Here is a 115,343-nt window from a genome sequence, read left to right as displayed (position 1 = left end):
TCTGGGCGCGGAACCGGTGCATGGTGCCGTCTTCCAGGCACCACGCCATCACGCCGCGGCAGGCACCCTCGTCGTCCATGATAAGGTCGATGGCGAAATATTCGACGAAGAATTCGACGTTATGCTTCAGGCACTGCTGGTACAGCGTATGCAGGATGGCATGGCCGGTGCGGTCGGCGGCGGCGCAGGCACGGGGCACCGGGGCCTCGCCGAAATTGCGCATGTGGCCGCCGAAGGGGCGCTGGTAGATCTTGCCGTCCTCGGTGCGGGAAAAGGGAACGCCGAGATGTTCCAGTTCCTGCACGGCGGGGACCGCCTCGCGGCACATGTACTCGATGGCATCCTGGTCGCCCAGCCAGTCCGACCCCTTGACGGTGTCGTACATGTGCCAGCGCCAATTGTCCTCGGCCATGTTGCCCAGCGATGCGCCGATGCCGCCCTGCGCGGCGACGGTGTGGCTGCGCGTTGGAAAAACCTTGGTGACGCATGCGGTTTTCAGGCCGGCGGCGCCCATGCCCAGCGTGGCGCGCAGGCCTGACCCGCCGGCGCCGACGACGACCACGTCATAGGCGTGGTCGACGATCTTGTAGGCATTCGAAGAAGGGAGGGTGATCGCGTTCATGTCTTGGACGTGTCCCGATGCTCGTCCGGTCCGATGGGCGGCCTGTATTGCCGCCGGGCCGGAACTGTCTCTGTCACTCGCCTGGCGGCCGGGTGGCCCGGATCAGGCCCCGGCCTTGCGTGAAGGGGCAAGCGCCAGCTTCAGGACGGCGATCACGGCAAACAGCCCGATCAGGAACGTCACGCCCTTCATCAGCAGGCTGGCCGGCAGATGCGGCTTGCCATGCACATAGTCGTCGATGATGACCTGCAGGCCCAGCTGCATGTGGTAGAAGGTCAGCACCATCAGGGCCAGCAGCATCGAGGAATTGGCAGGCTTCCCGCCCCATTCCACGACGTCGTCGTGGTTGCTTCCGGCCAGGCGCATGACCTGCAGCACGAACCAGCCGGACAGCGGCACCAGGGCGACGGCGGACATCCGCTCCATCCACCAATGGTTCACCCCGGTCTTGGCCGAGCCCAGCCCCCGCGCGCGGGACAGTTGCGAGCGCATGACATCGATGCGCGGCGTAAGGGTCGCGTTCATGTCAGGATGCCTTCTTTCTGGAACGGCACACGGCCAGGCCGAGGACCGTCGCGACCAGCACGACCGTGGTGCCCACCGCCACGCCCACGGCGACGGGGCCGTCTTCGTTGATGTCCTTCTTCTCGAACCGGTAGCCCGCATCCCACGCCAGATGGCGCAGGCCGGCGACGAAATGATAGACCAGCGCCAGCGCCCAGCCCGCCAGGGCCAGAATGCCCAGCGGATGCCGGGTTACTTTCTGAACCTTCCTGAAGGAATCTGGACCTTTCGCCGCCGCGTTCAGCCAGCAGACAGCGAGCGCCGAGCCCGCCGCCGCGGCGACGCCGGCCGCCCGGTTCGCGATCGAAAGAAACATGGAGAGTCGGAAGCGATAGACCTGGAGATGCGGGGACATGGGTCGCCGGGTCAGTGTTCCGTCGCTTCGGTGCCCTATATAGAGCGCATCACGGACATCCTGCATGGTCGTCTCGTCGATTTCCCTGATTATGGCTCCGGTTTGTTCCGTCGCCTTGTGTCTGTTCGGTCCTACGCCCGGGAAAGGGCGCGGTCAACGCAGGGGGGAACACGAGGTCGCGAGACATGCAAAAGCGGCGCGGGTGGCCGCAACCGGAACGGTTTTGCACCGTTCCGGTTTCCTGGTCCGGGGATCAGGCCGCCTTGCGCCCGATCAGGTCGAGCGCGATCATCGCCTCGGCGATCTGCACCGCGTTCAGGGCCGCGCCCTTGCGCAGGTTGTCGGCCACGCACCAGAACGCCAGGCCGTTCGGAACGGTGGGGTCAACCCGCAGGCGCGACACGTAAGTGGCGTCCTCACCAACACAATCTATCTGCGTGACGTATCCGCCGTCCTCGCGCTGGTCGTGCAGGACGACGCCTGGCGCCTCGCGCAGCACGTCGCGCGCGCGCTCCAGGTCCACCGGCTCCTCGAACTCCACGGTCACCGCCTCGGCATGGCCGATGAAGACGGGAACGCGCACGCAGGTAGCGAAAACCGAGATGTCAGGGTCGAGGATTTTGCGGGTCTCGACCGCCATCTTCCATTCCTCCTTGGTCGCGCCGTCATCCATGAAACGGTCGATATGGGGAATGCAGTTGAAGGCGATCTGCTTGGTGAACTGCTCCGCCTTCAGCGGGTCGCCGACGAAGCTGGCGCGCGACTGGGCGAACAGTTCGTCCATGCCTTCCTTGCCCGCGCCGGCGACGGCCTGGTATGTGGACACGACGACGCGGCGGATGGAAAACAGGTCGTGCAGCGGCTTCAGCGCCACCACCATCTGGATGGTGGAGCAGTTGGGGTTGGCGATGATGCCGCGCCGGGCCTTCTTCAGCGCGTCCGGATTGACCTCGGGCACCACCAGCGGCACGTCGGGCTCCATGCGGAAATGCGACGTGTTGTCGATGACGATGCACCCCGCCTTGGCCGCGCGCGGCGCATGCACCGCCGACACCGATGCCCCGGGCGAAAACAGGGCGATGTCCCAGCCGGTGAAGTCGAAATGTTCCAGGTTCTGCACCTTCAGAACCTTTTTGTCGCCGAACGAGACTTCCTGCCCCACCGACCGGGCGGAGGCCAGGGCCGCGATCTCGTCCACCGGAAACGCGCGTTCGGCCAGCGTCTTCAGCATTTCGCGCCCGACGGCCCCCGTGGCGCCTACGACCGCAACGCGGTACCCCATCGATCCATTCCCCGATCTGCGCGCCCGGCCAGCCCGGACGCCTCATATCCCATGAAAGAGAGACGCAGAGAGGTAGTGCCTGCCCGGGTCCTATGCAAGCTGGACCGGCGGGACGGCGCGGTTTTTGCCGCTCTGCCGCCCCGCCCGCGATGCCGGGAATATGCCTTGCCGCGCCGGGGCGGCGGGTGTCACATGCCCGGACGTGATCTGGCGCAATGTCCCCGCCCGCCCGATGTCGCAGGGTCGGCCAGGGTGTTCAGGAGAATCTCCGCCATGTCCTTTTCTCGCGACATATCCTCGCCGGCGCGCAGCCGGCATGCCATCCCGCCTTCGGGCAGCCATCCGGCCCCGGCCTGCACGCTGGTGATCTTCGGGGCGCACGGCGACCTGACCAAGCGGCTGCTGATCCCGGCCCTGTACAACCTGGCGGGCAGCGGCCTGCTGGACGCGCAGTTCCGCATCCTGGGCGTCGATCGCACGCCGGGCGACACGACCGGCTGGCGTGACGGGCTGGCCGCGACGATGCAGGAATTCACGCGCGACCGGAACGCCGAATTCTATACGCCGCAGATCGACCCCGGGGCCTGGTCATGGCTTGCCGAGCGGCTGGAGTATGTCCAGGCCGATTTCAGCGACCTGGAGCAGGTCCGCGCCCTGGGCGCGCGCCTGCCGGGCAGCGCGGTCTTCTACCTGGCGGTGCCCTCGCGCTTCTTCGGCCCGGTGGTTTCCATGCTGGGCCAGGCCGGCCTGACGGCCGAACAGGGCGAGACATTTCGCCGCGTGGTGATCGAGAAGCCCTTCGGTTCCGACCTGGAGACCGCGCGGGCGCTGAACCGGCAGGTCCTGTCGGTGCTGGACGAACGCCAGATCTACCGGATCGACCATTTCCTGGGCAAGGAAACGGTCCAGAACATCCTGGCCATGCGCTTCGGCAATCTGATCTTCGAACCGCTGTGGCGCAACGAGTACGTCGATCACGTCCAGATCACCGCCGCCGAGACCATCGGGGTGGAGCAGCGCGGCGCGTTCTACGAACCCACCGGCGCGTTGCGCGACATGGTGCCGAACCATCTGTTCCAGCTGTTCGCCATGGTGGCGATGGAACCGCCGGCCTCGTTTTCCGCCGACACCGTCCGTACCGCCAAGGAACAATTGTTCGAATCCGTCCGGCCCGTCGATCCGGGCGACGCCGTGCGCGGCCAGTATGGCGCCGGCACCGTCGAAGACCGGCCGGTCACGGCCTATCGCGACAGTCCCGGCGTGGCGAAGGACAGCGTGACGGAAACCTATGTCGCGCTGAAACTGCATGTCGACAACTGGCGCTGGTCGGGCGTGCCCTTCTATCTGCGCACCGGCAAGTCGCTGGGCGGCCGCCGGACCGAGGTCGTGGTGCAGTTCAGGAAACCGCCGGTCGCGATCTTCCGGGGCACCGAAACCGCCGCCCTGCCGCCGAACCGGATGATCGTGAACATCCAGCCCGCCCAGGGCCTGACGATCGAGATGGCGGCCAAGCGCCCGGGCCCGGCGATGGACCTGGCGGACGTGCAGGTCCGCTTCCGGTACGAGGACGCGTTCGATCTGCAACCCAACGTCGGGTACGAAACGCTGCTGTACGACTGCCTGACGGGGGATGCGACGCTGTTCCAGCGCGCGGACAATATCGACGCCGCCTGGGCGGCGGTGGATCCGGTCCTGCAGGCCTGGGCCCGGTCGACGCAGGATCTGGAATTCTATCCCGCCGGTGCGACCGGGCCCGCCGGGGCCGACGCGCTGCTGGCGCGGGACGGGCGGGCCTGGTACCCGCTGGACGGGATCTGAGCGGGGGCGGCCGACCGGGGGAGGGACCGGTGCTCCGGTCCCTCCCTTGTCATTATTTCGCGGGGGCCGTGGTGGCCGTGCCGGCCGCGGCGTGCTGGTCCGACTGGCGGAACAGCGTGTCGGCCTGCTTCTTCTGTACGTCGGTGAAGCTGTTGTACAGCGTGCGGAACGCCATGTTCAGCGCCTGCAGGTCCTGCGCGCGCTGGGTCACCAGGTCGGCATAGGATTGCATGTTGTCCGCGGCGCTCATGCTCGGCAGCCTGTCGCGGCGCTGGGCGATGGCGTCGTGGAAACGTTCGGCATTGTCGCGCATCAGCTGCGCGAAGGCCCCCCAGGGCTGCTCCTGCGCCGGCGTGACGGCCAGCTGCTGATGCAGGCTGGCGATATGCGCCTCCACCTGGTCGGGCGTCTGGTCGCGGGGCGTATGCGCCGGCACCGATGACGCGGGCGCCGCGGCGGGCGTGGTTGCGGCCGGCGCGGTGCCGGCGGGCGTCGGGGCGGGGGCATCGGCCGCCATCGCCAGCGCGGGCGACGACAGCAGGGCAAGGGCGGCGAGGGTCGAGAACCGGCGAACGGTCATGAACAGGGTGACTCCCGTGATTCGGGTCAGAAGAGAGGCGTGGACGGCCGGGCCGGATTCAGTACGGCGGCGGACCGTAGGACGCCTGCGGGTAATAAGCCGGCGGCGGCGGCGGGGGTTCCTGCTGCGGCGGATAATAGGCGCCGGGCGGCGGCGCGGCCTGCGAGGACAGCGCCCCGCCCAGCAGCGCGCCCACCGCCAGGCCGGCGACGCCGGCGCCGACCGCCATGCCGACGCCCGATCCGTGACGGCGATAGCCGCCGCCACCGCCCCATCCGGGGCCACGCCGGTCGTAATGTCCGCCACCGCCATGGCCCCAGTTGCCGTGTCCGCCGCGGTCATAATGGCCGTCGGGTCGGGCCATGGCGGCACCGGGCACGTTCGTCGTCGCGATCGTGCCTGTCAGGCACAGCGTGGCCAGAAAGAAAGACAGGGGTCGAACCCGCATGGAGGGGCTCCTTTTCCAGAAACGTCTTGAACCTGCCCTATCGGCCGCGATCATGTCCGAATCACGGCCGCTTCGGGGCAGCGGTCAGGCAGGAAGATCAGGCCGCGTGCGACAGCCGCTTGGCCAGCGCCGACAGGCGATGGCGCCGCATCTCGCTGCGCGCCTTGGCGTCGTTTTCCATGTAGTTCAACTGGATGGTATAGCGCCGGCCGACATATTGCCGGTGGCCGTGCCAGGTCGTCGGGCCATTGGGAAACACCAGCAGGGTGCCGTCGACGGGCGGGATTTCCGCGGCATAATCCTCGACATCGTCCGGCCCGCGCAGCAGGCGCAGGCAGCCCTCCTGCCGCGCCCAGGATTCGCTGGCCGGGTTCAGGTACAGGAGTACCGTCACCCGCTTGGCCACGGAATCGCAATGGATGCGGCCGTCCTTCTCGCGCGTGCGGCCGCGCAGGGTCAGCATGGTCGGCGCGCCGTCCAGGTCCAGGCCGAATTTGCGCGCGATGGCGTCGCGCAGGCGCGGCCCCTCCATTTCCGCCACCAGGCCGCGCACCAGCGGCGCCAGCGTCAGGGATCCGGGCGGGAAGGACCCGCCGGAAGACAGGTCCGGCATCGACGCGACCAGCGCCGCCAGATCGTCCCGCCCGATGAAATGCGGGACCACGACATGCGCGAACGGGTCCGTGCTGACGGCGGCGGACTCCAGCGCGGCATAGTCGGGACGGATCGGGGTCGGGACGGTCATGGAACCTGCACGGGCAGTTGGGCCAGGCCGACAATGCTAGTCCCCGTTCGGCCGCGCGCCAAGGGGCGTCGCCCAGGCGCGCTCGGCAGCCCGGTCAGGTGAGCTTCGACACCGCGTCCAGCACACGGGTGGAATAGACCACGGCGGCCCCGGCATTCAGCGCCACGGCGACGCCCAGGGCCTCGGCGATCTGCTCCTTCGTCGCGCCGGCGTCGATTGCGGCCTTGGAATGGACGGCGATGCATCCGTCGCACCGCGTGGTCACGGCCACCGCCAGCGCGATCAGTTCGCGGGTCCGGGCGTCCAGATGCCCGGTGGCGGGGCCCGCATTGTCCAGTGTCGTCAGGCCCTCGACCGTGCCGGGGCTGAGGCTGGCCAGGACCGGCACGCTCTGGCCGAGATACTGGCGGTAGGCGGACCAGTCGATCATTGCGAAAAGCTCCCATTTCCGGTCGTTCGGACAGGGCCCGAGTTCACCAGATGGAGAGCAGCCCTGTCACGACACGGTTTGGCGAGTGCATGCCCTTGCTGCCATCCGTTGCCGGCGCTATCGGCGTTGTTATGGAAACCATCCTTTCGTCCTTCGCCTCCGACCTGCACCTGCCGCCCGGAACGGGGCCGCTCGGCGCATATCGGGCACGGGTGGATGCGGGCCTGCTGGCCCCGGATCCCGAACAGGCCAAGGCCGCCGCGCGGCTGGACCGGCTGTGGCGGGAACTTCCGGGCTATCATCCCGTGGTGCGGCAGGCCGCGGCGCAGGGGAAGCTGGGCGGATTGCTGGGCGGGCTGAAAGCACGGCTGGGGCTGCAGGCCCGGGCCGCCGCGGCGCCCCGGCCGCGCGGCGTCTACATGGTCGGGCAGGTCGGGCGCGGCAAGACGATGCTGATGGACCTGTTCTTCGAACTGGCGCCCGTCGAACACAAGAAACGCGTGCATTTCCATCGCTTCATGCAGGACGTGCACCAGCGCCTGCACGCCATGAAGCGCGCGCATCCCGAACTGACCGACCCGATCCCGCCGCTGGCCCACGCCATCGCGGACGAGGCCTGGCTGCTGTGCTTCGACGAATTCCAGGTGAACGACATCGCCGATGCGATGATCCTGGGCCGATTGTTCGAATATCTGTTCGCCGAGGGCGTGGTCGTGGTCGCCACCTCGAACACCCAGCCGCAGGACCTGTTCCAGAACCGGCCGGGCGCCGACGCCTTCCGTCCCTTCATCGCCGTGATCCAGCGCGAGGTGGACACGGTGGTGCTCGATTCCCCGCGCGACTACCGGCGCGGCGGCATGCGCGGCATGACGACATGGATCGTCCCCCCCGGTCCCGACGCGGCGCAGGAACTGGATTCGATCTTCATGCGCCTGGCGGACGGCGCGCCGGTGCGCCCGGTGACGCTGGACATCATGGGCCGGAAACTGGCGGTCCCCGTCGCCGCCGGCCCCATCGCGCGTTTTTCGTTCTCCGCGCTGTGCGGCCGGCCGCTGGGGGCCGGCGACTACCTGGCGCTGGCCACGCGGTTCCCGGCGCTGATCCTGGACGACATTCCCCGCCTGGGTCCCGACAATTTCGACGTCGCCCGCCGCTTCATCGTCCTGGTGGACACCTTGTACGAGCAGAAGGTGAAGCTGTTCGCCTCGGCCGAGGACCAGCCCGACGCGATCTACCAGCACGGCGAGGGCGCGCAGGCCTTCGAACGCACGGCCTCCCGCCTCGAGGAAATGCAGAGCGCCGCCTATCTCGACCTCCCCCACCTCTCCTGAGAGCCTGTTTGCAAATGCGCGCTGGCGGCGATCCGACGCGCGTTTCCTGCGCGCTGCGGCGGACGGCCGACAGGGCCGTTCCGCTTCGGTGTTCGGCGATATGTGATGGGCGCGGCATGCCGGCTGCCTGACCCCGGCGGAACATCCCGTGGCAAAAAACATGCAGAATATGCCGTCATATTCATCATCTGCCTTCGATCAGCACCGCGCGGGCGCGATCGCCGGCGGGGGTGGTGTTCGGGGCGCGGCCGCGCGTTCCCGCCGGTCACGGCATCGTGACGCTTATGAAGTGGCTGTGACTGGCCGGGCGGTAGGCAAGTGGTGCGCTCTTTGCTTGGGTATGACCGGTCCCGTTTTGCGGTCCGCCGGGCGCACCGTGGGCATGCCATGGTGAAAACGTAAAGGTGAGCATGCGCGTGGAGCAATCCTGACCGTGGCGAAAGACGGCGGCGGACCGCAAAAGGTGACGCTAGGGTTGAGAGCACAATCGGTTTCGTTCCCCAATTCCGTCACGATCGGCGGCTACGGGGCGCAACCGGACAATGACGCGGCCGGCAAGGCCGTCAATGAGGAGATGTCTTCAAGATGGCGGGCGTAGATATCCTGTCGACCGCGTTCAGCGGCGCCAACACGGCCTATCTGGCCGAACTGTACGCCCGCTGGGTGTCCGATCCCGGCAGCGTCGATCCTTCCTTCGCTTCCCTGTTCTCGGCAATGGACGAGGAAGGCGCCGCGGTCCTGCATGACGCGGAGGGGGCCTCGTGGTCGCCGCGCCTGTCGATGATCGACGGCGCCGAGGCCGCCCCGGCTGCCCCGAAGGGGGCCCCGGCTTCGGTCGAAAGCCTGCATGCGGCGGCGGATGACAGCCTGCGCGCGACGCAGTTGATCCGCGCCTATCGCGTGCGCGGCCATCTGGAGGCCCGGCTGGATCCGCTGGGTCTGCAGATCCCCAAGCCCCATGCCGACCTGGACCCGGCGACCTACGGATTCGGGCCGGAGGATCTCGACCGGCCGATCTATCTGGGGCATATCGTCGCCAACCTGATCGGGACGCAGACCGCGACCATCGCGCAGGTGCTCGACGCGCTGCGCCGCGTCTATTGCGGTCCGATCGGTGCCGAATTCATGCATGTCCAGGACCCGGTGCAGCGCAACTGGCTGCAGGTGCGGCTGGAAGGCGACAACTGGCGTGCCGGCGCCTCGGCCGAGCAGAAGAAGGTCATCCTCGGCCATCTGACCGAGGCCGAGGGCTTCGAGGCCTTCTGCCAGAAGCGCTATGTCGGCACCAAGCGATTCGGCCTGGAAGGCGAGGACGTCACCATCCCCGCGCTGCATGCGGTGATCGACCAGGTGGCCAAGGACGGCGTGAAGTCGGTGGCGATCGGCATGCCGCATCGCGGCCGCCTGAACACGCTGGTGAACGTGGTCCGCAAGCCCTATACCGCGATCTTCAGCGAATTCGCCGGCGCGTCCTTCAAGCCCGATGACGTCCAGGGCTCGGGCGACGTGAAATACCATCTGGGCACTTCGACCGACGTCGATATCGACGGCAATCCGGTCCATATCTCGCTCCAGCCCAACCCGTCGCATCTGGAAGCGGTCGATCCGGTGGTGGTCGGCAAGGTGCGCGCGGCCCAGGACGGCGACGACCCGCACGCCCGCGGCCGCCACATGGCGCTGCTGCTGCATGGTGACGCGGCGTTCGCGGGCCAGGGCCTGGTGTACGAGACGATGGCGATGTCGCAGCTGATCGGCTATCGCACCGGCGGCACCATCCATATCGTGGTGAACAACCAGATCGGCTTCACCACCGTCTCCGCCCACGCCTTTTCCGGCCTGTACTGCACGGACATCGCCAAGGCGGTGCAGGCGCCGATCCTGCACGTCAATGGCGACGAGCCCGAGGCCGTCGTGTACTGCGCGCGGCTGATCGCCGATTTCCGGCAGAAATTCGCGACCGACATCGTGCTGGACATCGTCGGCTATCGCCGGCACGGCCATAATGAATCGGACGAGCCCGCCTTCACCCAGCCGACGATGTACAAGGCCATCGCCGCCCGCCCGACGGTCCGCACCCTGTATGCCGACCGCCTGGTCCGCGAAGGCGTGGTGACCGAGGCGCAGGCGTCCGAAACATGGGACGTCTTCCAGAACAAGCTGGAGGAATCCTACCAGGCCGCCCAGACCTACAAGCCGAACAAGGCCGACTGGCTGGAAGGGTCGTGGGAAGGGCTGAAGCCGCCGCCGGTGGGCCAGACCGACGCCGAGCCCGCCACGGGCGTCGCGGTCGAGACCCTGCGCAAGATCGGCGACGCGCTGAGCACCGCGCCGTCGGATTTCAACATCAATCCGAAAATCGCCCGACAGCTCAAGGCGAAGGCCGCGATGTTCAAGTCGGGCGAAGGCATCGACTGGGCGACCGGCGAGGCGCTGGGCTTCGGTTCGCTGCTGCTGGAAAAATACCGGGTGCGCCTGTCCGGCGAGGATTGCCAGCGTGGCACGTTCAGCCAGCGCCATGCCGTCCTGATCGACCAGATCAACCAGAACACCTACGCGCCGCTGAACAACATCGACGCCGGCCAGGGCATCTTCGAGGTCTATAACTCGCTGCTTTCGGAATTCGGCGTGCTGGGCTTCGAATATGGCTACTCGCTGGCCGATCCGAACGCCCTGGTCCTGTGGGAAGGGCAGTTCGGCGATTTCGCCAACGGCGCGCAGGTCATCATCGACCAGTTCATCGCGTCGGGCGAAACGAAGTGGCTGCGCATGTCCGGTCTGGTGCTGCTGCTGCCGCACGGCTACGAAGGGCAGGGTCCGGAACATTCCTCGGCCCGCCTGGAACGTTTCCTGCAGCTCTGTGCCGAGAACAACATGCGGGTGTGCAATATCACCACGCCGGCCAACTATTTCCATGCGCTGCGCCGCCAGCAGAAGCTGGATTACCGCAAGCCGCTGGTCATCATGACGCCGAAATCGCTGCTGCGTCACAAGCTGGCGGTCTCGAACCTCGAGGATTTCGCCTCGGGAACGACCTTCCGCCCGGTCATCGGCGAAATCGATCCCATCGCCAACGGCGACGCGGTCGAACGGGTCGTGATCTGCTCGGGCAAGGTCTATTACGACCTGCTGGCCGAACGGCGGGAGCGCAAGCTGGACAAGGTTGCCATCCTGCGGTTGGAACAATTCTATCCGTTCCCCGAAAAGCTGTTGGCCGAGCAACTGGCGCTCTATCCCAAGGCCCAGGTCATCTGGTGCCAGGAAGAGCCCGAGAACATGGGCGGCTGGTGCTTCGTCGATCGCCGGATCGAGGGCGTGATGGCCAAGGCAGGCGGCAAGGGCGGCCGGCCGGTCTATGTCGGGCGCATCGCCGCGGCCAGCCCGGCCACCGGCCTGGCCCGCATCCATGCCGCTGAACAGGCGGCGCTGGTCAATCAGGCGCTGGGCGTCGGGTGAACGGGCGCCCCGGCCGGAGGTCCGGGGCACGACAAGTCCGCCGGGACGGTGATCGCGCCGTTCCGGCATCAATCTGGTATGAGAGTGCACAAGCCGGCAGACGATGGGCAAGGGATACGCGGTTCATGCCCCGGTCCAGCACGCGGATCTGTCCGGCAGGGGGATTGGAAAGAAAAGATGTCTGCCGAGATCAAGGTACCGACTCTGGGCGAGAGCGTGACGACCGCCACCATTGCAAAATGGCTGAAGAAGCCGGGTGAGCCGGTGACGGCCGACGAACCCGTCGTGGAACTGGAAACCGACAAGGTCAGCGTCGAGGTCGCCGCGCCCGAAGCCGGCGTGCTGGGCCCGCAGATGGTCGCCGAAGGCGACGAGGTCGAGGTCGGGACCGTGCTGGCCTCGGTCGAGGCCGGCAGCGGCACCGCCAAGCCTGCCGCCGCGGCCCCCGCGCCCAAGAAGACGGCCGAGGCCCCGAAGGCCCCCGCCGGCGTCCAGGCCCAGCCGACGACCAGCGGCCCGGTCGCCCGTCCGGCTACGCCGCCGTCCGACGTCGTGGCGCAGGGCGCGGCCCATGCGCCGATGCCGTCGGCGCAGAAGATGCTGACCGAAAAGGGCCTGTCCCCGGCCCAGGTCGGCACCGGCACCGGCAAGGACGGCCGCGTCACCAAGGGCGATGTCCTGTCCTTCCTGGCGCAGCCGCCCGTCGCCGCCCCGGCCGCGGCCCCGGTCGCCCCGCGTACCGACGACCCGCGCGAGGAACGGGTGAAGATGACGCGCCTGCGGCGCACCATCGCCCGCCGCCTGAAGGAGGCGCAGAACACCGCCGCCCTGCTGACCACCTTCAACGAGGTGGACATGAGCGCGGCCAAGGCCCTGCGTGCCGAATATCGCGAGGCGTTCGAGAAGAAGCATAACGGCGTGAAGCTCGGTTTCATGTCGATCTTCGCCAAGGCGGCCATTGCGGCGCTGAAGGAATTTCCGGCGATCAACGCGGAAATCAACGGCGACGACATCATCTATCGCGAATTCGTCAATCTCGGCATCGCGGTCGGCGGCCCGAACGGCCTGGTCGTTCCCGTCATCCGCGACGCCGACAAGCTCAGCTTCGCGGGCATCGAGGGCGCGATCGCCGGTTTCGGCAAGCGCGCGCGCGACGGGTCGCTGAAGCTGGACGAACTGTCGGGCGGCACGTTCTCGATCACCAATGGCGGCATCTACGGTTCCCTGATGTCGACGCCGATCGTCAACGCCCCGCAATCGGGCATCCTGGGCATGCATGCCATCCAGGATCGTCCGGTCGCCGTGGGCGGCCAGGTCGTGATCCGGCCGATGATGTACATTGCCCTGACCTATGATCACCGCATCGTCGACGGCAAGGAGGCGGTCAGCTTCCTGGTGCGCGTCAAGCAGAACGTGGAAGATCCGCGTCGTCTGCTGCTCGAGGTCTGATGCGCCGCGCCGGGCCGGGTGACCTCATCCGGCCCGTCGATCCATCCGATGCATCGAACGCAGGACATGAATATGACTATTGAAATCAAGGTGCCGACGCTCGGCGAGAGCGTCACCACCGCGACGATCGGCAAGTGGCTGAAGCAGCCGGGCGACAGCGTTGCTGCCGATGAACCGGTCGTTGAACTGGAAACCGACAAGGTCAGTGTCGAGGTCGCGGCCCCCGCATCCGGCACGCTCGGCGCCCATGCCGTGGCCGAGGGGGACGAGGTCGAGGTCGGCGCCGTGCTGACCACGGTCGCCGAGGGTGCCGCCGGCGCCCCCCCGGCCAAGCCCGCGGCGAAGGCGGCAGCGCCTGCCGCAGCCCCGGCCGCCCCCGCAACCCCGGCCCCGGCGGCCGCGCCGGCCGTGGCCCCGCCCGCTGAAACCGACTACGACGTCATCGTCATCGGCGCCGGTCCCGGTGGCTATGTCTGCGCCATCCGCGCGGCGCAGCTTGGCTTCAAGGTGGCCTGCGTGGAAAAGCGTGCGACCTTGGGCGGCACCTGCCTGAATGTCGGCTGCATCCCGTCCAAGGCGCTGCTGCAATCGTCCGAGAACTATCATGCCGCGACGCATGATTATGCCGGGCACGGCATCCTGATCGACGGGGTCAAGCTGGACCTGGCCCGCATGATGGCCCGCAAGGGCGAGGTGGTCGAGGCCAACGTCAAGGGCGTCGAATTCCTGTTCAAGAAGAACAAGGTCACCTGGCTGAAGGGCACCGGCAAGGTCGAGGGCACCGGGCGGATCACCGTCGATGGCAAGCCGGTGACGGCCAAGCATATCGTGATCGCCAGCGGCAGCGACAGCGCCGGCCTGCCGGGCGTCGAGGTCGACGAGAAGACGATCGTGACCTCGACCGGTGCACTGGAACTGTCGTCCGTGCCGAAGAAGCTGGTGGTGATCGGCGGCGGCGTGATCGGGCTGGAACTGGGCAGCGTCTGGCATCGCCTGGGCGCCGAGGTCACGGTGATCGAATATTTCGATCGCCTGGTGCCCGGAACGGATAACGAGATCGCCAAGCAGTTCCAGCGCATCCTGACCCGGCAGGGCCTGCAGATGAAGCTGGGCCACAAGGTCACCAAGGCCGAGAAGACCGACAAGGGCGTCATCCTGACGGTCGAACCCGCCGCCGGCGGCAAGGCCGAGACGCTGGAGGCCGATATCGTCCTGCTGGCCATCGGCCGCACGGCGGCCAGTGGCGGCATGGGCCTGGCCGAGGCCGGCGTCGCGCTGGACAAGCGCGGCCGGATCGTCACCGACGCCCATTACGCGACCAGCGTGCCCGGCATCTACGCCATCGGCGACGTGATCGCCGGCCCCATGCTGGCCCACAAGGCCGAGGACGAAGGCGTCGCGGTGGCGGAAATCCTGGCCGGCCAGGCCGGGCATGTGAATTATGACGCCATCCCCGGCGTGATCTACACATGGCCCGAGGTCGCGACCGTCGGCCAGACCGAGGAAGGGCTGAAGGACGCCGGCGTGACCTACAAGGTCGGCAAGTTCCCCTTCACCGCCAACGGCCGCGCCCGCGCCATGGGCATGACCGACGGGTTTGTGAAGGTCCTGGCCGATGCCACGACCGATCGCGTCCTGGGCGTGCATATCATCGGCCCGGGCGCCGGCGAACTGATCGCCGAGGCCACCCTGGCGATGGAATTCGGCGCCTCGTCCGAAGACATCGCCCGGACCTGCCACGCCCATCCGACGTTGAGCGAAGCCGTGAAGGAAGCGGCCCTGGACGTGGAAAAGCGCGCGATCCACATCTGATACGCGCGTCACGGGGCGCCGCCGCATACAAGGTCGGGCTCCGCCCGAACCAGGCAAGGGCCTCGGCCCTTGCATCCCCGTCGTTCACGACATCCCGGGTGTCCGAAGGGCCATGCCCTTTGGCAGGTTCGCGGCCTGCCGGGAACGCGGCGGCCTGTCCTGCGTCATGATATCGGCAGGTCGATCTTGGCGAGGGCGCATGCGGATTGTTTATCCGGTGGCGGGGGCACTCATGGCCGTCGGTCTGGTGGGCTGCGCGCCCCCCACCCATGCCGGGTCGCCGGTGACGGGGGGCGGCGTCGGTCCGGTCGCCATCGCCTCGCCCGCCGAGGAAAATCCCGCCATCGACATCCCGCCGCTGCCGTCGCTGGATGACGACGCGGCCCGGGCGGAGGCCACCCGCCTCGCGGCGGCGATGCAGCGCGACATTCCTCATTTCATGACCCTGCCCCCCGACCGTGCGGCGGACTGGATCCGCCTGGCGCGGGACCAGCTGGCGCGCGGCGACGCGATCGTCGACCGGGCGCAGGTGCTGATGGTGGTGGACCGCAATCCCCGGGTGCAGACGGTCTGCTTCATCCTGGCCCTGCCGGGGGACGGGGCGTGGCAGGTGCTGGGCGGCACCCGCGTCTCGACGGGGCAGGCGGGACGTAAATTCTACTACCTCACCCCGACCGGCGTGTTCGTGAACTCGCCCGACCGCCTCGGCTATCGCGCGCTGGGCACCCGCAACGAACACGGCATTCGCGGCATCGGCGCCAAGGGCATGCGGGTGTGGGACCTGGGCTGGCAATGGACCGAAAAAGGCTGGCTGCCCAGCCGGGAAAGGGCCCAGATCCGGCTGGAAATCCATGCCACCGACCCGGATTTCCTCGAATCCCGCCTCGGCCGCCCGGCGTCGGAGGGCTGCGTGCGGATCCCGGCGGCGCTGAACGTCTTCATGGACCGCCACGGCCTGCTGGACGCGCTGTACGAACAGGCGGCCAGCTATGACGGTCGCTTCCGCGCGCTGCTGCCCCGAGGCCGCACGCCCACCCCGATCGCCGGCGACACGCTGGTGGTCATCGATTCCGCCAGCTAGATGGGTCCTGTCTCCCACGCGGCCCGGGGAGATCCGGTTGCCGGGAGCGGCCAGTGCCCTGATCCATGATCGGGGCCAGGGCCTTGGGCCAGGCAGGTTCGGGCAATGCCCAACCTTTCCCCAGCCTTCGCTTCCCAAGAACGCCCGCATCGCTCATGATAATGTGATGCGAAAGTTCGGACCGATCCTCTGCCTGGCCCTTCTGGCTGTTCCTGCCGCGCCCGGGCGGGCGGCAGGCCCGGCTTCCGGCGATCCGACGCCTGCCGGGGTGGCGGCGGCGATCAGGGCCGACGGTGCGGCGCAGGCCGTGGGCAACCTGAATGATTCCAACGATTTCGATACGGTCACCGCCGGGATCGCCGCGGCCGATCCGGCCTGGATGGCGCTGGTGCCCCAGATGGCGCCGGGGCTGGATTCCGACAGCGGCCCCCAGGTGACGACGGCGTTGGCGCTGGCATTGCCGCAGGACGCGCGGCTGGTACTGCGAACGCTGGATGCCCGTTACCCGGCGCTGGATCCGCAATCCGTCTGTGCCCGTCCGTTCGGACATGACGAGGTCCCGGACATCAAGGGATACGCCCGCCGTGCCCGCGCCGCCCTGCGCCGTGTGCGCGACGCCGGCCTGCGCAGCGTGCGCGACCGCTGCCTGTCGGTCTTGGGCCGGTGAAGCGAAGGCAAGGGCGTTGCCCTTGACCCATCAGAGGGCATAGCCCTTTGGAAACCCGGGACTGACAAAACGAATGGGATGCAAGGGCCGGGGCCCTTGCCGGGTTCGGGCGGAGCCCGATCCTGCCGGACGCCGGGCTTAGTTCGCCCCGGTCGTCTTCTTCCAGTCCCGCAACGCCGCCAGGGTGCCGGTGATGTGTCCCGCCGGCGCCATGGCGCTGTAGGCGAACAGGATGCGCCCGTCGGGCGCGATCACGTAGGACGTCCGGCTGGCATAGCGGACCAGCGGCATCTTGGAATCGTAGGCTGTCGCGATCTTGCCCGTGGCGTCCGAGGCGACCGCGAAGCGGCTGCGGCATTCGCTGACCGAGAATTTGTCCAGCGTCTCGATCTTGTCCATCGATACGCCGATGACGGTGGCGCCCAGCGCCCTGAATTCGTCCATGGCATCGGCGAAATCATGGGCTTCGATGGTGCAGCCCCGGGTGAAGGCGGCGGGATAGAAATACAGCACGACCGGCCCGTGACGCAGGGCGTCGGCCAGCGTGAAATGGAATTCCTTGCCGCCCAGGCTGGCTTGGGTATCGAACAACGGGGCGGTGCTGCCGGTCGGCAGGGCGGCCCGCGCGGGCGTGAACGACGTCGCGGCCATGAAGGCCATCGCCAGCGTGGCCGGCAGGACGATGCCCAGCCGGGTCCAGCGTCGCAGGACCGGGCATATCGGGAACGGGGTACGAGGCATCAGGCGCCCTCCGGGCGGGAAAACTCAGGCGATCAGGACCGTGAATCGGGGGAAATGACAACGCAATTGTCCGCGCCCTGCGCCAGCCGGCGGCAGGCCTCGACCGCGGCGTCATGCGACAGGCCGGTCAGACGCGCGCGATACAGATGCCCGCGCGTCACCTGCACGCTGGCGACCTGCGGGCGCGCCGTGCCCAGCAGCGACACCGCGAGGGTGCGCGCATGCCCCGCCGCCTGCGATGCCATGGCCGGCGTGCCGAAGGCCCCGACCTGGATCGCCCAGTCGCGGGGCGCCGGGGCCATGCTGCCGTGGCGCAGCAGCGGCGCGGGCTCGGCCATGGCCGGGTTCACCAGATGGAAACCCGGGGCGGCCGGCGATGGCGTGGGGGTCTCGGGCGGCGGGGCGGCGGCGATTTCGGTCGTGGCCGCCGGGACCTCGGATTCGCCGTCCTTCTTCGCCCGGGCGGCCCAGGCGGCGCGCACGCTGTCGGCCGGCCCCCCGTCCCCGGCGGGCGTCACGCTCTTCCAGCCGGTATAGGCGGGGGCGGGCATGCGGTCGGTTTCGGGCGGGGCCTCGGCCACCTGCACGGGCTGGGTGTCGTCGCCGGCCCCATGGTCGTTGCGCCGTGCCCAGGCCATGCGGACGGACCGGGTCTGGGCGCTGGTCTGCGCCGCCAGGTAGACATGGCCCCGCGCCACGTCATGGGCCTCGACCATCAGATCGGCCTGCGATCGGACGTTGGGCGTGATGCCCGCGATCTGCGGCCCGATCGCCGCGACGTAATTGCGGGTCTCGCGCGGCAGGGTGCGGTTGTGGACCAGAAAATCGTCCAGCCGCCCCGGCCCGGTATTGTAGGCCGCCAGGAAACCGGGCGACCCGTAGATGTCGTACATCTGCCGGATGTAGGCGGTGCCGGCCAGGATGTTGTCGTGCGGGTTGAACGGATCGTCGCCCAGGCCGTACTCGCCCTTCAGCTCGTCATAGGTCGGGGGCATCAGCTGCATCAGGCCCATCGCACCGGGGGCCGAGGTCACGAACTGTCCGTTGCGGAACAGCTGGCCGCCGGATTCACGCTGCATGACCGACCGGATCCAGGTATCCGGCACGTCGAAGCGCTTGGATGCTTCTTCGATATACGGGCCCCACGGGTCGTCCGGCGGCCCCGGGGGGGCGTAGTAGGATTTCGCATGGGCGCGATAATTCGCGGCTTCCTGCGTGACCGGCAGGCTGGGTCCCGGCGTCGCGCACGCCGCCAGCAGGCCGGCCAGCCCGATGGCCCCGCACGCCCGGGCCGCGATCGTGCCCTTGTTCGCCCGGTCCCGCTTCGCCCCGTTCCGCGTCGCTTCGTCCCGTTCCGCTGTTTCCCGGGGTGTCGTACCCTCGGCCGCCGCCCTGTGGCGCCGGGGGGAACGGGGGGCGGAACCGGGTGTGGATCGGGTCATCAGGATGCTCATCTGGGACGGGCGCGGGAACCACGCCGTGAAGAGGGCAGACGTTCGGGACCGATTATGGCGAAAGTCGGGATCTGGCGCGGGGACCCAGCTCTGCATCGCGGTTGCGCCTCGATTCCGTCCGGAAGTTCAGGCCGATGGAAAGGAACAGACCCTAAGTCTTTACAGAAGGACGAAGTTTGGCGCAACAACGTCACGTTCCTGCATCGGGCGGCACGCGGTGCATTTGCCGCCCGCCGATCCGGCCTCGCCTGCGGCGGTTGCGGGCGGACGGCCGATCGGCTAACGCCAACGGGCATGAACATCCTGCCAGAAGTCCCCGCGCCGGATGGCATGTCCCATCCGCCCGCCGCCCAGCCGCCCCGGCCGGTCCGGCGGGTCGTGTCCGCCCTGCGGGATATCGGCGCGGGCCTGGCGATGTGGCGGCTGGCGCTGTCGCTGGGCTGGCTGGACATCCGCCTGCGCTATCGCGGCTCGGCGCTGGGCCCGCTCTGGCTGACCCTGTCCTCGGCGATCATGATCGGGTCGATGGGGCTGATCTACGGCCGGCTGTTCCACATCGACCTGCGCGGCTACCTGCCCTACCTGGCGCTGTCGATGATCCTGTGGCAGGTCGGCATCAGCGGCGTCCTGGGCGAGGCCTGCACCTGCTTCACCGATGCCGAACGGATGATCCGCTCGGTGCGCCTGCCGTTTTTTCTGCAGGCGATGCGCATGATGGTCCGCAACGCCATCGTCTTCGGCCATAATATCGTCGTGCCGCTGGGCGTTTTCGTAATGTTCGGCATCTGGCACGGCGCGGACATGCTGATGGCGGTGCCGGGGATCGCGCTGTGGCTGGTGGACGGGCTGGCGGCGGCCCTGCTGCTGGGCAGCATCTGCGCGCGCTTCCGCGATATCCCGCCCATCGTCGCCAGCGTGGTGCAGGTCGCGTTCTACGTGACCCCGGTGATGTGGTCGGCGTCCCAGATGAAGGGGCGCGACTGGTGGTTCGAGCTCAACCCCTTCTACCCGTTGCTGGAGGTCGTGCGCGGCCCGCTGCTGGGCCAGGTGCCGGTGATGCGGATCTGGGCCGAGGCCGGGCTGGGCAGCGGGCTGCTGTGCCTGGCCGCCCTGTACGTCTTTTCCCGCAGCCGGTCCCAACTGGCGTTCTGGGTGTAGCACCATGTCCCATCATCCGGCGCAGTCCCGTCCCGGTGCCTCGATCACGGCCCAGAACCTGTCGCTGTCGTTTCCTGTCTTCCATGGCGGGGCGCGCTCGCTGAAGAAGACGCTGTTCGCCCGGGCCCGTCGGCCGCTGGCCGCCCTGCGGTCGGCCGGCCTGCGTACGGGCGGCGAGATCGAGGCCGATACCCCGTCGCGCATCCTGGTCCACGCGCTGCGGGACGTCAGCTTCGCCATCCGGCCCGGCGAGCGCATCGGCCTGGTCGGGCACAACGGTGCCGGCAAATCCACCCTGCTGCGCGCCCTGGCCGGGATCTACGAGGCCGGCGGCGGCTGGGTGTCGGTCACCGGTTCGGTCAGCGCGCTGCTGGAGCCCTCGGCCGGCATGAATCCGGAACTGACGGGGCGCGAGAACATCGCGCTCCGCGCCCGTCAGATGGGGCTGGACAACGCCGCCCTGCGCCGGCTGGAGGAGGATGTGGAGGCGTTCGCCGAACTCGGCCCGTTCCTCGACCTGCCGATCCGCCTCTATTCCTCGGGCATGTCGGTGCGCCTCAGCTTCGGCCTGGCCACGGCCATCGCGCCGCAGGTGCTGCTGATGGACGAATGGTTCCTGGCCGGCGACGCGCTGTTCCGCGACAAGGCGCGGGCGCGGCTGACGGGCGTGATCCGCGGGGCGGACATCCTGGTTCTGACCTCCCACGCCCTGCCCATCCTGCGGGAATGGTGCACGCGCGTGCTGTGGATGGAACACGGACGCATCCGCATGGATGGGCCGTCGGGCACCGTCCTCGACGCCTACACCTCGGAAACCCGCTCGTAGACCCGGCCTGTCGGCGATCCGACGCGCCTGCCCTGTGCGTCGGTGCTCACGGCCCGAAGGCCGCTCCGCTCCGATGCTCGGGCAGACATGCCGGGCATGCCGCGGTCGTGAAAGGGGGCTCGGGCAAGGCCCGAACCCCGAACGGCATGGGTCAGGTCGAGATCTGGACCCGGATCGTCTCGGTGCGCTCCACGACGTTGATCGCGACTTCCTCGCCTACGCGCACCAGGCGCACGGTCACCTGGTCACCCCCGACCTCCAGGTTGTACAGCGTCATCTCGTCGAGGAAGTCCGGCAGGCGCGGGCGTTCGAAATGCACCGTGACCGTGGCGGGGTCGAAGGACAGGCCCAAGGTGGACTGGACCAGCGCCGGCAGGGTCGCCGCCGCCCAGGCCTGCGGCGAGCAGGCGACCGGATAGCGGACGGGGCCTTCCGCCCGGTTGCGGGTGAAACCGCAGAACAGTTCCGGCAGGCGGCGCAGGTCGGTATAGAAGGCGGCATCGAACATGCCCCGGAACAGTTGCGCGGCCTCGTCGCGATAGCCGTGACGGGCCAGGCCCAGCCCGATCAGCGCATTGTCGTGCGGCCAGACCGACCCGTTGTGATAGGCCATCGGGTTGTAGCGCGCCTCGCCTTCGGGGATCGTGCGGATGCCCCAGCCCGTGAAGGACGACCGCTTCATCAGTCCTTCCACCAGCCGGGGCACGCGGTCCGGCGTCGCGATATCGGTCAGCAGGATATGCCCCGCATTGGACGACCGGACGCGGCAGGGCTGCTTGTGGCCGTCCAGCGCCAGGGCGAAGGTGCCCAGGTCCTCGATCCAGAAGCGCGCGTTGAAGGCGACGCGCAGGCTCTCGGCCAGATGGTCCTGGCGTTCGGCATAGGCGGTCTTGCCCAGGCGGCGGCCGATGGTGGCGGCGGCGCGGCGCGCTGCATAGACATAGGCCTGCACCTCGCACAGCGCGATCGGCCCCTCGGCCAGGGTGCCGTCGGCGTGGAAGACGCTGTCGTAGCTGTCCTTCCAGCCCTGGTTGATCAGCCCGTCCTTGTTGCGGCGGCCATATTCGACGAAGCCGTCATCGTCGCGGTCGCCGTACTGTTCGATCCAGTCGATCGCGCGCTCGATATTCGGCCAGATCGTGGTCAGCAGCGCGACGTCGCCGGTGCGGTCCAGGTACTGGCCCGCCAGCATGACGAACAGCGGCGTGGAATCGATCGACCCGTAATAATGGCGGAACGGCACCTCGCCCAGCTCCGCCATCTCGCCATGACGGACCTCGTGCAGGATCTTGCCCGGTTCGGCGTCGGCGGCGGGGTCTTCGATCCGGGCCTGGTGGCGTGCCAGGTAATTCAGGACTCCCCGTGCGATCTCCGGGTCCAGCCACAGGGTCAGCATGGCGGTGATCAGCGCATCGCGGCCGAAGGCGGTGCTGAACCACGGCACCCCGGCATAGGGGTACGGCCCGGTCTTCTTGTCCGTCAGCAGCATGTAGATGTCGCAGATGCAGCGGCGGATGGCCTCGTTGAAGATCTCGTTCGAGGTCGCGATGGCCGCCGCGCGCGACGAGGACAGGCGCAGCGCCCGCCGCGCCTCGACCGCGCCGGTCAGGAAGCGCCGGTTGGGTTGCAGCGCCGGCGTGCCGTCGGGGTCGCACGCGACCTCGTAATGGATCAGGACCCGCGTGCCCGGCGCCAGGTCGAAGCGGTAGGCGGCATGGCGCGCATCCAGCGCCGCCGGCGGCGGCCAGAACCGCAGCACGGTCGTCCGACGCCGGTTGTCCAGCCCGTCATAGGACAGCGTGACCTGGTTGTCCGCGACCTCGGGCGGGCGCTGGGTGCCGCGCCGCGGCCGGGTGGAGCCCCGGGCCTCGAACAGGTCGGCGAAATCGGCCAGGAAGCGGATATCCAGCTGCGCCGTCCGGGGTTCCACGTCGAAATTGCGGATTTCCACCCGTTCGTAGCAGACATGGTTCCACAGGAAGCGCGACCGCCGGACATGCAGCAGGTCATGGTTCATGCGCCCCTCGGGGCTTCCATCGGGGCCCTCGATGTCGGTGTTGGTCAGGTCCACCGACAGCAGGACGTTGTTCTCGCGCACCGTGGACGACAGCAGGATCGGCCGCACGCCCTGCAACGTCATCGACAGGCAGGACAGATAGCGCGTGTCGTGGAAATACAGCCCGTCCGCGATGCCGTCGCCGAACAGGATGTCGCCGGTCTGGTCGAACACGCCGAACATGTCCCCCTGCTTCAGGGTATGCAGGCGCCGTTCGGACAACAGCGACTTCGCCGCGACGGGAAAACCGTCCAGTTCCTCGGGCGGGACATGCGGGGCTTCGGTGTGGCTGTCCATGATGATCTTCCCTTCACGGTTGCCGAGGCATCGTGCCCCGGAATCCGGCCTGTCGTTCGGGTGGTCTGGGTCTGGGGTTCGGGGGGCCGCCGGCCGGGCCCGGCCCGGCAATCGGCGCCCGGCGATCAGAGCAGCTTGGCGAATTTCAGCAGCAGCCAGGTGATGACCATGAACAGGAAGCAGACGCCGCCGGCCTCGACGGTACCCATCGCCCCGCTGGCCAGGAACATCCCCCCGGTATTCATGCCGAAGAAACCGGTCACGAATGTGGCCGGCAGCATCAGCGTGGTCACGACCGACACGGTATACAGGCGCCGGTTGGTTTCCTCCGCCTGGCCCGAGGCCAGTTCGTCCTGCAGGGATCGCGCACGGTCCTGCAACGCCAGCAGATCGTCCAGGGCCGCATGGATCTGGCGCTGCGACCGGTCGCGGATATCGTCCTCGGCCCATTCCGGCAATTCGAGATCCTCGCTATGGAAAATCCGGTCGACCGGGGAAATGACGCGGCGCAGTTCCGTCGAACGGCGCCGCACCTTGCCGATCAGGCCGCTGATGCGGCCGAAATCGGTATGCTGGTCCAGTGTGAGCAGAAGATCCTCCGCCCGGTCAAGCTGGTCGTCCAGCGTCGCGATGTTCCGCCGCACGCTGTCGGCGAATTCCAGCAGCGTCCGGTCCACGATCTCGGCCGGCGTGCGCGGGGTCTCGTCGCGCTGCAACCAGCGATAGGCCGCGCCCAGCGCGGGGACGGGATGCCGGCGCGTGGTGATCAGCAGGTCCGGCAGGACGGCGAAGCGCCAGGCCGACACGTTCGTGTCATCGTCCAGCATGCTGTCGTCGAAGGCCGGCAGCGCGCCATAGACCAGGTCGCCCTCGGCCTCCAGCCGGGCGCCGCGATCGGTTCCGGCCAGGGTGGCGCGGGCTTCCTCGGTCAGGCGGGCGATGGCCTCGACGCGGGCGCGGCTGGCGGTATGCACCACGTCGTAGTGCAGCCAGGTCCACGTCCCGTCGGGTTCGGCTCCCCGGACCGCCTCGCCGTCCAGCCGCTGGGCCGCCTGCCGGGCGGACAGCTGGACCGGCCGATGCCCGGGCGTGCACGATACCGCCCAGACCAGGCCGTCGGCGGCGTCGGTCAGGCTGCCATCGGCATGGGGGACATCGGTCGGGGCAATCGTGTCGGGCATGGGGACATCCGGGACCGCGCGGGACGCAAAGGCACACTTGGCATGACCGCCTGCCCGTTGCAATCCCGGGGCGGCCCGGGGTGACCCCGGGCAAGGCGGGGCGGACTCAGCCTTCCGGCGGCCCGTCGCACCAGAAGCCGGCATGCACGCGCGCGGCCTCGTCCTCGATCAGCGGGCCCAGCACCTCGGTCGCGTGCTGCCCACGGGCGAAGACCTCGCGGCAGGGCAGGGAAAAGGTCGGGTTTTCCGGATGCGTGCCCGTCAGCGCCAGCAGCCCGCGTTCCGACAGCGCATAGACCACACGGCGGATATTGCCCCAATAGACCGCGCCCGCGCACATGCAGCACGGTTCGGCGCTGCTATACAGCGTGCAGCCCGCCAGTTCGTCCGGCGCCAGGATCCGCGCCGCCTGCGCCACCGCGCGCAGTTCCGCATGCTGCGTCGGGTCGCCCTCGGGCGGCAGGGAATTGTTCAGGGCGGTGGCCACCACGCGCCCCTGCGCATCGGCGACCAGGGCGGCGAACGGATGCCGCCCCTGGGCGCGGGACGCCTCGGACAGGGCGATGGCCTGCCGCAGCAGGTCCAGGTCGGCGGCGGACGGGGCAGGGGGCATCGCGGGCCTCGGGTCAGCGGGGGGACAAGGCGGTGGCGCCCTCGTCGTCGGCGGCCTCCGCGTCCGCGGCCGCGCCGGGCGACAGCAGCAGGTTCAGGGTGACGGCGCAGAAGGCCGCCAGGAACACGCCGCTGCCGGTCATGATCCGCAGCGGGCCGGGCAGGTGCGCGAACAGGGTGGGGCAGGCCATCGGCAGCATGCCCGCGCCGATCGCCACCGCCGGCACCAGCGCGCCCGACGTGCTGCCCAGGCGCACGCGCGCCAGATCCTGGATCCCCGCCATCGCGGTCATGCCGAACATCAGGATGGCCGACCCGCCCAGCACCGGCCGGGGCAGGCAGGCGACCGCCGCCCCCAGGCGGGGGAACAGCCCCATCGTGACCATCAGCCCGCCGGCCGCCGCGACGACGAAGCGGCTGCGGATGCCCGTCAGGGCGATCAGGCCGGTATTCTGGGCGAACGCGTTATAGGGCGTCCCGCCGAACAGCCCGCCCAGCAGGGTCGACAGCCCGTCGGCGGCATAGGTGCGCGTCAGGACGTCGCGGGTGGCGGCCCGGCCGGCCAGGCGCGACACGGCCAGGCAGTTTCCGGTCGTTTCCACCAGGATCACCATCATCGCCATGGTCATGATCAGGATCGGCGCGACATGAAAGGCCGGCCGCCCGAACGGCAGGACCGGCGGCAGCGCGACCCAGGCGACCTGGCGGACCGTACCGAAATCGGCCTGCCCGGTCAGCACCCCGATGGCGGTGCCCCCCGCCAGGCCCAGCAGGATCGCCAGCGTGCGGCCGGTGCCGGTGGCCCGCGCGGTGATCAGCAGAGTCAGCGCCAGGGTCGCGAAGCCCAGCAGCAGGTGCGCCGGCGCGCCGAACCCCGGATCGCCCGGCCGCCCGCCGCCCAGCCAGTTCGCCGCCGCCGGCATCAGCGACAGCCCCACCACGGTGATGACGCTGCCGATGACGACGGGCGGGAAGAAGCGGGTCAGGCGGCTGGCGAAGGGGGCCAGCGCGCAGGTCGCCAGCCCCGCCCCGATCACCGCGCCATAGGCGGTCGGCATGTCGTAGTCGCGGGCGATCATGATCATCGGCGGCAGCGCGATGAACGACGAGGCCTGGATCAGCGGCAGCCGCGCCCCGAACGGCCCCACCCCCAGCGTCTGGATCAGCGTGGCGACGCCCGAGGTCAGGATGCTGGCATTGACCAGCAGGATCAGCTGGACCGGATCCAGGCCCAGGGCCGCCCCGAAGATCAGCGGCACGCTGACGACCCCGGCATAGATGACCAGGACATGCTGCAGGCCGCAGACCAGCAACTGCCAGGGCGGCAGGCGCTCTTCCACCGGGTCGCGCCGTGCCGGCTGCGGGCTCATGTCCGGGGGCTCATTTCAGGTCGTCGGGGACCTTGCCGCCGTTTTCGGCCAGCTTCTGCATGACCTGCCTGTGCAGCCATACATTCATCGCGGCGGAATCGCTGGTGTCGCCGGTATAATGCAGCTCGCCGGCCAGTTCCTTGCGGGCGGCCAGCGAACTGTCCAGGCCCAGCAGCTTCATCAGGTCGACGATCGATTGCCGCCAGTTCAGGGACTGGCCGGACTTGGCGGCCATCTCGCTCAGGATGGCGGCGACGTCCACGGCCTGCGCGGGGGCGGCGACCGGCGCCGGCGCCGTGGGGTCAGGACTGGGTGTGGCGGCGGCGGGGGTGGCCGCAGGGGCTTCGGCATGGCCGAAGATGCGGGACATGATGGCGCCGAAAATGCTCATGGTCGGGTCTCCCTTATGGGGCGTCCGGCGGCGCCAGGCCGCCGGACGGGGGTACCGTCAGTACCGGTACAGGTCGTTCTTGAACGGCCCGTTGACCGGAACGCCGATATACTCCGCCTGTTTCTGCGACATCTTCGTCAGCTCGGCGCCGACCTTGGCCAGGTGCAGGGCGGCAACCTTCTCGTCCAGGTGCTTCGGCAGGGTGTAGACTTGGCGTTCGTACTTGCCGGGGGCGGCGGTCCACAGTTCGATCTGCGCCAGGGTCTGGTTGGTGAAGGACGCCGACATCACGAAGGACGGATGGCCGGTCGCGTTGCCAAGGTTCACCAGGCGGCCTTCGGACAGCAGGATCAGGCGCTTGCCGTCCGGGAAGACGATTTCATCGACCTGCGGCTTGATGTTGTCCCACGGGAAGTTGCGCAGGGCCTCGACCTGGATCTCGGAATCGAAATGGCCGATATTGCAGACGATGGCGCGGTGCTTCATCTCGCGCATGTGGTCGATGGTGATGATGTCCACGTTGCCCGTGCAGGTGACGAAGATGTCGCCGCGCGGCGCGGCGTTTTCCATCGTCACGACCTCGTAGCCTTCCATCGCGGCCTGCAGGGCGCAGATCGGGTCGGCCTCGGTCACCAGCACGCGGCAGCCCGCATTGCGCAGCGACGCCGCCGAACCCTTGCCCACGTCGCCATAGCCCGCGACGACGGCGATCTTGCCAGCCATCATCACGTCGGTGCCGCGACGGATCGCGTCCACCAGGCTCTCGCGGCAGCCATACAGATTGTCGAATTTCGACTTGGTGACGCTGTCGTTGACGTTGATCGCCGGGACGGCCAGCGTGCCCTTCTTCGCCATTTCCCACAGGCGATGCACGCCGGTCGTCGTTTCCTCGGACAGGCCGCGCACGTCGGCCAGCATCTCGGGATATTTGTCGTGCATCAGCACGGTCAGGTCGCCGCCGTCATCCAGGATCATGTTCGGCGTCCAGCCGTCCGGCCCCTTGATGGTCGCCTCGATGCACCACCAGAACTCCTCCTCGGACAGGCCCTTCCAGGCGAAGACCGGCACGCCCGTCGCGGCGATGGCGGCGGCGGCGTGATCCTGGGTCGAGAAGATGTTGCACGACGACCAGCGGACGGTGGCGCCCAGCGCCGTCAGCGTCTCGATCAGCACCGCGGTCTGGATGGTCATGTGCAGGCATCCGGCGATGCGCGCGCCCGCCAGCGGCTGGCTGGCCCCGAATTCCTCGCGCAGCGCCATCAGGCCCGGCATCTCGCCCTCGGCGATCGAGATTTCCTTGCGGCCCCATTCCGCGAGGGAGATGTCCTTGACCTTGTAGTCGGTGCTGCTGGCGCTCATGTTCAGTCCTGTCTGCAGATGAATCTGGCCCGGGGATATAGCCGCTTGGCGGCCCGGGGGCTAGGGCGGACGGGTATCAGGGCCGGTTCGTGGCGGGTGGTCCACAAGGGCGCCGCGCTTCGGTGCCCGAAAACACACGCCGGGCGGGGTCAAAGGGCCGTTCTCGCATGCCGGCCCCCATCCTTGAACAGGCCGCTCAGGCGTCGGCGACGGCTTCGGCCCCGCGCAGGACACGCAGGAAGTTGCCGCCCCAGATCGCCGCGATCTGCGCGCGGTCATATCCGCGCCGCACCAGTTCCGCCGTCAGCGCGGGCGATTGCGCGGCGTTGCGCCAGCCCTCGATGGTGCCGCCGCCGTCGAAATCCGACGAAATGCCGACATGCCGCACGCCGATGCGCTGCGCCACGTAATCGATATGGTCCACATAATCGGCAACCGTGACGGGGCGCTGCTGCCGGACCTCGCGCGGGCGCAGGAAGGCGTCGACGGCGGTGATGTGGATCACCCCGTCGCACGCACGCAGCGCGTCCAGCTGTTCGTCATCCAGGTTGCGCGGATGGTCGCACAGCGCGCGGACGCAGGAATGGGTGGCCAGGACCGGGCTGCGCGACAGGCGCAGCGCCTGCATCATCGTGCTGCGCGCGGTATGCGACACGTCGACCATCAGGCCCAGCCGGTTCATCTCCGCGATCGCCTCGCGCCCCAGGCCGGACAGGCCGCCATGCCGCGCGGCGCTGTCGCCCAGGGTCGACAGCGGCCGGGCGGAATCGCCCAGCGCATTGTGCCCGTTATGGGTCAGCGTCATGTAGCGCGCGCCCTTCGCCCGGAACTGCGACAGCAGCGACAGGTCCTCGCCCATCGCATAGCCGTTTTCCACCGCCGGGACGATGGCCGTCACGCCATCGCGGTGTGCGGCCTCGATCTGGTCGGCCAGGGGACAGATCCGCGCCATGCCGGTGTCGGCCGTCCGCCCGATCGCGTCCAGCATTTCCAGCGCCTGCCGACCCACCGCGGCGTGGCGGGCCTCGTCCGTGGGGCCCTGCCCGACATAGGCGACCAGGCAGGCTGCCGAGATGCCGCCGCGCCGCAGCTTCGGCAGGTCGACATGCCGCGTGTCCGTGTCCTGCCCGATGTCGCCCCGGTCGGGCCAGGGAATGTCGATATGCGTATCGACCGTCAGGAGGGAATGATGAAGGGCGTCGGAATCCGTCATGCCGCCAGTCTAACCCCAATTCCCGCGCCCGGCCATGCCGCCGGTGGCATGCGGGCCCGGTGAGCGCGGGCCGGCCGAATGCAGGCCGGGCAACCCTGGCCGGTGCGAAGCGCCCCGGCGGGGACGCGTCGCACCGGGCCTGTCGCCGGATCAGGCGGGCATCGATCAGTGCTGGGTTTCGGCATTGATCGGAATGCGGCGTCCCTGGGCAGCCTCCGCGCTGCGCGGCAGCGTCACCGTCAGCACGCCGTTGTTGAACCGGGCGGTGGCCTCGTCCTCCTTCACGTCGTGGGGCAGGGTGAAACGCCGCTCGAACCGGCCATAGCGTCGTTCGCTGTAGCCGCTGGCCGCATCCTCGCTTTCCTGCCGGCGTTCGCCGCACAGGCACATCACGCCGTTATCGACGCTCAGCGTGATGTCCTTCTCGGTCAGGCCAGGCAGTTCGGCGGTCACGCGGATTTCGGTGTCGGTTTCGGCCACTTCCACGCTCGGCCAGGCGCCGCCGCGCGGGCCGCGCGGATCCCAGCTCTGCATGAAATCGTCGAACAGCCGGTCTATTTCCCGATGGAGGCTGAGGAACGGGCCGCCCTGCCGGTCCTGGACCGGCGCCGGCGGCCTGGATTCGTCCCGTCCCCAGGGCATGAGATTGCGCATAGCCATTGGATCGTTCCCTTCGGTTGCGGCCGGGACCCGCGCCGCACGGCCGCCAGGGCGGTCGCCGGTGTAGGCCCGTCGGGCAGGGAGCGATCAGAGAGCACGCCCCCTGTCCGCCGGGCCGCGACGGCGGCCCGGTTCCAGGAAGCTGGGGTGGGAACGAAGCGAGTCAAGAGGCGCGGGCCTTCCCCTCCCCGCGTGGGGAAAAGGGGACGGCCCGCGCCGCCGCGCGGTCAGAATTCCGCGCGCAGCGTGCCGTAGTACTGGCGCGGCGCGCCGACCAGGAACGACTGGTAGTCGCCCATCATCGGGTTGCCGTTCTCGCCGGTGGTGGCGATGTATTTGGTGTTGGTCAGGTTGTAGACGTTGAACTCGAACGTCAGGTTCTTCATGAAGCCGAACGTGCGGTTATATTTGCCCATGTCGCCGAAATGGTAGCGTGCGCCCAGGCTTTCGAGCCAGTAGCCCGGCGTCCTCATATCGCCGGTATAGCTGAAATTGCGGGTGCCCATATAGTTGGTGTCCACATGGACATCGGCGTGGCGCCAGCGGTAGGACAGGCTGGCCTTGTACATGAAGCGCGGATAATTGACGACCTGCTGGCCCTTCAGCGCGTAGGTGGTGGCCTGCCCCCCCGAGATCTGGGTCAGGTTGTCGCCATAGGTCGCATGGTCGTAGCTGATGCTGTTGTACAGCGCCAACCCGGTGATGGGCGTGATGGTCAGGCCGGCGTCGACGCCGTTCATGGTCACGCTGCCGACGTTCGCCACGGTCGAGACCGGGTTGGTGATCGAACCGGACGTGATCTGCTGCATGCGGTTGCTGAAATCCGTATGGTAGGCATACAGGGACGCCTGGACGTAACGGTCGTTGTAGCGGTACCCGACGGCATAGTTCCAGTCCGTCTGGGGCTTCAGGCCGCCGTTGGCCTGCATCTGGTTATAGGCCGACTGCGTCACCGCGAAGGGCGACGGCCCCTGCTTGTAACCGGCGATCGGGAACGACTGCACGTTTTCCGAGACGTCGAAGAACAGTTCGTTATGACGCAGGAAATGCCAGTCGCCGCTGATATGCGGCAGGAACGCCTTGGCCGTGGTCACGCTGCCCGCGGCGATCGCGTCGGTGCCGGTATAGGAGGGCAGGTTCCCCGTCTGGCCGGCCGTGACGGTCTGCAACTGCGACTTGAACCCGAAATGCAGCGCCACGTTCGGCAGGACGTTGTAGGTGTCCTGCACGAAGGCGGTGAAGCTGTTGGAATTGAAGGTCTGCGCCCACAGCGTCGCGAACGGCAGGGGCAGCGAGCCGAGCGAGTTGATCGGCTCGCCCTGGCCCAGCACGGGTTCGTTATAGGCGTAACGGCCGACATCGACATGGTAGTTCTCGTACCAGATGCCGCCGCGGATATGGTTGTGCGCGATGTCGTAATGCAGCGACGACGAGAAGCCGAACCGCTGGGTCTTCGGCACGGTGATCTGGTCGATCAGCGGCGCGCCGCTGGGCGAGGACATGTAGGGGCTGGCCCACGTGCCGCGGCCATATTCGCCCTGGCCGTAGACGACGCTGACCCAGCGCAGGCGGTCGGTCAGCAGCAGGTCCAGGTTGGCGCCGCCCAGGTAATCGCGTTCGACCGTGGCGCCGTCATAGTACGAGGCATCCCACGGGTCGGACATCTTGCTGTAGCCCGGCGGCAGGCTGCCGCCCAGGCCGTTCGCATTCAGCGCCGAGTTATAGGCCTTGGCATAGGCGTTGGGCGTGCCGACGAAATTGTCGATCCGGTAGCCGCCGTTCTTCAGCATGTCGAACGACATGTCCTGGTAGGCGTACTGGTCCAGGTCGGACCAGTCGAAATACATGCTGAACTTGCTGCTCTCGCCGATCGGTTGCAGGAACTTGGCGTTCACCTGCTGCATGAACATGTTGCCGCCGCCCTTCCACTTGTTGGTGTCGTTGCGCATGTACGACACGTAGAAGCGGGTACCCGACTGGTTCAGCGCGCCGCTGTCCCCCCGGATATAGGTGTGGAACATATCGTTGCTGCCGAAGGTCTGCGCGATGGTCGCGCCGCCCTTCATCTTGGGGTCGGAGGAATAATATTCCACCGATCCGCCCAGATTGCTGGTGCTGGCAATGGACTCGGCGCCGGCGCTCATGGACACGTCCATGCGGCCGACATTTTCCGACGAAATGGCGGCGATCGAATTCAGGCCGTTGTAGGAATGATATTGCTGGTCGCCCAGCGGAATGCCGTCCAGCGTCATGCCGATCTGGTTCTGCATGAACCCGTGCATGTAGAACTGGTTCGACCAGGTATTCAGGCCCTGCGGGTCATCCGACACGAAGCTGACGCCCGGCTGTGTCGCCAGGACCTGCAGCGGGTTGGTGCCGGGGACCGCGCGCGCCAGCATGTCGGCCGAAATGACGTTCTGCGTTCCGTGGGCGATGTGGTGCCCCACGGCGTCGATCGCCTCGGCATCGACCGCCAGCACGACCTGTCGCCGGGCGGGGGCGTGCGGTGCGGCGGCATGCGTCGCGGCGGCACGCGGGGCAGCCTTGGCAGGGGGGGTGGCAGTCGGCGCCGGGGTGGTCGCGGCATATGCGCCATGGGCGCAGGACAGCAGAAGCGTGGTCGCGAATGTGAGATCCGACAGGCGTCTTTTTTTCGACATACACTGGTTCTCCGTAACCGGGGGCAGGCCGCCATCCCATCCGCCGGCATGGGCAGGCGGTCCGGTCGCCCACCCCGATTGTTCACACCGTATCCTGCCGGATGACGGCGGGGTGTTTTCGCCGTCGACGCTATAACGGCAATGGAACAGTTCTCATGACGTATGCGACACGTTACGGTATAAAGACGACATACCCGCGTACCCTGTCGATTTTAGGCGAATCGTGACCTTAATGTCGCGGTTTCGCATAATCCCGCCGTGCCCGGCATGTCCGGTTCGTGCGCGACGCGGTCGGCATGATTCCGTTTATTCTGGACTCGGAATATGACATCGTGCGGCGACGGACGCCCTGCCGAACCGGGGTCGGCCGGACGCCGAACCAGCGATGGATCATCCATGACAGACACACGCGACACACCCTTCGCCGACGGCGCGGCCTATATCGACGGCGCGTTCATGCCGGTGCGCGACGCCCGCATCCCGATCACCGACTGGGGCTACCGGCGGTCGGACGTCACCTATGACGTGGTCGGCGTCTGGAACGGCAGCTTCTTCAGGCTGGACGATCACGTCGCGCGGTTCCGCCGGTCCATGCAGGCCCTGCGCATGGACCCCGCCGAGGACGATGCGCGGATCAGGGCCATCCTGCATGAATGTGTCCGCCTCAGCGGCCTGCGGAACGCCTATGTCGCCATGGATTGCCTCCGGGGGCGGCCGCTGCCGGGCCAGCGGTTCCACCCGGCCACCTGCCGCAACTATATCGCGGCCTTCGCCATTCCGTGGGTCTGGGTCATCCCGCCCGAAATCCAGGAACGCGGCGCGCATCTCATCATCGCCTCCGCCCTGCGGATCCCGGACCGGTCGGTGGACCCGACCGTCAAGAATTTCCATTGGGGGGACCTGACGCAGGGATTGTTCGAGGCCGGGGATCGCGGCGCCGATACCTGCGTGCTGCTGGATGCCGACGGCCACGTCACCGAGGGCGCGGGATTCAACGTCTTCGCCGTGATCGCCGGGGCGGTCGTGACGCCCGACCGGGGCGCGCTGGAAGGCATCACGCGCGCGTCGGTCGCCGAACTGTGCCGCGACCTGGGCCTGGAATATTGCGAACGGCCGATAACGGCGCAGGAACTGCGCGGCGCGGAGGAAATCTTCCTCTCCACCACCGCCGGCGGGATCATGCCGGTCTCGCGCATCGACGACATCGTCCCGGGCGACGACCGGCCGGGACCGGTCTCGATGCGGCTGCGCGACCTGTTCTGGGCGAAGCGGGCGGCGGGCTGGCACGCCACCCCGGTTGCCTACGGCGACGCGTCGTCCTGACGTTGCCGGGGCGGCGGCGGCTCGTCCCAGGCGGTCTGGCGGAAATCGCGCAACTGGCCCTGTCCGCCGGGCCGCAATCCCCTAGCATTCCCGGGACTGCTGCATCTTCCCGCGTCTTCCGGAGCCGATCCCGTGTCCGACTCTCTGCCCCGCCGCCTGTCCCCGGTCACCCTGACCGGGCGTCATGTCCAGCTCGTCCCGCTGTCCCCAGCCCATCATGACGGGCTGGTCGAGGCGGTGCGCGACGGGTCGCTGTGGACATTGTGGTACACCAGCATCCCCGATCCCGACGGCATGGCGGCGGAAATCGCCCGGCGGCTGCGCCTGGCGGACGAGGGCAGGATGCTGCCCTTCACCGTCATCAGCCTGCCCGACCGGCGCATCGCCGGCATGACGACCTTCATGAATATCGACGTCGCGGGGCCGCGGGTGGAAATCGGGTCCACCTGGTATGCCCGCGCGGTGCAGCGTACGGCCCTGAATACCGAGGCCAAGCTCCTGCTGCTGGGTCATGCGTTCGACGACCTGGACTGCCTTGCCGTCGAACTGCGCACCCATGTCCTGAACCAGCGCAGCCGCCGCGCCATCGAACGCATCGGCGCCCGGCTGGACGGCATCCTGCGCCGTCATACGCGGACCCAGGACGGTACCGTGCGCGATACCTGCGTCTACAGCATCACCGCGCCCGAATGGCCGGCGGTACGTTCGCACCTGCGGTCTCTGCTGGGCTGACCGCCCCGATATGAACGCCGGCATGAATCCGGGCATGAATGCGGGCGGGGGAGGCTGGCGTGGGGCCGGCGAACGGGATATGTCGCATGCCGTGCGAAACTGTTTCGTCGGCGCGCCCCGACCCTTTCCTGGACGGCGCCCCGGCGCCCGGCCGGCTTGAGGGGGCGGGCGCGGCGCTGCCTTGAGCTGGGGCCTTTGATGTCGCGGATTCCGACCTTGGTCGTTCTGATGCATGATGTATTCGGAACGGCCGTGGCTGTGCTGTTGTGCCTGCTCAGCTGCCATGTCGCCCTGATGATGCTGGATCGGGCGCGGCGTGGGACCGGCGGCGGACGCGCGATCTGGATCGGGGCGACCGGGGCGACCGGCGGGTTCGGGGTCTGGGCCACGCATTTCACCGCGATGCTGGCCTATCGTCCGGGCGTGCCCCTGTCCTTCGTGCTGGGACCGACCCTGCTGTCGCTGCTGATCGCCGTGCTGGCCACCAGCCTGGCGGTCAGCCTGTCGGCGCGGACGGCACGGCCCGGCCGCCAGCTGGTGGATGACCTCGCGGCGGGCATGATATTCGGCGCGGGCGTCGCGGCGATGCATTTCGTGGGCATGTCCGCCGTGACCGGTCCCGACCGGATGTCGTGGAACGTCCCGCTGGTGGTCGTGTCGCTGCTGGTCGGCGGGGGATTGTCCAGCGCGGCCTTCATGTCGCAGCGCCGCCGGCGGACCTCGCCCCTGGAACGATTGATCCCGGCCGCCCTGCTGGCCCTGTCGATCGCAGGGCTGCATTTCATCGCCATGTCCGCCGTCACCATGCATGCCATGTCCGACATGGCGCGCGCGGCGCACGGGCCGGTGGCATCGCCGCACGGCATGATCCTGATGATCGGCGTGGTGGCGCTGGCCGTCCTGTCGATCGGCGTGGCGGCGGCGTTCTTCGCCCTGCGGGCCGAACGGACGGTCTGGCAGCACGAGATGGGTTTCCGGCTTCTGGTCGAGGGGGTGCACGACCATGCGATCTTCATGCTGGACCCGAAGGGGCGGGTCAGCACCTGGAATGTCGGTGCCCAGCGGCTGAAGGGCTATGCGGCGGACGAGATTCTGGGCCGTAATTTCGAAGAATTCTATTCGGCCGAGGAACGGCAGGCCGGCGTGCCGCAACGCATGCTCGCCGAGGCGCGCGACGGCACGGTGATGCGGGAAGGATGGCGCTATCGCAAGGACGGGACGTCGTTCTGGGCAGGGGTGACGCTGGGCCCCGCGCGTGATGCGGATGGCGCACTGGTCGGCTTCGTCAAGATCACCCGCGACCAGACCGGGCGGAAGGAAGCGGCCGACCGGATCACGCAGGTCAGCCGCAACCTGGATATCGCACTGGAAAACATGTCCCAGGGCCTGAGCCTGTTCGGGGCGGACGGGCGGCTGGTGCTGGCCAACGGACGGTGCGCCGCGCTGTTCGGCCTGGCGGCGCACGAGGTGTATCCGGGCCTGACCCACCGCGCGTTGCTGGAGGCGGTCCACGCCCGGCTGGACCTGCCCGAGCCGGCGCGGCAGCGGCAGGTCGACGCCGCCTGCGCGCAGCATGCGGCCCTGCTGCCGCCGGGGCAGGGCGGGCAGCTGCAGCTGCAGCTGGGCGACGGGTTGGCGGTACAGGTGACCGTGCGGCCGATGGAGGACGGCGGCTGGGTCGCGACCTACGAGGACGTGACCGAGCGCCTGCGCGCCGACGCGCGCATCGCCTATCTGGCCCATCATGACGGGCTGACGGGGCTGGCGAACCGCGCGCGCTTCAACGAGGTGCTGCGGCGCGAGCTGATGCTGGCCGACCGCGCCGGCGCACGGCTGGCGGTGATCGGCATCGACCTGGACAAGTTCAAGGAAATCAACGATCAGCACGGCCACGCCATCGGGGACCAGGTGCTGGTGGTCCTGGCCGAACGGATCCGCAGCGTGCAGGCTGATGACGAGCTGGTGGCGCGGCTGGGCGGGGACGAGTTCGCGGCGGCCAAGCGGTTCGACGACATCGCCGAACTGCACGCCTTCGTCGCCCGGCTGGAGGACTGCCTGTCCCGCCCGATCACGCTGGACCGGCTGGAACTGCGGCCGGATGCCAGCATCGGCGTGTCGCTGTTCCCGCAGGATGCCCTGACGGCCGAGACCCTGATGGGCAATGCCGACCTGGCGATGTACCGGGCCAAAATGGCGCTGCGCGAGCGGATCTGCTTCTACGAGGCCGAGATGGACGAGGCCGCGCGCAGCCGGCGCGTGATGACCGCCGCCCTGTGGGAGGCCCTGGAACGGGACGAGTTCCATCTCCATTTTCAGGTGCAGCGGAAGGTATCCAGCAACGAGGTCACGGGCCTGGAGGTGCTGCTGCGCTGGCGGCATCCGGAATGGGGACTGGTCCCGCCGGTGAAATTCATCCCGCTGGCCGAAGAATGCGGCGCGATCGTGCCCATCGGGGAATGGGTGCTGCGCGCGGCGTGCCGCGAGGCCGCGACCTGGACCATGCCCTACAAGGTGGCGGTCAATCTTTCGGCCGTGCAGCTGGGCGACGAACATCTGGCCGCCCACGTCAGCGCCATCCTGGCCGAAACCGGGCTGGACCCGCGCCGGCTGGAACTGGAAATGACGGAAACCGCCATCGTGGTGGACAAGGTGCGGTCGCTGCACACCCTGCAGCAGATCAAGGCGCTGGGCGTGTCGATCGCCATCGACGATTTCGGGGTGGGCTATTCGTCGCTCGAAACCCTGAGAACCTTCCCCTTCGACCGCATCAAGCTCGATCGCAGCTTCATGACCGAAGTGGAACATACGCCGGAATCCAAGGCGATCCTGCGTGCCATCCTGGCGCTGGGGCGCAGCCTGAACATTCCCGTCCTGGCCGAGGGGGTGGAAACCCGCGTGCAGCTGGACATCCTGGGCGTCGAGGGCTGCACCGAGGCCCAGGGCTATTTCCTGGGCCGCCCCGGACCGATCCCGACGGACGGCATCATCCGTCCCGCCCCGCCCCCCGTCTTCTAGGAATCCGCCCGGATATTCGGTCGGGCGGCGATCCCGCGCGCCTGTCCTTCATCCGCCGCCCTGCCGGCCCTGCCGCATGCGGGCCTGCCAGACGGCGCGGATGCGGGCGGGGTCGATCTTCGTGGCCGGGCCCGGCGTGGCGTTGCCCGGCGCGGCAGGTGCGGGCGCGGGGGCAGGTGCGGCCCGCCGGCCCGCCGGCCGGCGCTCGCCACGCGGATGGCTCAGCGTCCCGGGCGCGATGCCGGCGGCGGGGTTCTCGTTCGCCGAGCGGACGGCGCGGGCGCAGATTGACGTGTCGCCGACCCCGAACTGGATCGTCGGCAGCAGGGCCAGCGGCGGCATGACGACGCCCAGCCCGGCGGCCGCGGCCGCGCGGCCGACGATCTCGGCCCCCGGCAGGACCGACGGGCTCTTCAGCGGGCCGGTGATGTGGAACGCCCCCGGCAGCGCCGCGACCGAGAAATGGATCGAGCGCGTCGTCAGCGCATAATCGATGATGTTGCGGCGCAGGTCGATGGTGCCGCGACCCAGCGTGCGGCCCTCCCCGGTTTCCAGCAGCAGCGTCCTGGTCGACACCACGCCGTCGCGCAGCGGCATGTCGGCGATGAAGCACTGCACGTCCGTCCGCTTCGGAAAGCCCAGCGCGGAAAGAACCGCATTGCCGATCTGCAGGCCCAGCACGTCGGGCACCAGGGCGGAGATGTCGCCCCCCTGGTCCAGCACCAGCGTCAGGCCGCCATTGCCGCGGGCCAGCAGGCTGGCCACCGAATTGCCCGTGGCCTCCAGCGTCGCATGGCCGCCGATGATGCCCTTCGCACCCGAACCGGTGGTGGCCTGCATGATGCGCGACAGGTCGATATGCGCGAAATCCATGCGCATCCGGGTCGCGAATCCCGTGTCGGCCGGGGTCAGGGTGATCACGCTGGCCAGGGTGCCGCTACCGACGGCGAAATTCAGCCGGCGGACGTCGATCGCGCCGTCCTGGATGGCGATGTCGGCGTCGATATTGTCCAGCGGCGTGCGGCGGTTCTCGATATGGTCGCCGCGATAGAGCAGATGCGCGTTGATCGCGCGCAGCTTGGGGATGTTGATCGGCGTGTCCGGCAGCGCGTTCGGATCGGCATCGGCGGCCTTTTTCTCCGCCGCCGTGGGCGTCTTGTCGGGATTGGCCCCGATGAACCCGCCCAGGTCGACCAGGTCCACGCGATGCGAATGCAGGGTCGCCTGCACGAAGGGCACGGCGGGATGGGGATCGACGGTGATGGTGCCGTCCAGGTCGCTCGATCCCATCTTTCCCTTCATGTCGCCGAAGCGGATGGCCTTGCTGTCGTAATCGAGGGTGCCGGTGACCGAATATTCCGGCGTCCGGGGGATCGGGATGCCGGTCAGCGGGTAGAGCAGGGACATGTCGGGGCCGGAAAAATGAAGGAACAGTCGCGCCCCTTCGAATTTCATCGGATTGACGATGCTGCCCTTCAGCGTGGCCAGGGTGGGGCCGTTATGGACGGTCAGGTCGACGGGGTAGGGATGGGCGGTATCCAGCAGCGTCAGCAGCGCGCCGCCGACGAAATGCCCCTCGATCGGCTGCGCGGCATAGCGGCCGCGCGCGTCGGCGACGATCTGGCCCCGTTCGCCGTCATGCGGCGGGGTGGTGTGCACCGCCAGCATCATGTCCGCCCGCAGCCGGGCATCGGCGATCCGGGCCTGGCCGTCGGTGATGCGCAACTCCCCGATATCGGGAAGGGCGGGTGTCCCGCCCGCGCCCTTCGACGAACCGAACGAGGCGTTGGTGCTGCCGTCGGCGCGACGCACGACGTCCAGCTTCGGCGCGTCGAACGCGACCAGGGGCAGCGTGACCGCGCGATGCCAGATATAGCGCCACACGTCGAACGAGACGCTGGCCTGGCGCGCGGTGGCGAAGGGCTGCTTTTCGTCCTCGAATCCCTTGGGCTGGGCGATGGTCAGGTCGTCGACCGTGGCCGTGACGACGCGCCCCAGCCGGACATGCAGATGTGCAACCGTGGTCGGGCGCCCCAGTGCGGCGCTGGCGCGGGAATTGACCATCGGTACGAACCAGTCCCACGACCACAGCAGGACGACCAGGACGCCGGCCAGGACCAGCGCGCCGAGGCCGATCCCCAGGATCCTGCCTGTGCGAAATCGGGAATGGTGCGGGGCATCGGCCATGGCAGGACCGCCTTCCATCTGCGTCGGGGGCCGTCATCCGTCGCGCGCCGCCTGCACCGCGGCACGAGAGGATGGCGGCCCGGGCCGTAGGGCGGCCGGGTTGCATCTGTGTTCCCTGCCTAACGCACTGGGATCGCGGGCGGTTGCCTCGGGACGCTGCCCTGAAACCCGCCAAAGGGCGTCGTCCTTTGGAAACCCGGTCGTTTTTTCATGCACGGGGTCCAGGGCCTGGAAGACCGGCCTTGAATTCGCCCTGGCGGGCGATCCGGGCGTCAGCGACCGGGGCGGGACCCCAGGTTGCCGCGCAGCGTGTCCGCCTCGTAGCGCGTGCGGAACAGGCCGCGCCGCTGCAATTCCGGCACGACGGCCCGGGCGAAGGTTTCGTGGCTGGTGGGGAACGTCACGGGCGTCAGCACGAAGCCGTCACAGCATCCGGCGGTGAACAGTTCCTCCAGCTTGTCGGCCACCGTGGTCGGGGACCCGACGATCTGGCTGGGCACCCGCTTGCGCGCCGCCGCGGCCACCGAGGCCGCGCCCTGCCTGCGCAATTCTTCCAGTTCCTCGATCGCGGCATGCATGCCCTGGGCGCCCGCGGCCTTCGAGGCGGCGCCTTCCGCCCCGCCGAGGCGCGTGATATCCACGCCGGCCGAGGCGGACGCGGCGGCGGCATTCAGTTCCTCGGCCGCCAGGGCATTGGCGAAATCGGCTTTTTCCTGCGCGATCGAATCGGTTTCGCCGACGACGCAGGTCACCTGCATGGCCACCGCGCAATCGCCCGGCCGGCGCCCATTGGCCACCATCTGCGATTTCAGCCGGTCATAGGCCGCGATCGCCTTTTCCGGGGCCGAACCGAAGGTGAAGACGATTTCGGCCCAGCGCGCGGCGAATTCCACCCCGCGCGGCGACGAACCCGCCTGCATAAGGACCGGATGGCCCTGCGCGCTCTGCGGAATCGTCAAAGGCCCGCGCGTCCGCACGTATTTCCCGGCATAGTCGGTGTAATGCACTTTCGACGGGTCGGCGAAATACCCGGCCTCCTTGTCCAGGACCCAGGAATCCCTGTCCCAGCTTCGCCACAGCTTCATGCACGCCTCGACCACCTCGTCGGCCTGGTCATAGCGCGCGTCCTTGTCCGGCAGGGCCTCCAGCCCGTAATTCCGCGCTTCGAGATCCGTGGCCGAGGTCACGATGTTCCAGGCCACCCGCCCCAGGCTGAACACGTCGAGCGACAGCAGCGTCCGCGCCAGATGATAGGCCGGCATCAGTGTCGTCGACAGGGTCGCGCCCAGGCCGATATGCCGCGTCGCCGCCGCCATGACCGGCAGGACCGTCATCGGGTCCAGATAGCTGATCTGCCCGCCATGGCGCACATACGCGTCGTATCCGCCGGCATGGATGTCGTACAGCCCCTGGAGATCGGCGAAGAAGCATCCGTCGAAACAGGCATCCTCCAGCGTGCGGGCGATGTTTTCGTACCGCGAGGGGGAAAGGATATCGCCCAGCGTCGCCTCCGGATGCCGCCAGCCGCTGGCATGCAGCGCCGTCGGCCCCGTCTTCAGATACGCGAACAGGTGCATCTTCCGTGTCATGTCCTTACTCCCTTCCGATTGCGGGCGTTCGAAATACGGGTCCTTATCCCCGAGATATCCGGGATCCGGATGTCCGGGACCCGGCCTCCGTGATTTCGATCGGCGTGCGTGCCGCCGCGCGCAGCAGCACATGGACGCCGATCGTGACGACGGGCGCCACCAGCCAGCCGATATCCATGCCCCCCAGCCGCCGGGCGATCGGGCCGGTATAGAACGACCCCGACAGGAACGGGATCTGCACGATGATCCCGGCGACATAGGCGCCGGACGCCGGCAGGTTGATCAGGCCGTAGATGCCGCCATCCGCCCGGAAGAAGGACGCGATGTCGTATTTTCCCCGCTTCAGGACGTAGAAATCGAAAATATTGATCGCCGCCCACGGGGACAGCACCATCAGCAGGCTGATCACGACCCGGATGAAGCGCGGCACGAAGCTGTCGGCCGACAGCATGGCGACCGCCAGGCATCCGCCCAGAACCAGCACCGACAGGACGACCCGGGCCGTCCGTCCCGGGCGCCACCGCGCCAGGACGGTCTGGATCATGGTGATGATGGACAGCACCGCGCCATAGATATTCAGCGCGTTGTGGCTGATGATGTTCAGGATGAACAGGACCATCAGCACGGTGCCGACGACGCCGGTTTCGGTCCCGGCGGCCTCCATCGGGTCCATGCCGGCGGGAACGTCCGCCACGACCAGCACGCCGAAGATGAACGAGGCCGCCGCCCCCGCCGCCGCCCCCAGGAAACTGGCCAGCAGCGGACCGCGAATTCCGACATCCGGCGGCAGGTAGCGCGAATAATCGGACGTGTAGCAGCAGAAGGAAATATGCCACACCGCCGCCAGCGAGAACATCGACAGCCAGCCGACCAGCGTCACGTCGTTCCGCCACCACACCACGGCCGGCATGCGGTGGATGATCATCAGGGCGGCGACGATCAGGGCCGCGCCCATGAACCAGATCCCGATCCGGTTGAGGACATGGATCACCCGGTAGCCCAGGATGCCGATCCCCGCCGCCGCCAGCGCCGCCCCCGCCGCGCCGGGCGACAGCCCGACCGCCGGGGCCATGGTGTGGATGGACCGGCTGGCCAGCACGATGTTGGAGGTAAAGAACCCCAGATAGAGCAGCATGGCGAACGTCACGACCAGCAGGGCGCCATAACGCCCGAACTGTCCCCGCCCCTGGATCATCTGCGCCAGGCCCATCTGCGGCCCCTGGGCCGAGCACGCCCCCAGCACCAGCGCCCCGACAAGATGTCCCGGGATGATCGCCGACACCGCCCACGGCACCGACAGGCCATAGACCTGGACCGCCATGGCGCCGGTCATGACGCCCAGCGGCGCGATGTTGGTGGTGAACCACAGGGTGAACAGGTCGCGCACCTGTCCATGGCGCCTGTCCAGGGGAACGAAACCGATGCTGTTCTCCTCGATCATCCGCTGCCCTGCTCCTGCGCCGCCTATCGGATGACCCGGACCGTCATCGCGCCCCGGCCAGGCTCGGGCGGGTTTCCCCCACGGGATGATACCCGCGCCGGAAATAGATCAGCCCCCTCCCGTCCGGCCGGATCGCGACATCCTGCACCGCGCAGAGCAGGACGGTATGGGTGCCGACTTCCGACGTGCTGGTGATGCGGCAGTCGAAGATGGCGATGGCGTCCTCCAGCGCGGGGACCCCGCTCTCCAGCAATCGCCAGCGCGCACCGTCGAAGCGGCTGTCGGTGTCGATGCGGCTGGCAAAACGCCCCGACAGCTCCTGATGCGCGGCGTCGAGCACATTGACGCACAGCACGCCGTTTTCCAGGAACGCCGCGTGGGACCGGCTGCCGCGGTTGATGCAGACCAGAAGGGTCGCCGGGCTGTCGGTGACGGAACAGACGGCGGAAACGGTCACGCCCGCGCGGCCGGCCTTGCCGTCGGTCGTGACGATGCTGACGGCGGCGCCGAGATGGGCCATGGCCTCGCGGAACCGGGAACTGTCAGCCATACGCGTTCTCCTCGGGTGATGAATGCCAGGCGCGCGGTTCCCGTTTCGGCGGCCCGCAACCCTATTCGTGTATACCCTACGATACGGGCCTCAGGCGTCGCCCGCCGGTCGCGCCACCAGGCCCGCCGCTCCCATGCGGGTCGAACCGTTCCGATCCAGATAACATAACGATTTCATGTCTGTAGTAATCCAGTACGTCACGAGTCTGCCATTCCCGTCAGGGACCGTCGTCGGGACGCAGGCGAATTTCGGCCCTCATGCGACGTTACCACCTCGTTTCATTTAATGATGTATACGCCATTTATTCCCCTCGCAAGGTTTTTCTGTGACGATAGCGTCACGGGTTTGGGGGCGCCGTGTCAGTCCTGGCCCGGCAGGAAACCCGCGGCTTTCACGGCCGCGACCCGTGCCCTGGAGACAGGTGCCTCCAGGCCGTTCGACAGGCGCAGGCGAACGTTGCGCCCATCCCTGACGATGCCGGTCACGGCGTCCCGCGCAACCCACCAGGATCGATGGGTCTGCAGGCCGGCCGTCGGCGGGAATTCAACGATCGCCTGGCGCAGCGGGATGAAAATGAGCGTCGAGCCCTTCGCGGTGTGCGCCCTGACGTAATGATCTTCCATCTGCAGCGCGACGAGCGTGCGACCCAGCGCGGGCGGCAGGCGGCGCAGGAAGCCGGCATCCGGCGCGGCCGATACCTCGGGCGCGGCGGGGGCCGCGCCGTCTGGCGCCCCGGCCGGCCGCGGCCCGCGCCGCATGCCCCGGCCGAACAGGGTGCACAGCGCCATTGGCGTGGAGATCAGCAGCGTCTGGGGCATACCAGGCAAGGGGGCCGATCCGGGAGATCGGTCCGCATTGCCGCGATCATCCCGGCTTCTTCGTCTGCCAGCTTGTCCAGGCGCACACCCGGGGCGGGCCAAGGCAGGTCGAGCCAGGGCGGGGCGGGCCAGGGCTCACCGACATGGCTGCGGCCTTTCCGCGCAACCGTCATCTCCGCGCGATCGTGGTCGCGGCGCCCGCACTCGGCTTTGCCTTCGACCGTGCACGCCTGCGGCAGGTCACCCTTCCTGTGCAGCTCTGGCAGGCCGACGACGACAGCATCCTGCCGCCGGCCTATTATGCGCAACGGGTGCGTGCCGCCCTGCCGCACGCACCCGATTTCCACCCTGTGCCCCACGCTGGCCATTTCGATTTCCTGGCACCCTGTTCGCCCCTGCTGGCCCACGCGGTTCCCGCCATCTGCACCAGCGCACCGGGCTTTGACCGGGCCGCGTTTCATCAGCGGATGAATGCTGATCTGGTCAGGTTTTTCCAGGCGACGCTGGGATGATCTTCCAGGCGGGCCATGGTCGGGCGTTGCCCCCTCAGGGCTTGAGGCCCCGGCCCGATCGATGGATAAAACGACCGGGTTTCCAAAGGGCAATGCGAACTTTTGGCGGGTTGCAGGGCAACGTCCCGCGCCGTCCTGACCGGCAAGGATCAGGCGGCGCTGCGCTCCGTCTCCGCATCGCCCGCCGGCAGGCGGATCAGGAAGTCGAAGGCGGACAAGGCGGCCTTCGCCCCGTCGCCGGCCGCGATGACGATCTGCTTGTAGGGCGAAATCGTTGCGTCTCCCGCCGCGAAGATGCCGGCGACCGGTGTGGCGCCCCGGTGGTCGGTCTCGATCTCGCCGCGCGGGGTCAGCGGTACCGCCGCGTCCAGCCATTCCGTGTTGGGCACCAGGCCGATCTGCACGAAAATACCCGCCAGTTCGATCTGGTGCGTGCCGTCGTCGCGCCGGTCGCGATAGGTCAGGCCGGTCACGTGGCGTCCGTTGCCGTGGACCGCGACGGTCTGGGCCATCGTAATGATCGTCACGTTCGCCAGGCTGCGCAGCTTGCGTTGCAGCACGGCGTCGGCCCGCAGGGCCTCGCCATATTCCAGCAGGGTGACGTGCGTCACCAGGCCCGCCAGGTCGATCGCCGCCTCGACGCCGCTGTTGCCGCCGCCGACGACCGCCACGCGCTTGCCCTTGAACAGCGGCCCGTCGCAATGCGGGCAGTAGGCGACGCCCTTGTTGCGGTATTCGGCCTCGCCTGGCACGTCCATCTGCCGCCAGCGCGCGCCGGGCGCCAGCACGACCGATTTCGCCTGGACGGTGACGCCGCTTTCCAGCGTGACCGCGTGCAGGCCCCCGGGGACGGCGGGGGCCAGGTGCGCGACCCGCTGCTGCGTCATGATCTCGACGTCATAGGCGCGCACATGCTGTTCCAGCGCCGCCGCCAGCTTCGGCCCCTCGGTTTCCGCGACGGAAATGAAATTCTCGATCGCCATCGTGTCGCGCACCTGCCCGCCGAACCGTTCGGCGATCAGGCCGGTCCGCACCCCCTTGCGCGCGGTATAGACCGCCGCCGCCGCGCCGGCGGGGCCGCCGCCGACCACCAGGACGTCGAACGGGTCCTGCCCGGCGATGCGCGCCGCCGACCGGGCGGCCGCGCCCTTGTCGATCCGCGACAGGATCTCGCCCACGTCCATGCGGCCCTGGGCGAACGCCGCCCCGTTCAGGAACATCGACGGTACCGACAGGATCTGGCGCTGCTCAACCTCGTCCTGGAACAGCGCGCCGTCGATCGCCACGTGGCGGATGCGCGGGTTGATGACGCTGATGGCATTCAGCACCTGCACGACCTCCGGGCAATTCTGGCAGGACAGCGAAAAATAGGTCTCGAAGCGATAATCGCCGTCCAGTGCGCGGATCTGCGCGACGACGTCGGGCGCGATCTTCGGCGGATGCCCGCCCACCTGCATCACCGCCAGGATCAGCGAGGTGAATTCATGCCCCATGGGCACGCCGGCAAAGCACAGTTCGATGTCCGTGCCCGGCCGGCGGACCAGGAAGGACGGCCGGCGCGGATCCTCCCCGCCCGGCCGGACCGTGATCCGGTCCGACAGGCCTGCCAGATCCTGCAGCAGCTCGGACAGCGCTGCCGATTGCGCGTCGTCCCCCAGGGACGGGACCAGTTCGACCGGATGGGACAGGCTGGAAAAATGGGTCCGCAACTGGGCCCGGATCGAATCGTCCAGCATGGAAAAAAGGCCTTTCCTGTCAGGAAGGGATCGCAAGGCCGGGCGCCGCCCGAACCCGGAAGGGGCCTCGGCCCTTGCATCCCGTTCGATGAGTGAAGTCTGGGATTTTCGAAGGGCGAAGCCCTTGCCTTGCGTTCAGAGCGTTCAGATCTTGCCGATCAGGTCCAGCGACGGCGACAGGGTGGTCTCGCCCTCTTTCCACTTGGCCGGGCAGACCTCGCCCGGATGGCTGGCGACATATTGCGCGGCCTTGATCTTGCGCAGCAGTTCCTGCGCGTCGCGGCCGACGCCGCCGGCGGTGATCTCGACGATCTGGATGCGTCCCTGGGGATCGACGACGAAGGTGCCGCGGTCGGCCAGGCCTTCCTCTTCCACCATGACGTCGAAATTGCGGGTGATGGTGCCCGTGGGATCGCCCAGCATCGTATAGCGGATCTTGCCGATCGCCGGCGACGTGTCATGCCACGCCTTGTGCGCGAAATGGGTGTCGGTCGATACGCTGTAGATCTCGACACCCAGCTTCTGGAACATGTCGTAATGATCGGCCAGATCCTCCAGCTCCGTCGGGCAGACGAAGGTAAAATCGGCCGGATAGAAGAAGAAGACCGCCCATTTGCCCGCCACGTCGGCGTCCGTCACGCGGATGAATTTTCCGTCGCGATAGGCATGGGTGTCGAACGGCTTGATGGTCGCGTTGATGCGGGACATATCGCTCTCCTGTTGGATGGTGCCGGATTGAATGGCGCCGGACCGATGTCCCACATCCCCCATGACAGGTGAAATCGTTTGTAACTGTGTCTGTGATCGGTATTACCGTTCACGTTCCGGGCCGCACAGATAGGTTCCACCTATATTGCATGGGCAATCCAGCGGTCCTATCTATCACTCCATGACCTATCTTCCGCTGGCCGGCCTGTCCCTTCGCGATATCGAATATGCGGTCGCGGTCGCCGATTTGCGGAATTTCGGCCGCGCGGCGGAACGGTGCGGCGTCAGCCAGGCCGGCCTGTCGGAACAGGTCCGCAAGCTGGAGGACCTGCTGGGCGTCGCCCTGTTCGAACGGACGCGCCGGCAGGTGTCCGTGACACCGGAAGGGGAACGGCTGCTGGCCCAGGGGCGCGACATCCTGGCCGCCGCCCGGACGATGCTGGAAATGGCGCGGCAGCATACCGGCCCGCTGTCCGGGATCCTGCGGCTGGGCATCATCGCGACGCTCGGCCCCTATTATATCCCGGCCCTGCTGCAGCAGATCCGCACCGCCTATCCGGACCTGAAGCTGCGGCTGGAGGAAAGCCTGACGGCGACGATGCTGCGCATGCTGCGGGCGAACGAACTGGACGTGGCGATCGTCGCCCTGCCGCTGGACGAGGCCGGCCTGACCGCCGAACCGGTGTTCCGCGAACCCTTCATGGCGGTCTTCCCGACCGGCCACGCCCACGGGTGCCGGCCGGGGATCACGGAACCGGACCTGGCCGGCCCCGACCTGCTGCTGCTGGAAGAGGGGCACTGCCTGCGCGACCAGGCGCTCTCGCTGTGCAGCAGCACGGCCGCGACGGCGCATGACGGACGGCTGGCGACCAGCCTGGAGATGCTGTGGCACATGATCGGCGCGGGCGAGGGCTATTCCCTGATCCCCCTCCTGGCGTTGCAGAACCGCGCCGACCTGAACGGCCTGATCGAGATCGTGCCCATGCTGGACGACCAGGCCGCGCGGACGATCGGCCTGGTCTGGCGCGCGTCCGATCCGCGCGCCGACGCCTATCGCGAATTCGCCGGCCTGCTGCGGAAATTCACCCCCCAGGGCTGCACGCCCGTGCCCGGGCCATGACACGGGTCGGCATTCCGCTGGCGCTGCTCTCGGCGGTGCTGTTCGGTGCCAGCACGCCGTTGGCCAAGATGCTGCTGGGGTCCATCGACCCGTTGATGATGGCGGGGCTGCTCTATCTGGGATCGGGGGTCGGGCTGGCGGCGGTCGCGCTCGGCCGGTCCGCCCTCGGCACCCCGGCGGCGGAGGCCCCGCTCCGGCGGGCGGACCTGCCGCGGCTTGGGCTGGTCATCCTTGCGGGCGGCGTCGGCGGTCCGGTCCTGCTGATGCTCGGCCTGGCGCGCACGGACGCCGCCAGCGCGTCGCTGCTGCTGAACCTCGAAGGGCTGGCGACGATGGGCATCGCCTGGCTGGCATGTCATGAAAATGTCGATCGGCGGCTGCTGGCCGGGGCGTGCGCCATCCTGGCCGGCGCCCTGCTGCTGTCCTGGCAGGGGCATGCGGCATTCGGCGCGGGCGCGCTGTTCGTCGCCGGCGCCTGCCTGTGCTGGGGAATCGACAATAACCTGACCGGCCGGCTCTCGGCGGCCGATCCCGTGCAGATCGCGATGATCAAGGGCCTGTGCGCCGGGGACATCACCTTGGGGCTCGCCGGTCTCCGTGGGGTGCCGGCGCCGTCCGCCGGCGGCATTCTCTCGGCCGCCGGTGTCGGTTTCGTGGGGTATGGCATCAGCCTGACCCTGTTCGTGCTGGGTCTGCGGCACCTGGGTGCGGCGCGGACCGGCGCCTATTTCGCGCTGGCCCCCTTCGTGGGGGCGGTCCTGTCGGTCGTGCTGCTGCATGATCCGCTGACGCTCCGGCTGCTGGCCGCGGGCGGGCTGATGGGGATCGGCCTGTGGCTGCACCTGTCGGAACGGCATGACCATGTGCATGTGCATGAACCGATGGAACACGAGCATCGGCACAGCCACGACGCGCACCACCAGCATGCCCACAGCGCCGACGATCCGCCGGGCGAGCCCCATACCCACCGGCACCGGCACGACCGCCTGGTCCACCGGCATCCGCATTACCCGGACCTGCATCACCGGCATCCCCACGGATAGGCCCGGCGTTCGTCGGGCCGGGTGCAGGCTGCCCTGGCCTGGCATTCCTTCCCCGCAGGCGGCGTGAATGCCGTCCTCGTCCTGTCCTCGCCCCGTGTCCCCGGCGGAACGACGGCCGGCCCAAAGGTCCTGCCGCCCTCACCGGGAACGGCAGGGTGGGAAACTCCCCCCGCCCCGTCCCGTTTCTCCAAGCGATTCAGCTTACCCCTGCACTGACGATCATACCGGCCCACCGCGTGGTCAGCTCACCGACACCGTTCCCGGTGCCGTTCCCCGCCCGGCGTCCCCGATGACGCCGGGCGAGGGGCGGCGCCCGTGATCGCGTGGCGGGAATGGAGGCGTTATCCATGGTGACAGTTGCGACGGCTGCACATCCATGAACGCGATCGTTCGCCTCGCGCTGGCCCGTCCCTATACGTTCATCGTGATGGCGATCCTGATCGCCATGGCCGGGGTGCTCTCGGCGCTCCGGACGCCGACGGATATCTTCCCGAACATTCGCATTCCCGTGATCGCCGTGGCCTGGACCTATACCAGCCTGTCGCCGGAAGAGATGTCCGGACGGATCGCGCTTCCGTTCCAGCGCGCGCTCACGACCACCGTGAACGATATCGAACATATCGAAAGCCAGTCGCTCACGGGCATCGGCGTGATCAAGGTCTTCTTCCAGCCGGGCACCGATGTCCGGATGGCCAACGCGCAGGTCACGGCCATCGCGCAGACCATCCTGCGCCAGCTTCCCATCGGAACGACCCCGCCGCTGATCCTGAACTACAGCGCCTCGACGGTGCCGATCGTCCAGCTGGCCCTGTCGGGAAAGGGGCTGACCGAACAGCAGCTCTATGACTACGGCTTCAATTTCGTCCGCAACCGGCTGGTGACGGTTCCCGGGGCCGCGATCCCCTTCCCCTACGGCGGCCGGGTGCGGCAGATCCAGATGGACCTCGACCCCAGGCAGCTCCAGTCGCGCGGGGTATCGGCCCAGGACGTGGGCAGCGCCCTGTCCAGCCAGACCCAGATCACCCCGGCCGGCTTCGTGAAGATCGGCATGTACCAGTATAATTTCCGGTTGAACAACGCGCCGGTTTCGGTCGACCAGCTCAACATGCTGCCTGTCCGGACGGTGAACGGCGCCGTGGTCCGCATTCGCGACGTGGCCCATGTGCGCGACGGCGCGATGCCGCAGCAGAACGTCGTCCATGTCGATGGCCAGCGCTCGGCCCTGCTGACGGTCCTGAAATCCGGTGAGACGTCCACCATCGCGATCGTCGCGGGGATCAAGGCGATGGTGCCCGACGCGACGCGGGGCCTGCCCAGGCAGCTTCAGCTCACGCCCGTCAACGACCAGTCGCTCTTCGTGAAGGCGGCCGTGAACGGGGTGCTGCGGGAAGGGGCGATCGCGGCCGGCCTGACCAGCCTCATGATCCTGCTGTTTCTGGGGTCCTGGCGTTCCACGCTGATCGTGTCGACATCCATTCCGCTCTCGGTCATGGGCGCGATCGCCGCCCTGTCGGTGCTGGGCCAGACGCTGAACGTCATGACGTTGGGCGGGCTTGCGCTGGCCGTCGGGATCCTGGTGGACGAGGCGACGGTCACGATCGAGAATATCGAGCGCCATCTGGAAATGGGCCAGGACGTCCATGCCGCGATCGTCGACGGATCGGGCGAGATCATCGTGCCCGCCTTTCTCTCGCTCCTGTGCATCTGCATCGTGTTCATCCCGATGTTCTACCTGCCGGGCGTGTCGGGCTTCCTGTTCGTGCCGATGGCGCTGGCCGTGATGTTCGCGATGGTGATGTCCTTCATCCTGTCGCGCACGCTGGTCCCGACGATGGCGATGTACCTGCTGCGGCCGCACGAGCAGGATGGCGCGCGGCCGGGGGGCGTCGTCACGGGGCTCCTGCAAGGCTTCGAACGGCGTTTCGAGGCGCTGCGGACGCGTTACGGCGCCCTGCTGGAGGTCATACTGGACCGTCGCGCCCGCTTCGCGTTCGGTTTCCTGGGCTTCGCCTGCCTCAGCCTGGGCCTGCTGCCCTTCCTCGGGCGGAATTTCTTCCCGCAGGTGGATGCCGGGGCGATGACACTGCATGTGCGCGGGCCGGTGGGCATGCGGATCGAGGAGACGTCGGCCTTGTTCCAGCGGATCGAAAAGCAGATCCGCCAGCGGATTCCGGCCGGCGAGCTCGCCTCGATCGCCGACAACATCGGCCTGCCGACCAGCGCCATCAACACGGCCTATAATGCCTCCGGCACCATCGGGCCGCAGGATGGCGACATCCTGGTCGCGCTGAAGGAAAACCACCACCCCACCGCGCGCTACATCCATGCGCTCCGCACCGCGCTGCCCAGGCTGTTCCCCGAGGCGACCTTTGCCTTTCTCCCGTCGGACATCACCAGCCAGATCCTCAATTTCGGCGCGCCGGCCCCGATCGACATCCAGGTCACCGGCCCGCGCCCGGACGAGACCCGGCAGTTCGCCGAACGGATCGCGCGCGCGATCCGCGGGATCGACGGCCTGGTCGACGCCCGCATCCAGCAGCCGGGTCATTACCCCGAACTCCGCTTCGACGCGGACCGGACCCGCATCAACCAGTTTGGCCTGACGGAAGGCGACGTCACCAACAGCATCGCGACCGCCATCGCAGGCACGTCGCAGACCGCCCCCCTCTACTGGCTGAACGCGCAGAGCATGGTCACCTACCCGATTTCGGTGCAGATGCCGGAATACCGGATCGGCGCGCTGTCCGACGTCATCGGCCTGCCGGTGACCGGCGCGTCGACGCGGCAGCTTCAGGTGCTGGGCGCGCTCGGCACGATCACGCGCGGGACGACCTCGCCGGTCGAGGCGCAGTACAACATCCGCCCGCTGATCGACGTCTTTGCCGGGGCCGACGGGCGCGATCTCGGGGCGGTCGCGGGCGACGTGGAACATGCCCTGCGGGGGCTGGAGCACGAACGGCCGGAAACGGTCACCGTCACGCTGCGCGGCCAGTACCAGGCCATGACGACCGCCTTCACCGGCATGGGGTTCGGCCTGCTGGGCGCGATCGTGCTGATCTATCTCCTGATCGTCGTCAATTTCCAGAGCTGGACCGACCCCTGCATCATCATCCTCGCCCTGCCGGCGGCGCTGGCCGGGATCTGCTGGATGCTGTTCGCGACCGGGACCCCGCTCTCGGTTCCCGCCCTGACGGGGGCGATCATGTGCATGGGCGTCGCCACGGCGAACTCGATCCTCGTCATCAGCTTCTGCCGCGAACAGCTCGCCGAGCACGGCGACGCGGTCCAGGCGGCGCTGGCCGCGGGCAGCACCCGGTTGCGACCGGTGCTCATGACGGCGCTGGCTATGGTCATCGGCATGCTGCCCATGGCGCTGGGTTTCGGGGAAGGCGGCGAACAGAACGCGCCGCTGGGGCGCGCCGTCATCGGCGGGCTGATATTCGCGACCTGCGCCTCGCTGTTCTTCGTGCCGACCCTGTTTGCGATCATCTACGACCGGCGCGCGCGCCGCGCCGCGCGCGGAGCCCCCGCCCATGCCTGATCCCGATCCATCGCCGCCCGCCGGGCGCAAGCCAAGGCTGGGGCGGATCATCATTGTTGCGACGATCCTGTTCGCGATCGTTCTCGTGGCGGGAACGATCGCGCGCGTTCATTCCCGCCGCCGGCTTCATGCCCAGAACGTCGCGGCCGCGATTCCGACGGTGACCGTCGTGCATCCGGGCGGCAACGCGGTCGATACCCTGGTCCTGCCGGGCGTGCTCCAGGCATGGTACAGCGCGCCCGTCTACGCGCGCACCAGCGGGTACCTGCGGCGCTGGTACGTCGATATCGGGCAGAAGGTACAGGATGGCCAGATACTCGCGGAAATCGACACGCCCGATGTCGACCTGCAGCTGGCCGCGGCGCGGGCGGCGCTGGGCACGCGGACGGCGCAACGCGACCTGGCGGGGATCACCTCCCGCCGCTGGAACCGACTCAATGCGCAGAATGCCGTGTCGCAGCAGGAAACGGACGAACGCCGGGGCAATCTCGCGGCCAGCGAGGCGACGCGCCACGAGGCGGCGGCGGAGGTCGAACGGCTGGAGACCCTCTCGGGCTTCAAGCGTATCGTCGCCCCTTTTTCGGGCGTCGTGACCAGCCGCGCGACGGATATCGGCGCGCTGATCGTCGCCGGCACGTCGACGACCCAGCCGCTGTTCACCGTGTCCGATGTGACGCGGCTGCGCCTCTACGTCCGGGTGCCGCAGGCCTATGCCGCGCGGATGCGTGACGGCCTGCGCGTGCATTTCACGGTCCCCGACTACCAGGGGCGGACGTTCGAGGCCCGTCTGTTCCGCTCGGCGGATGCCGTCGATTCCCCGTCGGGATCCATGCTGGTGCAACTGGTCTATGACAATGCGGAGGGCCTGCTGAAACCCGGCGCCTACGCGCAGATCGCCTTTACGTTCGACGGGCATGGCGCGGCGGCGGGGCCGACCGTGCGCATTCCCGCCAGCAGCCTGCTGTTCCGCAAGGACGGCACGACCGTGGCGCTGGTGGAGGGCGACAGGCATGTCCGGATCCAGCCCGTTTCGATCGTGACCGATTTCGGCACGGAACTGGAGGTCACGGGCCTGACGCCGCAAAGCGTGGTCATCGACACGCCGATGGACGACATCCGCGACGGCGACGAGGTCCAGCCGCAGGAAAGCAGGCATGCCTCCTAGGGGCTGTCCGCCAACGCGCGCGGGCGGCGATCCGGCGCGCGTGTCCCGCCCCTCGCGCCGTTCTCATGCAGGGGCCCGCGTTCGCAAACGGCCCCAGGGGCTTGTGGCGCTTCTGCTCTGCCTGCTGTCCGGCTGCGACCTGGCGCCCGCCTACAGGAAACCGGCGACGCCCGACATCCCGGCCAGCTTCAAGGAAACCGGGCCCTGGACGCCGGCCCGGCCCATGGACGCGGGACAGCGCGCGTGGTGGTCGGTCATGGGCGATGCCGGCCTGAACGGGCTGGAGGACCGGGTCGCGCAGGGCAGCCCGCAGCTGGCGGCCGCCGTCGCGCGATACGACCAGGCCCGCGCCCTGGTCAGGCGCGCGCGGGCGGAATTCTTCCCCGAAATCGATGCGACGGCCAGCGTGCAGCGGGAACGGACCCTGTTCACCCGGGGCGGCACCTATTTCAATTATCGGGAATATGCAGCCGGCGGCGTCGTTTCGTGGGAGCCCGATATCTGGGGCCGCATCCGCAACCTCGTCGCGGCGGCCCGGGCCGACGCGCAGGCCAGCGCGGCCGATCTCGCCGCGGTACGGCTCAGCCTGGAGGCGGAGCTGGGCGACGATTATTTCCAGTTGCGGGGCCTGGACGCCCGGATCAGCCTGCTGCGCCAGACCGTCACGGCCTATGCGGCGGCCCTGGACCTGACGACGAAGCGCTTCACCGGGGGGGCGGCAAGCGAACTGGACGTGGGACGCGCGCAGACCCAGCTGGCCGCGACCCAGTCCCTGCTGGACCAGCAGGTCGGGGACCGGGCGGTGACCGAGCACGCGATCGCCGTCCTGATCGGCGCGCAGCCCTCCGGCTTCTCGATCGCACCGGTGGACGACCTTGCCGCGCCGCCGGTCATTCCGGTCACGACGCCCTCCCGCCTTCTGGAGCGCAGGCCGGATGTCGCGGCGGCCGAACGGCACATGGCGGCGGCAAACGCGCGGATCGGCGTCGCGCGGGCGGCCTTTTTCCCGAATATCACGCTGGGTGCGACCGGTGGCTCGGACACCATGACCAGCGCCCTGTTCTCGGCCGGCACGGGCGTATGGGCCCTGGGGCCGGCCATGGCCACGCTGGCCGTCTTCGACGGCGGACGACGGTTCGCCGACCTGGCGCAGGTGCATGCCGAATATGCCGAGGCCGCCGCGCAGTACCGGCAGGTCGCGCTCGACGCGTTTCGCGAGGTCGAGGATCGGCTGGCCCTGCTGAATCATCTGGCGGACGCGTCCGCCCGGCAGGGGGAAGCCGTGTCGGCGGCCGCGCGCACCAACCGGCTGGCCACCATCCAGTATCGCGAGGGCGCGGTCGACTATCTCCAGGTGGTCATCGCCCAGACTGCCGAACTGCAGGCCCGCGAGGACATGATCACGATAAACACCCGCCGCCTCGTGACCGGGATCGACCTGGTGCGCGCCATGGGCGGAGGGTGGAAGGACCATGCCTGAAACGGCCGGACGGCGGGTTTTCGCTTTCGCCCGGGATGAACGACGCGGTCATGCGGACGTGTGGAAGGTCGCCCGCGTGCTCAGGGCACCGGGAAGGGACAGCAGGCAGTAGACGATCGAACAGGGCAGGAGCAGCAACCAGCTTGCCGCCGAAACAAGGGCCGGAATGGGTCCGTAATTGCCGAACAGGCCCGCGCCGCCAAAAAAGCCGAAATAGAGAAATCCGATCATTCCGGCGGAAAAGACGGCCTGCGTCGCCCGATTTCCAAACAGGGAGGTCCAGAGCGGGGGCAGGAACCCGAAGAAGAAGCTATAGCTGATCAGAAGAGAGGGAAGGGTCACGATCGGAAGCAGCACCCAGACGGAAAGGTGCAGTCCTTGCGCCAGATAGGCCATGTCGCCGTGCGTCGTGAGTGTCCTGATCGGCGCGTAGCTCCATACATTTGCCGCCCCCATGAGGCCCAGCCAGAACAGGAAGCGTGTTCGGCATCGTGCGATCCCGGCCAGCAGGACGCACAGGCCGTAAAGACAGGCATTCCCCAGGAAGAGGCCGGCGAGCACGATCAGCGCCGCCGACGCGTCATGATGACCCGCGAAAATCGGGGTGTAATTTACGTCCTCGTCGATTTCGCTCTGAAACAGGACATTCGCGACAGTCAAGCGGCCATAATGAAGCGCCAACGGGTTCGGCTTCCAGCCGAGAGCCCACGCTGTAAATGAGTGCGCATATTCATGCAGAAAGAACGCAATGGCATGCGCCAGCAGGACAAGGCCTATTGTCCCGACGAAAAATACCATGTTGTCGCGATTGAAGGGGTGCAGATCTATTTTCAATAGTTTCGACTCCGGCCGTGATCGCGATGGGCGCCGTGTCTAGCCCCTCTTTCGGAAAATGTAACGGCACTGCAATGACCGTTCCCGGTTGGGGCCCTGATCGGTGCAGCCGATCACAGGAATCGGGAGAATCGATTGGGAAGCGCCGGTACCGCATGACAGAACCGTGAACGAATGACTGTCTGAGCGGAGCGGGCCGAGCGTGTTGAAAAGAATGATTTTGTCAGCCTGTGTCGCGGGGATCGTGGCGTACGGCGGGGTCGTCGCCTATCTGGCCCATTTCGATCACGCGACGGCGCCGGTGCTGGTGGCCGGTGCCGCGACCCAGGGCGATCCGACCGCCCTGGCGGCGTTCAACGTGATCCGCGAGGCCCGCTGCGATTACTGCCACGCGGCCAAGACCGACCTGCCGTTCTATTTCCGCCTGCCCGTCGCCCGGCAGCTGATGACCCGCGACCTGGACGAAGGGCTGCGCCATTTCCGGATCGAACCGGTCATCGCGTCGTTCCGGCAGGGCACCGTCCCGGACGAGGAACAGCTGGCCCGGATCGAGGAAGTCATCCGCCAGAACCGGATGCCGCCGACCCTGTACCTGCTGATGCACTGGCACGCGCACCTGTCCGGACGGCAGCGCGACGCGATGCTGGCCTGGATCGCCCAGGTGCGGCGCGACCATTACGCGACGCCAGGCGTCGCCCCCCGCTTCGCGGCCGAACCGGTGCAGCCGATTCCCGAAACCCTGCCGGTCGATTCCCGCAAGGTCGCGCTGGGCCAACGCCTCTTCTTCGACAAGGCCCTGTCCGCGAACGGGCAGGTCAGCTGCGCCAGCTGCCACGCGCTGACCCATGGCGGCGTGGACGGGCTGGTGACGGCGACCGGCGTGTTCGGCCAGAAGGGGCCGATCAACGTCCCCACCGTGTTCGACGCGGCCTTCAGCAAAAGCCAGTTCTGGAACGGCCGGGCCGCGACCCTGGCCGACCAGGCGGCGGGCCCGGTCATGAACCCGAAGGAGATGGGATCGCACGACTGGGCGCAGGTCGCGGCGAAATTGCGAACCGACCCGTCCTATGCCGTCGATTTCCAGGCGGCGTTCGGCCGCGATGCGATCGACCGGCCCACCATCACGGCGGCGATCGCGGAATATGAAAAGACCCTGATCACGCCCGACAGCCGCTTCGACCAGTATCTGAAAGGTGACGACACGGCGCTGAACGATCGGGAAAGGAACGGGTACGCCCTGTTCAAGGATGTCGGATGCTCGGGCTGTCATACGGGTGTCGCGCTGGGTGGCCAGGCCTACGAGGCGATGGGTCTGGAAGGCGATTATTTCGCCGGGCGCGGCGGCGCGCTGACCGACGCCGACAGGGGGCGCTTCATGGTGACGCATTCGCCCGACGACATGGAACGGTTCAAGGTGCCGAACTTGCGCAACATCGCGCTGACCGCCCCATATTTCCATGACGGCAGCGTGAAGACCCTGGACGACGCGGTACGGCAGATGGCCCGCTACCAGACGCCCGCCCACACCCTGTCCGACGAAGACGTGGCCGACATCGTGGCGTTCCTGCGGACATTGACGGGCAGGTATGACGGCAGGACACTGGCCGACACCACGCCGTGACGCCATCCGGCACGCGCCGTGCGACATGTCACGCCGGGCGCATCCTGCCCTGGCGGCCAGCAGGGAACGGGCGACCGGACGGAATGGAAAGAGCGTCATGACAGGCAGAAGCGTCATCGTCCTGGGGGCCGGCATGTGCGGCGTGGGGGCCGCGTATCATCTGCTGGCGCGCGGCTTCGACGTCACGCTGGTCGATCGCGGGCCCCCCGGCCGGGAAACGTCCTATGGCAATGCCGGGCTGATCCAGCGCGAATGCGTCGAACCCCACGCCTTTCCCCGCGATGTCCGCACCCTGCTGAACATCGCCCTCGGCCGGGGGAACGAGGCCCGCTATCACCTCGCGGCCTTGCCCGGCCTGGTTTCGCCCCTGGCGCGCTACTGGTGGAACAGCCGGCCCGCCGCCTATCGCCGGATCGTCGCGGGGTACGAGGCGCTGATCCGCCAATGCCTTGCGGAGCATGCACCGATGATCGCGGCGGCCGGGGCCGATGACCTGATCATGCGCACCGGCTGGAAACTGATGGCCCATTCGGCCGAGAGCTTCGATGCCGAGGCCGAAACCGCCCATCGCCTGTCGCGGGCGTTCGGCGTCAACTCCACCATCCTGGACGCGGCGGCCTTTGCGGCCGCCGAACCGGCCATCCGCCAGCCGGTCGCGGGCGCGATCCACTGGACCGACCCCTGGTTCGTCCGCGATCCGGGGGCGCTGGTCGCGCGCTATGCCGCCCTGGTCCAGCGGCTGGGCGGCCGCATCGCCACGGGCGACGCCGCCAGCCTGCGCCGCGCCGGTGCCGCGTGGTCGGTCGATACCGACGGCGGCCGCATCGACGCGGCGTCGGCCGTGGTCGCGCTGGGCCCGTGGTCCGGCCGGCTGCTGCGGCGCTTCGGCTACCGCTATCCGCTCTTCATCAAGCGCGGCTACCACCGCCACCACCAGGGCGATTCCGGCCTGCGGACGCCGGTGCTCGACCTTCAGGCCGGTACCGTGCTGGCCCCGATGGCGCGCGGCCTGCGCCTGACCACCGGGGCGGAATTCGCCCGGCTGGGCGCCCGCCCCACCCCGGTGCAGCTGGCGCGGGTCGAGGCCCGCGCGCGCCGGCTGGTCGATCTCGGCGCCCCGGTGGAACCCACTCCCTGGCTGGGCAACCGCCCCTGCACGCCGGACATGCTGCCGGTGATCGGGGCGGCGCCGCGTCATGCCGGCCTGTGGTTTCATTTCGGCCACGCGCACCAGGGCTTCACCCTGGGCCCGGCGACGGGCCGGCTGCTGGCCGAACTGATGCAGGGGGAGGTCCCCTTCACCGATCCCGCGCCCTACGCGCCGGCGCGGTTCGGCTGACCCCACGCAACCCCGCGATCACGAAAAGCGGAGGCAAGGCGACGCGCGCGACTGTCTGACGTTGCGGATTCGAACCCTCCGGAAGGCGCGACCGCCGTGCGCACAGGCCCGAATCCCCTGCTCATGGTGCTCCTGTCGTTGCCGCCGGTCGCGCCGGCGGCGGCGGGCGACATGGATCGGGGCATCGCGGTGCTGGCCTATCATCGCTTCGACCCGCTGCATGGCGGGTCGACGACGGTCACCACGCAGGCCTTCGAACGGCAGCTCGACTGGCTCGACGCCCATGGCTATCGCGTGGTCGCGCTGGGGACGGTGGTGGAAAGCCTGCGGGGTACCACGGGCTCGGTCCTCGGCGACGTCGTCGCCTGGGGGCGTACCGTGGCCATCACCGTGGATGACGGCCATGTGTCGGTCTACACGCAGCTCTACCCGATCGTGCGGCGCCGGCATGTCCCGGTGACGCTGTTCATCTATCCGTCGGCGATCTCCCACGCCGCCTACGCCCTGACCTGGGGCCAGCTGGCCGACATGACGCTGTCCGGGCTGGTGACGGTACAGTCCCATACCTACTGGCATCCGAATTTCCATGTCGAACGCACGCGCCGGACGGCGGCGGATTATCGTGCCTTCCTCGATGACCAGCTGGTCCGGTCGAAGGCGGTGCTGGAACGCCGGCTCGGCGCGCCGGTGGACATGCTGGCCTGGCCGTTCGGCATCGTCGACGCCGATCTGCGGGCGGCGGCCGTCCGCGCCGGCTATCGCGCGGCGTTCGCCTATGGCGGCGGGCCGGCCCACCGGGGTGTCGATCCGTTCGCCATCCCCCGTTTGCCGATGTCCGACGCGGACCAGGGGACGGTGCTCGCCGCGCGGCTGGGGGACGCAGGATTGGATAACAGACTGGCGCCGGCCGCCCCGGGACGCGCCGTACCGTGACGTCCCGGGGGGCGCGCGGTCCCGCTATCCCGGTCCCGATCCGCGCAGCCCTGGTCCTGGCGGCCCTGTGGCTGGTCCTCGCCGCCGGCCCGGCCCGGGCGGTGACGGTCCGGGTGGTGGACGCGGCGACCGGCAGGGGCATCGCGGATGCGACGGTGGTGCTGGGGGGCAGCGTGCTGTCGGCCGACGAGGCCGGCCGCGTCCGGCTGGACGACCGGCCCGGCCGCCTGTTCGTCCGCGCGCCGGGTTATCGCGCCGGCGCCTTCGCCGCCGACCCGTTGTCGCCGGACCAGGCGCTGCCGCTGGTGCCGTTCGCGCCCCGGGCGCTGTACCTGTCCAGCTACGGCGTCGGGTCCGCGACCCTGCGCGGGGCGGTGCTGGCGCTGATCCGCGATGCCGGGCTGAACGCGGTGGTCGTCGACGTCAAGGGCGATCGCGGGCTGGTCCCCTATCCCAGCGCCATTCCCCTGGCCGGTGCGATCGGCGCGCGCGCGATGACGACCATTCCCGACCTCGCGGCGCTGGTCGCGATGCTGCATGGTCGCGGGCTCTACGCCATCGCGCGGATCGTGGTGTTCCGCGACCTGCCGCTGGCATCCGGCCGGCCGGACCTGGCGGTGCGCCGGGCCGACGGCGCGCCCCTGCGCGACCGCGAGGGCATGGCCTGGACCGACCCGTTCCAGCCGGCGGTGCGCGCCTACAACATCGACATCGCGGTCGAGGCCGCCCGTGCCGGTTTCGACGAAATCCAGCTCGACTACGTGCGCTTCCCCGACGGACCGGCACAACTGCGCTTCCTGGTCCCGGCGACGCAGGCCTCGCGCCTGGCGGCCATCGCCGGCTTCCTGGCCGAGGCCCGGGGCCGGCTGCTGCCCTACAACGTCTATCTGGCGGCCGATATCTTCGGGTACGTATGCTGGAACCTCGACGATACCGGCATCGGCCAGCGGCTGGCGGAACTGGCGCCCCATGTCGATTACCTGTCGCCGATGCTCTACCCCTCGGGCTTCCTGTTCGGCATTCCCGGCTATCGCGACCCGGTCGGCCACCCGTATGACATCGTCTATCGCTCGCTGGAAATGGCGCGCCGCCGGCTGGGGATTTCGCCCCTGCGGTTCCGCCCGTGGCTCCAGGCCTTCAGGGACTATGCGTTCGACCGACGGGTCTTCGGTCCCGCCGAAATCGCCGCCCAGATCCGGGGGGCGACCGATTTCGGGTCCGACGGGTGGATGCTGTGGAATCCGCGCAACGTCTATGACGCGGCGGCGCTGGGCCACGCGCCGCCGTCATGACGGCCCGGCGGCTGGTCACCGGGCTGGTGCTGCTCGCCCTTGCCGGCGCGGCGGTATGGTGGGCGCTGTCGCGCCGCCCCGCCCCGGTGGTGTGGCAGGGCTATGTGGACGCCGATTTCGTCAGGATCGGCCCGACCCGGCAGGGCGTGCTGACGCGGGTCCGGGTCGCGCGCGGCGACGCTGTCGCTGCCGGCGCGCCCCTGTTCGACCAGGACGACGTCGCCGAACGCGCGGCGCGGGACCAGGCGGCGCGCCAGGCCGAGGAAAGCGCGCGCCTGCTCGCCAATTTGCAGGGACCGGGCCGCGACACCGAAATCCGCCAGGCCCAGGCCAACCTGGCCGACGCCGTGGCGACGCGCGACCGTGCCCGCGCGGATGCCCGCCGGCTGGAAGACGCGGCCCCCGCCGGCGCGGCGACGTTCCAGGCACGGGACCAGGCGCGGGCCGAATACCGGTCGGCCCAGGCCCGGGTCGACAGCCTGGGCGCCGCATTGGACCAGGCCCGCGCGCCCACCGGCCGGGCCGAGCAGATCCGCGCCCAGATGGCGGCGGCCGGGGCGTCGCGCGCCGCCCTGGCGCTCGCGGACTGGCAACTGGCCCAGCGCCACGCCACGGCCCCCGCGGCCGGCATCGTCGCCGATGTCCTGGCCCGCCCCGGCGAGGTCGTCGATGCCGGCGTGCCGGTCGTCTCGCTGCTGCCGCCGGGCAATATCTTCATCCGCCTGTTCGTGCCGCAGGCGATGCTGTCGCGGGTCCATCCCGGCGACCGGGTGGCGCTGGCCTGCGACGGCTGCGCGCCGGGGCTGGAGGGCACGATCGATTTCATCTCGCCCCAGGCCGAATACACGCCCCCGCTGATCTACAGCGACGAAAGCCGGGCCAAGCTGGTCTACCTGGTCCAGGCACGCCCCCGCCCCGACCAGGCCGCGCGGTTCAATCCCGGCGAGCCCGTCACCGTGCGCCCCCTGGCGGCAGGCGCGCCATGATCCCGCCCCCCGACGCCCCTCCCGGCCCGGCGCGCGACGACGTCCCGCCCCACGATGGCACCTCGTCCGGCGACGTCATCGACGTGCGGGACCTGCGCAAGGATTTCGGCACGCGCCGGGTGGTCGACGGCCTGACGCTGCGGGTCCCCCGGGGCGAGGTCTGCGGTTTCCTGGGCGCGAACGGCAGCGGCAAGACGACGACCATCCGCATGCTGTGCGGATTGCTGGCGCCCGACGGCGGAAGCGGCACCTGCCTGGGGCTGGACATCGTGCGCGACGCGCCGCTGATCCGCCGGCAGGTCGGCTACATGACGCAGCGATTCAGCCTGTACGAGGACCTGACGGTGTCCGAAAACCTGGATCTCGTCGCCGGGCTCTACGAACTTCCGGATGCGTGCGCCGCCGTCGCCGACATCATGGACCGCATGGGGCTGCGCGACCGCGCGGGCCAGCTGGCCGGCCAGCTGTCCGGCGGGTGGAAGCAGCGGCTGGCCCTGACCGCCTGCGTGCTGCACCGGCCGCAACTGCTGCTGCTGGACGAACCCACGGCCGGGGTCGACGTGAAGGCGCGCCGCGCGTTCTGGGACCTGATCCACGATCTGGCCGGGGAAGGGCTGACGGTCCTGGTCTCCACCCACTACATGGACGAGGCCGAGCGCTGCGCCCGAATCGTCTACCTCGCCGGCGGGCGCATCGTCATCCAGGGCAGCGCGGCCGAGGTGGTCGGGCGCGTCGGCCTGGTCACGTTCGAGGGCACCGGCGCCCCGGTCGAGGACGCGGCACGGCGGATCCGCGCGGCGCCGGGGGTCGAGGCCGCGACGGTGCTGGGCCGCGTGCTGCACATCGCCGGCATGGACCGCGCCCTGCTGGACGCCGCGATCGCCACATGCGGGGCCGGCCTGGTCTGGCGCGAGGTCGATCCGCGCCTGGAGGACGTGTTCATCCATCTGCTGGGCGAGCAGGGGCCGCCGCGATGACGGCCTTCTCCGTCCGGCGCTTGCGGGCGCTGCTGCGCAAGGAATGGCTGCAGGTGAAGCGCGACCCGATGACCCTGCGCCTGATCGTCGCGCTGCCGGTGATGCAATTGCTGATCTTCGGCTACGCGATCAATTCCAACCCGCACGACCTGCCCACGGGCGTGCTGATGGCGCAGCCCTCGACCTACGAGCGCACGATCGTCGCCGCGCTGCGCAATTCGGGCTATTACCGGATCCGCCTCCTGTCCTCGGAACGCGAGGCCGAGGAGGACATCGCCCAGGGCAACCTGCTGTTCGTCGTCAACGTCCCGCCGGGGTTCGACCGCAGCGTGGACCGGGGTGAAGCGCCGGCGATCCTGATCGACACCGACGGCACCGATCCCACGGCCATCGGCTACGCCACCGCGGCGCTCGGCGGCCTGACGGGCGTGCTGGCGCGGGACCTGCCGCCGGTCCGTCGGGCGGCGGCGACGGCCGCCCCGGCGGGGCCGCCGTTCCGCTTCGTGGTGCATACCCGCTACAATCCCGAACAGCTGACGGTGCTCAACGTCGTCCCGGGCCTGATCTGCGTCGTGCTGATGATGTCGACGCTGATGCTCACGACCCTGGCCATCACCCGCGAGCGCGAACGCGGAACGATGGAGAACCTGCTGGCGATGCCGGTCCGCCCGATCGAGGTCATGCTGGCCAAGATCGCCCCCTATGTCGGGATCGGCTATCTGCAGGTGCTCATCATCCTGCTGGTCGCGGTCGGGCTGCTGCACCTGCCGATCCACGGGTCGATCGTGCTGCTGTTCGCGGTGCTGGGGCTGTTCATCGCCAGCAACCTGGCGCTGGGCATCACCTATTCCACCCTGGCCGCCAACCAGATGCAGGCCCAGCAGATGGCGCAGTTCACCATGCTGCCGTTCATGCTGCTCTCGGGCTTCGCCTTTCCGTTCCAGGGCATGCCGCGCTGGGCCCGCATCGTCGGCGAAATCATGCCCACGACCCATGCCATGCGGATCGTGCGCGGCCTGCTGCTGAAGGGCAACGGCATGGCGGACATCCTGCCCGACCTCTGGCCGATCGCGCTGTTTACCGGCTGCACGGTCGCGATCGCGGTGCGGTTCTACCGGGAAACCCTGGATTGACGCGCCATGCCCCCGCGCCGCCGCGATCGGGAACGGCCGCGGGGCTGGCCGCCGGGCTGCTCGCCCTGGCGATGACCGGGCCCGGCTGCACGATGGGTCCCGATTTCCGGCCGCCGCCTGCCGGCCTGCCCGCCGCCTGGCACGACAGGTCGGGGGCCGACGCGATCGTCCTGTCGGACCCCGATCCCGCCTGGTGGCACCTGTTCGGCGATCCGGTCCTGACCGGCCTGGTCGCCCGCGCCACGGCGGGAAACCTCGATGTCCGGCAGGCGCTGGCGCGCATCGTCCAGGCCCGGGCGCAGGAACAGGCCCAGCGCGCCGCCGGCCTGCCCAGCCTCGACGCCTCGGCGCGCTACACCCGCGAACGGCTGGGCGAGGCCGGCCTGTTCGCCCTGCTGGGCGGTGGGACGGGGGCGGCCGGCCAGCAGCCCTTCCTGGGGTCCGGCATCGGGGGGCTGACGCAGGGGACGGACCTCTACCAGGTCGGCTTCGACGCCTCGTGGGAACTCGACCTGTTCGGCCAGGTGCGGCGCGGCGTCGAACAGGCGCGGGCGCAGGCGCAGGTCCGGATCGAAAATCGCCGCGACGCCCTGGTCACGCTGCAGGGGGACGTGGCGCGGACCTATCTGGGCCTGCGCGCCGCCCAGGCCCTGCTGACGGCGGCCCGGGCGGAGGTGGCGGCGCGGGCCGGCCTCCTTGCCCTGGCGCGCATCCGGCGCGGGCTGGGCCTGTCCGACCAGATGGATGTCGACCAGGCCCGGGACGACCTGACCCGGGCGGCGGCGGGACTGCCCGACCTGGTGCGGCAGGCGGACCAGGCGATGAACGACCTGGCCGTCCTGACCGGGCAGCCGCCGGGCGCGCTGGATGCCGAACTGGCCGTCGTCCGGCCCCTGCCGGAGGTCCCGGTCCCGCTCGCGATCGGCCTGCCGACGGCGCTGGCCCGGCGGCGGCCGGATATCCGCGCCGCCGAGGCCCGCCTGCACGCGGCCACCGCCGGAATCGGCGTGGCGGTGGCGCAGTTCTATCCCGACCTCACCCTGACCGGGCAGTTCGGCCAGCGGACCCTGGCGCTGAAGGATCTGGCGGACTGGGGCAACAGCTTCTACCAGTTCGGTCCCGCGATCTCGCTGCCGCTGTTCCAGGGCGGGCGGCTGCGGGCGAATCTCCGCCTGGCCCGCGCACAGGCGGCCGAGGCCGCGCTGGCTTACCGCCAGGCCGTGCTGGCCGCCCTGCGCGACATCGATGACGGCCTGTCCGCCCTGCACGCCGACCGGACGCGCCGGCAAAGCGACGACCAGGCCGTGGCAACGGCAACCGACCGGATCGCCCTCGCGCGCGTGCGCCGGCGCGACGGGCTGGCGGACCGCCGCGCGATCCTCGACGACCAGGCCACCCTGGCCGCCGCGCAACAGGACGCGCTGCGCGGGCACCTCCAGGTGCTGCTGGACGTCGTGGCGCTGTACAAGGCGGCCGGTGGCGGATGGCAGGTCGGGCCCTGAAATTCCCCGGTCCCGACCGCATTCCACGATCTGGAAGACGTCCGCCGCACGGGAAATACAAAAAAATCAGGAATATGTCAGGACCGTTCCCTTGTGGAACGCGATATGCCCGGTCTTCGAACTCCGGATTTCATATTGCGGTGCGTCCGGACGCGCATGGTGGGTATAACCGTTGACGTCGAAATCCTGCGTGTGAATGCGGACGATCGTCCCCCCGACGCGCCCGGCTTCGGAATTCCACCAGACCTGGTCGCCAATGTGAAAGCCCCGTTCCATGGCTTTTCCCGATGATGTCGACGACGCGCGGCGAACGGGGCTCCGGCTTGCGACGGGCGTCCCCATGGATTCTTTCTTTACGATCGGGCATTCGACCCGGACGCTCGACGCGTTCGTCGGTCTGCTGCGGCAGGCCGGCGTCGCACGTGTCGTCGATGTCAGATCCATTCCACGATCCCGGACTGCACCGCAATTCAACAAGGAGACATTGCCGCAGGAACTGGCGTTACGTCAGGTCGGATACGACCACCTGCCGGCATTGGGCGGACGGCGCGGCCGATCCCGGACAATCGCGGACTCGGTCAATGCCTTCTGGAAGGTGCGCGGTTTCCGGAATTACGCTGATTACGCGCTCACCCGGCCCTTTGCCGAAGGCCTGGCGCACATGCTCGATCTCGGGCAACGGCACCGCTGCGCGATCATGTGCGCCAAGGCAGTCTGGTGGCGGTGCCATCGCCGCATCATTGCCGATCACCTCATCGCCTCGGGGCGGGCAGTCTTCCATATCCTCGGGCCAGGACATGTCGACGCAGCGAAACTGACGCCCGGGGCGGTCATTCGCGCCGATCGTACGGTCGTCTATCCCGGTTCCGCGGCGATCAGGTCGGCGTCGTCGGGGTGACGTCGCAGATAGGCGGCAATGAACGGACACACCGGAATGATCCGCACCTGCCGCCGGCGCGCCTCGTCCAGGACGGCCCGGGCAAGCCGGCCGGCAATGCCGCGCCCCTGAAGCGCGGGCGGAACTTCCGTGTGCCGCAGGACAAGATGACCCTGCTTCCAGCTGTAATCGACGAAAGCGACCGCGTTGCCCTCGTTCATTTCGAAGCGATGCCGGGCCGTGTCATCCCTCAGATCGGTCATGGTCGTGGTCTCCCGGGGGATCCGCCAGGGGCTGGATCTGGCGTCCCGGATGATCCGGGGCAAGGCGCGCCTGCAATCGCGTGCGCTCCCGTTCGGTCAGAAGGTCCGCCAGGGTCTGCCGATCCAGAACGGCCATGAAGGCCGCAAGGGCATCGCCGAACAGGCCCTGCAACCGGCATGCGTTGGCCAGCACGCAGGCGCGCATGTCGTCGTCGCGGCCCTGCTGCATGCAGCCGACCAGCGCCATGTCGTCCTCGGTATGGCGCACGACATCGCCGATGCGGATCTGCGCGGGCGGCCGGGCCAGCATCAGGCCGCCGCCGCGTCCGCGGATCGTTTCTATAAACCCGCCGCGCCCCAGCTTATGGACGATCTTGACCAGATGGTTCTCGGATATCCTGTACGCCGCGGCGATTTCATGAATGGCGGTCCGCCGGTCCGCCCGCAGGCCCAGATAGATCAGGGTGCGCAGGGCATAGTCGGTATGAAGGGTCAGCCGCATTGGTAAAGATGTATCATATTGACATCTTTTTTCCAGCCCGCTTTAAGGTGCATTAAATGCACATCTTAAGGTATCCGATCATGACCGGTTCCATGGATCCTCATACGATTGCCGTCATCAAGGCGACGGTCCCGGCTCTGGAAGCCCACGGGCTGGAGATCACGCAGGAGATGTACGCGCGCCTGTTCCGCACGCCGTCGATCAAGGCCTTGTTCGACATGTCGCGGCAGGGCAGGGACGGCGCGCAGCCGCGCGCCCTGGCGCTGGCCGTGCTGGCCTACGCGCGCAACATCGACAACCCGGGCGTCCTGGACAAGGCGGTCGACCATATCGCGCACCGGCATGTGGACGCGCATATCCTGCCGGAGCATTATCCCTATGTCGTAGAGGCGTTGCTGGGGGCGATTTCCCATGTCCTGGGCGACGCCGCGACCCCCGAGGTTCTCGAGGCCTGGGGCAAGGCCTACTGGGTGCTCGCCGATATCCTGATCGGACGTGAAAAGGCGATCTGCGCCGCCTGACGCGGGCCCGCACCCTACGTCTTCCGGCGCGGCGACACGACCAGCGGCTTCACCAGCTCGACGGTCGCCAGGTACGCGACCGTCAGCGCCGCGATGGCCGCCAGCATGGCCAGGGGCGGGGGATCGAACCCGAACCACGCGCCGGCCGGGGTGAAGGGCAGGACCAGCGCCACCGCCAGCGCCGACAGCGACGAGGCGACCAGCGCGGGATGCGGCCGGTTGCGCCACGGGCGTCCGTTGGTGCGGATCAGGAAGATCACCAGGATCTGCGTCACCATCGATTCCAGGAACCATGACGTGCGGAACCGCGCCTCCGTCGCGTGGAACACCAGGATCAGCGTCGCGAAGGTCAGCGCGTCGAACACCGACGACAGCGGCCCCATCACGGCGGCGAAGCGCATCAGCCCGCCCATGTCCCAGACCTGCGGCCGCGCCGTGGCCTCGGGCCGGACGGTATCGAAGGGGATGCCGATTTCCGAACAATCGTACAGCAGGTTGTTCAGCAGGATCTGCCCCGGCAGCATCGGCAGGAACGGCAGCGTCATCGACGCGACGGCCATCGACAGCATGTTCCCCAGGTTCGAACTGGCCCCCATGCGGACATATTTCAGGATATTGGCGAAGGTCCGCCGCCCTTCCTCGACGCCGGCGGCGACGACCTCCAGGTCCGGTGCCAGCAGGATCATGTCGGCCGCCGCCTGCGCCACCCCCGTCGCGCCGTCGACCGACAGGCCGACATCCGCCATTTTCAGGGCCGGCGCGTCGTTGATCCCGTCGCCCAGGAAGCCGACGACGGCGCCCCGGGCCTGCAACGCCCGGATGATCCGCGATTTCTGGTCGGGCGCCAGCCGCCCGTAGGCATCGACCGCGCGCACCTGCACCGCCAGCGCCTCGTCGTCCAGCCCGGCGATGTCCGCGCCGGACAGGATGCCCGTGGCATCGATCCCCACCAGCCCGGACAGGCGTTCGACGATGGCCGGATCGTCCCCCGACAGGATCTTCAGCCGGATGCCCGCCGCGGCCAGACGGGCGATCGCCCCCGCCGCCGTCGGCTTGGGCGGGTCGACGAAGGTGCACAGCCCTTCGAAGACCAGGCCGGCCGCCGCGCCCAGCGCGGTTTCGGACGCGATCTCGGGCATCGGGCCGCTCCACGGGCGCGACGCGACGGCGACCGCGCGCTGGCCGTCCCGCGCCAGGTCCAGCACCAGGGCCGACACCCGGTCCCGCGCCGCCGCATCCATCCCCGCCTGGCCCGGACCGGCCGCGCGCTGCGTCGCGCAGAGCGGCAGGATGGCTTCGGCCGCGCCCTTGACGATCAGCAGCCGCCCTTCCGGGCCGGACGCCAGCACCGCGCCCATCCGGCGGTCGAAATCGAAGGCGCCGTGGCCCTCCGGACGCCATCCGTCCTCGGCCCCGGGCGCCGCCTGCCGAAGGGCCAGGTCCAGCGACCCGCGATCGCCGCCCAGGGCCGCCGCGATCGCGCCCAGCCGCGCGGGGCGGCCGTCCGGCGTGCCGGACGGGGCCAGGCTGCGCGCCAGCGCGATCTCGGCGGCGGTCAGGGTGCCGGTCTTGTCGGTGCACAGCACGGTCATCGCGCCCAGGTCGTGGATGGCGGCCAGGCGCTTGACGATGACCTTGCGCCGCGCCATCCGCAGCGCCCCGCGCGACAGGGTGACGGTGGTGATCATCGGCAGCAGCTCGGGCGTCAGCCCGACCGCCAGCGCCACGGCGAACAGCAGCGAATCCAGCGCCGGCCGCCCGGACAGGACGCGCAGCGCCAGCACCACCAGCACCAGCGCCAGCGTCAGCCGCGCGACCAGCAGACCGAACGCATGCAGGTCGCGCTGGAACGGCGAGGGAACCTGCGCCTCGGCCAACGCCGCCGCCGCCGTGCCGAACAGGGTGGCCCGTCCGGTGCCGACCACCAGCCCGACGGCCGTGCCCGTCCGCGCGACCGACCCGCGAAAGATCGCGTTCGTGGCCTCGGCCGGCAGCACGGAGGCGACGCGTCCGGGCCGCTTTTCCACCGGATAGGGTTCGCCCGTCAGCGCGGCCTCCCCGACCGTGAAGGCGTCGCTGTCCAGTACCAGCGCATCGGCCGGGACGATGTCGCCGGCGCGAACGCGCACGACGTCGCCCGGCACGATCGCCGCCACGTCGACGTCGCCGAACCGCCCGTCGCGCCGGACCTCCGCCCGGATTGCCACCGATCGGCGCAGGGCCTCGGCGGCCCGGTTGGCATAGCCTTCCTGCACGGTATCCAGCCCGATCGACAGCACCAGGATGGCGACGATGATCGACCCGCCCCCGGTGTCGCCGGTCGCCACCGACACCGCCCCCGCCGCCAGCAGGATCAGCGACAGGGGCTCCAGCAGGCGGCGCAGGACGGCGGCCAGGGGGCGTGTCCGGCCGGGCTGGAGGTCGGTGTTGGGGCCATGGATCGCCAGCCGCTCGGCGGCCTCGGCCGACGTCAGGCCCTCCAGCCCGCAGCCCAGGCCCGCCGCCAGCGTATCCGCGGGCAGGGTCCAGAAGAGCGTCGGGTCGAAGCGCTGCGGGTCTGCCATGGCGGCGCCGATGCGGCTGGGGCGTTCGGAAAGGGCATCGACGATACACCTGACCGGTCGATCGGGACATGATGATGTATTCCCGTTTTCCGCATGGTCTGGCTGCGTGCCCTGACGATTCGCGCGGTCCGGGCGCGGAATGGCGCGCTCCGCCGGCGACGCGGCCGGGAAAATCCGACCGTCGCCTGATCGTGACGCCGGCCCGCCTGCGAAGGGTGCCAGAAGCGGACGAGCCAACACTCCAAGGCAGGCATGCGCATGAACAGGACATCGACGGGCGGCCCCCCGAAGCCCGACACGTCATATTTCGACCGGCGCAGCGCGACGTACGACCGGGACGAGGTCCATCACCGCGTCGTGTCGCTGCTGCTGGCGGCGGCGGATATCCGGCCGGGATCCCGCGTTCTGGACGTTGCCACGGGTACGGGGATACTGGCCCTCGCCGTCGCGCCCGGGGTCGGGCCCACGGGCCAGGTCGTCGGCGTCGACATCTCCCCCGGGATGCTGGCCGAGGCGCGACGAAAGGCGGCGGACGTCGGGGTGCGGAATATCGATTTCGTCCTGGCCGATGCCGAGCGGCTGCATTTCCCGGACCGGAGCTTCGATCAGATCTTCTGCGCGTCGTCCCTCGTGCTCATGTCCGATATCCCCCGCGCCCTTCGTCATTGGTGCGATCTCCTCAGGCCCGGCGGTGGCATCGCCTTCGACACGCCTGCCCGCCCTTTCGGCCTCTCGCAGATGATCGCGGAGAGCGCCGCCGGGCATGGGGTGCGTCTCGCCTACGCCGACGTGGCGGATACGCCCGGCAAATGCCGACGGCTTCTGGAGGCGGCCGGGTTCGAGGTCGTGGCGGTCCGAACCGAACGCGCCGCCGCCACGCCGGTCGCGCTGGATGCGGCCATCGCGTTCTGGGACAGCCGCCTGGACCATCCCGCCTGGCAGGCGCTGCGCCAGTCGTCTCCGGCGACGCGTGATGCCGTGCGGTCGGACTATATCGGCAGGGTCACCGCCGCGGCGGTGGGGGGATATGTTCCCAATGACACGGCCTTGAATATCGCGGCCGGACGCAAGCCGGCGTGATGCGGGCCACGCGCGGCCGGTCGCGGCACGCGTTGCGCCGCTCGGGATCGTGCCATGCGGGAACGCGGCCTTTGCGGGTACGTTGTGATGGCTCAGTCTGCGGAACGGGGAGGGGCGTTCCCCTTCCCGCTTTCAGGCACCAGGCAGGGAGACCAGCATGACCAACAAGGCAAATGCGACTGCGGCCGGCGCGGCGGACGTCCGGTCCCATCTCGGGACACCGACGGACCTGAAGCAGGCGGCGGTGCACGATATTTCGGCGGGGCTGCGGGCCGTCCTGGCGGATGTGTTCGCGCTGTATATCAAGACGAAGAATTTCCACTGGCACATGAGCGGCCGGCATTTCCGCGACTACCACCTGCTGCTGGACGAGCAGAGCGACCAGATCTTCGCGATGACCGACCCGCTGGCCGAACGCGCGCGCAAGATCGGCGGGACGACGCTGCATTCGATCGGCGAGATCGCCCGGCTGACGAAGGTGGCCGACAACGACGCGCCGTATGTGACGCCGGAGGACATGCTGTCCGAACTGCGCGAGGACAATCTGGCGCTGACCGCGCGGATGCGCCAGGTCCATGGCGTGTGCGACGAGGGCGGCGACGTCGCCACGGCCAGCCTGCTGGAAAACTGGATCGACGAGACCGAGCGCCGCACCTGGTTCCTGTTCGAATCCACCCGACCCGCCTTCGGCAGCAACAGCTGACGCCATAGCTGACGTCATCCCCCGGCATGCCCCGCCCGCCGCCGCGTCCTGACGGCGGGGGCGGGCCCCGGATATGCGCCGGGCCGTCAGGCGGCCGGCCTCGGGTTACATTTCGCTACGCAACAGAACATTCCGGATCGCCCGTCTTCTGTATCCTTCCCGCCGGAGGATTCGGATGAAACGCATGATCGGAATAATGGGCGGCCTCGCCCTGCTTGCGGCGCTGTCCGGTTGCGACGACGCGCCCGGCGGCATGTCGGACCGCGACGCCTGCCATCGCTCCCATGGGGGCCACCACCGCATGGGTGGTGGCGGCATGGGCGGCGGGGGAATGGGCATGGGTGGTGGCATGGGCGGCGGAATGGGGGCCGGCATGGACTCGGGCATGGGCGGCGGCATGGGTGGCGGAATGGGATCCGGCATGGGTGGCGGCCTCCCCGGGGACGGTGCCGGCGACTCCGGCGGCTCTTCGGGCGGAGACTGCTGACAGGCTGCGTGAAATCCCGCGTGCGGGCGGCGATCCGACACGCGTTTTCAGCGCTCCGATGCTCGCGGCCCATAGGCACGCTCTCACCAGCCCATTTTCAGACGGCCTCCGACAAGGCCGTCGGCCGCCCTTCCGCCCTGACGGTGCCGGACCCGCACGTGCCCCCGTCCCGCGGGTCCGTCATGCGTATCGGCAAGGGTGGCGGTCCCGCACCGTCCGGACTACGTTGCGACGCAGGAACGGCCGGGCGGATCGCGGGCCGCGGGCAGGGGGAACGGGTCGCGATGGCGGGACGGGATGCGGGGCAAGGCTGCGGCCGGCGGCATATGATGCTGGGCGCCGGGGCGTTCTGGACGGCGGCGGCGGCCGGCGCGCCGGCCTGGGGCGATGCCCCCGCGCCCGTCCTTCGGCCCGATCCCGAACGACCCGATCGCGAAATGATGGTGCCCGTGCCCGGCGGGCGGGTCTACGTCCGGGTCAACGGGCGGCTGGCGGATGGCGTATCCCCCGGTGCTCCCCTGCCGGTGGTGTTCGTCCATGGCGGCCCGGGCGGCAACCATGCCGCGTTCCTGAACGCGCTGCCGCTTGCCGACGACCGGCCTGTCATCCTGTACGATCAGCTCGACAGCGGCCTGTCGGACCATCCCGGCGACCCGCGCAACTGGACGGTCCCCCGCTTCGTGGCAGAGCTGGAGGCGATCCGCACGGCGCTGGGCATCCCGCGCTGGCATGTCTGCGGGCACAGCTGGGGCGGAACGGTCGCGCTGGAATATGCGGGCCGGCGGCCGCCGGCCCTGGCGGGCCTGGTGCTGGGCGCGCCGCTGGTCTCGACGCGGATCTGGCTCCGCGACGCGGCGGCCCTGCGGGACGCCCTTCCGGCCGATCCCCGCGCCACCCTCGCGGCGTGCGAGGGCCGCATGCCGCCCGCGGCCGCGACCTGCGACCGGGCGACGGACGTCTTCTACGCCCATTATCTGCGTCGCCGCCCCCCGTCCGCGCTGGCCGAACGCTACCGCCAGGCGCATGGCGGACTGAAATCGGATCTGCGGCTGTACGAAACCATGTGGGGCAGGTCGGAATTTTCCGCCACGGGCACCCTGCGCACCTATGACGGCACACCCCTGCTGGCGCGGCTGGACGGGCGCCGCGTGCTGTTCATGGTGGGCCAGTATGACGAAGTGCGCGTCACGACGGCCGAACGCTTCGTCGCGGCGGTGCCCGGTGCGGGCCTGACGGTGATCGCCGACGCCGGACATGCGACGTTCAGCGATGCGCCGGCGGCCAGCCTCGGTGCGCTACGCGACTGGCTGGCCGGCCAGGACACCATGCCGGCCTGACGGGCCGGTACCTGGACGGGCCGGTACCTATTTGGTCTTGGCGGCCCGCGCCTTTGCGGTCGGGGCCGCAGCGGCGGCGGCAGGCGGCTCGTGCAGGTCCAGCATCCGCTCGTTGCCCGCGCGTCCCGGCACCTTGGCGTAATGCGCGGCGCCGTAATGCGGGGGCTTGTGCCGGCCCGGCGTATGCTTGTGGGTATGGCCCTTGGATGACATGGCACCCTCCTTGTGACGCAAGGGCACATGGTGCCGGCGCCCGCCCGATGCAGCACCCCCCGACGTCACGATCGCGGCACATCGTCCGGCCTGTCGGCGCACGGCCCCACACGCCACGCCGCTTCCACGACGTCAGGACCGGGCCGAGACGGCCATTGTGTCCTCGGTCTCCCGCGTGCCGATGCCGTTGGGCATGCGCCATTTGGACGGCATCAGCAGGCTGCTGCGAAACAGCGCCAGCAGGAACACGCACGCGCCGATCAGCCAGATCGAGGCAAGCGTGCGCGTGCAGATGAACCCGATGCGACCGGCCAGGATGGAGGGATAGGTGGCCGGCATCGACGTGAAGACGATGCCGCACCACACCAGCCTGTCCGTCAGCGCCCCGCCCGGCAGCGGCATCCGCCCGACGATGTACAGGCTCCACGGCAGCAGCAGCAGCAGATAGTAATGCGTCCACGAAACCGGGCTGGTGACGATGCAGAACGCGATCAGCAGGGAAAAATCGAATACATCCGACATGTCATGCCTGGCCCCCGCGGGCCCGGCGTTCCTGGCCCGCCATGCGAAGCTGGAGAACACGACCAGCGCCAGCAGGGAAACCGACAGGATCTTCGACAGGATGGGCATCGGGAAGGGCTGGTCATGCAGGTACCAGTCGTAGACATATTTCGATCCCGTCGAAAGCCGCAGCAGGAACGCATTGATGGACTGGTTGTTGAACGCGCCGATTGTCTGCTTGGTGTACTGGACGATGCACCATTCATACCATCCGTGCGTGATATGCCAGCCGAATACGGCCACGGACGACAGGGCCGTGACCGCGCCGACCGCGGCGCAGGACGCGGCGGCCCGCCAGTTCCGCCTCCAGAGGAAGTAGATCAGGAATATCGAGATCATCGGCTTGATGGTGGCGCAGAATCCGATCACCAGTCCGGTGGAATACATCTTCTTCCGTTGCAGCAGGCCAAGGCTCAGGATCAGCAGCAGAAGGATGAAATGCGTCGTGTTCCCCATGTCGAACAGGCTGTACCACAGCGGTCCGTTGCATATGAAAAACAGGGCCAGAATCGTCCGCGTCCTGGCGTCGCAGCCTTTCGACAGCAGCAGGAACGACGCGACGATCGCCATGACGCCCAGCGTGCAGAATACGATTTCGGCCAGCGTGGGCCCAAGATATGTAAAAGGCGCGAACAGATAGACATCGATCGGAAGATTGACGAATTTCCGGTTCATCAGGAACGGAACCAGTGCCTCCCGGCCATGATGCAGCACGGCGTCGGCGGCGTCGTAATAGCAGTCGCGGAAATCGGCCAGGAACAGGGGCGGTTTTATGAAATACAGCGGAAACCATATATTGATGAATATCGACAGGATTGCCAGAAACGAAAGTGGAATGATAATTGCCATGGCACATTTCCTTTTGGCAAGGATATATGTATGTCATTCAAAATGATCTAAAATAATCTCTTATGATATTTATAATACCGTCACTGGTTCCCTATATCCGCAGAGGCGTCTTGCGGAAACGCGAAATCTTCATGCCTGTCATGGAAATATTCCGATAAAATAACGATATTCTTCGCGGACGCTCGCGCCGCATCCCGCGACATGGATTCTTCAGGCGATCGTCTCAGACGTTTCCATATCCTCCAGGCCGCTGTTCCCTCCGCCTCGCATCGTCCGGCAGGCCACGCCATTCCATGCCGTGCCCCAGGCTCCGGTCAGCAGAATTCGCCCTCGCGCGACGGGCCAGGCCGCGATCGGCCGCAATAATGGGTGTCAATGCCGATCGGCCCCGCCGGTTTCCGGCGAAGCGCAAGATATTACGCGGGCGCAGTCCGGAACGACCGATCCTTGTCCTGCTGCCCCGGCGCCGCGGCCGGACGAAACCCACGGGCGCGTCGCCCGACCCGGACACGTTTCGGCGATCCACATGAAACTTTCTCAATCGGGGGATGTTCGCTTCCCGGTCATCCAGAGGAGGGCGGTCGTGCGCACGGCGAAGAGCGTTGTAGAAGCCCGGTCCTCCTGTCCCGCGCCCTCCTGTCCCCCGCCCTCCTGTCCCGTGTCCGCCCGGATGCCATCCGGATCCCGCCCTCGCGGTGGCGTGCCGGCATGACCCAATCCCTTCTGATGCCGCGTACGGCGGCAGGGCGCGCGCAGCATGTCGCGAACTGGCGGATGGATTTCGTCATCGTATCGTTCGGCGCGCTTTTTTCCCTGATGCTGTCGGGATATTCCGCCGGCGAGGAAAATAATTTCTATCAGTTGCCGATCCTGGGTGGTCTCTACAACGAACCGCAATTTGCAAACGATCCGTTCATCCAGAGCCTGCGCTATTACGCGTCCGGATTCTGGCAACTGCTTTCCGGCCGCGTGGATAGTCCCGAAGTCTATGTGCTCCTCTTCATCTTCCAGCTTCTGTCGAGGATGATACTGTTTGCCGGCCTGCTGGCCTGGGCGGCCCTGCTGGGGATCGAGGGCGATCGGGAACGGCTGGTGTTCACGGCGCTTGCCGCACTGTCCTCGACCCTCAACGGATTTTCGGACGCGGGCGTCGGCGGCCTGCTGATCACCAGCTTCACCCATTCCGAGGCCGCGAACGGCACGACCCTGCTGGCGCTGGCCTGGGCGGCGCGCGGGCGGGTGACCACCGCGTTCGCCATGAACGGCGTGACGTTCTTCCTCAACGCATTCGTCGCCGTCTGGACGGCGGTTCCGCTGGCCTTCATCATCGTGGCACAGTGGCGGAAGGGGCGCTGGACGCCGCGCGGATTCCTGGTGCGGGCCCTGGCGGGCCTTGCGATCTTCGCGATCCTGGCCGCGCCCGTGACGCGCAATATCCTCGCCGATCCCTATACCCGGCCCACGCCCGGCTTCGATTACATCGCCTTTCTGGAATCGTTCTTCCCGTACCACTTCCTGATCTGGAGCAACCCCCTGCGGGAAATCGGGCTGCTCGCGGTCATCTTCTGCTGCGGGCTGCTGGCCGCGCAGATGCTGCGGGCGCCCGACGCGTTCCTGGCACCGGCGCTCTGCGGCGCCGCCGCGGTCTGGGTCGCGGGCGTCGTGCTGCCCTATGTCACGCATGACCGCATGCTGCTGGACCTGCATCTGCTGCGCGCGGGCAGCACGATCCACCTGCTGGCCGCGATCGCGATCGCGGCCCTGGCGACCCGATGGAGCTTCTCCCGCGATCGCGTCGATCGCGGCCTGGGGGCGCCCGCATTGATCGTGCTGTCCTGCACGTTCAAGGTCGCGATGCCGCTGGCCCTGCTGCTGCTGCTGGCGCGGCGCCTGTGGCCGGGCGCGACCGTGCCATGGTCCACTCCCGTGCCGTGGTACATCTATGCGGGGCCGGCTCTTCTGCTGGTGGTGGTCCTGTTCAACGGCGCGCGCATCTATCATGCCGCGAAATGGAGTGGGACCGTCGCCGACTGGCGGAACGACTGGCAGGCCCTGGGATCATGGGCCCGGACCCGGACCCCCGTGCAGGCCATGTTCCTCGTCCCGTCCGGCATCACGCGCGGAACGGTCCTGTTTGCCAGGAATGACGCCGATCAGAACAGGCTTGCCGAAGGCGGCTCCGTCTTCAATTATTTTTCCCATCGGCAATCCTGGGTGTTCTCGCCGTACGGGGCGGCGGTGATGTGGGCGCCCGCCTATTACTGGACGTGGCGGACCCGCCTGACCGAGATCAAGGCCCTGAATACGCTGACCGAACGCCTGGGCTATGCCGCCCGGCACGGCATCGCCTACGTCGTCGACGGATGCGCCCAGCCCGATCCGCACCCGGCGGCTGCCGCACGGTTCGGACGGCTGTGCGTCTTCGCGGTGCCCGAAACCGGCGCGGCGTGAAAGCCTGTTCGAAAATGCGGGCGGACGGCGATAAGGCGCATATTTTCGTCAAGACCTCTTCCTTTTTCCCGGCCATGCGCCATACGTCCTCCGTCCAGAAGCAAGGGGGACGCTATGTGTGACGAAGGCGAGGCGATCGTCGGCTTTCTCGTGGTGCGGGAAGTCGCCGATGACGAGGTCGAGTTCTGGGACCCGGAAAACGGCTGGAGCGACGATCCGGACGAGGGCAGGCTGTACGAGACCGAGGACGAGGCCGAGCAGGCCGCGCGGGATCTTCGGGCCGAAGACCCGGCCACGATAACGGTCGAACCCGTTTTCGAGGACGACGAGGACGAAGATGAAGACGCGGACGAGGAAGACGAAACCCTCTGACGCCCCTCGTCCACGGCGCTTCCCGGTGCGGCCGCCCGCACCGGGAGAAGCGCCGGGGGCGGATTTCTATCGCGGGGCCGGCGACCGGCCGGACAGGCTCGAAAATCGCGTCTCGGGCAGCAGGGCATAGCTGAACCCGGCGCCCAGCAGAAGAACGCTTCCCATGGCGCACAGGAAGCTCGCCGTGCCGAAGCGTTGCACCACGACCGGAAACATCTGGGTAGTGATCGCCGCGACAAGCCGGCTCGACGCGACGGTGATGCCGATGCCCAGTGCGCGCAGCCGCGTCGGAAACGCTTCGGGCGGATAGACATAGGTCAGGCTGTCCGCCGACGTCAGCAGAAGTCCGAACAGCGCGAGAAGGGTGACGGCGCCGGCCGGCGGAAGGTGCAGGACCGCGACCAGGATCAGGCACAGCCCCTCCCCGCACAGGCTGGCCGTGGCGAGGACCCGGCGCGGCAGGGCATCCACCATGCACAGCCCCAGCAGGGAGCCGCCGAAAAGCAGCATGTCGTAGGCCACCCCCGCCATGAACGGGTCCGACATGCCCACGTCGGCCAGGACATGGGGCAGGAACGCCGTCAGGACGAGATAGGGAACATTGTGCAGGGCATAGAAAATCCACATGCCCAGCGCGGGGCGCCGGTGCGGCGCCCGCAGCAGGTCCGACGCCCGTCCGGCACCCGCCGTCGGGGCATGCGCGCCGGGAAGATGGCGGATGCCCAGATGGTCGTTCAGGACCCGGCGCGCCGCGTCATGGCGTCCGCGTTCGATCAGCCACAGGAATGATTCCGGCAATCCATGGCGGATGACGGCGCCCAGCGCGGCCGGAATCGCCGCGCTGGCGAAAATGACGCGCCATGGCGACGCAAGGCCGAGATGGAGCACCCCGACCCCCGCGACGAACGCCCCCGAATAGCCGCCGACCCACGCGACGCTGAGCCAGCTCATCATCCGCCCCCGCATCCGGGACGGCATGAATTCCCCGACATAGATCTTGGTCGCGACATAATCGACGCCCAGCAGGCAGCCGATGGCGAAGCGCAGGCCGACCAGCACGGACAGGCCCGGCACGAACAGATGGCCCAGCGCCAGGACCGCGAACACCGGCATGTCCAGCACGAAGGGACGGCGCCGGCCGAAGCTGTCGATGATCCGGCCCGCGAACAGGCTTCCCAGCAGCAGCCCCAGCAACGGCGCCGCCGCGACGAGGCCGCTTTCCGCCGCATCCAGCCGCAACGCCTGCTGCACGCCCGGCAGCGCGGCGCTGACCGAGCCGAGGACGTACCCATCCGTCAGAAGCCCCAGCGCGCCCGCGAACAGGATGCGCCAGTGAAAGCGCGAGAGCGGAAGAGTATCGAAACGTTCCATCATCGAACGGAGTGTGCTTTCCTGCGGTGCATCTTGTCAAAATCATGATGTCGAAAAGCAGAATCGGACATGGAGGCCGGAATGGACAAGGCACGTCGCATCGTCATGATCTCCGGCGCCAATCGCGGGATTGGCGCCGCGCTGGCGCGGGGGCTCGCGCAACGGGGATGGGGGGTGTCCGCCGGCCTGCGCGACGTCGGCAGCCTGGCGCCGGACGACAATCTGTTCGTCCATCCCTTCGATGCGCTGCGGGACCAGGAACAGGCCTGGGTCGACGCCACATATGCGCGCTTCGGCCGGATCGATGCCGTGATCGCCAATGCGGGCATCATGATTCCCGGTTCGATCCTGGAGGTTTCGGATGCCGACCTCGACCTCATGCTGTCGGTCAACGTGCGCTCTCCCGTGCGCCTGGTCCGGGCCGCATGGCCGCACCTGGTCGCAAGCGGCGCGGGGCGCGTGGTCATCGTGGCCTCCCTGTCGGGAAAACGGGTGAAGTCCGCGGTGTCGGGACCCTATGCCATGACCAAGCACGCGGCCGTGGCGCTGACGCACAGCATCAAGAAGGCGGGCTGGTCGGACGGCATCCGCGCCACCGCGCTGTGCCCCGGCTTCGTCGCCACCGACATGGCGCAGGCCCTGACGTCGACGCCGCTGGAAAACATGACCCAGCCCGAGGATATCGCCGCGCTGGTCGGAACGGTCCTCGACCTGCCCAATACCGCCAACGTGGCCGAACTGGCCATCAGCTGCGCGGAAGAGGATTCCTATTGAACCGGGTCGGTTGAACGGGCTGAACGGGGGCCGGCCGTTCCGGCCCCCGTTCACGACGCCCAGCGCCAGCGCGCGAGATTCCACAGGTTGGAACGCACGTTGACGTTGCTGCGGTAATTGTCCAGCCCGTCGACAAGGCCCTCGATGTTCATCACCTGGTAGAAGGGCAGCAGCGGCAGGTCCCGCCGGATCAACTGCTGGATCCGCGCGAACGCGGCGACGCGGGTCGCGTGATCGAAGCTGGTGTTGGCGCGCGCGAACAGCGCATCCACCTCCGGATTGGCATATTGGAAGACATTCTGCCCCGCGCCGCCCCGGGCCGGGGATCGATCGGACTGGAAATAGGGCGATGCGTCCGGGTCCGATCCGGTCATGTAATCGACCGACACCAGCGCGCTGTCGAACTGCGACCGGGTCCAGTACGCGCCCCACATGACGGCGGCGGGCCGGTTCTCGATCCTCATGACGATGCCGATATCCAGAAGCGATTCCTGGATCACCTCCTGGATCTGGGCGCGGATGGGGTTGCCCGCGGTCGTCGCGTTCGTGAATTCCAGGCGGATGCCGTCGCGCCGGCGCACGCCGTCGGGCCCGGGCCGCCAGCCGGCACGGTCCAGCCGCTCGCGCGCCGCCTGCGGGTCGAAGCGGTGGGGCGGCAGCGCGGCATCGAAATAGGCGGATTCGCGCGGCAGGAAGGATTCCGTCGGCTGTTCGACATTCTCGCAGATGGTCTCCAGGATGGTGTCCTTGTCGATCGCCTCGTAGATCGCCGTCCGCACGGCCGGGTCCTGGAACTGCGGCCGGCCCAGGTTGAACGCCATGCCTTCGATGAAGGGCTGCGGCGCGCGGATCGGACGGCGCCCGGTCAGTGCGCGCGCCTGCGCATAGCGGTCCGGCGGAATGCCCTGCATGCCCAGAAAATCGATTTCCCCGGTTTCGAATTGCGTGAACATGACGGTGATATCGGGGATGTAGCGGATGATGACCCTGTCGACCCCGGGCACGCCCAGATGCCAGCGCGGGTTCGCGGCCAGCCGGATTTCCTCGGACGGGATGCGTCCGCCCCACATGAAGGGCCCGGACCCGACGGGATCCGTCGAAAAGGCCTGCCGGTCCCCGTCATGCGCCAGGCGATGCGCGGGAACGATCATGACGCTGGCCAGCACGGCGGGCAGCGGGGCGTAGGGCGCGCGCATCCGCCACGTCAGCTCATGCGGGCCGGTCTGCCGGATGTCGTCGATCAGTTCCACGCCCGTGCGGCTGAACGCGGGGAAGGCCGGATCGCGCAGGCAGTTCAGGGTAAAGAGGATATCGGCCACGGTGACCGGCTGGCCGTCATGCCAGGTCGCGTCGGGGCGCAGCGTGACGCGCCAGTCCCGCCCGTCCGGGGAAATGCCCCCGTTGGACATCGAAGGCACCGTGACGGCCAGGTCGGGCTGCAGCATCCCCGTCTCGTCGATGAACCACAGCGCGCTGAAGAGATTCATCAGCAGCCCGTCATCGACCTCGATATGCGGCAGAAGGGGATGGAAGACCGTCGGCTCCTGCGACAGGCCCACGATGATCGGCCGCTTCGGGTCGGCGCCGCGCGCCGCCGCGAACGGGGCGGCCGCAGCCAGCGAGGCCGCCGCGAGCGCCCCCCCGTGGCGCAGCAGCCGCCGCCGCGTCCAGGGGATGATGCGGCCGGTGTGCGGGGCGGTCATCGCGGCCCTAGAACCCGCCCACGATGCGGATGGGCGAGCCGTCGTAGAAGCGCGAAAGCCGGAACGGCGTCGGGTCGACGACGGGGTTCGCCCCGGTCGCCAGGTCGGCCGTCAGCCGCCCGGCCCCCGGCCCGATCCCGAAGCCATGGCCGGAATAACCCGTCGAGACCGTCAGCCCCGGAACGCCGACATCGCCGTCGATCACCGGAACGGCGTCGGGCATGACGTCGATCAGCCCCCCCCAGTGCTGCAGCACATGGATCGGCCCGACCTGGGGGAACAGCGTTTCGAGGCGCGCGACCGCCGCGCGGGTCAGACGCACGTTCGGCCGGGGATCGAGGATGCGCGTCTTCTCGAAAACCGTCGGCAGGTCGACGGGCCAGGTGCGCGGCGTCGCCAGTTCGATCAGGAACCTGTTGTCCAATCGTGGAAACACCGCCTTGCGCTCGGCCCGGAACGCCGGAAGATAGTGCCGGGCGAAACGGAAGAGGTCGGGCACGATCGGGACGCTCAGCCCGGTGCTGGGGGCGATGTTGTAGCCGCCGTCGTCGCGCCGGCGATAGGCGACCGAACCCAGATAGGCCGACGTATCCGGCAGGGTTGCGATCGGCGCGGTCCGGCAGACGGACGACAGGACCTTCAGCTGCGGCAGCGTCACGCCCAGCGTGCCGCAGAGCAGGCGCGACCATGCGCCGCCGGCCACGACGACCCGCGACGTGCGGACATAGCCCTTTTCCGTCATGACGCCGCTGACGCGCCCGCCTTCGCGATCGATGCCGCGCACGGCGCAGTTCTGCAGCACGGTCGCGCCCAGTTCGCGGGCCGCCAGCGCGATCATCGGCGCGGCGCGCTGGGGTTCGGCGCGCGCGTCGGTCGGGTTGTAGAGGCCCGAGCGCGCGGTGCCCGCGTAGCCGGGCAGGATCTCGTGGATTTCGGCGCTGGTGACGATGCGGCTGCCCAGCTGGTAGGGGCGGGCGTCCTCGACGAATTGTTCGTGGCGGGCGCGATCGGCATCGGTGCTGGCCAGCGAGAGGACGCCGCACACGGTGAAGCCCGTGTCGATCCCCCGGCTGCGGAATTCGTCCCAGGCGCGGAAGCTCTCGACCATCAGCGGAATCTCGCGCGGGTCGCGCCCGTTGCGGCGGACCCAGCCCCAGTTGCGGCTGGATTGTTCGCCCGCGATGGTGCCCTTTTCGCACAGCACGACCGAAATCTTGCGCTTGGCAAGTTCATAGGCGGTGCTGACGCCGACGATTCCGCCGCCGATGACGACCACGTCCGCGCGTTCGGGAAGGACGTCGTCCGTTTGCACGATTTTGACCTGGGGACCCATGGGGCGGGAACCTTTCAATTGCTGTGGGGCAGGATGCCTTCAAGGTCGAGATCCGTCCGGATGCACGCCGCACGATGGCCGGGCGCGACCGGGGCCAGCGCCGGCTGCCGCGTCCGGCACGCGTCGGCCGCATGGGGGCATCGGGCGCTGAAGACGCAGCCGTCCGGGGCGTGTTGCCCGGCTGGCGTGGCGGGCGGGGCGGGGGCCGACAGGACGCCGCGCCGGGGCTCGGCCGAGAGCAGGCGCGCCGTGTAGGGATGGCGCGGGCGGCGGAAAAGCTGCTCGGTCGGGGCGATTTCCACCAGCGTGCCGCGATACATGACGGCGATCCGGTCCGAAATCACGCCCACCACCGCCAGGTCGTGGCCGATGAACAGGATGGACAGGTTGAACCGGTCGCGCAGGTGGCGGAACAAATTGACGATCTGCGCCTGCACGCACACGTCCAGCGCCGAGACCGCTTCGTCGGCCACGATCAGCTCCGGTTTCATCAGCAATGCCCGCGCGATGCTCAGGCGCTGCCGCTGGCCGCCGGAAAAGGTCGACGGCGCGCGGCCCAGGACGTCCGGGCCCAGCCCGACCAGGGCCAGCGTCTCCAGCATCTCCTGCGTGGCGTCGGCCCCGGCGACGCCGCGCAGGCGCAGGGGCGTCGTCAGGATCTGGCGGATGCTCTGCCGCGGGTTCAGCGAGGCCGACGGGTCCTGGAAGATCATCTGCATCTTGTGCCGAAGCGGCCGCAGCGCCTGTTCGGACAGATGCGTGATGTCCGCGCCGTCCAGATGGACCGCACCCGCCGTCGGCTCCAGCAGGCGCATCGCCATGCGCCCGACCGTCGATTTGCCCGAGCCGGATTCCCCCACGATGCCCAGCACTTCGCCGCGCGCGATATCCAGCGTGACATCGCGCGCGGCGGCGACCGCGCGCGGGCGGGTCAGCAGGCCGTCGCGGCGCAGGTAGGTCTTGGACAGTCCCCGCAGCGAAAGCAGGGGCACCGGATCCGGCGGGACGGGACCCGTCATTCCCCGATCTCCTCCAGCCGGGCGCAGCGGGCCAGATGGGGCGGGCCGCCGGGCCCGGCGGGCGCTACGTGCTCCAGCGCGGGCATCCGGCGCGCGCACGGGTCGGGCATCATCCACGCGCAGCGCGGCGCGAAACGGCAGCCCGCGCCGCGTTCGTCCGGCGGGGGCACCTGGCCCGGCAGCGTTCCCAGCCGCCGCGCGCCGGACGCGATGCGGTCCAGCCCCGGCGCCGCGGCCAGCAGGCCCCGGCTGTACGGCATCCGGGGTGCGGCGAAGAAGGCGGCGGCGGGCGCGTCCTCCACGATCTGCCCGGCATAGAGGACGACGACGCGGTCGGCGATCGCCGAGGCGACGGCGAGGTTGTGGGTGATGAACACCATGGCCATGCCCATGTCGGCCCGCAGGTCCAGCAGCAGGCGCAGCACCTGCGCCTGGATCGTGACGTCCAGCGCGGTCGTCGGCTCGTCCGCGATCAGCAGGTCGGGACCGCCGGCGATGGCCAGCGCGATGACCACGCGCTGGCGCATGCCGCCCGACAGCCGTTGCGGGATCAGGCGCATGCACCCTTGGGGGTCGACGATGCCGACCTGCGCCAGAAGGTCGACCGCGCGCCGTTCCGCCGCCCGGCCGTCCAGGCCGGCATGCAGGGCCAGGATTTCGCGCAGCTGGGCCCCGATGGTGCGGATCGGGTTCAGGCTGCTCATCGGGTCCTGGAAGATCATGGAAACCCGCTTGCCGCGCAGCGGGCGCAGCAGGCGTTCGGGCCGGCCGAGCAGTTCGATGCCGTCCCGATCCCCGGCCGGCCCGGGGGCATGCAGGACGGCCGACCCTGAAATGTCCGCGCCGGGCAGAAGGCCGAGGATGGCCAGCGACGACACGCTCTTGCCCGATCCGCTTTCGCCGACGAGGGCGACGATCTCCCCGCGTCCGACGTCGAAATTCAGGCCGTCCACCAGGCTGGTCTGGCCGAAGCTGACGCCGAGCTTGCGGACGCGCAGGACGGGGCCGCCCCCCGGCGCGGTCATGCCCGCCGCCCCGGCGCGATCGCCTCGCGCAGCGCGGCGCCCAGGACATTGAACATCGCGACGGTCAGGGCGATGACGAAGCCGGGAATGACCGCCAGCCACGGATCGGATTCGAGATATTCCTGCGCGTTGTTCAGCAGGTTGCCCCAGCTCGCCTCCGGCGGCTGGATCCCGTATCCCAGGTAGCTGACATAGGATTCCAGCAGGATCGCGCGCGCGATGTTGAGCGTGGCGCTCACGATGATGGCGGGCGCGATGTTCGGCAGGATCTCGCGGAAGAGGATCTGCCGGTCCGGGGCGCCCATGGCCATGACGGCGGTGACATAATCCATCTGGCGGACCAGGACGGTCTGCGCCTGCGCCACGCGCGCGACCTCCATCCAGCTGACCAGTGTCACGATGCCCACGATGGTGACGAGGCCGGGATGCAGGATCGCCGCCAGCGTCAGCAGCAGGAAGATGACGGGAAAGCACAGCACGGTGTCGATGACGGTCGTGATCAGGAATCGCGTCCCGCCCGGCCTGTAGCCCGCCACGATGCCGACCACCGTGCCGATCAGGGAACTCAGCACCGTGGAGACGACGCCCACGATCAGCGACACGCGGCCGCCGCGCAGCACGCGCGCCAGCAGGTCGCGCCCGATCTCGTCGGTGCCGAGGACATGCCCGTGCGCAAGCGGCGGCAGGAAGCGGTGATGGAGGTCGATCGACGTCGGGCCGAACGGCAGCAGGAAGGGGCCGCAGAAGCAGGCGAATACGATCGACCCGATATAGAGCAGCGAGATGACCCCGCCCCGCCCGGCCGTCATCCGTCGCCACACGCCGTGCGACACCATGCCGCCGCTCATCCCCGCAGCCTCGGATCGCAGAGATGATGCAGGATTTCGGCGACGAGGCTGCACAGCAGCACCAGGGCCGCGCTGAACACCAGCAGCCCCATGACCACCGGGTAGTCGCGATATTGCAGGCTGTCGAGCAGCAGCCGCCCGATGCCCGGCCATGTGAAGACCGTCTCCGTCACCAGCGCGCCGCTGAGCAATGTCGGAAGATAGACGCCGGCCACGGGAATAAGCGGCAGCAGGGCCTCGGGCAGCAGGTGCAGTACCACGATCCGCCATGCCGGGACGCCCAGCGCGCGTGCCGTCCGGATATGGTCCTGTCGCCAGATGTCGCCGGCGAAGGCCTGGGTATAGCTGCTCCACAGCGGGACGGAGACCAGTCCCAGCGTCAGCGACGGAAGCGCCAGGTGCCGCAGATGGTCCATGAACGCGCCATGCCCCGGCGTGGTCAGGTTCCCGGCCGGAAACCAGCCCAGGCGCACGGAAAAGACGTAGATGAAGACCAGCCCCAGCCAGAAGGTCGGCAGCGAGAGCAGGACGACCGACAGCAGCGACGCCAGATGTTCCGTCCGCGTGCCCGCCCGCAGCGCGGCGACGATCCCCAGCGCCACGCCCAGCGGAAAGGACAGGATGAGCGAGGCGAGCCCCAGTTGCGCCGTCGCGCCCAGATGCAGCCAGATCATGGTCAGGACCGGGGTCTGGTCGCGATAGGACCGGCCCCAGTCGCCGGTCGCAAGCCGGGCGGACCAGTGCAGATATTGCTGCCACAGCGGCCGGTCGAGCCCCATGCCATGCGCGATTTCCGCCAGCCGCGCGCTGGTCATGCCCGGCGACAGGGCGAATTGCGCCAGCGGGCCGCCGGGCGTCGCATGCACCAGGACGAACCCCACCATCGACACAAGGACCAGCAGCAGGCAGTTGACGCCCAGTTTCTGGAGAAGGAACCCCGTCATCACCGCCTAGCCGTGAAGGGTCACGGGATCGAACCGAACCTGCTCCGCCTCGCCGAAGCGCGACAGCGCGAAGGCCCCGATGGGCAGCGGTGGGGCCTCGCCGTTCACCAGCGCGGCCATGATCCTGCCCGTGACCGGCCCCAGGCAGAATCCGTGCCCCGAGAAGCCGCGCGCCAGGAACAGGCCCGCGACGCGATCGACCCCGTCCAGGACGGGCAGGGCGTCGGGGGTCTGGTCGATCAGCCCGCACCAGAAGCTCTCGACGCCCAGGTCCAGGCTGGCCGGGACGACCGCCCCGAAACTCCCGATCGTCGCGGCGAGGGCGGCCGCCTTCGGCGCGATGACGGGCCGGCCGGCGCGTTCGACAAGCTGCTCGGTCCAATCCTCGATGCCGCTGGTGAAACGGAACGCCCCGTCATTCTGCTGCCGCCCGGCGCAGGCGGCCTCCGCATTGCTGGCATCGGCGACCGAGAGGACCTGCGCCAGCAGGGGAACGGTGGGCCGCGTCCTGACGACGGTGACGCATTTGACGGCCAGCGGGACGGACAGCCCGAACGGCGCCAGAAGGTCGTTGCCGAACACGCCGCTGGCCAGCACGACGGCATCGGCGGGCAGGACGCCCGTGTCGGTGCGCACGCCGCTGACCCGGCCGCCGCGGGTTTCGATCGCCTGCACGCATTCGCCGAAGCGCGTCCGCGCGCCCAGGCGCCCGGCGGCGCGCAGATAGGCGTTCACCGTCAGGTCCGGGTCGGCGTGGCCGTCGGTCGGACAATAGCTGGCGGCGGCGACATGGGGCGAAATGGCCGGCGCGAAGGCGCGGATCGCGGCGCTGTCGGGCAGGAAGGACAGGTCCAGCCCCTGCGCGGTGCCCTGCGCCACGATGTCGCGCAGGCGGGGGATGTCGGCGTCGGCGACGCCGATGCGCAGATTGCCCTCCTGCGTGTAGCCGGTCGGCGCGTCCAGTTCGCGGTCCAGCTGTTCCCAGATCCTGACCGCGGCCATGGCCAGCGGCAATTCGCGCGGGTCGCGCCCGGACTGGCGCACGCCGGCCAGGGTCCAGCCACTGGCCATGGCCGCCGGGTGATAGCGTTCGACGATCGTGACCGAACGCCCGGCCTTCGCCAGCTCATAGGCGGTCGCGGCGCCCGATATCCCGCAACCGATGACGATGACATCCGACATGGCCTGTCCTCCCCCCGGACGCGTCACAGCATGCTGTAGTTGATCTGGAAGTAGTAATACCCGCCGTTGAACCCGATCTGCTGGACATCGAAATTGAATTTCTGCGTGCCGAGATAGTTCGTGTCGTACGGCACGGTCCTCTGCCGCGCATTGAAGAGGTTGTTCGCCCCCAGCGCAACCCGCCAGGACGGCGTCACCTGGTAGCCGACCAGGATATTCGTCGCGGCGCGCGGCGCCTGGTAGAAGGGCAGGTAGACGGAATTGGAATAGGCATAGGGGCCCGTCACATACTGCTGCTGCGACACGACGTGCCCGTAGCGGATCTCATGCAGCGCGACGGACCATTTGCCGTTGCTCCAGGTGCCGCCGAAAATCTGCTTGTTGCGCGGCGTATAGCTGGTCATGAACCCCTGGTAGAGGGCATTCAGCAGCGGATTGCCGTTCTGGTCGTCGTCGATATGGGTGATCTGGGTCTCGTTGACGTTCACCGCGACGTCCCAGTTGATCGAGCCATAGCGGCCGAGCGGCGTCTGGTACGTCGCGGTGATGTCCGCGCCACGGGTGCGGGTGTTGGACGTATTGGCGAAATACTGCGCGGTGACGTCCGCGGGGATCAGCCCGCTCGGCAGGCCGAAGCCGCCGGCCTCCAGGGCGTCGATGGCCTGTTCGCCGTTGTACACCCCGCCCAGGGTGATGCGATGGCGCATGTCGATCTGGTAGGCGTCGATCGCGATATGCAGGCGCGGCGCCGGGTTCAGCACCAGCCCGACCGAATAGTTCATCGAGCGTTCGGGGCGCAGCGGGCGCGACCCCAGCAGGATCGCCGAGCGGGAATTCACGGGCAGGATGCCCGACGCGCCGGTCGGCGAGACGCCGAGATTGGAATAATGCTCCTCGGCCAGCGACGGCGCGCGGAAGCCGTTGCTGATCGTGCCGCGCAGGCCGATCACGGGGTTGATGTCGTACCGCAGGGCGGCCTTGCCCGTCTCGGTATTGCCGACATCGGTATAATGCTCGATGCGCCCGGCCAGGTCCAGCTGCAGGTTCCTGATCAGCTGCGTCGACAGGTCGAGATACCCGGCCGTGACGTCGCGATGGCTGTTCGACGCCGACATCGGCGACAGCCCGTCATCCGCCGCCGGACCGCCGCCGTAATAGGACGCGGGCTCGCCGGCGCCGACCTGGTAGGTGTCGTAACGGTACTGGGCGCCAAGGGCGAAGTTCAGCGGGCTTGCCAGCACGGGCAGGTGGAAGCCGCGCCGGATTCCGGCATCGGTTGTCCATTCCGTGTCGTTGAACGTCATCATGGGATCGAAGGTCGTGGGGGTGGCGCCGGTGGCCTGGTACAGGTCCGGGTTGACGGTATCGAACATGCCGACATCCGCCGCGTTGCCGCCGTACGTGGTGCTGACATCCCAGTCCCAGCCCAGATGGTGGCCCTTGAAGCCGCCGGTGAACGAATAATCGTTCTGCGCCAGGGTAATCTGCGGCGAAAACCCGTTGGGATAGACTTCGGGCAGGATCGCGCTGGTGCGGAAGTTCTGGTACGATTCCCCGTTCACATGGCCATAGCTGGCGAAGGAATACAGCTGGATGTTTTCGGTGACGTCATATCCCATGTTGTAGGAAATGGTCTCGCGCTGCTGGCGCGGGTTGCCCAGGATATGGTTGTCGTAAAGGCCGGTGCGGTTGTCGGGTCCGCCACGGTCCGTATGGTCCATGTATTTGTATTCGGCGCTCAGGTCGAAGAAGCCGCGTCCCCCCAGGTCGGTGCCCCAGTTGACGGATTCGCCCGACGTGAAGCCGTCGCCGTAATAATAGCCGCCATTGATGGCCTGGGCGGTCAGGGCGCGGCTGGATTGTTTCAGGATGATATTGACCACGCCCGCGATCGCGTCGGACCCGTACTGGGCCGCGGCACCGTCCTGCAGCACCTCGACATGGTCGATGGCCGAGACGGGAATCATGTCGATGTCGACGGGAATGGAACCCTGCTGCGGCCCGGTGTAGTCGGTCATCACCGATGTCGTATGGCGGCGCTTGCCGTTCACCAGCACCAGCGTCTGGTTCGGCGTCAGCCCCCGAAGCTGGATGGCGTCGGTCATGTTGGAATTGCCGATATTCATGTTCGAGCGCGTCATCGACGGGATCATCTGGATCAGCGCGTCGCGCACGTCCGCCTGCCCGGTCTGCGACAGTTGCCGCGCGGAAATGACGACGACGGGGCTGACGCTCTTGCGTGCCGTCTGGTGCGGGTCGCGCGTGCCGGTGACGATCACCTGCTCGGCGTCGGCGTTCGCCTCGGCGGCGCGCGCCTGCGTCGCCGGCGACGGGACGACGACCGTGGCGCTGCCCAGCGCGGTCGCCAGCAGGAATGTCGACCGGGGCAGGCGCGCGACCGGCCGGGTGCGCGCCGGGATGGCCGCGCGATTGGACGAAACCTGATGCATGGTCGACTCCGCCGTTCGTATCCTGTTGCAAGCTGGGGCGCGAGGCGGCTGCGCGCCCGCGCTGGTGATGTCGTTTCGACATTGAAAGATGATGTCGAAATGCGTCAATTTGCTCCTGTCTTTGAACTGCAGTTTTCCGGATGGTGGAACGTGCGATGACAGGGGACAATTCGGTCGATGCCGTACGCAAGGCGGGGCGGCTTCTGAAAATGGTTGCGGTCGGTGGAACCGAGGGCTTCGAACTCGGCACGCTTGCGGAATTATGCCGTCTTCCCAGGTCGACCACGCATCGGCTGCTGGCGTCGCTTGTGGACGAAGGCCTGGTGGCACGCGTCAGGGGGACCCGGCGCTATGCCCGCTCCGACCTCCATGGCGGGTCCAGGCAGGCGCATATCGACATCCCCCTGCACAAGCGGGAATGGCGCGAGGCCATCCAGCGCGTTCCCCTGGGGCGCAACGACGCGATTTTCGTTCTGGCGCGGGACCGCGACGACGTGATCTGCGTCGATGCCTGTTTCGGCGAGCGCGTGATTCCCTCCCTGACCGGCGGCGTCGGCGGCCGCGTGGCGCTGGGCTTCGGCCCCGGCGCCACGATGATCCTGTCATGCTGTGACAATGAAACGATATCGCGGGTCACGGCACGCTCGGCGGGGGCAGGGGGCGAACACGCCCTGCGCCGCGACGTCGAAACCGCCCGCCAGCGCGGATACGCCTGTGACGAAGGCGCGCTGATCCGCGGCATCGGCGGCATCGCGGTCAGCATCCCACGCCGCACGTCGGGCACGCCGCTGGCCCTCGGCGTGGCCCTGCACATCGACGACCGGCCCCCCCGCTACGCGGCGCTGATGCACGACCTCTGCCAGGCATCGCAGACGCTGGCCGGCCTGGTTTGAAAGATCGGGCCGGGTAATTGAACGCAAGGAATGGGAGGAGCGGAAACGGGAACGCGGTTTGTAATCCGGCCCCCGCGCCATAATCTACCACGATGGTCCGCTCCTCTTGGCCGAAACACTCCTCCCGCAAACCCCTGGCGTCCGCCAGGTCCGGCACGGCGGTGACGCAGGAAAACCTGCAGGCGCTCGGAGCGGAATCCCTCGCGCGTCTTCTGCTGGATTTCGCCGAGCACGATGCCGCGCTGACCCGGAGACACTGCGCACGGCGTTGACAGCCCATGCGAAGGACAGGCTCGGCAAGGAGATCGAAAAGCGCCTGCGGCGCCATCCGCGATGACGTCGTCGGGGCTGACGTCGCACAGGCCGTTTCGGCTGCTCTAGCGTCTCTTGGTCGAGGCGGTGCTGGACGAGGCGCTTTCGCGATATTACCCCTATGCCGCGAAAGATCCCAGATCCTGCCAGATCCTCGCCGCCATGCTGACCGAGGCAGACGCACTGGAAGCGCATGAGGCGTTCATGACCCACCTGAAGACGGCCCACAAGCGCAAGCTCGGATTCTGGTCGCTGCCGGGATAGCGCGCCGGATCGAAATCGGACATCATGGGCAAGCGTTTCACGAATTCCCTGCCATTTTTCCCAGGGCACCGCGTCATCTCGTTACGAACCCGACGAACATCCTGCTGCCCGAAGGGCCTAGGAGCATCGTTGACGAGCAGGTTGTCGGGCGGTGATTATGCCCGCTTGTCGATGCAGCAAGTGATAAGCGGACTGCGGACGAACGCGCCATCGTGCCGGCCCTCAATTCAGTCGACTGATGACCTTGGGACCTGCGGCGCAAAGCGATAACCTGGTTGCGCCCGTTTGCGACATGCGAATGGTAAACGCCATGCCCCAAAAGGGAGAACATCTGATATCAATTCGACGGAACGGGAATGACTTCAAAGGGCAATGCCGGAAAAAGCCCGCATGCAAGGCACGTTTTATGGTCGATCTGCTCGTTACTTACCTTCACATGACCGAACCGCCACGAGGTGCGCCCATTCTCACGCCAGATCTCGGAACATCCATTACGAGAGAAATGCCATGCGCCGAAGCCTATCTTCCGTTATATCGCGCGGTCGGCGATCATGTGAAATGGGATCACCGCTTACGCATGTCTCGTGACGAGCTGACTCAGTTTCTCAACGCCGCTTCCACCCATGTTTATGTTCTCCGGCGGAATAACGAGGCAGTGGGTCTGTGCGAATTTGAAGGCGTAGGCAGGCCCGACATCGAGCTCGTTCATTTTGGAGTTGTCCCAGCCATACAGGGACGCGGACTTGGCCGATATCTCCTGGACCGGGCGCTGCGCGCAGTTTGGTCATATGGGCCTCGCCGCATCTGGCTCCATACAGACACAAACGATCATCGCAATGCTCTGGCGACCTACATGCGAGCAGGTTTTGAGATGTACAGGCGTCAGGTAGAGACATTTCCCGATTAAGAAATGCCGATCCGCACTGACGCGGGTTGTAACTGGACCGTTACCGAAATCGCCCGGTATTTTGAAACCAGCCCGCGCGCGGAACGTCCGATGCCGATCGCTTTGACATGCTGGCGACGCTGGTCGAGGCGCTATGAGCGCCGGGAACACCCAATCCCTCTCGCCGCGCCGGCCGAGGTGATCCGCTTCTATATGGACGGCATGGCGCAGGCCGACTTTGCCCAGGTTCCTGGATTGCGCTCCCGCGCATCGGAAGTGCTGTCTGGTCGGCGATCGTTGACCGTAGGCCATGATCCGCGCGATCTGCGCCACTTGGCCTATCCCAGCCGAGGCGCTCATCGTGGAGCCGGTGAGCAAGGCAGCTTGACTAGCCACCTTGCTCATTCCGGATTCAGCGGCGGCAATTTGCCCTTAGATCCTGGACGCGTCCTGAGTGCTCATTCGGCAGATGTGCTGGATCGCGATTTCGCGGCTATCGAGCCGATCCACTAATCCGGCGATGACATCCACCGCGTCCGGCAGGACATGGCGTATTTTCTCTACAGTTTCGACTATCACCACAGGGTTGTCCGTTAATTCCCAGGGAATATCCCGGTATTTGTGTCCTTCAGGAAATACGTTTCCAAACAGGAGGGGCATCGCGTTCTCCTTTATTTGTCCGCCAGAGGACATGAACACGTAATCACGTTATTAAAAGCTCGTCAGCACTAATTTTACAAAACATATATCAATATAAAGCGCAATAAATATGCAAATAATTTGTATTGCTATATCCTTTCGCCGCATATTTGCTAGGGAATTGGGCCTACAGTCAGAAAATGATTATGAATCGCTGTCGCACCTTGATCCTTTTATCGAGGCATTGATGTGCATTCTGCGTCGAGGCTGACCTCGAGAAACCGGACCATGTGGCAGGTGGTTGTGGGTTGCCTCGACGCTATCGGCATCCCTCCCACTCTCACGAGAAGATTGCACCATATCAAACCCCGGAACTAAACATCTAAGGGACAGCCTCGGCACTCGCGTCTTGCACAAACTGGTTGAGACTCACGCCTTTGGCCGCAGCAGCTTTGCCGCGCATGCATGCAGTTCCTCGTTCACCCGGACTTGGAACTTTCCCGAGTAACGCCGCACCAGGTCGATTCCCTTCCGGCGCACATGTCGAGGAAGACCCGAAGCGAGGTTTCTCCCTCGCGCTGCAGGCCCGTTACGCTATCGGCATAGAAGTCCGCGTCGCCGCTGAGGCCGACGAACTTCCCGCGGAACATGCCGATCTCGGGATCGAACCGGATCACGACCCTCTGGCCGCCGATGGTCATCGTGTTCATCATGAGGGGCGATCCGATGACGCTGTTCAGTCAGTCCAGCAACCGGTCCACGCTCGCGCCCAACGTGGCCGCCAGCTTGGCAAGCGTCGCGGCGCTCCCAGGCTTTTTTCCGCCCTCGATTTCATTGACGTAACTCTGGGACACCCCAGCCATATCAGCCAGGGCCTTTTGCGTCAGGCCCGCGCGTTCGCGCCAGATGGTCAAGGCCGATACGTCCTCCAGCATCATGCGGTGCGTCTCGGCATCCGTGTAGGCGTGTGTGCGGGCATTGGCTTGTTCGGAGCGGCGAATGGCGTCCAGGTCGTTCCTGTCATCCAGGCGATCGAGGATGACCTCCCAATCCGCCCGATTGAGGGTGATGGTCTCCGGAGTTTCGAAGATGGGTACAATGTGGTTCATTCGTAAATCTCCTTCTCTTACCGATCCGGATGACCTCAATGGTTGTCTCGGTCTGGCGACAGATGGCGCGCCAGTCGCCTATTCGTAACCGCCAATGACCTGGCGCGCCCTGCATCTCGGTCACGAAGGACTGGCGTTGCGGGTGGCGATCAACAACCTGACGAAGCGCCTCCAAGATCCTCCTGGCATCAACCTGGGGCAGGCCCCTGAGGTCGCGGAGTGCGGCCGGTTCGTAAATTAGGTCCATGGGGAATTACCGCTGATAGCGAATTTTAGATCAATGTCTTTGTTATCCCAAGCGGTTCCCGAGGCGGGGCCGGTCGCCCGGCAGAGGGACCTCGAGGCATTCGGTTGCAAGTGGGTGTTCTCGGAACAGGTGTCGGGCACCGTCAAGCCTGAACTGGAAGCGGCCATCGACTGTCTGTGCCGGGGCGACGCGCTGGTGGTATGCAAGCCGGACAGCCTGGCGCGATCGACGCGGCGGACCTGCTGGCGTTCGTGGAGCGCATCAGGACCAAGGGCTGCGAACCGGTCATCCTCTCGATGAGTGGCCAGAAGCTGGACATCGGAAGCCCGACCAGCAAGCTGGTGCTGTCGATGCTCGCGGCGGTCGCTGAGTTCGAGCGTGACCTGATGCTGGAGCGGCCAGCGTGAAGGGATCGCCAAGGCCAAGGCGGAGGGGCGATATCTGGGCCGGAATCCCACCGCGCGGTTGCAGGCCGAAAAGGTCCAGAATCCGGCGGCTGAGAGGATCAACCCCACTGAAATCGTCAAGCGGCTGGGGGGATCGGGCGGATGCCCGTCTATCGATGCTTGGGGAAGATCGCGGCCTGACGATTATCCGCAGAAGTCCGTGGCGGTCCGTGTCTAACCAAGTTTTATCGTGGTTTTTCATAGGCCAAAATTGACATGATCAATCTAATAGATTGATTTTATTTGTCAATTTTTCTGAAATGGCGTCCCATAGGGGATTCGAACCCCTGTTGCCGCCGTGAGAGGGCGGCGTCCTAGGCCTCTAGACGAATGGGACAGCAGGCTTGGGCGGCTTGGTATCGCGGTCGGGGCGGGCGGTCAAGCCTCAAGATCGGGTTGGCGTGATTTTCTGGTCGCGGTCACCGCGATGAGGGCGCGACCATCGCCACGTCGCGGATGAAGAAGCCCGCGCTGACGCGGCCGTTCCAGTTTTCCGCGCGCAGCCAGCCCGCCAGATGCAGGGGCGGGGCGTTGCGGTCCTCCAGGATCGCGGCGGCGGGGTGGTCGTCGGCGCGGAACAGCAGCGCCTTCAGGCGCGGGCCGCCGCCTTCGCCCTCGAGCAGCACGCGCAGGGTATTGCCCTCGCGCCCGATCCGGTCGGCGCGCACCACCCGCACGCGCGGGATGGCCAGCAGGGGCTCGTCATTGCCCGCGCCGAAGGGGGCCAGGCGCCCGATTTCGGCCGCAAGCTCGGTGGTCGCGCCGGCGACGTGGATAACGCCTTCGATCGGCACGTCCACCGCGTCGGGCAGCGCCGCCGCCGCCGCCAGCCGGTCGTTCAGGAAATCATGCAGCGCCGCGACGCCGTCGCGCGGCAGCGAGAACCCGGCTGCCATCGCGTGGCCGCCGCCCGTGGTCAGCAACCCGGCCTGCCGCGCCGCGATGATGGCAGCGCCCAGGTCGATATCCGCGACCGACCGCCCCGATCCCTTGACGGTGCCGTCCTCCAGCTCCGCCCCCACCAGCACGGGGCGGTTGAACCGTTCCTTGATCCGGCCGGCGACGATGCCCACCACCCCGGCATGCCAGTCCCGGCCCGACAGCACCAGGACCGGATGCCCCGCCGCGCGCTGGGCCTCGGCGGCCTCCATCGCGCGGTCCAGGATGCCGGTTTCCACCGTCTGGCGGCGACGGTTGACGGCGTCCAGACGCTCGGCCAGGCGCCGCGCCTCCACCGCGTCGTCGCACAGCAGCAGTTCCAGCCCCAGGCCGGATTCGGCGATGCGTCCGCCGGCATTGATGCGCGGCCCCAGCGCGAACCCGCAGGTAAAGGCCGACAGCGGGTCGCGCGCGCCCGCGACCTCCAGCAACGCGTCCAGGCCGGTGCGCCGCCGCCGCGCCATGATCTTCAGCCCCTGCGTCACCAGTGCGCGGTTCAGCCCGGTCAGCGGCATCACGTCGCACACGGTCGCCAGCGCCACCACGTCCAGCAACGCCATCAGGTCGGGTTCCGGACGACCGGCGAACCAGCCCGCGCGGCGCAGCACCCGCACGGTCGCCACCGCCGTCAGGAACGCGACACCCGCCGCGCACAGGCCCCGCTGGCCGGAATCGCAATCCAGCCGGTTGGGGTTGACGGTGGCCAGGACCGGTGGCGGCGGACCTTCGGCCTTGTGGTGGTCCAGCACGACGATGTCGGCCCGACCCGCCAGGGTGGCCAGCACGTCGGCCGCCGCCGTGCCGCAATCGACGCAGACGATCAGCGTCGCCCCCCGCGCCACCAGCCCGTCCAGCGCCGGGACGTTGGGGCCGTAGCCCTCGGTCATCCGGTCGGGCACATGCGTCGTCACCGGGCAGCCCAGCGCGCGCAGCAACTGCGTCATCACCGCCGCCGCGCAGGCCCCGTCGACGTCGTAATCGCCGAACACCCCCACCGTTTCCCCCCGGCGCGCGGCATCGGCCAGCCGGGCGGCGGCGGCGTCCATGTCGCGCAGGGCGGATGGGTCGGGCATCAGGGCCCGCAGGGTGGGGTCCAGGAAATGCGCCGCCGTGCGCCCGTCCAGGCCGCGCGCGGCCAGCATCCGGCCGACGATTTCCGGCACGCCGGCCTGCTGTGCGATCATCAGTCCGGCGCGGCCGTCCGGGTCGGCCAGCAGCCGGTCGCGCCACCGCCAGCGCCGGCCGCCCAGGCTGGCGCGCACACCCAGCACCAGCTCCGCCCCATCCTTCTCCGCGTTTTCCTTCCCGGCGTCTTCCATGCCCGGACCCGCCCCCGGACCGGCTGCCAGGCCGGTCGTTCCCAGACCGGTCGCCCCGAGGCCGGGCGGGCGCAGGCGCGCGTCATCCGGCCCGCCCGGCGGAACCGGACGGCCGGCCGTCGTCGCGGCAGGCGGGACCAGGCTGTCAGACACCGGCGCGGCCGGCATCAGGGCGGGGAAGGGCGGCGGCAGGCATGGGACGCGTCAGATCGCACCCCAGGTCTTGGTCGAGAAATCATGATGCCCTTCCACGAACCGGACGGTCCCGGACTTGGAGCGCATCACGATCGAATGGGTGATCGCCCGGTTGCCGTCGCGGCGGATGCCGCGCAGCAGCGGCCCGGTGGTCACCCCGGTGGCCGAGAACAGCACGTCGCCCCGCGCCATGTCGTACAGGCCCAGCTTGCGCGACGGGTCCTTGCCCGGGTCCATCTCCTGCGCGCGGCGAACCTGCTCGGCATCCTCGAACAGCAGGCGGCCCTGCATCTGGCCATGGACGCAGCGCACGGCGGCCGCCGCCAGCACGCCTTCCGGCGCGCCGCCCGACCCGGCATAGATGTCGACGCGCCCGTTGGGCAGGCAGGCGGCGATGGCGGCCGCGACGTCGCCGTCGCTCAGCAGCATGACGCGGGCCCCGGCCTCGCGCGTCTTGGCGATCAGTTCCTCATGCCGCTCGCGCTCCAGCGCGCAGAGGGTCAGGTCGCTGATATCCTTGCGCTTGGCCCGCGCCAGTTCGCGCAGGTTGGCGCTGATCGACGCGTCCAGGTCCACCACGCCTTCCGGCAGGTCGGGGCCGACCACGATCTTTTCCATGTAGATGTCGGGCGCGTGCAGGAAGTTCCCGGCCTCGGCCAGCGCCAGCACCGTCAGGGCGTTGGGCATGTTCTTGGCGCACAGGTTGGTGCCTTCCAGCGGGTCGACGGCGATGTCCATCGCCGGGCCGCCGGCGCCCACCTTCTCGCCGATATACAGCATCGGGGCCTCGTCCATCTCGCCCTCGCCGATCACCACGGTGCCGTCGATCGCGACCGTGTCGAAGGCCAGGCGCATGGCCTCGACGGCGGCGCCGTCGGCCTCGTTCTTCTTGCCCCGGCCCGTCCATTGCGACGCCGACATGGCCGCCGCCTCGGTCACGCGGACCAGTTCCAGGGCCAGGTTGCGGTCTGTGACCTTGTAGCCGGGGTTGGATGTGGACGTCATCGCTGATGATCCTCTCTGCTTGCCGGTTCTGGATGCCGGCATGTCCGGGACGAAGGGCCGCCCCGTATGGGTTCTGCCGCGCCCGCCCCGCCGGGGCATGCGCGGCGCGGGCGTCGGGCGTCAGCCGGGATCGATCCGGATCATCGCCGGCGTGCCGATCACGACCGACAGCGCCGCGATCCGCCCCAGCGCCTCCAGCATCGCGGACTCCCGCGTGCGGTGGGTGACCAGGACCAGGGGCACCGACGGGTCGCCGCCGGCCGTTCCGTCCTCGGGCGCGGGCTCGGCCCGGCCGTGCTGCAGCATGCTGCGCAGGGACACGCCATGGTCGCGCAGCACGGCGGTGACGTCGGCGATCACCCCGGGCCGGTCATGGACGTTCAGGCGCAGGTAATATTCCTCGTGGAACGCGGCGCGCGGCAGGGCCTCGATCTGCGTCAGACCGTCGGCGCTGCGGCCCCAGACCGGCACCGCGCTGCCGCGCGCGATGTCGATCAGGTCGGCGGCGACGGCGGTAGCGGTCGGGCCCTCGCCCGCGCCGCGGCCTTCCAGCATCAGGCGGCCGACGAACGCGCCTTCGACCACCACGGCGTTGAACACGCCGTCGACCTGCGCGATCGGGGATTTTTCCGGTACCAGGCAGGGATGGACGCGGGCCTCGACCCCGTCCTCCCGCCGCCGCGCCAGGCCCAGCAGCTTGATCCGGTAGCCCAGCGCCCGCGCGAAATCGAGGTCCAGCGCATCGATGCCCCGGATGCCCTCGACATGCACCGACGCGAACGCGACCGGCCGGCCGAAGGCCAGCCCGGCCAGGATCGCCAGCTTGTGCGCCGCATCGATGCCGTCCACGTCGGTCGACGGGTCCGCCTCGGCATAGCCCAGGGCCTGGGCCTCGGCCAGCACGTCGGCGAAGGGGCGGCCGCTCTCGCGCATCGCGGTCATGATATAGTTGCAGGTGCCGTTCAGGATGCCGCCGACCCGCGTCAGCCGGTCGGCCGCCAGCCCCTCGCGCACCGTCTTGATGGCGGGGATGCCGCCGGCCACCGCGGCCTCGAACATCAGCGGCACGCCGGTCCGTTCGGCCAGCGCCGCCAGTTCGGCGCCATGCACCGCGATCAGCGCCTTGTTGGCGGTGACGACCGGCCGTCCGGCCTCCAGCGCCGTGGTGACCAGCCGGCGGGCCACACCCTCGGCCCCGCCGATCAGTTCCACCACCACGTCGACATCGGGGTCGGTCGCCAGCGCCACGGCATCGTCGTGCCAGGTCACGCCCGACAGGTCGACGCCCCGGTCGCGCGTGCGGTCGCGCGCCGCCACGGCCGTGATCGCGATCGGCCGGCCGGCCCGCGCGGCCACGATCGTCTCGTTCCCGCGCAGCAGCTTGACCAGGCCCGCGCCGACGGTGCCCAGCCCGGCAATGCCGATCCGCAGCGGGGCCGCCTGCGCCCCCCGTGCCTGTCCGCCCGCGCTGTCAGCAATCCTGTTCTGTCCGGTCACCTGATGTCCTGTCGTCGTCGTGTCACAAATCGTCCGTCATCTCCCGGCGGGTGTCCCGCACCGGGCGTTTTCCGCCGGGATGTCAGGCGTCGGCTACCGCCTCGGCCGCCGCCTCGGTCGCCACCGTCTCGGCGCGCGGCCCGGCCTCGGGCCGCGCCGGGGGCGGCGTCACGCCGTGACGGATCATGAACTGCTTGATCGCCCGCGTCGCCTGGCGCAGGCGCTGGGTGTTCTCGACCAGCCCGATCCGCACGAATCCCTCGCCATACTCGCCGAAGCCCAGGCCCGGCGCCACGGCCACGCCGGCTTCCTTCAGCAGCAGCTTGGAGAAATCGACGCTGCCCATCTCGCGGAACGCGGGGGGCAGGGGGGCCCAGGCGAACATCGACCCTTCCGGCGACGGCACGTCCCATCCCGCCGCATGCAGCCCGCGGATCAGCACGTCGCGCCGGTCGCGATACATGGTCCGGATCTCGGCCACGCAATCCTGCGGGCCGCTCAGCGCCGCGACCGCCGCGACCTGGATCGGCGTGAACGCGCCGTAATCCAGGTAGGACTTGATCCGCGTCAGCGCGGTGATCAGGCGCGGATTGCCCGCCGCGAAGCCCATGCGCCATCCCGCCATGGAATAGGTCTTGGACAGCGACGTGAATTCCACCGCGATGTCCCGCGCCCCGGGCACCTGCAGGATCGACGGCGGCACCCGGTCGCCGAAATAGATCTCGGCATAGGCCAGGTCGGACATGATCCAGATGTCGTGCCGGCGGGCCAGAGCCACCAGTTCGCGATAGAAATCGAGGTCCGCGACATAGGCCGTGGGGTTCGACGGGAAATTGACGATCAGCGCCGTCGGCTTGGGCACCGAATGGCGCACCGCGCGGTCCAGCGCGCGCAGCATCTCCTCGTCCGGCGTGGCGGGGATCGAGCGGACCGAGGCGCCGGCGATGATGAAGCCGAACTGATGGATCGGATAGGACGGGTTGGGCACCAGGATGGTGTCGCCCGGGCTGGTGATGGCCGCCGACAGGTTGGCCAGCCCTTCCTTCGAGCCCAGGGTGGCGATCACCTCGGTCTCCGGGTCCAGCTTCACGTCGAAGCGGCGCGCGTAATAGCCCGCCAGCGCCCGCCGCAGGCCCGGAATGCCCCGGCTGACGGAATAGCGGTGCGACCGCGGGTCGGCCACGGTCTCCACCAGCTTCTGCACGATATGCGGCGGGGTGGGGGTGTCCGGATTGCCCATGCCCAGGTCGATGATGTCCTCGCCCCGCACGCGCGCCGCGGCCTTGGCCTTGTTGACCTCGGCGAACACGTAGGGCGGCAGGCGGCGTATGCGGTGGAATTCTTCGGTCATTGTTCGCTCTTGGGGTCGCTCGTGGGCACGCTGGTTCAGGACGGTGGCCGGGGATGCCGTTCCGGGCCGCTTCTTGTCGGCGGCCTGTCGGAAAAAGGCGGGAACGGGTCCGGTCCTCCTAGATATAGCGACGCCGCGGCCCGGCAGGCAACCGCGCCGAAGGGGCGCGCGTGCCATCCATGCCTACTGGTTCAGGCTGACCCGCACGCCGTCGCCGAACGGATGGGCGCGCAGATGGACCATGTCCGCCGGCACGCCGCGCGCGATCAGCAGGTCGGCCACCGCCCGCGCGCGCAGCAGGGCCAGCGTCATCGCCCGCGCCTGCTCGGCCGGGTCGGTGGACGCGGCCTCGCCATAGCCATGGACGAAGACCGCCCCGCCGCCCCGCCGTCCGGCCAGGCTGGCGAGCGTGCCGTCCTGCCCGCGCACCAGCTGGTCCGACGCGACGAGGAAGCGGATGCGCGTGCCCTCGGGGTCCGCCAGGTCGTAGGCCGGGCGGGCCGGCGTCTCCAGCGCACCGTCGGCGGGGACGGCGAAGCCGGGGAACCGGGGCGGCGCGGGCGGCTGGGCCGCGACGTCCGGCGGCGCGGCGGCCTGCACCGCATGGCCGCCCACGCCGCCGACATCGGCCCCGACCTCCGGCATCGCGACCTCCGGCATGGCCGCCGGGGTTTCGCCGGCCTGGTTCGCGGGGGCCTGGCCGGCGGGGGCGGGCGGGGCCGATTTCGCCGGGCCGGGGGACGGCGCGGCGGGCGGGACGGGACGCGCGGCCTGCGGCGTGCTGTCGGCGGCCTCCAGCGTGGCGGAGGGCTGCTCGGCCCCGGCGGGCGGGGCCGATTTCGCGGGGCCGGGGGCGCCGCCGGCTTTCGCCGTGCCGGCGGCCGTTCCGGGCGCCGTGACGGTCAGCGGGCCGATCTCGACCGCCTCGCGATGGGCCAGGTTCCGCTGCTCGACCAGGTTTTCGGTGATGCTCTGGCGCAGGGCGGCGGAGGGAACGGCGGGCGGCGTGGTGGGCGTCAGCCCCACCGCCGGATAGGGGTCGTGGACGCCCGGCGGCGGCGGCCGCTGCTGGGCGATCACCCCGCCTTCGTACTGGTGCCACCAGTCCAGCGTCGCGTCGAACGCGTCGCGATGCCCGCACCCCGCCAGCATCAGCAGGCCCGCCAGCGCCGGCGCCGCGCGTCCGGCCCGGACGGCCCGGCGCGCGGACGCGCGTGCAAAACGCTCTCTTGGCAGCGGCGCCGTCATACCCATCTTCTCTCCATGACGAATCCTGATCGCGACGAACAGGGGCAATCCGCCCTTCTAGCCCGCCCTCCCGCCATTAGCGAGAGAACGTGCGAAACCGCCCGGCCCGGCCCCGCGCGCCCCGCGCGCGGCAGGTCGGGTCTTGGCACCGGGGCCAAGGCGGCGCAGGATAGACCTCATGACCAGTGCAGTCCTGGATACAGGGAGACGATAATGACCGGCATGCAGCCGAAAAACCGCATCCGGATGGATGACGAGGATCCGGACGGTCCGGACATCCCCGAACCCCAGGGCCCCGAACCCAAGGAGCCGGGCGACAACAAGACCCTCTCCTCCCCCATCAGCGAGCTGGAAAGCCGCCTGTTCGACCAGCGCAAGGTGCTGGTCTTCGGGGCGATCAACGACAAGCTGGCCCGTGACGTCACCGGTCGCCTGCTGGCGCTGGCCGGCGCGTCGGACCGCCCGATCGACGTGTATGTCAACTCGCCCGGCGGCCATGTCGAAAGCGGCGACACGATCCACGACATGATCCGCTTCGTCGATTCGGTCGCGCCGGTGAACGTGATCGGCACCGGCTGGGTGGCGTCGGCCGGCGCGCTGATCTTCGCCGCGGGCAACCCGCAGCGCCGCTTCTGCCTGCCGAACACGCGCTTCCTGCTGCATCAGCCGATGGGCGGCGTGCGCGGCCCCGCGACCGATATCGATATCGAGGCGCGGGAGATCGTGAAGATGCGCGAGCGGCTGAACCGCCTGTTCGCGCGCGAAACCGGGCAGCCCTACGAAAAGATCTGCAAGGATACCGACCGCAATTACTGGATGTCGGCCGACGAGGCGATCGCCTACGGCCTCGTCACCCGGGTCATCACCGCCCTGGGCGATATCCACTAGCCGACGGGAACGCCCCGCCCGCCCCCCGCGCGGCCGGGCGGGGCGCTCTCGCCAGGTGGCGCCGCGCCGGCCGTACCGGCCGCGCGGCCCGTTCTGATTCGCGAGCCCGCACGATTATGAACTCCCTCTCCGACATCTATTCCTCGCTGCCCGAGGCCCTCGATCCCACGGGCGCCGACGCCCGCACGGTGGCCGAGGCCGATTTCAACGCCCGCCACTGGTCCAGCCCGGTCCCCGGCCCCCTGAAGCCCGGCAGCACGGAACACAAGCGCGCGGTCGCCGCGATGTTCCGCGACACGTTCAACCCGTACAAGCCCTCGGTCATCGAATGGCCCAAGCTGGACCCGGCGACGCTGAAGCGCGTGACCTCGCTGCCGATCTGGGACATCGCGGTGCAGACCGAAGGCAAGGCCCGCCTGCGCATGGCGGCCTATGCGCGGCTGATCGACGACCCCGACATGAAGAACGCCCTGTCGCGCAACGCGTGGGAGGAAAACCGCCACAAGGAGGTCCTGTCCCGCCTGGTCGAGGCCTACGACATCAAGATGGCCCCCGAACCCCCGTACATCGAGCCGCGCGACGTCGAATGGGCGTACCTGGTCACCGGCTTCTCGGAATGCGTCGACAGCTTCTTCGCCTTCGGCCTGTTCGCGCTGGCCCAGCGGTCCGGCTTCTTCCCCCCCGAACTGATCGAGACGTTCGAACCGGTGATGCAGGAGGAATGCCGTCACATCCTGCTGTTCGCCAACTGGCTGGCCTGGCACCGCGCCACGATGCCGGCCTGGAAGCGCCCGTGGTTCGAGGTCCGGGTCCTGGCGGTATGGGTGTTCCTGGCCTACGAACGGGTGGGGCTGGCCCGCACCATGGACGCCGACGGCAATGTCCACGAACAGGACAATAATTTCACCGTCAGCGGCGCCAGGGATGTCGCGGACATGGATATCAGCCTGCGCGACATGATCGACCTGTGCCTCGCGGAAAACGACCGCCGCTTCGCGGGCTACGACCCGCGCCTGCTGCGGCCGAAGCTGGCGCCGAACCTGGCCCGCTTCGTCCGCCGGTTCCTGAAGAAACCCTCGGCCGCGCCGCGGGTGGAGCACGCGGCTTGACCCGTATCGAAGCCGGCTCCGAAGCCCACAAGGACCTGTTCTGCCGTCAGTTCGTGGCCACCCACCAGGTTTTCGACCCCGAAACGCTGCCCTGGCCCGAACTGACGGACGAGGAACTGGCCCGCCTGCGGACCATCCCCTTCTGGCAGGAGGTCTATCACACCGAACGCCGGGCCGGCGCGATCGTCGATGCCTTCACCCCGCATGTCGACGACCCCGTGGTGCGCGAGGCCGTGGCCCTGCAGGGACTGGAGGAATCACGCCACGCGAAGCTGATCCGCGTGATGATCGACCGCTACGGCATCGACGCCACCGAACAGCCGATCGAAGCCTTCCCCGAGGACCTGGAAACCGCCTTCATCGATTTCGGCTTCGGCGAATGCCTCGACGCCTTCCTCGGCTTCGGCGCGTTCAAGAACGCCCGCCAGTCGCATTTCCTGCCCGAAGGTCTGTTCGAGATCTTCGACGTGCTGATGTTCGAGGAAACGCGGCATATCGTCTTCTTCATCAACTACATGGCCTGGCGCGAACGGCGGCGCGGGCTGGGGCCGGTGCGGCGCGCGCTGAAATCGACGCGCTTCTACGGCCGGGCACTGGGCCGGCTGCTGGCGATGGTGCGGCGCGGGCAGCAGCCCAATGACGGGCGCGATTTCGCGGTGACGCAGGCCAACGTGTTCCTCGATCATTTCTCGTTCGGGCAGTTCGTCGAGGATTGCTATCGCGAGAACGCGCGGCGGATGAAGGAATTCGACCCCGACCTGATGCAGCCCCGCCTGCTGCCCGCCATGGCGGACCTCGCCCTGCGCGGCATGCGCCTGTGGGACCGCCGCCGACCGCATCTGCGCGCCGCGGCGCGGTAAGGTGGGGACAGGGACCGTGGCCCCCTGCCTTTTCCCCGCCCGCCTCTTTCGTGGCGTGCCGGGGCAGGGGCCATGATCCCCACGCCCGCGGACATGCCGCCTGCCGGGCCGGACGCCGGACCGGACGGCACCCTCCTGACCCGGGCGGAACGCCATGTCGCCGGCGTGGCCCTGCGCCGGACGCATCCGCGCGGCGCCCAGGCGGACTGGTCGCCGCCGCCCGGGCGGGCGGATCCCCTTTCCATCCTGGCCGCGCAGGGCACGCGCCGCATCGCGTCCCTGCTGCCCATCCGCCATGCACGCATGGCGGCGTCGCCGTTCGCCTTCCTGCGCGGGGCGGCGGCGGTCATGGCGGCCGACCTGGCCCGCATGCCGGCCGCCGGCCCGCGGGTGCAAAGCTGCGGCGACTGCCATCTGGCCAATTTCGGCAGCTATGCCTCGCCGGAAGGCGCGGCGGTCTTCGACATCAACGATTTCGACGAAACCCTGCCGGCGCCGTTCGAATGGGACGTCAAGCGCCTGGGCGCCTCGCTGGTGCTGGCGGGGCAGCAGGACGGGCTGTCCGACGCGGCGTCGCGCCGCCTGGCGGTCGACATGGCACGGTCCTACGCGCGCGAACTGGCGCGCCTTGCCCCGCTGACCCCGCTGGAAATCTGGACCGACCGGATCGACCTGCCGGCCGCGATCGACGATTTCGGCAGCCGCCGCGCGCGCCGCCGCGTCCGCGCCCTGCTGGCGGCACGGCTGGACAGCGCCCGGCGGCATTTCGGCCTGGTGGCCGAGGATCGCGGCGTGCCGACGCTGCGCGACAGGCCGCCGCTGGTCATGCGCCTGCCCGACCGCGACGACGCGGTGCGCGACGCCTTCGCGCGCTATATCGCCACCCAGCCGCCCGAACGCGCCGTCCTGCTGGCGCGCTATCGCCTGCGCGACGTGATCTTCAAGGTGGTCGGCGTCGGCAGCGTCGGCACCTTCTGCGCCATCGGCCTGTTCGCCACGGCGGACGGCGACACGCTGCTGCTGCAGATCAAGGAGGCGCAGGACTCCGTCCTCGCGCCCTATGCCGGGACGTCGGCGTTCCGCAACCAGGGGCAGCGCGTGGTGACGGGCCAGCGGATCATGCAGGCGGCGTCGGACGCGTTCCTCGGCTGGACGCACAGCGCCGGCTTGGACGAGGCCGAGGACACCAGCCATGTTCCGTCGGGCGCCGGCCGGCAATTCTATGTCCGCCGGGTGAAGGACACCCGCCTGGCCGCCATCGGCGCCGAGGTCGCGCAGGAGGGCCTGCCCGATTACGCCCTGCTCTGCGGCCGGACCCTGGCGCGCGCCCACGCGCGCGGCGGCGACGTGGTGACGGTATCGGCCTATCTGGGCGGCGGCCGCGCCTTCGCCGACGCCATCGGCGGCTTCTCGGTCCTGTATGCCGCGCAGACGCGGGCCGACTGGCGCGCCTTCACCGCCGCGATTGCCGACGGCGCGATCCCCTGCGCCCCGGCGCCCTGACCGGGGCGTTCCGGCTGCCGATGGGCATGACCGGCCTTCGACGGCGGTGTCACGGGCTCGGTTAAGGTTTTGTGAAAACCGGTTCCGGCCTGGTGACAGGACGCGGAACCGCCCTTACCACGCCGAAACGTCGCTGGCGGCTTCGACGGGCGCCCCCCGTCGCGGGGTGGCGATGGCCCCCGGACGTCGGAACGGCAGGATCGGCAATGATGCAGATGCGATGGCGTGGCACGGCCCCTGGCCGGATCGCCGGTTCGGCCGGCGGTCGTTCGACCCGTGGCTGACTGGGCCATTCCCCAGCCGCGCTGGCTGTCGCTGCATGCCCGCATCCGGCGGATCACCGGGCGCCACGACGCCGAGGACCTGCTGCAGGCCGCGTTCCAGCGCTTTCTCGAACGGGACAGGTCCGGGGTGCGGAATCCGGACGCGTACCTCGTCCGGTCGGCCCGCAACCTGGCCGTGGACCAGGCGCGGCGCGAACGCCACGGCGCGGTCGCCCCTTCCGACGGCGCCGATGTCGAATCCGTTCACTGTCCGCGCCCGCAGCCCGACGAGGTGCTCCTGGCGCGGCAGCGCCTGCAGAAACTGCGCGCGGGCTGCGCGCAGCTGGACGCCCGGACCCGCGACATCTTCCTGCTGCACCGGCTGGAAGGCCTGTCGTACCGCGATATCGCCCAGCGGCTGGATATCAGCGTCAGCGCGGTCGAGAAGCATGTCAGCAAGGCGATCTGCTTCCTCACCGAATGGGTCATGGACTGACCGGCCATGACGTCGTCGATCACATGCACGGCCGCGCGCTGGATGGCGCGGCTCCATGCCCAGGATTGTTCGGACGCCGACCGGCAGGCGTTCCACGCATGGCTGGCGGAAGACGCCCGCCACCGCCTGATCTTCGAACGGGCGTCGGACGTCTGGGACGCCGCCGGCGGCCTTGCGCCGTCCCATGCGCCCCCGGCCGCCGGTCCCGGGCGCGCCGCACCCCGGGCGGGGCAGGCGATGCCCACGCGCCGCGCCGTGCTGGCCGGCGGGATGCTGCTGGGCGCGGGCCTGCTGGTCGACGCGCCGCGCCCGGCCGAGGCCGAGATCTACATGACGGCGACCGGCCAGCAGCGTCGCCTGCGCTTCAGCCCGAAGATCGATGTCCTGCTGGACACCGACACGACGATCCTGGTGCCGCCGCGCGAAGGGCATCGCCGCATGATCCTGCGGGGCGGGCAGGCGGCGATCACCCTCGCGTCCCGCAACCATCCCTATCGCGTCGAAACCGATACCCATGCGCTGCTGTCCGATAGTGGGCAGTTCGACGTGCGCCTGGTCGACCGCCAGCTGACGGCGACGGTCCTGGCGGGCAGCCTCGCGGTCCTGCCCCGCGCGCGCGCGGCGGGACAACCGGTCCGGCTGCTGGCCGGGCAACGCCTGCGCGTCGATCCGGACCTGCCGCCCCGCCTCGACCGCCCGCCGATCGAGGATCTGATGGCATGGCAGAGCGGACGCGTGGCCTTTCGCGACACCCCCCTCGGCGACGCCGTGCGGGAAATGAACCGCTACAGCGTCACCAAGATGGAACTGGCGCCCGACGGCGTGGCGATGCTGCGCATCAGCGGCTTCTACCATGCGGGCAACACGACCGGCTTCATCCACGCCCTCCAGGCGCTGCTGCCCGTGCGGGTCAGTCCGGGTCGGACCATCCGGATCATGAAGCTTTTATGAAAGGACAGGATTTTTACTGAGGGACATTCGGTCTCGTTCGTCCTGTGGGCAAGCCGAGAGATCGGCACCACTGATGGGAATTTCTCGATGTCCCGCCTGCCGGGCCTGCGGCCCTCGATCGTCCTGCTGACCCTGAGCCTGGGAGGGGTGGCCGCGTCCACGGCGCACGCCGCGCCCGATGCCGTCACCGTGCATCTGAAGGCCCAGCCGCTTTCGCAATCCCTTGAAGACCTGTCGCGCATCAGCGGCCATGACATCCTGTTCGCGCCCGGCGACGTCGGCAACCGGACCGCGCCGGCGCTCGACGGCCGGATCAGCGTGCAGGACGCCATCGGCCGGCTGCTGGCCGGCACGGGATTGCGGCCGGTCACGCAGGCGGACGGCAGCGTGCTGGTTGCCAGGCCGCATGCGGACGGGGCGGCGGCGCGCCGGGCGCGGGACGCCGGCGGGCGGGGCGGCAAGGCCGAGGCGATCACGGTGATCGGCCGGGCGGAACGCCTGGCGCCGTCGACCGTACCGCTGCATGTCACGCAGCCGACCTCGATCATCCAGAGCCGGTTCATCTCGAACAACATCATCCCGCTGGCCAGCGTCGACGACATCATCAAGTTCCAGCCCAGCGTCTGGACGCAGAATCCCAACGGCCCCGGAATCGGCAAGGCCGAGACCATGAGCCTGCGCGGTTTCCAGGACGGCCAGTACAACATGACGTTCGACGGCATCCCGTTCGGCGACGCCAGCGACCTGCATCACACGACATCCTCGCTGTTCATCTCGCATTTCCTGGGGCAGGCCGAAATCGACCGTGGCCCCGGTACGGCATCCACGATCGGCAACGCGACGTTCGGCGGCACGATCGGCTTCACGTCCCGGACGCCGGCCGACCGCTTCGGGGTGACGCCCTACGGCACCTACGGCAGCTTCAACACCCGCGCCGGCGGTCTCGAGGTCGATAGCGGCAAGACCGGCTTCGGCACGATGGTGCTTGACCTGCAGCACGAGGAAACCGACGGCTACCTCACCCGTTCCGCCGAACGGCGCAGCAATATCCTGTTCAAGGACGTCGTCCATCTCGGCGACGACACGACCCTGACGATCGCCACGACCTACAACAAGGAATGGCAATCCACGACGCAGGGCGCGACCCTGGCCGAATACGCGCGATACGGCAACAGTTACGGCCTGTGCGACAATCCCGCCCTGCAATGCTTCTACGGCTACAATCCCAGCACCTACCGCTCGGATTTCAGCTACGTCAATCTCCGGACGAAGCTGACGTCGTGGCTGGATTTCGAAAATCGCCTGTACATGAACGGGTTCGAACATTCCTATACCGAATCGACGGATGCCAGCCAGGACGACCCAGCCGCCAACGGCGTCACCTTCTATGACGCCGCCGGCAGGAAGGTGGGAACCTACAAGACCGACATTCCCGGAAAATATGCGGACGCCGCCTTCCGCTCCTATGGCGACACCATGACCTTCAAGGCCCGGACGCCGGTCGGCGACGTGCTGACCGGGATCTGGGCGGACGTACAGGACGACCGGCGCTATACCTACGCGGTCGATCTCTCGCGGGGGGCCGTCGCGGTGCCCGGCAAGAACGGATCGGCCTACAGCTACGATATTCACGATCTCAACACGACGCTGCAGCCCTATCTGGAATTCGACTGGCACCCGCTGCGGGGAATGACGGTCAAGCCGGGCCTGAAATATTCCTATTTCCATCGCGACTACGACGCGCCGATCAACAAGGGCACGAAGACCGCGCTGAACGACCGGCAATCCTTCACGTCCTGGCAGCCGTCCATCGCGCTCAACCAGATCATCCTGCCGGGCTGGAGCGCCTATGCCCAGGTCGCGCGGGGCTTCCTGGCGCCGCCGCTGAGCGTCTTCCAGGTGCAGAGCGTCGGTTCGGTCAAGCCCGAGACGACCTGGAACTACCAGGTCGGGACGGTCGTCCAGAAGAAGAAATGGACGCTGTCGGCCGACGCCTACTACATCGATTTTTCCAACTACATCGCCTCGGCGCAGATCAACGTGCCGGGTATCGGCACGGAATCCACCTACGTCAACAGCGGCGGCGCCATCTACAAGGGGCTGGAGATCGAAGGGCAATATGCCCTCGGCCACGGCCTGTCGCTCTATGGCAATTACAGCGTGAACGACGCGGAGTACAAGGGCACGCACACCCGCGTCGCCGAGACGCCGAATGCGCTCGCCTCCTTCGGCCTGCTCTATGAAAATCCGAAAGGGCCGTATTTCTCGATCATCGGGAAATATGTCGGAAACCACTGGGGCCTGGACAGCACGACGGACGCCGCCGGCAATGCCGTCTTCGCCAACCAGTACCGGATCCACAGCATCGTGACGGCCGACCTGGCCCTGGGCTGGCATCTGCGCAATGTCGGCGGGGTCTTGCGCGACCTGACGCCCAGCCTGAAGATCGCCAACCTGTTCGACAGCCATGCGATCAGCGATTTCGCGGGGAACCAGTCCGCCGCCAGCGCGGGATATCCCGACGGGGCACCCCTGTACTGGCGCCTGGCGGGGCGCAGCGTCTTCTTCAACCTGACGATGACGGTGCCCTGATGCGCGTTCCCTCCTTCCTGTGCCTGGCGCTTCTCGTCGGGACCACGGCGTCGGGCGGCCTGCCGTCGGCCCGGGGCCAGGCCGTGCGTTCGCAGCCCGTTCTGGAGAAAATCGTGCTGGTCTCCCGGCACGGCGTGCGCAGCCCCACGCAGCCGGTCGAACGGCTGAAGGAGGCGACGGGCCGGGACTGGCCGGCGTGGCCGGTGCCGCCGGGGCAGCTGACGGATCACGGCCGGATGGATCTTGCGCTGATGGGCGACTTTCTCGGCCGCCATTACCGGGCGGCGGGCCTGCTGCCGGCGGCGGGATGCCCGCGGCAGGCGGATGTCGTCATCTGGGCGGATGCCGCGGACGACCGGACACGCCAGAGCGGCGAGATCATGGCCCGGACGGTGGCGGGCGGCTGCCCGGTGACCTCCGGGTCCCTGCCGGCGGGCCGGCACGACCCGATGTTCAACGCGCTGGCCGGCGGGGCCGCCATCCTGAATCGGGCCGAAACCATGCGCGCGCTGTCCGCCGTGCTGCGGCGCGATCCCCGCGGCCCCGCGGCCGTGCGGCGGGCGCTGTCGACGATGCAGGACGTGATCGCGCCGGGCGGATGCGGATCGGCGGCCGGTCCCTGCCTGGCCACGGCATTCGCCGTCGACTGGGGGCATGGCGGCCCGCATCTGTCCGCCGGCCCGGCACTGGCTGCCACGTCGGCGGAAAACCTGCTGCTGGAATATCTCCAGGACATGCCGGAGGACGCGATCGCCTGGGGCCGGCGCGACGTCCCGGCGCTGCTGGACGACATCATGCCGGCGCATGCCTATGCCAGCGGCCTGCTGCGCCGGCTGCCGGCAATCGCCTATCCGCGTGGCCGGGTGCTGGCGTCCGCCATCCTCGATCTTCTCGACGGCAAGCCGGTGACCCTGCCGGATGGAACGGTCATCGGCGGCGATGCGCGGCTGGTGATGTTCGCCGGGCATGACACGACGCTGGACATGCTGGCGACGATCTTCGGCCTCGACTGGCAGTTCGCGGACCAGCCCGACCGGACCGCGCCCGACACCACGCTGGGGCTGGAACTGTGGCGCCGGCCGGACGGGGCGCCGATCGTCAGGGCGGTCATCTTTCACCAGGGTCTGGCGGAACTGCGCCATGCCCTGCCGCTGGAAAATACGGACCGGGCGATGGCCCTGCGGATCGCCGCCTGCCCGCAGGGGCAGGATTGCCCCCTGCCGGTCGTGGAAAAAGGAATCCGGGCCGCGATCGCCACGCACGCGCCCGGCTGAAGGACGCCCGGTCGGCCAGGCCGGGCGGAACCGCACGTCCTGTTCGCCACGGGCCCGCCTGCGCGCGCATGCGGGCCCGTGGCGCGTGGGCGATGCTGGATGGGACATGGCATCCCGCCCGGCCGCCCGCCCGCCCACGTGTCCGCGTTCGGGGCGGGCGGCGTCGCCCGCTGGCCGGCCGGCGCGTGCGCCATGCCTGATGCCGCTGCCACAAAATTGCCCTGAACTCGTGCGGACGCCGGGAACCGCGTCGCGGACGCGCGCGTTGCGTCCTGCGCACCATCCGGACGGGTACGCCGGGCAGGATCGTTTCCGGACTTATGACATTATTGTGTTCGCAGGCCGGTAGCCGGGGATATTGTTCGGTCTAATGAAAAAATGATTACATGAAAAAAATGTCTCGAAGCGCAAAAGAGGTAATCTCAAAATATAAGTAAGTAAAAATATTTTCCTGAAAATAAAAACATTGCTCCGTCCGGCCGCCGATCCGGGCCCGGCGCGTCGCGTTCGCTTCGCCTGATCCGTTGGGTGCGGGCAGCGGCGCCATGGGCAAAGCGTATGCAAAGAAAGTAGTAATATCTTATATTTTTCTAATAGATGAATGGCATTCCCGACTCGGCGCGTCGGGACGGACCGATGTGGTACTTTTCCAACGTCCGGCGTTTTTCAGTAAAAATCCATTGCGCTCAACAAACGACAATGAAATAGTTTGTCGCAACCTGGATGGGAACAGGTCATGAAACTGATCGTCGCAATCATAAAGCCCTTCAAGCTCGACGACGTTCGCGAAGCCCTGAACGCCATCGGCGTTCTTGGCCTGACCGTGACGGACGTGAAGGGATTCGGCCGGCAAAAAGGCCAGACCGAGATCTATCGTGGCGCGGAATACCAGACGAATTTCATCGCGAAATCGAAACTGGAAGTCGCGGTTCCCAGTGCTCTCGCCGATCGCGCGGTGGAAGCCATCCGGCAGGCCGCCAATACCGGCAAGATTGGCGATGGAAAAATCTTCGTTCTTGATCTGGAGCAAGCAATGCGCATTCGCACAGGAGAAACAGGGGAAGGCGTACTATGAGCATTTCCCCTCCCATGGTTCGGGATTCCAAGGTTTCCGGTATCGTCAAGGCGTCTCCCTTTCTTTTCGCGATCGCGGCCCTGTCTTTCGCGACTCCGGCACTGGCGGCCGACCCGGCGCCGCCCGCCATCGATACCGGTGACACGGCCTGGATGCTGACCAGCACGGCGCTGGTGCTGATGATGACCATCCCGGGCCTGGCGCTGTTCTATGCCGGCATGGTGCGCAAGAAGAACGTGCTGGCGACGGCCATGCAGTCCTTCGCCATCTGCTGCATCATCACCGTGGTGTGGATGGTGGCGGGCTACAGCCTGGCGTTCTCCACGGGGTCGCCCTATCTGGGCGACCTGTCGAAGGCGAT

The 115,343-nt window shown here is 68.5% G+C and carries 95 protein-coding genes, 1 tRNA gene and 5 pseudogenes (1 of these 101 running past the window's edge); 50 read left to right on the top strand and 51 right to left on the bottom strand.

What is annotated here, in order from left to right; genetic code table 11:
• The 4 genes from sdhA to HLH28_RS11270 all read right to left on the bottom strand — a co-directional run.
• On the bottom strand, window positions 1-622 hold the 5' end (the start) of the coding sequence (gene sdhA, locus HLH28_RS11285) for a succinate dehydrogenase flavoprotein subunit (RefSeq protein WP_182959101.1). The gene continues 1,190 nt to the left of window position 1, outside the view; the window shows 622 of its 1,812 coding nt (coding positions 1-622); its start codon is at window positions 620-622; its stop codon lies off the left edge, out of view.
• A gap of 102 nt (window positions 623-724) precedes the next feature.
• The gene (sdhD, locus tag HLH28_RS11280; RefSeq protein WP_182959098.1) at window positions 725-1,147 is read right to left on the bottom strand and encodes a succinate dehydrogenase, hydrophobic membrane anchor protein; all 423 of its coding nucleotides are present in this window, start codon (window positions 1,145-1,147) and stop codon (window positions 725-727) included.
• Window position 1,148: 1 nt separating this feature from the next.
• Complete coding sequence (sdhC, locus tag HLH28_RS11275; protein WP_246396005.1) at window positions 1,149-1,541, bottom strand: succinate dehydrogenase, cytochrome b556 subunit; 393 nt, start codon at window positions 1,539-1,541, stop codon at window positions 1,149-1,151.
• Window positions 1,542-1,794: 253 nt separating this feature from the next.
• Window positions 1,795-2,823, bottom strand: coding sequence for an aspartate-semialdehyde dehydrogenase (locus tag HLH28_RS11270; protein ID WP_182959068.1), 1,029 nt, complete (start codon window positions 2,821-2,823; stop codon window positions 1,795-1,797).
• 273 nt (window positions 2,824-3,096) lie between these two features.
• On the opposite strand from HLH28_RS11270, the gene zwf reads away from it, so the two are divergent.
• A complete protein-coding gene (zwf, locus tag HLH28_RS11265) occupies window positions 3,097-4,641 on the top strand; it encodes a glucose-6-phosphate dehydrogenase (RefSeq protein ID WP_182959065.1) in 1,545 nt (514 codons plus the stop codon).
• A 52-nt stretch (window positions 4,642-4,693) separates the two neighbouring features.
• Here the strand turns inward: zwf and HLH28_RS11260 are convergent, their stop codons facing one another.
• The 4 genes from HLH28_RS11260 to HLH28_RS11245 form a co-directional block, all read right to left on the bottom strand.
• A complete protein-coding gene (locus HLH28_RS11260) occupies window positions 4,694-5,221 on the bottom strand; it encodes a Spy/CpxP family protein refolding chaperone (RefSeq protein ID WP_182959062.1) in 528 nt (175 codons plus the stop codon).
• 58 nt (window positions 5,222-5,279) lie between these two features.
• A complete protein-coding gene (locus HLH28_RS11255) occupies window positions 5,280-5,669 on the bottom strand; it encodes a hypothetical protein (protein WP_182959059.1) in 390 nt (129 codons plus the stop codon).
• A gap of 97 nt (window positions 5,670-5,766) precedes the next feature.
• On the bottom strand, window positions 5,767-6,414 hold the full coding sequence (locus tag HLH28_RS11250) for a 2OG-Fe(II) oxygenase family protein (RefSeq protein WP_182959056.1): 648 nt from the start codon (window positions 6,412-6,414) through the stop codon (window positions 5,767-5,769).
• A 94-nt stretch (window positions 6,415-6,508) separates the two neighbouring features.
• Window positions 6,509-6,844, bottom strand: coding sequence for a carboxymuconolactone decarboxylase family protein (locus HLH28_RS11245; protein ID WP_182959054.1), 336 nt, complete (start codon window positions 6,842-6,844; stop codon window positions 6,509-6,511).
• A gap of 131 nt (window positions 6,845-6,975) precedes the next feature.
• On the opposite strand from HLH28_RS11245, the gene zapE reads away from it, so the two are divergent.
• The 6 genes from zapE to HLH28_RS11215 all read left to right on the top strand — a co-directional run bounded on the left by zapE (window position 6,976) and on the right by HLH28_RS11215 (window position 16,637).
• Window positions 6,976-8,175, top strand: a complete 1,200-nt coding sequence (gene zapE, locus HLH28_RS11240; protein WP_182959052.1) for a cell division protein ZapE — start codon at window positions 6,976-6,978, stop codon at window positions 8,173-8,175.
• Between the two features lie 585 nt (window positions 8,176-8,760).
• Window positions 8,761-11,628, top strand: coding sequence for a 2-oxoglutarate dehydrogenase E1 component (locus HLH28_RS11235; RefSeq protein ID WP_182959050.1), 2,868 nt, complete (start codon window positions 8,761-8,763; stop codon window positions 11,626-11,628).
• A 177-nt stretch (window positions 11,629-11,805) separates the two neighbouring features.
• Window positions 11,806-13,077 carry a 2-oxoglutarate dehydrogenase complex dihydrolipoyllysine-residue succinyltransferase gene (gene odhB / locus HLH28_RS11230; protein WP_182959048.1) on the top strand — a complete coding sequence of 424 codons (1,272 nt, stop codon included), beginning with the start codon at window positions 11,806-11,808 and terminating at the stop codon, window positions 13,075-13,077.
• Between the two features lie 72 nt (window positions 13,078-13,149).
• Complete coding sequence (gene lpdA / locus HLH28_RS11225; RefSeq protein ID WP_182959046.1) at window positions 13,150-14,889, top strand: dihydrolipoyl dehydrogenase; 1,740 nt, start codon at window positions 13,150-13,152, stop codon at window positions 14,887-14,889.
• A gap of 199 nt (window positions 14,890-15,088) precedes the next feature.
• Window positions 15,089-15,970 (top strand): L,D-transpeptidase, encoded by an 882-nt coding sequence (locus HLH28_RS11220; RefSeq protein WP_182959044.1) that lies wholly within the window; start codon window positions 15,089-15,091, stop codon window positions 15,968-15,970.
• A gap of 166 nt (window positions 15,971-16,136) precedes the next feature.
• Complete coding sequence (locus HLH28_RS11215) at window positions 16,137-16,637, top strand: hypothetical protein (protein ID WP_182959042.1); 501 nt, start codon at window positions 16,137-16,139, stop codon at window positions 16,635-16,637.
• A gap of 138 nt (window positions 16,638-16,775) precedes the next feature.
• On the opposite strand, the gene HLH28_RS11210 is transcribed toward HLH28_RS11215, so the two are convergent.
• Together HLH28_RS11210 and HLH28_RS11205 are read right to left on the bottom strand one after the other, a co-directional pair.
• Window positions 16,776-17,378: a peroxiredoxin gene (locus HLH28_RS11210; protein ID WP_408869843.1), complete on the bottom strand. Its 603-nt coding sequence runs from the start codon at window positions 17,376-17,378 to the stop codon at window positions 16,776-16,778.
• A gap of 32 nt (window positions 17,379-17,410) precedes the next feature.
• The gene (locus HLH28_RS11205; RefSeq protein ID WP_182959040.1) at window positions 17,411-18,820 is read right to left on the bottom strand and encodes a lytic transglycosylase domain-containing protein; all 1,410 of its coding nucleotides are present in this window, start codon (window positions 18,818-18,820) and stop codon (window positions 17,411-17,413) included.
• A gap of 342 nt (window positions 18,821-19,162) precedes the next feature.
• On the opposite strand from HLH28_RS11205, the gene HLH28_RS11200 reads away from it, so the two are divergent.
• Together HLH28_RS11200 and HLH28_RS11195 are read left to right on the top strand one after the other, a co-directional pair.
• Window positions 19,163-19,990 (top strand): ABC transporter permease, encoded by an 828-nt coding sequence (locus tag HLH28_RS11200; protein ID WP_182959038.1) that lies wholly within the window; start codon window positions 19,163-19,165, stop codon window positions 19,988-19,990.
• A 4-nt stretch (window positions 19,991-19,994) separates the two neighbouring features.
• The gene (locus HLH28_RS11195) at window positions 19,995-20,816 is read left to right on the top strand and encodes an ABC transporter ATP-binding protein (protein ID WP_182959036.1); all 822 of its coding nucleotides are present in this window, start codon (window positions 19,995-19,997) and stop codon (window positions 20,814-20,816) included.
• Between the two features lie 151 nt (window positions 20,817-20,967).
• Here the strand turns inward: HLH28_RS11195 and HLH28_RS11190 are convergent, their stop codons facing one another.
• The 9 genes from HLH28_RS11190 to HLH28_RS11150 form a co-directional block, all read right to left on the bottom strand.
• A complete protein-coding gene (locus HLH28_RS11190) occupies window positions 20,968-23,169 on the bottom strand; it encodes an amylo-alpha-1,6-glucosidase (protein ID WP_182959034.1) in 2,202 nt (733 codons plus the stop codon).
• 125 nt (window positions 23,170-23,294) lie between these two features.
• The gene (locus tag HLH28_RS11185) at window positions 23,295-24,350 is read right to left on the bottom strand and encodes a CorA family divalent cation transporter (protein ID WP_182959030.1); all 1,056 of its coding nucleotides are present in this window, start codon (window positions 24,348-24,350) and stop codon (window positions 23,295-23,297) included.
• A 106-nt stretch (window positions 24,351-24,456) separates the two neighbouring features.
• The gene (locus tag HLH28_RS11180; protein ID WP_182959027.1) at window positions 24,457-24,963 is read right to left on the bottom strand and encodes a nucleoside deaminase; all 507 of its coding nucleotides are present in this window, start codon (window positions 24,961-24,963) and stop codon (window positions 24,457-24,459) included.
• Between the two features lie 13 nt (window positions 24,964-24,976).
• Entirely contained in the window at window positions 24,977-26,332 is a 1,356-nt protein-coding gene (locus HLH28_RS11175; protein ID WP_182959024.1) for a nucleobase:cation symporter-2 family protein, read from the bottom strand.
• A gap of 10 nt (window positions 26,333-26,342) precedes the next feature.
• Complete coding sequence (locus tag HLH28_RS11170) at window positions 26,343-26,723, bottom strand: DUF3597 domain-containing protein (protein WP_182959020.1); 381 nt, start codon at window positions 26,721-26,723, stop codon at window positions 26,343-26,345.
• 57 nt (window positions 26,724-26,780) lie between these two features.
• Window positions 26,781-28,082 carry an adenosylhomocysteinase gene (gene ahcY / locus HLH28_RS11165; protein ID WP_182959015.1) on the bottom strand — a complete coding sequence of 434 codons (1,302 nt, stop codon included), beginning with the start codon at window positions 28,080-28,082 and terminating at the stop codon, window positions 26,781-26,783.
• 196 nt (window positions 28,083-28,278) lie between these two features.
• Entirely contained in the window at window positions 28,279-29,295 is a 1,017-nt protein-coding gene (locus tag HLH28_RS11160; RefSeq protein WP_182959012.1) for a dipeptidase, read from the bottom strand.
• A gap of 165 nt (window positions 29,296-29,460) precedes the next feature.
• On the bottom strand, window positions 29,461-29,955 hold the full coding sequence (locus tag HLH28_RS11155) for an Hsp20/alpha crystallin family protein (RefSeq protein ID WP_182959010.1): 495 nt from the start codon (window positions 29,953-29,955) through the stop codon (window positions 29,461-29,463).
• 227 nt (window positions 29,956-30,182) lie between these two features.
• Window positions 30,183-32,615, bottom strand: coding sequence for a TonB-dependent receptor (locus HLH28_RS11150; protein WP_182959007.1), 2,433 nt, complete (start codon window positions 32,613-32,615; stop codon window positions 30,183-30,185).
• A gap of 396 nt (window positions 32,616-33,011) precedes the next feature.
• On the opposite strand from HLH28_RS11150, the gene HLH28_RS11145 reads away from it, so the two are divergent.
• From HLH28_RS11145 to HLH28_RS11135, 3 genes are all read left to right on the top strand, one after another.
• Entirely contained in the window at window positions 33,012-33,938 is a 927-nt protein-coding gene (locus HLH28_RS11145) for an aminotransferase class IV (protein WP_182959003.1), read from the top strand.
• A 132-nt stretch (window positions 33,939-34,070) separates the two neighbouring features.
• Window positions 34,071-34,670, top strand: a complete 600-nt coding sequence (locus HLH28_RS11140; RefSeq protein WP_182959000.1) for a GNAT family N-acetyltransferase — start codon at window positions 34,071-34,073, stop codon at window positions 34,668-34,670.
• 252 nt (window positions 34,671-34,922) lie between these two features.
• On the top strand, window positions 34,923-37,685 hold the full coding sequence (locus HLH28_RS11135; protein ID WP_338029718.1) for a bifunctional diguanylate cyclase/phosphodiesterase: 2,763 nt from the start codon (window positions 34,923-34,925) through the stop codon (window positions 37,683-37,685).
• 48 nt (window positions 37,686-37,733) lie between these two features.
• Here HLH28_RS11135 and HLH28_RS11130 read toward each other — a convergent pair whose 3' ends face one another.
• The 5 genes from HLH28_RS11130 to HLH28_RS11110 form a co-directional block, all read right to left on the bottom strand.
• Complete coding sequence (locus HLH28_RS11130; RefSeq protein WP_182958993.1) at window positions 37,734-39,872, bottom strand: AsmA family protein; 2,139 nt, start codon at window positions 39,870-39,872, stop codon at window positions 37,734-37,736.
• A gap of 272 nt (window positions 39,873-40,144) precedes the next feature.
• Entirely contained in the window at window positions 40,145-41,461 is a 1,317-nt protein-coding gene (locus HLH28_RS11125; protein ID WP_182958990.1) for an NtaA/DmoA family FMN-dependent monooxygenase, read from the bottom strand.
• A 43-nt stretch (window positions 41,462-41,504) separates the two neighbouring features.
• On the bottom strand, window positions 41,505-42,902 hold the full coding sequence (locus HLH28_RS11120; protein WP_182958987.1) for a purine-cytosine permease family protein: 1,398 nt from the start codon (window positions 42,900-42,902) through the stop codon (window positions 41,505-41,507).
• Between the two features lie 43 nt (window positions 42,903-42,945).
• Complete coding sequence (locus tag HLH28_RS11115) at window positions 42,946-43,452, bottom strand: flavin reductase (protein WP_182958984.1); 507 nt, start codon at window positions 43,450-43,452, stop codon at window positions 42,946-42,948.
• A gap of 359 nt (window positions 43,453-43,811) precedes the next feature.
• Window positions 43,812-44,270, bottom strand: coding sequence for a LytTR family DNA-binding domain-containing protein (locus HLH28_RS11110; protein ID WP_182959254.1), 459 nt, complete (start codon window positions 44,268-44,270; stop codon window positions 43,812-43,814).
• A 143-nt stretch (window positions 44,271-44,413) separates the two neighbouring features.
• On the opposite strand from HLH28_RS11110, the gene HLH28_RS11105 reads away from it, so the two are divergent.
• Entirely contained in the window at window positions 44,414-44,782 is a 369-nt protein-coding gene (locus HLH28_RS11105) for an alpha/beta hydrolase (protein ID WP_182958980.1), read from the top strand.
• 149 nt (window positions 44,783-44,931) lie between these two features.
• Here HLH28_RS11105 and ahpF read toward each other — a convergent pair whose 3' ends face one another.
• Together ahpF and ahpC are read right to left on the bottom strand one after the other, a co-directional pair.
• Complete coding sequence (ahpF, locus tag HLH28_RS11100; RefSeq protein WP_182958977.1) at window positions 44,932-46,518, bottom strand: alkyl hydroperoxide reductase subunit F; 1,587 nt, start codon at window positions 46,516-46,518, stop codon at window positions 44,932-44,934.
• Between the two features lie 144 nt (window positions 46,519-46,662).
• Window positions 46,663-47,226 carry an alkyl hydroperoxide reductase subunit C gene (gene ahpC / locus HLH28_RS11095; protein WP_182958975.1) on the bottom strand — a complete coding sequence of 188 codons (564 nt, stop codon included), beginning with the start codon at window positions 47,224-47,226 and terminating at the stop codon, window positions 46,663-46,665.
• A 181-nt stretch (window positions 47,227-47,407) separates the two neighbouring features.
• Between ahpC and HLH28_RS11090 the strand changes: the two genes are divergently transcribed.
• The 5 genes from HLH28_RS11090 to HLH28_RS11070 all read left to right on the top strand — a co-directional run bounded on the left by HLH28_RS11090 (window position 47,408) and on the right by HLH28_RS11070 (window position 55,575).
• Complete coding sequence (locus HLH28_RS11090) at window positions 47,408-48,346, top strand: hydrogen peroxide-inducible genes activator (protein WP_182958972.1); 939 nt, start codon at window positions 47,408-47,410, stop codon at window positions 48,344-48,346.
• On the top strand, window positions 48,343-49,389 hold the full coding sequence (locus HLH28_RS11085; protein WP_182958969.1) for a DMT family transporter: 1,047 nt from the start codon (window positions 48,343-48,345) through the stop codon (window positions 49,387-49,389). Before HLH28_RS11090 ends, HLH28_RS11085 begins: the two co-directional genes overlap by 4 nt.
• A gap of 376 nt (window positions 49,390-49,765) precedes the next feature.
• Window positions 49,766-52,930, top strand: coding sequence for an efflux RND transporter permease subunit (locus HLH28_RS11080; RefSeq protein WP_182958965.1), 3,165 nt, complete (start codon window positions 49,766-49,768; stop codon window positions 52,928-52,930).
• Window positions 52,923-54,095, top strand: a complete 1,173-nt coding sequence (locus tag HLH28_RS11075) for an efflux RND transporter periplasmic adaptor subunit (protein WP_182958962.1) — start codon at window positions 52,923-52,925, stop codon at window positions 54,093-54,095. The genes HLH28_RS11080 and HLH28_RS11075 overlap by 8 nt, the downstream gene beginning before the upstream one ends.
• A gap of 103 nt (window positions 54,096-54,198) precedes the next feature.
• Window positions 54,199-55,575, top strand: a complete 1,377-nt coding sequence (locus HLH28_RS11070) for an efflux transporter outer membrane subunit (RefSeq protein ID WP_338029717.1) — start codon at window positions 54,199-54,201, stop codon at window positions 55,573-55,575.
• A gap of 48 nt (window positions 55,576-55,623) precedes the next feature.
• On the opposite strand, the gene HLH28_RS11065 is transcribed toward HLH28_RS11070, so the two are convergent.
• On the bottom strand, window positions 55,624-56,256 hold the full coding sequence (locus HLH28_RS11065) for a hypothetical protein (protein WP_246396003.1): 633 nt from the start codon (window positions 56,254-56,256) through the stop codon (window positions 55,624-55,626).
• 358 nt (window positions 56,257-56,614) lie between these two features.
• Here HLH28_RS11065 and HLH28_RS11060 point away from each other — a divergent pair, with 358 nt between their 5' ends.
• The 8 genes from HLH28_RS11060 (at window position 56,615) to HLH28_RS11025 (ending at window position 66,192) form a co-directional block, all read left to right on the top strand.
• Window positions 56,615-58,030 carry a cytochrome-c peroxidase gene (locus HLH28_RS11060; protein WP_275943729.1) on the top strand — a complete coding sequence of 472 codons (1,416 nt, stop codon included), beginning with the start codon at window positions 56,615-56,617 and terminating at the stop codon, window positions 58,028-58,030.
• Window positions 58,031-58,127: 97 nt separating this feature from the next.
• Window positions 58,128-59,369, top strand: coding sequence for an NAD(P)/FAD-dependent oxidoreductase (locus HLH28_RS11055; protein ID WP_182958953.1), 1,242 nt, complete (start codon window positions 58,128-58,130; stop codon window positions 59,367-59,369).
• Window positions 59,370-59,465: 96 nt separating this feature from the next.
• The gene (locus tag HLH28_RS11050; protein ID WP_338029716.1) at window positions 59,466-60,302 is read left to right on the top strand and encodes a polysaccharide deacetylase family protein; all 837 of its coding nucleotides are present in this window, start codon (window positions 59,466-59,468) and stop codon (window positions 60,300-60,302) included.
• Window positions 60,299-61,594: a putative glycoside hydrolase gene (locus HLH28_RS11045; protein WP_338029715.1), complete on the top strand. Its 1,296-nt coding sequence runs from the start codon at window positions 60,299-60,301 to the stop codon at window positions 61,592-61,594. The genes HLH28_RS11050 and HLH28_RS11045 overlap by 4 nt, the downstream gene beginning before the upstream one ends.
• On the top strand, window positions 61,591-62,580 hold the full coding sequence (locus HLH28_RS11040) for an HlyD family secretion protein (RefSeq protein WP_182958951.1): 990 nt from the start codon (window positions 61,591-61,593) through the stop codon (window positions 62,578-62,580). Before HLH28_RS11045 ends, HLH28_RS11040 begins: the two co-directional genes overlap by 4 nt.
• Complete coding sequence (locus HLH28_RS11035; RefSeq protein WP_182958948.1) at window positions 62,577-63,557, top strand: ABC transporter ATP-binding protein; 981 nt, start codon at window positions 62,577-62,579, stop codon at window positions 63,555-63,557. The genes HLH28_RS11040 and HLH28_RS11035 overlap by 4 nt, the downstream gene beginning before the upstream one ends.
• On the top strand, window positions 63,554-64,690 hold the full coding sequence (locus HLH28_RS11030) for an ABC transporter permease (protein WP_182958945.1): 1,137 nt from the start codon (window positions 63,554-63,556) through the stop codon (window positions 64,688-64,690). Before HLH28_RS11035 ends, HLH28_RS11030 begins: the two co-directional genes overlap by 4 nt.
• Entirely contained in the window at window positions 64,687-66,192 is a 1,506-nt protein-coding gene (locus tag HLH28_RS11025; RefSeq protein ID WP_220790051.1) for an efflux transporter outer membrane subunit, read from the top strand. The genes HLH28_RS11030 and HLH28_RS11025 overlap by 4 nt, the downstream gene beginning before the upstream one ends.
• 66 nt (window positions 66,193-66,258) lie before the next feature.
• Here the strand turns inward: HLH28_RS11025 and HLH28_RS11020 are convergent, their stop codons facing one another.
• On the bottom strand, window positions 66,259-66,468 hold the full coding sequence (locus HLH28_RS11020) for a hypervirulence associated TUDOR domain-containing protein (RefSeq protein ID WP_182958942.1): 210 nt from the start codon (window positions 66,466-66,468) through the stop codon (window positions 66,259-66,261).
• On the opposite strand from HLH28_RS11020, the gene HLH28_RS11015 reads away from it, so the two are divergent.
• The gene (locus tag HLH28_RS11015) at window positions 66,467-67,090 is read left to right on the top strand and encodes a DUF488 domain-containing protein (RefSeq protein WP_338029714.1); all 624 of its coding nucleotides are present in this window, start codon (window positions 66,467-66,469) and stop codon (window positions 67,088-67,090) included. The two genes, HLH28_RS11020 and HLH28_RS11015, sit on opposite strands and share 2 nt — an antisense overlap.
• On the opposite strand, the gene HLH28_RS11010 is transcribed toward HLH28_RS11015, so the two are convergent.
• Both HLH28_RS11010 and HLH28_RS11005 read right to left on the bottom strand, forming a co-directional pair.
• Entirely contained in the window at window positions 67,048-67,332 is a 285-nt protein-coding gene (locus HLH28_RS11010) for a GNAT family N-acetyltransferase (protein ID WP_246396001.1), read from the bottom strand. The genes HLH28_RS11015 and HLH28_RS11010 overlap by 43 nt on opposite strands.
• Window positions 67,313-67,834 (bottom strand): RrF2 family transcriptional regulator, encoded by a 522-nt coding sequence (locus tag HLH28_RS11005; RefSeq protein WP_182958937.1) that lies wholly within the window; start codon window positions 67,832-67,834, stop codon window positions 67,313-67,315. Before HLH28_RS11005 ends, HLH28_RS11010 begins: the two co-directional genes overlap by 20 nt.
• An 80-nt stretch (window positions 67,835-67,914) precedes the next feature.
• On the opposite strand from HLH28_RS11005, the pseudogene HLH28_RS11000 reads away from it, so the two are divergent.
• A pseudogene (locus HLH28_RS11000) lies at window positions 67,915-68,352 on the top strand (globin domain-containing protein); the annotation flags it as partial.
• A gap of 17 nt (window positions 68,353-68,369) precedes the next feature.
• Here HLH28_RS11000 and mgtA read toward each other — a convergent pair.
• Window positions 68,370-70,919, bottom strand: a complete 2,550-nt coding sequence (gene mgtA, locus HLH28_RS10995; RefSeq protein WP_182958932.1) for a magnesium-translocating P-type ATPase — start codon at window positions 70,917-70,919, stop codon at window positions 68,370-68,372.
• A gap of 258 nt (window positions 70,920-71,177) precedes the next feature.
• On the opposite strand from mgtA, the gene HLH28_RS10990 reads away from it, so the two are divergent.
• The 4 genes from HLH28_RS10990 to HLH28_RS10975 all read left to right on the top strand — a co-directional run bounded on the left by HLH28_RS10990 (window position 71,178) and on the right by HLH28_RS10975 (window position 74,526).
• Window positions 71,178-71,999, top strand: a complete 822-nt coding sequence (locus HLH28_RS10990) for a class I SAM-dependent methyltransferase (RefSeq protein WP_182958930.1) — start codon at window positions 71,178-71,180, stop codon at window positions 71,997-71,999.
• Window positions 72,000-72,156: 157 nt separating this feature from the next.
• Window positions 72,157-72,702: a Dps family protein gene (locus tag HLH28_RS10985; protein ID WP_182958928.1), complete on the top strand. Its 546-nt coding sequence runs from the start codon at window positions 72,157-72,159 to the stop codon at window positions 72,700-72,702.
• A gap of 184 nt (window positions 72,703-72,886) precedes the next feature.
• Window positions 72,887-73,189 carry a hypothetical protein gene (locus HLH28_RS10980; RefSeq protein WP_182958926.1) on the top strand — a complete coding sequence of 101 codons (303 nt, stop codon included), beginning with the start codon at window positions 72,887-72,889 and terminating at the stop codon, window positions 73,187-73,189.
• Between the two features lie 158 nt (window positions 73,190-73,347).
• Window positions 73,348-74,526 (top strand): alpha/beta fold hydrolase, encoded by a 1,179-nt coding sequence (locus HLH28_RS10975; protein ID WP_220790049.1) that lies wholly within the window; start codon window positions 73,348-73,350, stop codon window positions 74,524-74,526.
• Between the two features lie 27 nt (window positions 74,527-74,553).
• Here HLH28_RS10975 and HLH28_RS10970 read toward each other — a convergent pair whose 3' ends face one another.
• Together HLH28_RS10970 and HLH28_RS10965 are read right to left on the bottom strand one after the other, a co-directional pair.
• A complete protein-coding gene (locus tag HLH28_RS10970; RefSeq protein WP_182958924.1) occupies window positions 74,554-74,739 on the bottom strand; it encodes a hypothetical protein in 186 nt (61 codons plus the stop codon).
• A gap of 132 nt (window positions 74,740-74,871) precedes the next feature.
• A complete protein-coding gene (locus HLH28_RS10965) occupies window positions 74,872-76,149 on the bottom strand; it encodes a glycosyltransferase family 87 protein (protein WP_182958922.1) in 1,278 nt (425 codons plus the stop codon).
• A 708-nt stretch (window positions 76,150-76,857) separates the two neighbouring features.
• On the opposite strand from HLH28_RS10965, the gene HLH28_RS10960 reads away from it, so the two are divergent.
• Both HLH28_RS10960 and HLH28_RS10955 read left to right on the top strand, forming a co-directional pair.
• Window positions 76,858-78,600 carry a hypothetical protein gene (locus HLH28_RS10960; protein WP_182958920.1) on the top strand — a complete coding sequence of 581 codons (1,743 nt, stop codon included), beginning with the start codon at window positions 76,858-76,860 and terminating at the stop codon, window positions 78,598-78,600.
• 114 nt (window positions 78,601-78,714) lie between these two features.
• A complete protein-coding gene (locus HLH28_RS10955) occupies window positions 78,715-78,972 on the top strand; it encodes a hypothetical protein (RefSeq protein WP_182958917.1) in 258 nt (85 codons plus the stop codon).
• Window positions 78,973-79,038: 66 nt separating this feature from the next.
• On the opposite strand, the gene HLH28_RS10950 is transcribed toward HLH28_RS10955, so the two are convergent.
• Complete coding sequence (locus tag HLH28_RS10950; RefSeq protein WP_182958914.1) at window positions 79,039-80,346, bottom strand: MFS transporter; 1,308 nt, start codon at window positions 80,344-80,346, stop codon at window positions 79,039-79,041.
• 78 nt (window positions 80,347-80,424) lie between these two features.
• Here HLH28_RS10950 and HLH28_RS10945 point away from each other — a divergent pair, with 78 nt between their 5' ends.
• On the top strand, window positions 80,425-81,117 hold the full coding sequence (locus HLH28_RS10945; RefSeq protein WP_182958912.1) for an SDR family NAD(P)-dependent oxidoreductase: 693 nt from the start codon (window positions 80,425-80,427) through the stop codon (window positions 81,115-81,117).
• Window positions 81,118-81,167: 50 nt separating this feature from the next.
• Here HLH28_RS10945 and HLH28_RS10940 read toward each other — a convergent pair whose 3' ends face one another.
• The 8 genes from HLH28_RS10940 to HLH28_RS10905 are packed head-to-tail and all read right to left on the bottom strand — an operon-like array spanning window position 81,168 to window position 91,621.
• Window positions 81,168-82,820, bottom strand: coding sequence for a peptide ABC transporter substrate-binding protein (locus HLH28_RS10940; protein ID WP_182958909.1), 1,653 nt, complete (start codon window positions 82,818-82,820; stop codon window positions 81,168-81,170).
• A 7-nt stretch (window positions 82,821-82,827) separates the two neighbouring features.
• On the bottom strand, window positions 82,828-84,132 hold the full coding sequence (locus tag HLH28_RS10935) for an NAD(P)/FAD-dependent oxidoreductase (RefSeq protein WP_338029713.1): 1,305 nt from the start codon (window positions 84,130-84,132) through the stop codon (window positions 82,828-82,830).
• 35 nt (window positions 84,133-84,167) lie between these two features.
• On the bottom strand, window positions 84,168-85,172 hold the full coding sequence (locus tag HLH28_RS10930) for an oligopeptide/dipeptide ABC transporter ATP-binding protein (RefSeq protein ID WP_182958903.1): 1,005 nt from the start codon (window positions 85,170-85,172) through the stop codon (window positions 84,168-84,170).
• Window positions 85,169-86,197: an ABC transporter ATP-binding protein gene (locus HLH28_RS10925; protein WP_182958901.1), complete on the bottom strand. Its 1,029-nt coding sequence runs from the start codon at window positions 86,195-86,197 to the stop codon at window positions 85,169-85,171. The genes HLH28_RS10930 and HLH28_RS10925 overlap by 4 nt, the downstream gene beginning before the upstream one ends.
• Window positions 86,194-87,045, bottom strand: a complete 852-nt coding sequence (locus HLH28_RS10920; RefSeq protein ID WP_182958897.1) for an ABC transporter permease — start codon at window positions 87,043-87,045, stop codon at window positions 86,194-86,196. The genes HLH28_RS10925 and HLH28_RS10920 overlap by 4 nt, the downstream gene beginning before the upstream one ends.
• Window positions 87,042-87,989 carry an ABC transporter permease gene (locus tag HLH28_RS10915; protein ID WP_182958894.1) on the bottom strand — a complete coding sequence of 316 codons (948 nt, stop codon included), beginning with the start codon at window positions 87,987-87,989 and terminating at the stop codon, window positions 87,042-87,044. Before HLH28_RS10915 ends, HLH28_RS10920 begins: the two co-directional genes overlap by 4 nt.
• A 6-nt stretch (window positions 87,990-87,995) precedes the next feature.
• Complete coding sequence (locus HLH28_RS10910) at window positions 87,996-89,171, bottom strand: NAD(P)/FAD-dependent oxidoreductase (protein WP_182958891.1); 1,176 nt, start codon at window positions 89,169-89,171, stop codon at window positions 87,996-87,998.
• A gap of 23 nt (window positions 89,172-89,194) precedes the next feature.
• Window positions 89,195-91,621 carry a TonB-dependent receptor plug domain-containing protein gene (locus HLH28_RS10905; RefSeq protein WP_182958889.1) on the bottom strand — a complete coding sequence of 809 codons (2,427 nt, stop codon included), beginning with the start codon at window positions 91,619-91,621 and terminating at the stop codon, window positions 89,195-89,197.
• A gap of 155 nt (window positions 91,622-91,776) precedes the next feature.
• On the opposite strand from HLH28_RS10905, the gene HLH28_RS10900 reads away from it, so the two are divergent.
• The 4 genes and pseudogenes from HLH28_RS10900 to HLH28_RS10885 all read left to right on the top strand — a co-directional run bounded on the left by HLH28_RS10900 (window position 91,777) and on the right by HLH28_RS10885 (window position 94,489).
• Window positions 91,777-92,514 carry a helix-turn-helix domain-containing protein gene (locus HLH28_RS10900; RefSeq protein ID WP_182958886.1) on the top strand — a complete coding sequence of 246 codons (738 nt, stop codon included), beginning with the start codon at window positions 91,777-91,779 and terminating at the stop codon, window positions 92,512-92,514.
• A 381-nt stretch (window positions 92,515-92,895) separates the two neighbouring features.
• Window positions 92,896-93,090, top strand: a pseudogene (locus HLH28_RS10895) (DUF6880 family protein); the annotation flags it as partial.
• 406 nt (window positions 93,091-93,496) lie between these two features.
• On the top strand, window positions 93,497-93,997 hold the full coding sequence (locus tag HLH28_RS10890; RefSeq protein ID WP_182958882.1) for a GNAT family N-acetyltransferase: 501 nt from the start codon (window positions 93,497-93,499) through the stop codon (window positions 93,995-93,997).
• A gap of 3 nt (window positions 93,998-94,000) precedes the next feature.
• Window positions 94,001-94,489 (top strand): hypothetical protein, encoded by a 489-nt coding sequence (locus HLH28_RS10885; protein WP_220790048.1) that lies wholly within the window; start codon window positions 94,001-94,003, stop codon window positions 94,487-94,489.
• 508 nt (window positions 94,490-94,997) lie between these two features.
• Here the strand turns inward: HLH28_RS10885 and HLH28_RS10875 are convergent.
• The 3 genes and pseudogenes from HLH28_RS10875 to HLH28_RS18475 form a co-directional block, all read right to left on the bottom strand.
• Window positions 94,998-95,328, bottom strand: a pseudogene (locus HLH28_RS10875) (type II toxin-antitoxin system HicB family antitoxin).
• A 27-nt stretch (window positions 95,329-95,355) separates the two neighbouring features.
• Window positions 95,356-95,724: a helix-turn-helix transcriptional regulator gene (locus HLH28_RS10870; protein ID WP_182958876.1), complete on the bottom strand. Its 369-nt coding sequence runs from the start codon at window positions 95,722-95,724 to the stop codon at window positions 95,356-95,358.
• Window positions 95,636-95,971 carry a type II toxin-antitoxin system RelE family toxin gene (locus tag HLH28_RS18475; protein ID WP_182958873.1) on the bottom strand — a complete coding sequence of 112 codons (336 nt, stop codon included), beginning with the start codon at window positions 95,969-95,971 and terminating at the stop codon, window positions 95,636-95,638. The genes HLH28_RS10870 and HLH28_RS18475 overlap by 89 nt, the downstream gene beginning before the upstream one ends.
• A 33-nt stretch (window positions 95,972-96,004) precedes the next feature.
• On the opposite strand from HLH28_RS18475, the pseudogene HLH28_RS10860 reads away from it, so the two are divergent.
• Window positions 96,005-96,558: pseudogene (locus HLH28_RS10860) on the top strand (recombinase family protein).
• A 120-nt stretch (window positions 96,559-96,678) separates the two neighbouring features.
• Here HLH28_RS10860 and HLH28_RS10855 read toward each other — a convergent pair.
• The 6 genes from HLH28_RS10855 to HLH28_RS10830 form a co-directional block, all read right to left on the bottom strand.
• Window positions 96,679-96,754, bottom strand: a tRNA-Glu gene (locus HLH28_RS10855).
• 82 nt (window positions 96,755-96,836) lie between these two features.
• On the bottom strand, window positions 96,837-98,675 hold the full coding sequence (gene recJ, locus HLH28_RS10850; RefSeq protein ID WP_182959241.1) for a single-stranded-DNA-specific exonuclease RecJ: 1,839 nt from the start codon (window positions 98,673-98,675) through the stop codon (window positions 96,837-96,839).
• Window positions 98,676-98,879: 204 nt separating this feature from the next.
• Window positions 98,880-99,875 (bottom strand): class II fructose-bisphosphatase, encoded by a 996-nt coding sequence (glpX, locus tag HLH28_RS10845; protein WP_182958868.1) that lies wholly within the window; start codon window positions 99,873-99,875, stop codon window positions 98,880-98,882.
• A gap of 120 nt (window positions 99,876-99,995) precedes the next feature.
• The gene (locus HLH28_RS10840) at window positions 99,996-101,372 is read right to left on the bottom strand and encodes a homoserine dehydrogenase (protein ID WP_408869842.1); all 1,377 of its coding nucleotides are present in this window, start codon (window positions 101,370-101,372) and stop codon (window positions 99,996-99,998) included.
• Window positions 101,373-101,454: 82 nt separating this feature from the next.
• Complete coding sequence (locus HLH28_RS10835; RefSeq protein ID WP_246395995.1) at window positions 101,455-102,723, bottom strand: LL-diaminopimelate aminotransferase; 1,269 nt, start codon at window positions 102,721-102,723, stop codon at window positions 101,455-101,457.
• A gap of 183 nt (window positions 102,724-102,906) precedes the next feature.
• Complete coding sequence (locus HLH28_RS10830) at window positions 102,907-103,977, bottom strand: OmpA family protein (RefSeq protein WP_246396045.1); 1,071 nt, start codon at window positions 103,975-103,977, stop codon at window positions 102,907-102,909.
• Window positions 103,978-104,184: 207 nt separating this feature from the next.
• Between HLH28_RS10830 and HLH28_RS10825 the strand changes: the two genes are divergently transcribed.
• The 10 genes and pseudogenes from HLH28_RS10825 to HLH28_RS10780 form a co-directional block, all read left to right on the top strand.
• A complete protein-coding gene (locus tag HLH28_RS10825) occupies window positions 104,185-104,859 on the top strand; it encodes an ATP-dependent Clp protease proteolytic subunit (RefSeq protein ID WP_182958864.1) in 675 nt (224 codons plus the stop codon).
• Window positions 104,860-104,975: 116 nt separating this feature from the next.
• Window positions 104,976-105,968: a ferritin-like domain-containing protein gene (locus HLH28_RS10820; RefSeq protein ID WP_182958860.1), complete on the top strand. Its 993-nt coding sequence runs from the start codon at window positions 104,976-104,978 to the stop codon at window positions 105,966-105,968.
• On the top strand, window positions 105,965-106,828 hold the full coding sequence (locus tag HLH28_RS10815) for a hypothetical protein (RefSeq protein ID WP_182958857.1): 864 nt from the start codon (window positions 105,965-105,967) through the stop codon (window positions 106,826-106,828). Before HLH28_RS10820 ends, HLH28_RS10815 begins: the two co-directional genes overlap by 4 nt.
• Before the next feature lie 72 nt (window positions 106,829-106,900).
• Window positions 106,901-108,331 (top strand): DUF2252 domain-containing protein, encoded by a 1,431-nt coding sequence (locus HLH28_RS10810; protein ID WP_408869841.1) that lies wholly within the window; start codon window positions 106,901-106,903, stop codon window positions 108,329-108,331.
• 276 nt (window positions 108,332-108,607) lie between these two features.
• A complete protein-coding gene (locus HLH28_RS10805; RefSeq protein ID WP_182958854.1) occupies window positions 108,608-109,090 on the top strand; it encodes a sigma-70 family RNA polymerase sigma factor in 483 nt (160 codons plus the stop codon).
• 6 nt (window positions 109,091-109,096) lie between these two features.
• On the top strand, window positions 109,097-110,041 hold the full coding sequence (locus HLH28_RS10800) for a FecR family protein (protein ID WP_182958851.1): 945 nt from the start codon (window positions 109,097-109,099) through the stop codon (window positions 110,039-110,041).
• Between the two features lie 87 nt (window positions 110,042-110,128).
• Entirely contained in the window at window positions 110,129-112,633 is a 2,505-nt protein-coding gene (locus HLH28_RS10795) for a TonB-dependent receptor domain-containing protein (protein ID WP_182958848.1), read from the top strand.
• Complete coding sequence (locus HLH28_RS10790) at window positions 112,633-113,907, top strand: histidine-type phosphatase (RefSeq protein WP_182958845.1); 1,275 nt, start codon at window positions 112,633-112,635, stop codon at window positions 113,905-113,907. Before HLH28_RS10795 ends, HLH28_RS10790 begins: the two co-directional genes overlap by 1 nt.
• Window positions 113,908-114,643: 736 nt before the next feature.
• On the top strand, window positions 114,644-114,982 hold the full coding sequence (locus tag HLH28_RS10785) for a P-II family nitrogen regulator (RefSeq protein WP_182958842.1): 339 nt from the start codon (window positions 114,644-114,646) through the stop codon (window positions 114,980-114,982).
• A gap of 14 nt (window positions 114,983-114,996) precedes the next feature.
• Window positions 114,997-115,343 (top strand): annotated as a pseudogene (locus HLH28_RS10780) (ammonium transporter); the annotation flags it as partial.

Origin of the sequence: Gluconacetobacter tumulisoli, from assembly GCF_014174155.1 — a bacterium.
In the GTDB taxonomy this organism is placed as follows: domain Bacteria; phylum Pseudomonadota; class Alphaproteobacteria; order Acetobacterales; family Acetobacteraceae; genus Gluconacetobacter; species Gluconacetobacter tumulisoli.
This window is presented reverse-complemented; position numbering and strand designations above follow the sequence as displayed.

Bases quoted from the DNA above. Each gene is read 5' to 3' on its own strand.
- sdhD (WP_182959098.1), bottom strand. From the start codon at position 1,147: ATGAACGCGACCCTTACGCCGCGCATCGATGTCATGCGCTCGCAACTG.
- sdhC (WP_246396005.1), bottom strand. From the start codon at position 1,541: ATGTCCCCGCATCTCCAGGTCTATCGCTTCCGACTCTCCATGTTTCTT.
- HLH28_RS11270 (WP_182959068.1), bottom strand. From the start codon at position 2,823: ATGGGGTACCGCGTTGCGGTCGTAGGCGCCACGGGGGCCGTCGGGCGC.
- zwf (WP_182959065.1), top strand. From the start codon at position 3,097: ATGTCCTTTTCTCGCGACATATCCTCGCCGGCGCGCAGCCGGCATGCC.
- HLH28_RS11260 (WP_182959062.1), bottom strand. From the start codon at position 5,221: ATGACCGTTCGCCGGTTCTCGACCCTCGCCGCCCTTGCCCTGCTGTCG.
- HLH28_RS11255 (WP_182959059.1), bottom strand. From the start codon at position 5,669: ATGCGGGTTCGACCCCTGTCTTTCTTTCTGGCCACGCTGTGCCTGACA.
- HLH28_RS11250 (WP_182959056.1), bottom strand. From the start codon at position 6,414: ATGACCGTCCCGACCCCGATCCGTCCCGACTATGCCGCGCTGGAGTCC.
- HLH28_RS11245 (WP_182959054.1), bottom strand. From the start codon at position 6,844: ATGATCGACTGGTCCGCCTACCGCCAGTATCTCGGCCAGAGCGTGCCG.
- zapE (WP_182959052.1), top strand. From the start codon at position 6,976: ATGGAAACCATCCTTTCGTCCTTCGCCTCCGACCTGCACCTGCCGCCC.
- HLH28_RS11235 (WP_182959050.1), top strand. From the start codon at position 8,761: ATGGCGGGCGTAGATATCCTGTCGACCGCGTTCAGCGGCGCCAACACG.
- odhB (WP_182959048.1), top strand. From the start codon at position 11,806: ATGTCTGCCGAGATCAAGGTACCGACTCTGGGCGAGAGCGTGACGACC.
- lpdA (WP_182959046.1), top strand. From the start codon at position 13,150: ATGACTATTGAAATCAAGGTGCCGACGCTCGGCGAGAGCGTCACCACC.
- HLH28_RS11220 (WP_182959044.1), top strand. From the start codon at position 15,089: ATGCGGATTGTTTATCCGGTGGCGGGGGCACTCATGGCCGTCGGTCTG.
- HLH28_RS11215 (WP_182959042.1), top strand. From the start codon at position 16,137: ATGCGAAAGTTCGGACCGATCCTCTGCCTGGCCCTTCTGGCTGTTCCT.
- HLH28_RS11210 (WP_408869843.1), bottom strand. From the start codon at position 17,378: ATGCCTCGTACCCCGTTCCCGATATGCCCGGTCCTGCGACGCTGGACC.
- HLH28_RS11205 (WP_182959040.1), bottom strand. From the start codon at position 18,820: ATGACCCGATCCACACCCGGTTCCGCCCCCCGTTCCCCCCGGCGCCAC.
- HLH28_RS11200 (WP_182959038.1), top strand. From the start codon at position 19,163: ATGTCCCATCCGCCCGCCGCCCAGCCGCCCCGGCCGGTCCGGCGGGTC.
- HLH28_RS11195 (WP_182959036.1), top strand. From the start codon at position 19,995: ATGTCCCATCATCCGGCGCAGTCCCGTCCCGGTGCCTCGATCACGGCC.
- HLH28_RS11190 (WP_182959034.1), bottom strand. From the start codon at position 23,169: ATGGACAGCCACACCGAAGCCCCGCATGTCCCGCCCGAGGAACTGGAC.
- HLH28_RS11185 (WP_182959030.1), bottom strand. From the start codon at position 24,350: ATGCCCGACACGATTGCCCCGACCGATGTCCCCCATGCCGATGGCAGC.
- HLH28_RS11180 (WP_182959027.1), bottom strand. From the start codon at position 24,963: ATGCCCCCTGCCCCGTCCGCCGCCGACCTGGACCTGCTGCGGCAGGCC.
- HLH28_RS11175 (WP_182959024.1), bottom strand. From the start codon at position 26,332: ATGAGCCCGCAGCCGGCACGGCGCGACCCGGTGGAAGAGCGCCTGCCG.
- HLH28_RS11170 (WP_182959020.1), bottom strand. From the start codon at position 26,723: ATGAGCATTTTCGGCGCCATCATGTCCCGCATCTTCGGCCATGCCGAA.
- ahcY (WP_182959015.1), bottom strand. From the start codon at position 28,082: ATGAGCGCCAGCAGCACCGACTACAAGGTCAAGGACATCTCCCTCGCG.
- HLH28_RS11160 (WP_182959012.1), bottom strand. From the start codon at position 29,295: ATGACGGATTCCGACGCCCTTCATCATTCCCTCCTGACGGTCGATACG.
- HLH28_RS11155 (WP_182959010.1), bottom strand. From the start codon at position 29,955: ATGGCTATGCGCAATCTCATGCCCTGGGGACGGGACGAATCCAGGCCG.
- HLH28_RS11150 (WP_182959007.1), bottom strand. From the start codon at position 32,615: ATGTCGAAAAAAAGACGCCTGTCGGATCTCACATTCGCGACCACGCTT.
- HLH28_RS11145 (WP_182959003.1), top strand. From the start codon at position 33,012: ATGACAGACACACGCGACACACCCTTCGCCGACGGCGCGGCCTATATC.
- HLH28_RS11130 (WP_182958993.1), bottom strand. From the start codon at position 39,872: ATGGCCGATGCCCCGCACCATTCCCGATTTCGCACAGGCAGGATCCTG.
- HLH28_RS11125 (WP_182958990.1), bottom strand. From the start codon at position 41,461: ATGACACGGAAGATGCACCTGTTCGCGTATCTGAAGACGGGGCCGACG.
- HLH28_RS11120 (WP_182958987.1), bottom strand. From the start codon at position 42,902: ATGATCGAGGAGAACAGCATCGGTTTCGTTCCCCTGGACAGGCGCCAT.
- HLH28_RS11115 (WP_182958984.1), bottom strand. From the start codon at position 43,452: ATGGCTGACAGTTCCCGGTTCCGCGAGGCCATGGCCCATCTCGGCGCC.
- HLH28_RS11110 (WP_182959254.1), bottom strand. From the start codon at position 44,270: ATGCCCCAGACGCTGCTGATCTCCACGCCAATGGCGCTGTGCACCCTG.
- HLH28_RS11105 (WP_182958980.1), top strand. From the start codon at position 44,414: ATGGCTGCGGCCTTTCCGCGCAACCGTCATCTCCGCGCGATCGTGGTC.
- ahpF (WP_182958977.1), bottom strand. From the start codon at position 46,518: ATGCTGGACGATTCGATCCGGGCCCAGTTGCGGACCCATTTTTCCAGC.
- ahpC (WP_182958975.1), bottom strand. From the start codon at position 47,226: ATGTCCCGCATCAACGCGACCATCAAGCCGTTCGACACCCATGCCTAT.
- HLH28_RS11090 (WP_182958972.1), top strand. From the start codon at position 47,408: ATGACCTATCTTCCGCTGGCCGGCCTGTCCCTTCGCGATATCGAATAT.
- HLH28_RS11085 (WP_182958969.1), top strand. From the start codon at position 48,343: ATGACACGGGTCGGCATTCCGCTGGCGCTGCTCTCGGCGGTGCTGTTC.
- HLH28_RS11080 (WP_182958965.1), top strand. From the start codon at position 49,766: ATGAACGCGATCGTTCGCCTCGCGCTGGCCCGTCCCTATACGTTCATC.
- HLH28_RS11075 (WP_182958962.1), top strand. From the start codon at position 52,923: ATGCCTGATCCCGATCCATCGCCGCCCGCCGGGCGCAAGCCAAGGCTG.
- HLH28_RS11055 (WP_182958953.1), top strand. From the start codon at position 58,128: ATGACAGGCAGAAGCGTCATCGTCCTGGGGGCCGGCATGTGCGGCGTG.
- HLH28_RS11040 (WP_182958951.1), top strand. From the start codon at position 61,591: ATGACGGCCCGGCGGCTGGTCACCGGGCTGGTGCTGCTCGCCCTTGCC.
- HLH28_RS11035 (WP_182958948.1), top strand. From the start codon at position 62,577: ATGATCCCGCCCCCCGACGCCCCTCCCGGCCCGGCGCGCGACGACGTC.
- HLH28_RS11030 (WP_182958945.1), top strand. From the start codon at position 63,554: ATGACGGCCTTCTCCGTCCGGCGCTTGCGGGCGCTGCTGCGCAAGGAA.
- HLH28_RS11015 (WP_338029714.1), top strand. From the start codon at position 66,467: ATGGCTTTTCCCGATGATGTCGACGACGCGCGGCGAACGGGGCTCCGG.
- HLH28_RS11020 (WP_182958942.1), bottom strand. From the start codon at position 66,468: ATGGAACGGGGCTTTCACATTGGCGACCAGGTCTGGTGGAATTCCGAA.
- HLH28_RS11010 (WP_246396001.1), bottom strand. From the start codon at position 67,332: ATGACCGATCTGAGGGATGACACGGCCCGGCATCGCTTCGAAATGAAC.
- HLH28_RS11005 (WP_182958937.1), bottom strand. From the start codon at position 67,834: ATGCGGCTGACCCTTCATACCGACTATGCCCTGCGCACCCTGATCTAT.
- mgtA (WP_182958932.1), bottom strand. From the start codon at position 70,919: ATGGCAGACCCGCAGCGCTTCGACCCGACGCTCTTCTGGACCCTGCCC.
- HLH28_RS10990 (WP_182958930.1), top strand. From the start codon at position 71,178: ATGAACAGGACATCGACGGGCGGCCCCCCGAAGCCCGACACGTCATAT.
- HLH28_RS10985 (WP_182958928.1), top strand. From the start codon at position 72,157: ATGACCAACAAGGCAAATGCGACTGCGGCCGGCGCGGCGGACGTCCGG.
- HLH28_RS10980 (WP_182958926.1), top strand. From the start codon at position 72,887: ATGATCGGAATAATGGGCGGCCTCGCCCTGCTTGCGGCGCTGTCCGGT.
- HLH28_RS10970 (WP_182958924.1), bottom strand. From the start codon at position 74,739: ATGTCATCCAAGGGCCATACCCACAAGCATACGCCGGGCCGGCACAAG.
- HLH28_RS10965 (WP_182958922.1), bottom strand. From the start codon at position 76,149: ATGGCAATTATCATTCCACTTTCGTTTCTGGCAATCCTGTCGATATTC.
- HLH28_RS10960 (WP_182958920.1), top strand. From the start codon at position 76,858: ATGACCCAATCCCTTCTGATGCCGCGTACGGCGGCAGGGCGCGCGCAG.
- HLH28_RS10955 (WP_182958917.1), top strand. From the start codon at position 78,715: ATGTGTGACGAAGGCGAGGCGATCGTCGGCTTTCTCGTGGTGCGGGAA.
- HLH28_RS10950 (WP_182958914.1), bottom strand. From the start codon at position 80,346: ATGATGGAACGTTTCGATACTCTTCCGCTCTCGCGCTTTCACTGGCGC.
- HLH28_RS10945 (WP_182958912.1), top strand. From the start codon at position 80,425: ATGGACAAGGCACGTCGCATCGTCATGATCTCCGGCGCCAATCGCGGG.
- HLH28_RS10940 (WP_182958909.1), bottom strand. From the start codon at position 82,820: ATGACCGCCCCGCACACCGGCCGCATCATCCCCTGGACGCGGCGGCGG.
- HLH28_RS10930 (WP_182958903.1), bottom strand. From the start codon at position 85,172: ATGACGGGTCCCGTCCCGCCGGATCCGGTGCCCCTGCTTTCGCTGCGG.
- HLH28_RS10925 (WP_182958901.1), bottom strand. From the start codon at position 86,197: ATGACCGCGCCGGGGGGCGGCCCCGTCCTGCGCGTCCGCAAGCTCGGC.
- HLH28_RS10920 (WP_182958897.1), bottom strand. From the start codon at position 87,045: ATGAGCGGCGGCATGGTGTCGCACGGCGTGTGGCGACGGATGACGGCC.
- HLH28_RS10915 (WP_182958894.1), bottom strand. From the start codon at position 87,989: ATGACGGGGTTCCTTCTCCAGAAACTGGGCGTCAACTGCCTGCTGCTG.
- HLH28_RS10910 (WP_182958891.1), bottom strand. From the start codon at position 89,171: ATGTCGGATGTCATCGTCATCGGTTGCGGGATATCGGGCGCCGCGACC.
- HLH28_RS10905 (WP_182958889.1), bottom strand. From the start codon at position 91,621: ATGCATCAGGTTTCGTCCAATCGCGCGGCCATCCCGGCGCGCACCCGG.
- HLH28_RS10900 (WP_182958886.1), top strand. From the start codon at position 91,777: ATGACAGGGGACAATTCGGTCGATGCCGTACGCAAGGCGGGGCGGCTT.
- HLH28_RS10890 (WP_182958882.1), top strand. From the start codon at position 93,497: ATGGTCGATCTGCTCGTTACTTACCTTCACATGACCGAACCGCCACGA.
- HLH28_RS10885 (WP_220790048.1), top strand. From the start codon at position 94,001: ATGCCGATCCGCACTGACGCGGGTTGTAACTGGACCGTTACCGAAATC.
- HLH28_RS10870 (WP_182958876.1), bottom strand. From the start codon at position 95,724: ATGAACCACATTGTACCCATCTTCGAAACTCCGGAGACCATCACCCTC.
- HLH28_RS18475 (WP_182958873.1), bottom strand. From the start codon at position 95,971: ATGGACCTAATTTACGAACCGGCCGCACTCCGCGACCTCAGGGGCCTG.
- recJ (WP_182959241.1), bottom strand. From the start codon at position 98,675: ATGGAAGACGCCGGGAAGGAAAACGCGGAGAAGGATGGGGCGGAGCTG.
- glpX (WP_182958868.1), bottom strand. From the start codon at position 99,875: ATGACGTCCACATCCAACCCCGGCTACAAGGTCACAGACCGCAACCTG.
- HLH28_RS10835 (WP_246395995.1), bottom strand. From the start codon at position 102,723: ATGACCGAAGAATTCCACCGCATACGCCGCCTGCCGCCCTACGTGTTC.
- HLH28_RS10830 (WP_246396045.1), bottom strand. From the start codon at position 103,977: ATGGGTATGACGGCGCCGCTGCCAAGAGAGCGTTTTGCACGCGCGTCC.
- HLH28_RS10825 (WP_182958864.1), top strand. From the start codon at position 104,185: ATGACCGGCATGCAGCCGAAAAACCGCATCCGGATGGATGACGAGGAT.
- HLH28_RS10820 (WP_182958860.1), top strand. From the start codon at position 104,976: ATGAACTCCCTCTCCGACATCTATTCCTCGCTGCCCGAGGCCCTCGAT.
- HLH28_RS10810 (WP_408869841.1), top strand. From the start codon at position 106,901: ATGATCCCCACGCCCGCGGACATGCCGCCTGCCGGGCCGGACGCCGGA.
- HLH28_RS10800 (WP_182958851.1), top strand. From the start codon at position 109,097: ATGACGTCGTCGATCACATGCACGGCCGCGCGCTGGATGGCGCGGCTC.
- HLH28_RS10795 (WP_182958848.1), top strand. From the start codon at position 110,129: ATGTCCCGCCTGCCGGGCCTGCGGCCCTCGATCGTCCTGCTGACCCTG.
- HLH28_RS10790 (WP_182958845.1), top strand. From the start codon at position 112,633: ATGCGCGTTCCCTCCTTCCTGTGCCTGGCGCTTCTCGTCGGGACCACG.
- HLH28_RS10785 (WP_182958842.1), top strand. From the start codon at position 114,644: ATGAAACTGATCGTCGCAATCATAAAGCCCTTCAAGCTCGACGACGTT.